General features: G+C 69.7%; 105 protein-coding genes, 4 tRNA genes and 1 pseudogene (1 of these 110 cut by a window edge). 38 read left to right on the top strand and 72 right to left on the bottom strand.

Annotation, left to right across the window (positions count from 1 at the left end; all coding sequences use genetic code 11):
• Positions 1 to 544, bottom strand: the start of a protein-coding gene (locus ACFXP5_RS08245) for a metallophosphoesterase (protein WP_394544267.1). The gene continues 4,553 nt to the left of window position 1, outside the view; 544 of the gene's 5,097 nt are visible here — the first part of the coding sequence; the start codon lies at positions 542 to 544; the stop codon falls past the left edge of the window.
• A 218-nt stretch (positions 545 to 762) separates the two neighbouring features.
• Between ACFXP5_RS08245 and ACFXP5_RS08250 the strand changes: the two genes are divergently transcribed.
• From ACFXP5_RS08250 to ACFXP5_RS08260, 3 genes are all read left to right on the top strand, one after another.
• Positions 763 to 1,203: a MarR family winged helix-turn-helix transcriptional regulator gene (locus tag ACFXP5_RS08250; RefSeq protein ID WP_394544268.1), complete on the top strand. Its 441-nt coding sequence runs from the start codon at positions 763 to 765 to the stop codon at positions 1,201 to 1,203.
• Positions 1,204 to 1,315: 112 nt separating this feature from the next.
• Positions 1,316 to 2,764 (top strand): DUF6421 family protein, encoded by a 1,449-nt coding sequence (locus ACFXP5_RS08255; protein WP_394544269.1) that lies wholly within the window; start codon positions 1,316 to 1,318, stop codon positions 2,762 to 2,764.
• A gap of 106 nt (positions 2,765 to 2,870) precedes the next feature.
• Positions 2,871 to 3,611, top strand: coding sequence for an SDR family NAD(P)-dependent oxidoreductase (locus ACFXP5_RS08260; RefSeq protein WP_394544270.1), 741 nt, complete (start codon positions 2,871 to 2,873; stop codon positions 3,609 to 3,611).
• 40 nt (positions 3,612 to 3,651) lie between these two features.
• Here ACFXP5_RS08260 and ACFXP5_RS08265 read toward each other — a convergent pair whose 3' ends face one another.
• Entirely contained in the window at positions 3,652 to 5,100 is a 1,449-nt protein-coding gene (locus tag ACFXP5_RS08265; RefSeq protein ID WP_394544271.1) for an MFS transporter, read from the bottom strand.
• 101 nt (positions 5,101 to 5,201) lie between these two features.
• Here ACFXP5_RS08265 and ACFXP5_RS08270 point away from each other — a divergent pair, with 101 nt between their 5' ends.
• The gene (locus ACFXP5_RS08270) at positions 5,202 to 6,275 is read left to right on the top strand and encodes a threonine aldolase family protein (protein WP_394527710.1); all 1,074 of its coding nucleotides are present in this window, start codon (positions 5,202 to 5,204) and stop codon (positions 6,273 to 6,275) included.
• 54 nt (positions 6,276 to 6,329) lie between these two features.
• Here the strand turns inward: ACFXP5_RS08270 and ACFXP5_RS08275 are convergent, their stop codons facing one another.
• Positions 6,330 to 6,536 carry a hypothetical protein gene (locus ACFXP5_RS08275; protein WP_394527711.1) on the bottom strand — a complete coding sequence of 69 codons (207 nt, stop codon included), beginning with the start codon at positions 6,534 to 6,536 and terminating at the stop codon, positions 6,330 to 6,332.
• 44 nt (positions 6,537 to 6,580) lie between these two features.
• Positions 6,581 to 7,201, bottom strand: coding sequence for an NUDIX hydrolase family protein (locus ACFXP5_RS08280; RefSeq protein WP_394527712.1), 621 nt, complete (start codon positions 7,199 to 7,201; stop codon positions 6,581 to 6,583).
• Positions 7,202 to 7,267: 66 nt separating this feature from the next.
• Between ACFXP5_RS08280 and ACFXP5_RS08285 the strand changes: the two genes are divergently transcribed.
• The gene (locus tag ACFXP5_RS08285; protein WP_394544272.1) at positions 7,268 to 7,921 is read left to right on the top strand and encodes an alpha/beta hydrolase; all 654 of its coding nucleotides are present in this window, start codon (positions 7,268 to 7,270) and stop codon (positions 7,919 to 7,921) included.
• A gap of 1 nt (position 7,922) precedes the next feature.
• Here ACFXP5_RS08285 and ACFXP5_RS08290 read toward each other — a convergent pair whose 3' ends face one another.
• Complete coding sequence (locus ACFXP5_RS08290) at positions 7,923 to 8,516, bottom strand: TetR/AcrR family transcriptional regulator (protein ID WP_394544273.1); 594 nt, start codon at positions 8,514 to 8,516, stop codon at positions 7,923 to 7,925.
• Between the two features lie 88 nt (positions 8,517 to 8,604).
• On the opposite strand from ACFXP5_RS08290, the gene ACFXP5_RS08295 reads away from it, so the two are divergent.
• On the top strand, positions 8,605 to 9,426 hold the full coding sequence (locus ACFXP5_RS08295) for an SDR family NAD(P)-dependent oxidoreductase (protein WP_394544274.1): 822 nt from the start codon (positions 8,605 to 8,607) through the stop codon (positions 9,424 to 9,426).
• Between the two features lie 31 nt (positions 9,427 to 9,457).
• Here ACFXP5_RS08295 and ACFXP5_RS08300 read toward each other — a convergent pair whose 3' ends face one another.
• Both ACFXP5_RS08300 and ACFXP5_RS08305 read right to left on the bottom strand, forming a co-directional pair.
• Positions 9,458 to 9,832, bottom strand: a complete 375-nt coding sequence (locus tag ACFXP5_RS08300) for a glycine zipper domain-containing protein (RefSeq protein ID WP_394544275.1) — start codon at positions 9,830 to 9,832, stop codon at positions 9,458 to 9,460.
• Positions 9,829 to 10,020, bottom strand: coding sequence for a hypothetical protein (locus ACFXP5_RS08305; RefSeq protein ID WP_394544276.1), 192 nt, complete (start codon positions 10,018 to 10,020; stop codon positions 9,829 to 9,831). The genes ACFXP5_RS08300 and ACFXP5_RS08305 overlap by 4 nt, the downstream gene beginning before the upstream one ends.
• A 121-nt stretch (positions 10,021 to 10,141) precedes the next feature.
• On the opposite strand from ACFXP5_RS08305, the gene ACFXP5_RS08310 reads away from it, so the two are divergent.
• The gene (locus ACFXP5_RS08310) at positions 10,142 to 14,968 is read left to right on the top strand and encodes an Lhr family ATP-dependent helicase (protein WP_394544277.1); all 4,827 of its coding nucleotides are present in this window, start codon (positions 10,142 to 10,144) and stop codon (positions 14,966 to 14,968) included.
• Complete coding sequence (locus ACFXP5_RS08315) at positions 14,961 to 15,737, top strand: DNA-formamidopyrimidine glycosylase family protein (RefSeq protein WP_394544278.1); 777 nt, start codon at positions 14,961 to 14,963, stop codon at positions 15,735 to 15,737. Before ACFXP5_RS08310 ends, ACFXP5_RS08315 begins: the two co-directional genes overlap by 8 nt.
• A gap of 16 nt (positions 15,738 to 15,753) precedes the next feature.
• On the opposite strand, the gene ACFXP5_RS08320 is transcribed toward ACFXP5_RS08315, so the two are convergent.
• Positions 15,754 to 16,443: a YitT family protein gene (locus tag ACFXP5_RS08320; RefSeq protein ID WP_394544279.1), complete on the bottom strand. Its 690-nt coding sequence runs from the start codon at positions 16,441 to 16,443 to the stop codon at positions 15,754 to 15,756.
• Positions 16,444 to 16,593: 150 nt separating this feature from the next.
• Between ACFXP5_RS08320 and ACFXP5_RS08325 the strand changes: the two genes are divergently transcribed.
• Positions 16,594 to 17,001 (top strand): transferase, encoded by a 408-nt coding sequence (locus ACFXP5_RS08325; RefSeq protein ID WP_394528105.1) that lies wholly within the window; start codon positions 16,594 to 16,596, stop codon positions 16,999 to 17,001.
• 69 nt (positions 17,002 to 17,070) lie between these two features.
• Here ACFXP5_RS08325 and ACFXP5_RS08330 read toward each other — a convergent pair whose 3' ends face one another.
• Positions 17,071 to 17,469: a DUF1304 domain-containing protein gene (locus ACFXP5_RS08330; protein ID WP_394544280.1), complete on the bottom strand. Its 399-nt coding sequence runs from the start codon at positions 17,467 to 17,469 to the stop codon at positions 17,071 to 17,073.
• A 153-nt stretch (positions 17,470 to 17,622) separates the two neighbouring features.
• Between ACFXP5_RS08330 and ACFXP5_RS08335 the strand changes: the two genes are divergently transcribed.
• Both ACFXP5_RS08335 and ACFXP5_RS08340 read left to right on the top strand, forming a co-directional pair.
• Complete coding sequence (locus tag ACFXP5_RS08335; protein WP_394544281.1) at positions 17,623 to 18,225, top strand: LysR substrate-binding domain-containing protein; 603 nt, start codon at positions 17,623 to 17,625, stop codon at positions 18,223 to 18,225.
• A gap of 62 nt (positions 18,226 to 18,287) precedes the next feature.
• Complete coding sequence (locus tag ACFXP5_RS08340; protein WP_394544282.1) at positions 18,288 to 19,016, top strand: glutamine amidotransferase-related protein; 729 nt, start codon at positions 18,288 to 18,290, stop codon at positions 19,014 to 19,016.
• Positions 19,017 to 19,050: 34 nt separating this feature from the next.
• Here the strand turns inward: ACFXP5_RS08340 and ACFXP5_RS08345 are convergent, their stop codons facing one another.
• The 5 genes from ACFXP5_RS08345 to ACFXP5_RS08365 form a co-directional block, all read right to left on the bottom strand.
• Entirely contained in the window at positions 19,051 to 19,854 is an 804-nt protein-coding gene (locus ACFXP5_RS08345) for a tryptophan-rich sensory protein (protein ID WP_394544283.1), read from the bottom strand.
• A 71-nt stretch (positions 19,855 to 19,925) separates the two neighbouring features.
• Positions 19,926 to 21,662, bottom strand: coding sequence for a malto-oligosyltrehalose trehalohydrolase (gene treZ / locus ACFXP5_RS08350; RefSeq protein ID WP_394544284.1), 1,737 nt, complete (start codon positions 21,660 to 21,662; stop codon positions 19,926 to 19,928).
• A 107-nt stretch (positions 21,663 to 21,769) separates the two neighbouring features.
• Positions 21,770 to 24,208, bottom strand: a complete 2,439-nt coding sequence (treY, locus tag ACFXP5_RS08355; RefSeq protein ID WP_394544285.1) for a malto-oligosyltrehalose synthase — start codon at positions 24,206 to 24,208, stop codon at positions 21,770 to 21,772.
• Positions 24,209 to 24,210: 2 nt separating this feature from the next.
• A complete protein-coding gene (gene glgX, locus ACFXP5_RS08360; RefSeq protein ID WP_394528106.1) occupies positions 24,211 to 26,427 on the bottom strand; it encodes a glycogen debranching protein GlgX in 2,217 nt (738 codons plus the stop codon).
• 102 nt (positions 26,428 to 26,529) lie between these two features.
• Positions 26,530 to 27,372, bottom strand: coding sequence for a helix-turn-helix transcriptional regulator (locus tag ACFXP5_RS08365; protein ID WP_394527727.1), 843 nt, complete (start codon positions 27,370 to 27,372; stop codon positions 26,530 to 26,532).
• Positions 27,373 to 27,473: 101 nt separating this feature from the next.
• On the opposite strand from ACFXP5_RS08365, the gene ACFXP5_RS08370 reads away from it, so the two are divergent.
• Positions 27,474 to 28,154 carry an SDR family NAD(P)-dependent oxidoreductase gene (locus ACFXP5_RS08370; RefSeq protein ID WP_394544286.1) on the top strand — a complete coding sequence of 227 codons (681 nt, stop codon included), beginning with the start codon at positions 27,474 to 27,476 and terminating at the stop codon, positions 28,152 to 28,154.
• 16 nt (positions 28,155 to 28,170) lie between these two features.
• On the opposite strand, the gene ACFXP5_RS08375 is transcribed toward ACFXP5_RS08370, so the two are convergent.
• Genes ACFXP5_RS08375 through ACFXP5_RS08390 form a run of 4 tightly spaced genes read right to left on the bottom strand, consistent with a single transcriptional unit; the run spans position 28,171 to position 32,765 of the window.
• On the bottom strand, positions 28,171 to 28,650 hold the full coding sequence (locus ACFXP5_RS08375; protein WP_394527729.1) for a glutaminase: 480 nt from the start codon (positions 28,648 to 28,650) through the stop codon (positions 28,171 to 28,173).
• Entirely contained in the window at positions 28,640 to 29,500 is an 861-nt protein-coding gene (locus ACFXP5_RS08380; protein ID WP_394544287.1) for a transposase, read from the bottom strand. The genes ACFXP5_RS08375 and ACFXP5_RS08380 overlap by 11 nt, the downstream gene beginning before the upstream one ends.
• Positions 29,501 to 29,534: 34 nt before the next feature.
• Positions 29,535 to 30,212, bottom strand: a complete 678-nt coding sequence (locus tag ACFXP5_RS08385) for a GTP pyrophosphokinase (protein WP_394544288.1) — start codon at positions 30,210 to 30,212, stop codon at positions 29,535 to 29,537.
• A 48-nt stretch (positions 30,213 to 30,260) separates the two neighbouring features.
• On the bottom strand, positions 30,261 to 32,765 hold the full coding sequence (locus ACFXP5_RS08390) for an MMPL family transporter (RefSeq protein ID WP_394544290.1): 2,505 nt from the start codon (positions 32,763 to 32,765) through the stop codon (positions 30,261 to 30,263).
• Positions 32,766 to 32,875: 110 nt separating this feature from the next.
• Here ACFXP5_RS08390 and ACFXP5_RS08395 point away from each other — a divergent pair, with 110 nt between their 5' ends.
• Positions 32,876 to 33,448 carry a TetR/AcrR family transcriptional regulator gene (locus ACFXP5_RS08395; protein WP_394544291.1) on the top strand — a complete coding sequence of 191 codons (573 nt, stop codon included), beginning with the start codon at positions 32,876 to 32,878 and terminating at the stop codon, positions 33,446 to 33,448.
• Positions 33,449 to 33,556: 108 nt separating this feature from the next.
• Here ACFXP5_RS08395 and xylB read toward each other — a convergent pair whose 3' ends face one another.
• Positions 33,557 to 34,954, bottom strand: coding sequence for a xylulokinase (gene xylB / locus ACFXP5_RS08400; RefSeq protein WP_394544292.1), 1,398 nt, complete (start codon positions 34,952 to 34,954; stop codon positions 33,557 to 33,559).
• A gap of 87 nt (positions 34,955 to 35,041) precedes the next feature.
• Entirely contained in the window at positions 35,042 to 36,238 is a 1,197-nt protein-coding gene (gene xylA, locus ACFXP5_RS08405) for a xylose isomerase (protein WP_394527735.1), read from the bottom strand.
• 109 nt (positions 36,239 to 36,347) lie between these two features.
• Here xylA and ACFXP5_RS08410 point away from each other — a divergent pair, with 109 nt between their 5' ends.
• Positions 36,348 to 37,514: an ROK family transcriptional regulator gene (locus ACFXP5_RS08410; RefSeq protein ID WP_394544293.1), complete on the top strand. Its 1,167-nt coding sequence runs from the start codon at positions 36,348 to 36,350 to the stop codon at positions 37,512 to 37,514.
• A 22-nt stretch (positions 37,515 to 37,536) separates the two neighbouring features.
• Here ACFXP5_RS08410 and ACFXP5_RS08415 read toward each other — a convergent pair whose 3' ends face one another.
• The 4 genes and pseudogenes from ACFXP5_RS08415 to ACFXP5_RS08430 form a co-directional block, all read right to left on the bottom strand.
• Entirely contained in the window at positions 37,537 to 39,852 is a 2,316-nt protein-coding gene (locus tag ACFXP5_RS08415; protein WP_394544294.1) for a beta-xylosidase/alpha-l-arabinosidase, read from the bottom strand.
• Positions 39,853 to 39,877: 25 nt separating this feature from the next.
• Positions 39,878 to 40,731 (bottom strand): annotated as a pseudogene (locus ACFXP5_RS08420) (carbohydrate ABC transporter permease).
• A complete protein-coding gene (locus ACFXP5_RS08425) occupies positions 40,731 to 41,747 on the bottom strand; it encodes a carbohydrate ABC transporter permease (protein WP_394527739.1) in 1,017 nt (338 codons plus the stop codon). The pseudogene ACFXP5_RS08420 and the gene ACFXP5_RS08425 overlap by 1 nt, the downstream one beginning before the upstream one ends.
• Before the next feature lie 11 nt (positions 41,748 to 41,758).
• Entirely contained in the window at positions 41,759 to 43,045 is a 1,287-nt protein-coding gene (locus ACFXP5_RS08430; protein WP_394527740.1) for an ABC transporter substrate-binding protein, read from the bottom strand.
• Positions 43,046 to 43,209: 164 nt separating this feature from the next.
• Between ACFXP5_RS08430 and ACFXP5_RS08435 the strand changes: the two genes are divergently transcribed.
• Positions 43,210 to 44,217, top strand: a complete 1,008-nt coding sequence (locus tag ACFXP5_RS08435; RefSeq protein ID WP_394544295.1) for a LacI family DNA-binding transcriptional regulator — start codon at positions 43,210 to 43,212, stop codon at positions 44,215 to 44,217.
• 7 nt (positions 44,218 to 44,224) lie between these two features.
• Here ACFXP5_RS08435 and ACFXP5_RS08440 read toward each other — a convergent pair whose 3' ends face one another.
• From ACFXP5_RS08440 to ACFXP5_RS08450, 3 genes are all read right to left on the bottom strand, one after another.
• Positions 44,225 to 45,331 carry a Gfo/Idh/MocA family protein gene (locus tag ACFXP5_RS08440; protein WP_394544296.1) on the bottom strand — a complete coding sequence of 369 codons (1,107 nt, stop codon included), beginning with the start codon at positions 45,329 to 45,331 and terminating at the stop codon, positions 44,225 to 44,227.
• Positions 45,316 to 46,005 carry a ThuA domain-containing protein gene (locus tag ACFXP5_RS08445; RefSeq protein WP_394544297.1) on the bottom strand — a complete coding sequence of 230 codons (690 nt, stop codon included), beginning with the start codon at positions 46,003 to 46,005 and terminating at the stop codon, positions 45,316 to 45,318. Before ACFXP5_RS08445 ends, ACFXP5_RS08440 begins: the two co-directional genes overlap by 16 nt.
• A gap of 71 nt (positions 46,006 to 46,076) precedes the next feature.
• A complete protein-coding gene (locus tag ACFXP5_RS08450) occupies positions 46,077 to 46,280 on the bottom strand; it encodes a hypothetical protein (protein ID WP_394527744.1) in 204 nt (67 codons plus the stop codon).
• 66 nt (positions 46,281 to 46,346) lie between these two features.
• Between ACFXP5_RS08450 and ACFXP5_RS08455 the strand changes: the two genes are divergently transcribed.
• Entirely contained in the window at positions 46,347 to 46,670 is a 324-nt protein-coding gene (locus ACFXP5_RS08455) for a DUF7882 family protein (protein WP_394527745.1), read from the top strand.
• A gap of 5 nt (positions 46,671 to 46,675) precedes the next feature.
• Here ACFXP5_RS08455 and ACFXP5_RS08460 read toward each other — a convergent pair whose 3' ends face one another.
• Both ACFXP5_RS08460 and ACFXP5_RS08465 read right to left on the bottom strand, forming a co-directional pair.
• Positions 46,676 to 46,993: a DUF7882 family protein gene (locus tag ACFXP5_RS08460; RefSeq protein ID WP_394544298.1), complete on the bottom strand. Its 318-nt coding sequence runs from the start codon at positions 46,991 to 46,993 to the stop codon at positions 46,676 to 46,678.
• Positions 46,994 to 47,040: 47 nt separating this feature from the next.
• Positions 47,041 to 48,747, bottom strand: a complete 1,707-nt coding sequence (locus tag ACFXP5_RS08465) for a long-chain-fatty-acid--CoA ligase (protein ID WP_394544299.1) — start codon at positions 48,745 to 48,747, stop codon at positions 47,041 to 47,043.
• Between the two features lie 206 nt (positions 48,748 to 48,953).
• On the opposite strand from ACFXP5_RS08465, the gene ACFXP5_RS08470 reads away from it, so the two are divergent.
• Positions 48,954 to 49,808: a CAP domain-containing protein gene (locus ACFXP5_RS08470; protein WP_394544817.1), complete on the top strand. Its 855-nt coding sequence runs from the start codon at positions 48,954 to 48,956 to the stop codon at positions 49,806 to 49,808.
• Positions 49,809 to 49,860: 52 nt separating this feature from the next.
• On the opposite strand, the gene ACFXP5_RS08475 is transcribed toward ACFXP5_RS08470, so the two are convergent.
• Positions 49,861 to 52,029, bottom strand: a complete 2,169-nt coding sequence (locus ACFXP5_RS08475) for an MMPL family transporter (protein ID WP_394544300.1) — start codon at positions 52,027 to 52,029, stop codon at positions 49,861 to 49,863.
• A gap of 89 nt (positions 52,030 to 52,118) precedes the next feature.
• Complete coding sequence (locus ACFXP5_RS08480; protein ID WP_394544301.1) at positions 52,119 to 55,448, bottom strand: 3-keto-alpha-glucoside-1,2-lyase-like domain-containing protein; 3,330 nt, start codon at positions 55,446 to 55,448, stop codon at positions 52,119 to 52,121.
• Positions 55,449 to 55,938: 490 nt separating this feature from the next.
• Between ACFXP5_RS08480 and ACFXP5_RS08485 the strand changes: the two genes are divergently transcribed.
• From ACFXP5_RS08485 to ACFXP5_RS08500, 4 genes are all read left to right on the top strand, one after another.
• Positions 55,939 to 56,571: a hypothetical protein gene (locus ACFXP5_RS08485; RefSeq protein ID WP_394527750.1), complete on the top strand. Its 633-nt coding sequence runs from the start codon at positions 55,939 to 55,941 to the stop codon at positions 56,569 to 56,571.
• 53 nt (positions 56,572 to 56,624) lie between these two features.
• Complete coding sequence (locus ACFXP5_RS08490; RefSeq protein WP_394544302.1) at positions 56,625 to 57,608, top strand: hypothetical protein; 984 nt, start codon at positions 56,625 to 56,627, stop codon at positions 57,606 to 57,608.
• A complete protein-coding gene (locus ACFXP5_RS08495; RefSeq protein WP_394544304.1) occupies positions 57,605 to 57,865 on the top strand; it encodes a hypothetical protein in 261 nt (86 codons plus the stop codon). The genes ACFXP5_RS08490 and ACFXP5_RS08495 overlap by 4 nt, the downstream gene beginning before the upstream one ends.
• 81 nt (positions 57,866 to 57,946) lie before the next feature.
• Positions 57,947 to 58,204, top strand: coding sequence for a hypothetical protein (locus tag ACFXP5_RS08500; RefSeq protein WP_394527753.1), 258 nt, complete (start codon positions 57,947 to 57,949; stop codon positions 58,202 to 58,204).
• A 193-nt stretch (positions 58,205 to 58,397) separates the two neighbouring features.
• On the opposite strand, the gene ACFXP5_RS08505 is transcribed toward ACFXP5_RS08500, so the two are convergent.
• From ACFXP5_RS08505 to ACFXP5_RS08530, 6 genes are all read right to left on the bottom strand, one after another.
• On the bottom strand, positions 58,398 to 59,462 hold the full coding sequence (locus tag ACFXP5_RS08505; protein WP_394544305.1) for an LLM class flavin-dependent oxidoreductase: 1,065 nt from the start codon (positions 59,460 to 59,462) through the stop codon (positions 58,398 to 58,400).
• Between the two features lie 27 nt (positions 59,463 to 59,489).
• Entirely contained in the window at positions 59,490 to 60,452 is a 963-nt protein-coding gene (locus tag ACFXP5_RS08510; protein ID WP_394544306.1) for an ATP-grasp domain-containing protein, read from the bottom strand.
• Between the two features lie 66 nt (positions 60,453 to 60,518).
• Positions 60,519 to 61,103 (bottom strand): flavin reductase family protein, encoded by a 585-nt coding sequence (locus ACFXP5_RS08515; RefSeq protein ID WP_394527756.1) that lies wholly within the window; start codon positions 61,101 to 61,103, stop codon positions 60,519 to 60,521.
• Between the two features lie 73 nt (positions 61,104 to 61,176).
• On the bottom strand, positions 61,177 to 62,031 hold the full coding sequence (locus tag ACFXP5_RS08520; protein ID WP_394544307.1) for a sulfurtransferase: 855 nt from the start codon (positions 62,029 to 62,031) through the stop codon (positions 61,177 to 61,179).
• 82 nt (positions 62,032 to 62,113) lie between these two features.
• On the bottom strand, positions 62,114 to 62,998 hold the full coding sequence (locus ACFXP5_RS08525; protein WP_394544308.1) for an SDR family NAD(P)-dependent oxidoreductase: 885 nt from the start codon (positions 62,996 to 62,998) through the stop codon (positions 62,114 to 62,116).
• 1 nt (position 62,999) lies between these two features.
• Positions 63,000 to 63,791, bottom strand: coding sequence for an SDR family oxidoreductase (locus ACFXP5_RS08530; protein ID WP_394544309.1), 792 nt, complete (start codon positions 63,789 to 63,791; stop codon positions 63,000 to 63,002).
• 180 nt (positions 63,792 to 63,971) lie between these two features.
• Between ACFXP5_RS08530 and ACFXP5_RS08535 the strand changes: the two genes are divergently transcribed.
• Positions 63,972 to 64,154: a hypothetical protein gene (locus ACFXP5_RS08535; protein ID WP_394544310.1), complete on the top strand. Its 183-nt coding sequence runs from the start codon at positions 63,972 to 63,974 to the stop codon at positions 64,152 to 64,154.
• A 45-nt stretch (positions 64,155 to 64,199) separates the two neighbouring features.
• Here ACFXP5_RS08535 and ACFXP5_RS08540 read toward each other — a convergent pair whose 3' ends face one another.
• Positions 64,200 to 64,835 carry a class F sortase gene (locus tag ACFXP5_RS08540; protein ID WP_394544311.1) on the bottom strand — a complete coding sequence of 212 codons (636 nt, stop codon included), beginning with the start codon at positions 64,833 to 64,835 and terminating at the stop codon, positions 64,200 to 64,202.
• Entirely contained in the window at positions 64,832 to 65,545 is a 714-nt protein-coding gene (locus ACFXP5_RS08545) for a CHRD domain-containing protein (RefSeq protein ID WP_394544312.1), read from the bottom strand. The genes ACFXP5_RS08540 and ACFXP5_RS08545 overlap by 4 nt, the downstream gene beginning before the upstream one ends.
• A gap of 202 nt (positions 65,546 to 65,747) precedes the next feature.
• Here ACFXP5_RS08545 and ACFXP5_RS08550 point away from each other — a divergent pair, with 202 nt between their 5' ends.
• Both ACFXP5_RS08550 and ACFXP5_RS08555 read left to right on the top strand, forming a co-directional pair.
• On the top strand, positions 65,748 to 66,320 hold the full coding sequence (locus ACFXP5_RS08550; protein WP_394544313.1) for a sigma-70 family RNA polymerase sigma factor: 573 nt from the start codon (positions 65,748 to 65,750) through the stop codon (positions 66,318 to 66,320).
• Positions 66,304 to 67,008, top strand: coding sequence for a hypothetical protein (locus ACFXP5_RS08555; protein WP_394544314.1), 705 nt, complete (start codon positions 66,304 to 66,306; stop codon positions 67,006 to 67,008). Before ACFXP5_RS08550 ends, ACFXP5_RS08555 begins: the two co-directional genes overlap by 17 nt.
• Positions 67,009 to 67,134: 126 nt before the next feature.
• Here ACFXP5_RS08555 and ACFXP5_RS08560 read toward each other — a convergent pair.
• Positions 67,135 to 67,221: transfer RNA gene (locus tag ACFXP5_RS08560), tRNA-Ser, on the bottom strand.
• A gap of 78 nt (positions 67,222 to 67,299) precedes the next feature.
• Positions 67,300 to 68,169, bottom strand: coding sequence for an LLM class F420-dependent oxidoreductase (locus ACFXP5_RS08565; RefSeq protein ID WP_394544315.1), 870 nt, complete (start codon positions 68,167 to 68,169; stop codon positions 67,300 to 67,302).
• A gap of 67 nt (positions 68,170 to 68,236) precedes the next feature.
• On the opposite strand from ACFXP5_RS08565, the gene ACFXP5_RS08570 reads away from it, so the two are divergent.
• Together ACFXP5_RS08570 and radA are read left to right on the top strand one after the other, a co-directional pair.
• Positions 68,237 to 69,193 carry an L-lactate dehydrogenase gene (locus ACFXP5_RS08570; protein WP_394527765.1) on the top strand — a complete coding sequence of 319 codons (957 nt, stop codon included), beginning with the start codon at positions 68,237 to 68,239 and terminating at the stop codon, positions 69,191 to 69,193.
• A gap of 48 nt (positions 69,194 to 69,241) precedes the next feature.
• Positions 69,242 to 70,606 carry a DNA repair protein RadA gene (gene radA, locus ACFXP5_RS08575; RefSeq protein WP_394527766.1) on the top strand — a complete coding sequence of 455 codons (1,365 nt, stop codon included), beginning with the start codon at positions 69,242 to 69,244 and terminating at the stop codon, positions 70,604 to 70,606.
• Between the two features lie 220 nt (positions 70,607 to 70,826).
• Here the strand turns inward: radA and ACFXP5_RS08580 are convergent, their stop codons facing one another.
• From ACFXP5_RS08580 to ACFXP5_RS08605, 6 genes are read right to left on the bottom strand one after another with little or no spacing between them, the layout of a single operon-like run.
• Positions 70,827 to 71,231: a dehydrogenase gene (locus tag ACFXP5_RS08580; protein ID WP_394527767.1), complete on the bottom strand. Its 405-nt coding sequence runs from the start codon at positions 71,229 to 71,231 to the stop codon at positions 70,827 to 70,829.
• Between the two features lie 37 nt (positions 71,232 to 71,268).
• Positions 71,269 to 71,985 carry a FadR/GntR family transcriptional regulator gene (locus ACFXP5_RS08585; RefSeq protein ID WP_394544316.1) on the bottom strand — a complete coding sequence of 239 codons (717 nt, stop codon included), beginning with the start codon at positions 71,983 to 71,985 and terminating at the stop codon, positions 71,269 to 71,271.
• Positions 71,986 to 72,005: 20 nt separating this feature from the next.
• Positions 72,006 to 72,785: a 3-oxoacyl-ACP reductase gene (locus ACFXP5_RS08590; protein WP_394527769.1), complete on the bottom strand. Its 780-nt coding sequence runs from the start codon at positions 72,783 to 72,785 to the stop codon at positions 72,006 to 72,008.
• Positions 72,786 to 72,821: 36 nt separating this feature from the next.
• On the bottom strand, positions 72,822 to 74,177 hold the full coding sequence (locus ACFXP5_RS08595) for an aldehyde dehydrogenase family protein (RefSeq protein ID WP_394544317.1): 1,356 nt from the start codon (positions 74,175 to 74,177) through the stop codon (positions 72,822 to 72,824).
• Positions 74,174 to 74,932 carry a gamma-glutamyl-gamma-aminobutyrate hydrolase family protein gene (locus tag ACFXP5_RS08600; RefSeq protein WP_394544318.1) on the bottom strand — a complete coding sequence of 253 codons (759 nt, stop codon included), beginning with the start codon at positions 74,930 to 74,932 and terminating at the stop codon, positions 74,174 to 74,176. Before ACFXP5_RS08600 ends, ACFXP5_RS08595 begins: the two co-directional genes overlap by 4 nt.
• Before the next feature lie 4 nt (positions 74,933 to 74,936).
• Positions 74,937 to 76,292 carry a glutamine synthetase family protein gene (locus ACFXP5_RS08605; protein WP_394544319.1) on the bottom strand — a complete coding sequence of 452 codons (1,356 nt, stop codon included), beginning with the start codon at positions 76,290 to 76,292 and terminating at the stop codon, positions 74,937 to 74,939.
• Between the two features lie 137 nt (positions 76,293 to 76,429).
• Between ACFXP5_RS08605 and ACFXP5_RS08610 the strand changes: the two genes are divergently transcribed.
• The gene (locus ACFXP5_RS08610; RefSeq protein WP_394544320.1) at positions 76,430 to 77,986 is read left to right on the top strand and encodes an amino acid permease; all 1,557 of its coding nucleotides are present in this window, start codon (positions 76,430 to 76,432) and stop codon (positions 77,984 to 77,986) included.
• Positions 77,987 to 78,263: 277 nt separating this feature from the next.
• Here ACFXP5_RS08610 and ACFXP5_RS08615 read toward each other — a convergent pair whose 3' ends face one another.
• The 3 genes from ACFXP5_RS08615 to ACFXP5_RS08625 all read right to left on the bottom strand — a co-directional run bounded on the left by ACFXP5_RS08615 (position 78,264) and on the right by ACFXP5_RS08625 (position 82,125).
• Positions 78,264 to 78,956 carry a hypothetical protein gene (locus ACFXP5_RS08615; RefSeq protein ID WP_394544322.1) on the bottom strand — a complete coding sequence of 231 codons (693 nt, stop codon included), beginning with the start codon at positions 78,954 to 78,956 and terminating at the stop codon, positions 78,264 to 78,266.
• Positions 78,957 to 79,001: 45 nt separating this feature from the next.
• On the bottom strand, positions 79,002 to 79,511 hold the full coding sequence (locus tag ACFXP5_RS08620) for an amino-acid N-acetyltransferase (protein WP_394527775.1): 510 nt from the start codon (positions 79,509 to 79,511) through the stop codon (positions 79,002 to 79,004).
• An 85-nt stretch (positions 79,512 to 79,596) separates the two neighbouring features.
• Positions 79,597 to 82,125 (bottom strand): ATP-dependent Clp protease ATP-binding subunit, encoded by a 2,529-nt coding sequence (locus tag ACFXP5_RS08625; RefSeq protein WP_394527776.1) that lies wholly within the window; start codon positions 82,123 to 82,125, stop codon positions 79,597 to 79,599.
• A 218-nt stretch (positions 82,126 to 82,343) separates the two neighbouring features.
• On the opposite strand from ACFXP5_RS08625, the gene ACFXP5_RS08630 reads away from it, so the two are divergent.
• From ACFXP5_RS08630 to ACFXP5_RS08645, 4 genes are all read left to right on the top strand, one after another.
• Positions 82,344 to 82,952: a hypothetical protein gene (locus ACFXP5_RS08630; protein WP_394527777.1), complete on the top strand. Its 609-nt coding sequence runs from the start codon at positions 82,344 to 82,346 to the stop codon at positions 82,950 to 82,952.
• Positions 82,952 to 83,581 carry a DUF2975 domain-containing protein gene (locus tag ACFXP5_RS08635; protein ID WP_394544323.1) on the top strand — a complete coding sequence of 210 codons (630 nt, stop codon included), beginning with the start codon at positions 82,952 to 82,954 and terminating at the stop codon, positions 83,579 to 83,581. The genes ACFXP5_RS08630 and ACFXP5_RS08635 overlap by 1 nt, the downstream gene beginning before the upstream one ends.
• Positions 83,578 to 83,808, top strand: a complete 231-nt coding sequence (locus tag ACFXP5_RS08640) for a helix-turn-helix domain-containing protein (protein ID WP_394527779.1) — start codon at positions 83,578 to 83,580, stop codon at positions 83,806 to 83,808. The genes ACFXP5_RS08635 and ACFXP5_RS08640 overlap by 4 nt, the downstream gene beginning before the upstream one ends.
• Positions 83,809 to 83,950: 142 nt before the next feature.
• On the top strand, positions 83,951 to 85,246 hold the full coding sequence (locus ACFXP5_RS08645; protein WP_394544324.1) for a hemolysin family protein: 1,296 nt from the start codon (positions 83,951 to 83,953) through the stop codon (positions 85,244 to 85,246).
• A gap of 60 nt (positions 85,247 to 85,306) precedes the next feature.
• Here ACFXP5_RS08645 and ACFXP5_RS08650 read toward each other — a convergent pair whose 3' ends face one another.
• The 3 genes from ACFXP5_RS08650 to ACFXP5_RS08660 form a co-directional block, all read right to left on the bottom strand.
• Positions 85,307 to 86,080 (bottom strand): hypothetical protein, encoded by a 774-nt coding sequence (locus ACFXP5_RS08650; protein ID WP_394544325.1) that lies wholly within the window; start codon positions 86,078 to 86,080, stop codon positions 85,307 to 85,309.
• Positions 86,081 to 86,104: 24 nt separating this feature from the next.
• A complete protein-coding gene (gene cls, locus ACFXP5_RS08655) occupies positions 86,105 to 87,571 on the bottom strand; it encodes a cardiolipin synthase (RefSeq protein WP_394527783.1) in 1,467 nt (488 codons plus the stop codon).
• A 76-nt stretch (positions 87,572 to 87,647) separates the two neighbouring features.
• A complete protein-coding gene (locus ACFXP5_RS08660; RefSeq protein ID WP_394527784.1) occupies positions 87,648 to 87,845 on the bottom strand; it encodes a hypothetical protein in 198 nt (65 codons plus the stop codon).
• 115 nt (positions 87,846 to 87,960) lie between these two features.
• Here ACFXP5_RS08660 and ACFXP5_RS08665 point away from each other — a divergent pair, with 115 nt between their 5' ends.
• Positions 87,961 to 89,124: a DUF4192 family protein gene (locus ACFXP5_RS08665; protein WP_394544326.1), complete on the top strand. Its 1,164-nt coding sequence runs from the start codon at positions 87,961 to 87,963 to the stop codon at positions 89,122 to 89,124.
• Here ACFXP5_RS08665 and lysS read toward each other — a convergent pair.
• From lysS to tilS, 13 genes are all read right to left on the bottom strand, one after another.
• On the bottom strand, positions 89,117 to 90,661 hold the full coding sequence (gene lysS / locus ACFXP5_RS08670; protein ID WP_394527786.1) for a lysine--tRNA ligase: 1,545 nt from the start codon (positions 90,659 to 90,661) through the stop codon (positions 89,117 to 89,119). The genes ACFXP5_RS08665 and lysS overlap by 8 nt on opposite strands.
• A 50-nt stretch (positions 90,662 to 90,711) precedes the next feature.
• Entirely contained in the window at positions 90,712 to 91,560 is an 849-nt protein-coding gene (gene panC, locus ACFXP5_RS08675) for a pantoate--beta-alanine ligase (protein WP_394544327.1), read from the bottom strand.
• Positions 91,557 to 92,279, bottom strand: coding sequence for a DUF2520 domain-containing protein (locus ACFXP5_RS08680; protein ID WP_394544328.1), 723 nt, complete (start codon positions 92,277 to 92,279; stop codon positions 91,557 to 91,559). The genes panC and ACFXP5_RS08680 overlap by 4 nt, the downstream gene beginning before the upstream one ends.
• Positions 92,276 to 93,877 (bottom strand): PH domain-containing protein, encoded by a 1,602-nt coding sequence (locus ACFXP5_RS08685; RefSeq protein ID WP_394544329.1) that lies wholly within the window; start codon positions 93,875 to 93,877, stop codon positions 92,276 to 92,278. Before ACFXP5_RS08685 ends, ACFXP5_RS08680 begins: the two co-directional genes overlap by 4 nt.
• Positions 93,874 to 94,461: a PH domain-containing protein gene (locus tag ACFXP5_RS08690; RefSeq protein WP_394544330.1), complete on the bottom strand. Its 588-nt coding sequence runs from the start codon at positions 94,459 to 94,461 to the stop codon at positions 93,874 to 93,876. Before ACFXP5_RS08690 ends, ACFXP5_RS08685 begins: the two co-directional genes overlap by 4 nt.
• Positions 94,412 to 94,900, bottom strand: coding sequence for a DUF3180 domain-containing protein (locus tag ACFXP5_RS08695; RefSeq protein ID WP_394527791.1), 489 nt, complete (start codon positions 94,898 to 94,900; stop codon positions 94,412 to 94,414). Before ACFXP5_RS08695 ends, ACFXP5_RS08690 begins: the two co-directional genes overlap by 50 nt.
• Positions 94,897 to 95,418: a 2-amino-4-hydroxy-6-hydroxymethyldihydropteridine diphosphokinase gene (gene folK, locus ACFXP5_RS08700; protein ID WP_394527792.1), complete on the bottom strand. Its 522-nt coding sequence runs from the start codon at positions 95,416 to 95,418 to the stop codon at positions 94,897 to 94,899. The genes ACFXP5_RS08695 and folK overlap by 4 nt, the downstream gene beginning before the upstream one ends.
• Complete coding sequence (gene folB / locus ACFXP5_RS08705) at positions 95,415 to 95,822, bottom strand: dihydroneopterin aldolase (RefSeq protein WP_394544331.1); 408 nt, start codon at positions 95,820 to 95,822, stop codon at positions 95,415 to 95,417. Before folB ends, folK begins: the two co-directional genes overlap by 4 nt.
• Entirely contained in the window at positions 95,810 to 96,613 is an 804-nt protein-coding gene (gene folP / locus ACFXP5_RS08710; RefSeq protein WP_394544332.1) for a dihydropteroate synthase, read from the bottom strand. Before folP ends, folB begins: the two co-directional genes overlap by 13 nt.
• On the bottom strand, positions 96,610 to 97,218 hold the full coding sequence (gene folE / locus ACFXP5_RS08715) for a GTP cyclohydrolase I (RefSeq protein ID WP_394544333.1): 609 nt from the start codon (positions 97,216 to 97,218) through the stop codon (positions 96,610 to 96,612). The genes folP and folE overlap by 4 nt, the downstream gene beginning before the upstream one ends.
• Before the next feature lie 8 nt (positions 97,219 to 97,226).
• Entirely contained in the window at positions 97,227 to 99,230 is a 2,004-nt protein-coding gene (ftsH, locus tag ACFXP5_RS08720; protein WP_394527796.1) for an ATP-dependent zinc metalloprotease FtsH, read from the bottom strand.
• A gap of 119 nt (positions 99,231 to 99,349) precedes the next feature.
• Positions 99,350 to 99,901 (bottom strand): hypoxanthine phosphoribosyltransferase, encoded by a 552-nt coding sequence (gene hpt, locus ACFXP5_RS08725; RefSeq protein WP_394527797.1) that lies wholly within the window; start codon positions 99,899 to 99,901, stop codon positions 99,350 to 99,352.
• A 9-nt stretch (positions 99,902 to 99,910) separates the two neighbouring features.
• Positions 99,911 to 100,903, bottom strand: coding sequence for a tRNA lysidine(34) synthetase TilS (gene tilS / locus ACFXP5_RS08730; RefSeq protein ID WP_394544334.1), 993 nt, complete (start codon positions 100,901 to 100,903; stop codon positions 99,911 to 99,913).
• A 127-nt stretch (positions 100,904 to 101,030) separates the two neighbouring features.
• Between tilS and ACFXP5_RS08735 the strand changes: the two genes are divergently transcribed.
• Positions 101,031 to 101,564, top strand: a complete 534-nt coding sequence (locus ACFXP5_RS08735; RefSeq protein WP_394527799.1) for an inorganic diphosphatase — start codon at positions 101,031 to 101,033, stop codon at positions 101,562 to 101,564.
• A 61-nt stretch (positions 101,565 to 101,625) separates the two neighbouring features.
• Here ACFXP5_RS08735 and ACFXP5_RS08740 read toward each other — a convergent pair whose 3' ends face one another.
• Positions 101,626 to 103,080 carry a peptidoglycan DD-metalloendopeptidase family protein gene (locus ACFXP5_RS08740; RefSeq protein WP_394544335.1) on the bottom strand — a complete coding sequence of 485 codons (1,455 nt, stop codon included), beginning with the start codon at positions 103,078 to 103,080 and terminating at the stop codon, positions 101,626 to 101,628.
• A gap of 205 nt (positions 103,081 to 103,285) precedes the next feature.
• On the opposite strand from ACFXP5_RS08740, the gene ACFXP5_RS08745 reads away from it, so the two are divergent.
• The 3 genes from ACFXP5_RS08745 (at position 103,286) to ACFXP5_RS08755 (ending at position 103,617) form a co-directional block, all read left to right on the top strand.
• A tRNA-Glu gene (locus ACFXP5_RS08745) sits at positions 103,286 to 103,358 on the top strand.
• A 29-nt stretch (positions 103,359 to 103,387) separates the two neighbouring features.
• Positions 103,388 to 103,461, top strand: a tRNA-Asp gene (locus ACFXP5_RS08750).
• A gap of 83 nt (positions 103,462 to 103,544) precedes the next feature.
• Positions 103,545 to 103,617 (top strand) — tRNA-Phe (locus tag ACFXP5_RS08755).
• Between the two features lie 263 nt (positions 103,618 to 103,880).
• Here the strand turns inward: ACFXP5_RS08755 and ACFXP5_RS08760 are convergent.
• The 4 genes from ACFXP5_RS08760 to ACFXP5_RS08775 are packed head-to-tail and all read right to left on the bottom strand — an operon-like array spanning position 103,881 to position 106,845.
• Positions 103,881 to 104,696 (bottom strand): signal peptidase I, encoded by an 816-nt coding sequence (locus ACFXP5_RS08760; RefSeq protein ID WP_394544336.1) that lies wholly within the window; start codon positions 104,694 to 104,696, stop codon positions 103,881 to 103,883.
• Complete coding sequence (locus ACFXP5_RS08765; RefSeq protein WP_394544337.1) at positions 104,693 to 105,613, bottom strand: hypothetical protein; 921 nt, start codon at positions 105,611 to 105,613, stop codon at positions 104,693 to 104,695. Before ACFXP5_RS08765 ends, ACFXP5_RS08760 begins: the two co-directional genes overlap by 4 nt.
• A complete protein-coding gene (locus ACFXP5_RS08770; protein WP_394544338.1) occupies positions 105,610 to 106,209 on the bottom strand; it encodes a hypothetical protein in 600 nt (199 codons plus the stop codon). The genes ACFXP5_RS08765 and ACFXP5_RS08770 overlap by 4 nt, the downstream gene beginning before the upstream one ends.
• A 57-nt stretch (positions 106,210 to 106,266) precedes the next feature.
• Positions 106,267 to 106,845, bottom strand: a complete 579-nt coding sequence (locus tag ACFXP5_RS08775) for an alternate-type signal peptide domain-containing protein (protein WP_394527805.1) — start codon at positions 106,843 to 106,845, stop codon at positions 106,267 to 106,269.
• Positions 106,846 to 107,158: 313 nt separating this feature from the next.
• Here ACFXP5_RS08775 and ACFXP5_RS08780 point away from each other — a divergent pair, with 313 nt between their 5' ends.
• Positions 107,159 to 107,977: an SDR family oxidoreductase gene (locus tag ACFXP5_RS08780; RefSeq protein ID WP_394544339.1), complete on the top strand. Its 819-nt coding sequence runs from the start codon at positions 107,159 to 107,161 to the stop codon at positions 107,975 to 107,977.
• A 126-nt stretch (positions 107,978 to 108,103) separates the two neighbouring features.
• Here the strand turns inward: ACFXP5_RS08780 and treS are convergent, their stop codons facing one another.
• A complete protein-coding gene (gene treS / locus ACFXP5_RS08785; RefSeq protein ID WP_394528108.1) occupies positions 108,104 to 110,407 on the bottom strand; it encodes a maltose alpha-D-glucosyltransferase in 2,304 nt (767 codons plus the stop codon).
• Between the two features lie 137 nt (positions 110,408 to 110,544).
• Between treS and ACFXP5_RS08790 the strand changes: the two genes are divergently transcribed.
• Positions 110,545 to 111,879, top strand: coding sequence for an alpha-amylase family glycosyl hydrolase (locus ACFXP5_RS08790; protein WP_394544340.1), 1,335 nt, complete (start codon positions 110,545 to 110,547; stop codon positions 111,877 to 111,879).
• Positions 111,880 to 112,005: the final 126 nt, after the last annotated feature.

A 112,005-nucleotide genomic window follows, 5' to 3' on the forward strand; every position in this document is an offset into this window, starting at 1 on the left:
GGAGGCGGAACTGAGCGGCGAGATCGGCGCCCATCGCGCCCTTCGGCACGTAGGACCAGGACACGAGCGCGTTGTTCTGCAGCACGCGGATGGCCCTCTCGCCATCGTTCGCGATACCGGCCTGTCCCGTCACTCGGACCACTTGGGTCGTGGCGGGAACGGAGTGGTAGGCGCGGAACTCGTCCACACTGTGCGCGAAGGAGTCGAGGGAGGTGGTGGTGTAGCTCACCCACAGCACGGCGGTCTCATTCGCCGCCAGCACCAGGGGCTCTGCAACGAGCGGGGTGTCCCCGGTGCGGTCGGCCGAGTCGACCTTCGAGTACGCGAAGGTGAAGCCCTGCGCCGCGAGGTCGATGGACGCGCCGGTGGTGTTGCGCACCTCGAAGTATTCGTAGGTGTCGACACCGACCGTGTCGCCGAGGATCTCGGTGACGATAACCGGCGGTGCCGCGGCGGGGGCTGCGACGGCCGCGGGGGCGACAGCGAGAGTGGAGAGCAGTGCGACGACGATGCCGACTGCGGGGAGGGAACGGGGAACGTGCACGAACGACCAAGCTTTCCGGGGGAGAGAAGCAAACCCGCTTACCGTACGAATGCCGCACGACCCGTAGGTGAACCGTGCACGCGCCCCCGGTGGACAGCGGGTGAAGGAGCCCGTTACCTCGATGTGCTACTCATGGACAGGTGTTCCGGTGAGCGAACCGCTCGGCGTTCAGCATCCGTCTCGCGGTCCCCACGGCGCCAGCACCGTACGCTGAGGGGATGACCGATCGTCGCCTCGCCGTGGAGGCGTGGGAGAGCCTCTTCCGCGCACAGCACGAGGTGTTCGAGGAACTGCGCGGCGACTTCGCCGACACCGGACTGTCGCAGGCCGAGTACGACGTGCTGCTGACGGTCACCCGCAGCGAAGAGATGACCGCGCGCCTGCGGGATGTCACCGCCAACATGCTCATCAGCCAGCCGAGCGTCTCGCGGCTGGTCGACCGGATGGTTGCGCGCGGGCTGCTCGCGAAATGTCCCGACCCCGACGATGGGCGCGGCACCCTCGTGCGCTCCACCGAGCAGGGCACGGCCACCTTCCGACGCATCGCCACGGCGCACGGCGCCTCGATCGCCGAGCGGATGTCGCGCCTCAGCGACGTCGAACTCGAGCAGCTGCGCGCTCTCACCGCCAAGCTCCGCTCCCCGCGACAGCCGAGCTGATCGCGGCGGCCCCCGCCAGCAGGTCGACGCCGATACTCTGGACGGGCATCCCGTCGAAGCCGCCGGAGTCGCTTCGGCGGCCCGGCCCGAACCCTCGTGATCGGAGGTTCCCATGCCCGCATCGCACACCCTTCTCGGAGGAAAAAGCATCATCGGCGAACCCGAGGTCGTGGAGGACACCTCCGCCCTCCCGGCCGACGAGGTCGAGACGAGTGACGCCTGGCTCTCGGTGAAGGCAGCGGCCACCGCGCTGCAGTCCCTGCAGGCTTCCGACGGCTCGGTCCCCGACGCCGACGATCACCCGGCCGCCGCCGATCTCGTCGACGCCATCGTCACCGCGATCGCCGAGCTCTCCCCGCGCTTCCCCGGCGATGCCGAGTACCTCGCAGCATCCGTCGTCGACTTCACCCGCTGGCAGCGAGAGGGGTTCGGCGTTCCCGACTTCTACGACTCGCTCGTGGCCTTCCAGCCCCAGCTGCAACGGGTCGACGGCGTTCGCCATCTCGTCGTCTTCCCGATGTACACGCAGAACGGCTCGCGCGATAGGCACGTGGAAGCCCTGATCGTGGAGACGATCTGGCCCGAGTTCATCGAGCGTCTGGAGGAGGAGTACAGCAACCGGCTGTTCGTCTCCCTCCGCCTCGTGGACTTCACCCCCGGCTACGAGACGAACTCGGCGGTGCTCTTCCCCGAGACCGTCGCGATGCGCGAGATCCCCTCGTTCACCTGGGGCGCGATCTTCCAGGACCGCGAAGCCGCGCGCTACCGACGCGTCGTGAAGGCAGCGGCCGAGATCACCAAGCTCGAGCTGCCCACAGCTGCGGCCCGAATGCTGGAGGATCAGGCGCTTACCGAGCGCACTTTCGTGATGTGGGATCTCATCCACGACCGCACCCACATGCGCGGCGATCTGCCCTTCGATCCGTTCATGATCAAGCAGCGCATGCCCTTCTTCCTGTACTCGCTCGAGGAGCTGCGGTGCGATCTCACCGCGTTCCGCGAGTGCGTCGCGATCGAGCGCCGCCTGCAGGCCCGGGTCGACGACGGGGAACAGGTGGATGCTGCCGAGCTCAGCATGCTCGAGCACGCCGCCCTCGTGCAGTACGCGGTCATCTTCGATCGGATCTTCCGCTTCGCGATCACCGGGTCGCGGGTGCGCAACTACGACGGCGTCGGCGCTCAGCTGCTGTTCGCGTGGTTGCACCAGCGGGGCGTGCTGCACTGGACCGACACCGCCCTCACGTTCGACTGGGACGAAGTGCCCGACGCGGTCGTCGCCCTCGGCGACGCGATCGACGAACTGTACTGGCGCTCGATCGACCGCCCCAAGACGGCGCACTGGCTCGCGGCCTACGAACTCGTGCGCGGCTCGCTCGAACCGCACCCGGCCTCGGCCTGGGCGCGAGGACTCCCCCTCGATGTGCTCGCCGGAGCGCCGAAGGGGTTCACCGACGCCGTGCTCGACGACGAGTTCCCGCTGTCGATGTTCTACGAAGCGCTCGAGAAGAAGATGCGCACCGTGATCGCCTCCACCGAGGGGATCCGCGCTTCCGACGACTGATCGGTGTCCTCGTGCGGGCGAGCCGGGTGGGGTTCGACCCGCCCGCACGAGTTCTCGGCGCTCGGGCGACCTTGGCACCGCGACCGCGCTGCGGAAGACTGAGGCGATGAACGACGACGTTTCGCCGGACACCGCGCCTGAGCCTGATCCCGACGCCGAGCCGGAGACCGAACTGGTCCAGGGGCGGCTGGTCGTGCTCGCCGGCGGCACGAGCGATGCCGGACGAACGGTCGCGCGCGCACTCCTCGATGCCGGGGCGCGGGTGGTGGTGGTCGGGCGCGACCCCGCTCGCCTCACCGAGATCGAAACGACGATCCCCGGGGTGCAGGTCGAGGCCTGCGACCTGACCGAAGCGGCCGCGGTCGATGCCCTCGCCGCGCGCCTGCACGCCTCGGAGGGACCGATCGACGGCCTTCTCCACCTCGTCGGCGGATGGCGCGGTGGCGGCGGACTCGCCGGGCAGAGTGACGAGGACTACGCCTTCCTCGAGCGGTCGTTCACCGCGCTTCGACACGTGAGCCGGGCCTTCGACGCCGATCTGCGCGCCTCGGCCGCCGGACGGCTCGCGATCGTCTCCTCCCCGGCGGTGCAGCGCCCCCTCGCGGGCGGCGCGAACTACGCGGCGGTCAAGGCGGCGAGCGAGGCGTGGACGCGAGCCGTCGCGCAGGGTTACTCGAAAGCCGCCCGGGATGCGCAGGCGCCGCTTTCAGCAGCATCCGTCATCTTCCGCGTGAAGAGCCTCGCCGGTCTCGAGACGGCCCTCGCCGACGCGTTCATCGCGCTGTGGGACGACGACGCCGAGGAGTGGAACGACGTCGTGGTCGAACTCGAACCGATCGTCGACTGACGTCCAGGGGCGGATCAGCGGGGCGGATCAGCAGGACCGATCAGCGGGGCGACTCGGAGCCCCGCGCCGGCTGCTCGGCGGGAACCTCTTCGTCCGTCGAAGACGGGGCGGCGGCGTCGACGTCATCGGGTGCCTGCGCGTACTGCGCCGAGAGGATGCGGTACGACCGCGTCGTGAACGCCGCGAGCGCGATGACGACCATCGCTCCTCCGGTGAAGAGGAAAACGAGCGCGATCCCCCGCGCACTCCCCTCCCCCAGAGCCCAGCCCCACGCGGCACGACCTGCCTCGCCGTCCATGTAGGGGATGATCAGGAACTCGGCGATCGGGGCGATCAGGAACGCCGTGACGGGAGCGGCCGCCGATTCGAACGCCGCCGCGAAACCGAACACCCGGCCCTGCCGCTGGAACGGCACGACCTTCTGGATGACGGTCTGCTCGGATGCTTCGACCGCGGGCACGAGTGCCATGTACAGCCAGGTGCCGACGGCATACAGCCACCACCACTCGCGCAGCGTGAAGACGGCGCCGAGCACACCCATCGCGGCCACGACGAGCAGCATCGTGCGGATGGGGTTCTTCCCGAGACCGAATTTCGCGATGACGATGCCGCCGATGATGAAACCGGTGGAGGCGACCCCGAAGACGATGCCCCACATCTGCACGCTGAACAGCGTGAGTCCGTAGGGGTCCATGAGCGCCATGTAGACCCCGCCGATGAGGTTGTTGAACGTCGAGAAGATGATCAGCGCGAACAGCCCCGGCGCCGCCGCGATCGCGGCGATGCTGCCCTTCAGGTCGATCGCCGACGCGTGCCCGCCCTCGCGCTTCGGCTGCGCTTCGGGTATGTCGAGGAACAGCAGGTGCACGAGGGCGACGAGGGTCAGCCCAATGGCGATCGCGAGGGTCCACCCCATCCCCAAGAACCCGATCGCGAGGCCGCTGAAGACACTCGTGACGATGAACGCGATCCCCTGCACCGTGCCGACCAGTCCGTTGGCGTTCGCGTGACGCTCGACCGGGGTGAGCAACGTGACCACCGTGGACAGCGCGATGTTGCGCATGTTCTCGATGACCGAGCCGAACAGGATGACGGCGGAGAACACCCAGAACCACGGTCCACCGAGATCGAGCAACGCGGATTCCGGGAACAGGAGATACAAGACCCCCGCGAGCGAGAATGCCGCGAGGGTGAGGAGCGCGGAGAACACCATCACGCGGTGCTTGCGATGCCGATCGACGATCGAGCCGAAGAGCATCGCGAAGAACGCGAGCATCAGCATGTAGGCGCCACCGATGATCCCGGTCGCCAGCACCGACTGCGTCTCGATGTAGACCCAGAAGGTCAGGGCGAACCAGAGGAAGCTCGTCGTGACGTTGGCCACCGCGGTGTTGACCAGGATGTGCGCGAACGTGCGGGCCGCACCCGGTGGCGGCTCGAACGCGGCGCCCTCCGGGGAGGGCGTCTCGGGCTGCTGCGGGCCGGACATACGGGCAGGGTACCGAGGGCTTCCGACATGCACCATCGGTCCATGCGTCAGCATCGGTCGGCGGGAAGCCACAGCCCCGCGCGGAACTAGGCTGGCATCTCGTGACGACCCTCCACGACCCGACCGTTCGCGGCTTCGCTTCCGACAACTACTCCGGTGTGCACCCCGAGGTGCTCGACGCCATCGTCGCCGCCAACCGCGGCCACCAGGTCGCGTACGGCGAAGACCAGTACACCCAGCGGCTGCGGGCCGTCTTCGCCGAACAGCTGGGCGAGGGGGTCGAGGTCTTCCCGGTGTTCAACGGCACCGGAGCAAACGTCGTCGGCCTGCAGTCCATGCTGCCGCGGTGGGGCGCCGTGGTCACCGCGGCCACCGCCCACATCAACGTCGACGAGGGCGGGGCACCCGAACGCGTCGCCGGCATCAAGCTACTCACCGTGCCGACCGACAACGGAAAGCTCACCCCCGAGCTCATCGACCGCGAAGCGTGGGGCTGGGGCGACGAGCACCGCGCGCAGCCGCTCGTCGTGTCGATCACGCAGTCCACCGAACTGGGCACCCTCTACTCCGTCGAGGAACTGGCCGCGATCTGCGATCACGCCCACTCGCTCGGCATGCGCGTGCACATGGACGGCGCCCGCATCGCGAACGCGGCCGCTTCCCTCGATCTGCCGCTGCGCGCCTTCACCCGCGACGTCGGCGTCGATGTCCTCAGCTTCGGCGGCACGAAGAACGGGGCCATGATCGGCGAAGCGATCGTCGTGCTCGACCCCGCAGCATCCGAAGGTCTCACGTACCTGCGCAAGCTCAACATGCAGCTGTCGAGCAAGATGCGCTTCGTCTCGGCGCAGCTGATCGCGCTGCTCGAGGGCGACCTCTGGCTGCGCAATGCCCGCCACTCCAACGCGATGGCCCAGCGCCTCCGGGCCGGTGTCGAGGCGGGGATCGCGGACGGCTCGATCCGCGGCGTCGAACTCACCCAGCCGACCCAGGCGAACGGCGTCTTCGCGACCGTTCCCGAGGGCGTGGCCGATCGCCTCCGTGAGAGCTTCCGCTTCTACGACTGGGACGAAGCACGCCGCGAAGTGCGGTGGATGTGCAGCTTCGACACGACCGAGGAAGACATCGACGCGTTCCTCGCCGCGATCGCGCAGGAGACCTCGCGCGCTGTCTGAGCGGTCAGCGCCGAACGCGCACCCGCACCTCAGCGCCGAACGCGCACCAGCCCCTCAGCGCCGAACGCGCACCACAATGAGGATGACGTTCACGATCGCGATCGCCCCCCAGAGGAACCCGCCGATCCACGATCCGGCGGGCGAGCCCACCCCGATGCCGATCTCGACGAAGTAGAGCACGCTGAGTCCGACGCTGATGACGGCGGCGATGGTGAACAGGACGATCGAGAGGCCGCTGCGCGAAGACTGGGGTGTGCTCATGGTGCGACCCTAGCCGTCGGTCGGGTCGCGTCGAGCACCCTTGACTACCGCAGCGCGCCGACGCTGGCGAGGCCCAAGCGGATGAGGGTGCCCCGACCGCCCTCCATCTCGGCGGAGAGGGCATCGGATGCTGCCTCCTCGGGCGAGAGCCACGTGACCTCGAGTGCGTCCTGACGCGGCTCGCAGGTGCCGGTGACCGGCACGACGAACGCGAGCGACACCGCGTGCTGACGATCGTCGTGGAACGCGCTGAGGCCCGGCATCGGGAAGTACTCCGCCACCGTGAAGGGCGCCGGCTGCGGAGGCAGCAAGGGGAAGGCCATCGGACCGAGGTCGTTCTCGAGGTGGCGGAACAACGCGTCGCGCACGCTCTCGCCATAACGCACGCGGCCCGAGACCAGGGTGCGGGTCATCTCGCCGACCGGGGTCGCGCGCAGCAGGATCCCGACCTGGGCGACTTGGCCCATGCCGTCCGTCCGCACCGGAAGCGCCTCGACGTACAGCATCGGCAGCCGGCGCCGGACTTCGGTGAGCTCGACATCGCTGAGCCATCCCGGGTTCGACGTGCCGCCGCTGCTCTTGCCGAACGACGCGGCGCCGAGCGGATCGCGGGGCGTGTCGTCGCCGTTGTCGCCGGGTTCGGGGTCGGGTGTGCGCACGGGCATGCTCCTTGTATATCAAGAGGTGCGCGTTTGTGTTGCAACGTCGGGGGCTCCTGCGAAACTGAGCGCATGACCGAGTCGCCACCTCTCGATGCCGATGTCGTCCGCTGGTCGGCCGAGCGCGGCGAGCGGGCCGGTCGGCCGCTACTGGTGCTGCTGCACGGCTACGGCTCGAACGAAGACGACCTCTTCGGCCTCGTCCCGCACCTCCCCGACGACTTCGTCGTGGCCGCAGTGCGCGCGCCGCTGGCCCCGCCTTTCCCCTCCCCCGGCTTCTCCTGGTACGCCCTCGACGGGTTCGACCCACGCAGTGCTGCCAACGTCACGCCCGCGGCCGAGCGACTCATCGAGTGGGTGGATGCTGTGGACGAAGCGCCGTTCGTCGGCCTCCTGGGGTTCTCCCAGGGCGGGGCCGTGTCGCTGCAGGCGCTGCGCGTGGCCCCCGAACGTTTCGCCTTCGCCGTGAACCTGTCGGGCTACGTCGCGCCCGGACCCCTCCCCGGTGATGCGGTGCTCGCCGCACGACGCCCGCCGGTGTTCTGGGGCCGCGGCACGCGCGACGACGTCATCCCCCCGGCTCTCGTGGCGCACACCGTCGACTGGCTTCCCGGCCACTCCGAGCTGAGCGGCCGGGTCTACCCGGGGCTCACGCACAGCGTTTCGGAGCAAGAACTCGCCGACGTACGCGCGTTCCTCGACCTGCGCCTCGCGGACACCGTCTGATTCAGGCGAACGACGCCTTCAGCCCCGCGACCGTGTGGTCGTAGAGGTCGGCGAGGTCTGCCCGTCCCCCCTCCCGCAGCCAGGTCTCGCCCGCGACGTCGAGGCAGGCGATAGCGCTCGCCACGATCGCGTCCGCCGTCGGATCGGGGACCGCATCGTCGACACCGAGTCGGCGTCGGATGTTCGGCACGAGGAGCGCCTGCCAATGGAGGTGCTTCTCGATGCTGCGCGCCCGCAACGAGGGCGTCTCGTACATCATCCGCGCGATGCGAAGCGTGACACCTTCCTCGACCGCGAGCGCGTCGACCGCGCCGAGGGCGGAGCGGATCGCCTCCCACGGTCCGACGGACAACGGCACCGCCTCGAGCGCTTCCTGCACGAGGAGTCCCTGCTGCGCGAGGTCGCCGAGCACGATGTCTTCCTTGGTGCCGAAGTAACGGAAGAACGACCGGCGCGAGATGCCTGCGGCGGCCGCGATCTGATCGATCGTGGTCTGCTCGAAACCCTGGTCGAGGAAGAGGCCCATCGCCACGGCCGCGATCTCGCGGTAGGCGGCCTGGCGGGATCGCTGCCACAGCGACGGCTCGACGGTCATGGTGCCACTCTAACCCGTGATGCCGCGTTGACACTCAGTGCCAGACTGGCGTACCGTGCAGACCCCCATCCCGATCCCAGGAGCCCGCATGCCGACCATCGACTACCGTTCCCAGACCGTTCTGATCACCGGCGCGAGCTCGGGCATCGGGGCGGCCTTCGCCCGGGCGTTCGCCGCGCGGGGCGCCGACCTCGTGCTCGTGGCGCGGAGAGAGGACCGCCTCCACGCTCTGGCTCGGGAACTCGAACAGGCCCATCCCGTGCGGGTCACCTCGCTCATGCAGGACCTCGGCTCGCCCACGGCGGGCATCGACCTGCATGACGCCGTCGTCGGAGCGGGTCTGCGCGTCACGAGCCTGGTCAACAACGCGGGGTTCGGCTCCTTCGGTCCGTTCGCCGAGATGGCGCCCGGTGTCGCGGCGGAGGAGATCGCCGTCGATGTCACCGCTCCGGTGCAGGTGACCGCGGCGTTCCTGCCCGATGTGATCGAGGCCGGCGACGGGTTCGTCATCAACGTGGCCAGCGTGGCCGCGTACGCGCCGACGCCTCGAATGGCCGTCTACGGAGCGGCCAAGGCGTTCGTCTTGAGTTTCACCGAGTCGCTGTGGGCCGAGTTGCGCCCCACGGGCGTCACCGTCTTCGCGCTGTCCCCCGGGGCGACGAGCACCGAGTTCAACAGCGTGGTCGGCACGGATGATGCGACGGCCGGGGCGCGCATGCGCACGCCCGACGATGTCGTGACCACCGCGCTGAGGCACCTCGATCGCCGCCACCCCGGGCCGAGTGTGGTCGATGGGGTATCGAACCGGCTCGCGTCGACCCTCGGCCGCTTCATCAGCCGGCGGGCGACGGTCGCCCTCATGGCCCGGCTCACCGACCCCGCACGCCGTGCGGGCGCCGCTCCGGCCTGACGCGCGGGCCCGCGACGCAGCATCCGCCTTCTCAGTCGCCGCCCCCGCCGCCGTCTCCGCCGCCGCCGTCTGAGCCGCCGCTGTCCGAGCTGCCACTGTAGGGACTGCCGCTGTCGGGGCTGTCACTCGGGCTCGGATCCGGAGTGCTGCCGCCTGCGCCGCCGTCGCCATCACGACCGGGCGAACCGTCACCGCTCGCGACCGCGCCCCCGTCCGATCCGCCGTCCCGTCCGCGACGCGATTGATTCTTCGCCGCCTCGCTCAACGCGATGCCGAAGGCGACGCCCAAGCCGGCACCGATCGCGATCCCGATGCCGATGTTGCCGAGGGCGGCGCCCATCGCGACGCCGATCCCCAGCCCGATCGCGATACCGGCGCCCCAGCTGCCGGACGTGTTGGGCTTCATCGCTCGCTCCGTTTGACAGCTACGGCCGAACCCGACAGAAGCAGGCCCACCGCGGCTCCGACGCTCACGCTGAGCGCGAGTTGAGCCGTCGTCAGCCACAGCGCCATCCCGAGGACGAGGCCGCACCCCAATCCGATGAAGGAGACGATCGCGGCCCGCCGCCCCGCTGGACTCATGCGCTTGTTCATACGTCGACCCTAGGAGCCGTGCTCCCGCGAAACGTCCCCCACACGAGGGAGATCGCCCTCCCCCGTGGGGGCGAGCCGTCAATCCCGCCCCGATGTCGGAGGGGCGGGAGAAAATGGAGGGATGAGCGATGTGCTCGACCGATTCGGCCCCGCGACCCAAGACTGGTTCCGCGGGGCGTTCGCGCTGCCCACGAGCGCTCAGAAAGGCGCTTGGGAGGCCATCTCGGCCGGCCGCAACGCACTCGTCGTCGCACCCACCGGGTCCGGCAAGACGCTGTCGGCGTTCCTCTGGGCGATCGACCGCGTCTTCAACGACCCGGCGACCCTGGCGCGCGAAGCGGCCGCTGCCCGACCGACGGTCAAACGCCCCCGCGGTGCGAAGACGACGGTGAAGTCGACCCCCGAACCACGCACCCGGGTGCTCTACATCTCGCCACTGAAGGCGCTGGGCGTCGACGTCGAACGCAACCTCCGCTCGCCCCTCGTGGGCATCGGCCAGTCGGCGCGGCGGCTCGGGCTCGCCGTGCCCACGGTCACCGTCGGCGTGCGCTCGGGCGACACCACCTCGAGCGACCGCCGCAAGCTCGTCACCGACCCGCCCGACATCTTGATCACCACCCCCGAGTCGCTCTACCTGATGCTCACCAGCCAGGCCGGTGACACCCTGCGGGGCGTGCACACCGTCATCATCGATGAGGTGCACGCGGTCGCGGCCACCAAGCGCGGCGCTCACCTCGCGGTCAGCCTCGAGCGCCTCGAGACGCTGCGGCGCACCCACGCGCTGGAGAATCCGAAGGGTCCGGCCTATCGTCCGGCGCAGCGCATCGGGCTCTCGGCCACAGTGCGCCCCATCGACGAGGTCGCGCGCTTCCTCGGCGGGGCGGCACCCGTCGACATCGTCGCCCCCCGCTCGACGAAGGCCTACGACCTCTCCGTCGTCGTCCCCGTCGATGACATGCTCAACCCGCCCCCTCCTCCCGGGGCCGAGGCGCCGCCTGCCGCGGGAGAGGACTGGTTCGCCGAAGGCTCCGAGAACACCGAGGTGACGGGGTCGGTCTGGCCGCACGTCGAAGAAGCGATCGTCGACCGCATCCTGGCCCACCGGTCCACGATCGTGTTCGCCAACTCCCGCCGTCTGGCCGAGCGACTCACCGGTCGGCTCAACGAGATCTACGCCGAGCGCCTGGGCGTCGAGTTGCCCGAGCCGGCGGTGCCCGCGGCCATGATGGCGCAAGCGGGCACGACCGCCGGCGCCGAGCCGATCCTCGCCAAGGCCCACCACGGCTCGGTCTCGAAAGAGCAGCGCGCCCAGGTGGAGGACGAACTCAAATCCGGCCTTCTGCGCTGTGTGGTCGCCACCAGCAGCCTCGAACTCGGCATCGACATGGGCGCCGTCGACCTGGTCATCCAGGTCGAGGCTCCCCCCAGTGCCGCGTCCGGATTGCAACGCGTCGGGCGCGCCGGTCACCAGGTCGGCGAGACCAGCCGGGCAGCACTCTTCCCGAAGCACCGCAGCGACGTCCTGCACACCGCCGTGGTGACCGAACGGATGCTGGCGGGCCAGATCGAGTCGATCTCGGTACCGCAGAATCCGCTCGACATCCTCGCCCAGCAGACCGTGGCGGCCTGCGCCCTCGGGGCGATCGACGTCGAGGACTGGTACGAGACCGTCAAGCGCAGCGCGCCCTTCCGTTCGCTGCCGCGATCGGCGTACGAGGCGACCCTCGATCTGCTCGCCGGGCGCTACCCCTCCGACGAGTTCGCCGAGCTGCGCCCCCGCGTCGTGTGGGATCGGGATCAGGGCACGCTGACCGGGCGCCCCGGCGCGCAGCGCATCGCCGTCACGAGCGGCGGCACGATCCCCGACCGCGGCCTGTTCGGCGTCTTCATCGCCGGTGAGTCGCAGAACGCGCGGGTCGGTGAACTCGACGAGGAGATGGTCTACGAGTCGCGCGTCAACGACGTCTTCACCCTGGGCACCACGAGCTGGCGCATCGTGGAGATCACGCACGACCGGGTCAACGTGCTCCCGGCGTTCGGCCAGCCCGGCAAGCTGCCCTTCTGGCACGGCGACGGTCTCGGCCGGCCCGCGGAACTCGGCGAGGCGCTCGGCAAGTTCTCCCGCGACGTGTCTGCGGCCGAGCCTGCGAAGGCGGAGGCCCGCCTTCGCGAATCCGGCCTCGACGACAACGCGATCTCGAACCTGATGTCCTACCTCGCCGAACAGCGCGAGGCCACCGGAACCCTCCCCACCGACAAGACCCTCACCGTCGAGCGCAGCCGCGACGAGGTCGGCGACTGGCGGTTGATCCTGCATTCCCCGTACGGCATGCAGGTGCACTCGCCCTGGGCCCTGGCGGTCAACGCCCGCATCCGCGAACGCCTCGGTGTCGAAGGATCCGCCGTCGCGAGCGACGACGGCATCATCGCGCGCATCCCCGACGCGACGGCCGAACCGCCCGGAGCCGAACTGTTCGTCTTCGACCCCGCCGAGCTCGAGCAGCTGGTCACCGACGAGGTCGGCGGTTCGGCGCTGTTCGCCTCGCGCTTCCGCGAGTGCGCGGCGCGGGCGCTGCTGCTCCCCCGCATCAACCCCAACCGGCGTTCGCCGCTGTGGCAGCAACGGCAGCGCTCGGCGCAGCTGCTCGAAGTCGCGCGGCGCCACCCCACCTTCCCGATCATCCTCGAGACCCTGCGTGAAGTGCTGCAGGACGTCTACGACCTCCCCGCGCTGCTGAAGATCGCTCGCAGCATCGCCGACCGCCGGATCCGGCTGGTCGAGATCACCACGTCGCAGCCCTCCCCCTATGCCCGCGACCTGCTCTTCGGCTACGTCGGCGCCTTCATGTACGAGGGTGACTCGCCGCTCGCCGAGCGCCGCGCCGCCGCCCTGTCGGTCGACCCCTCGCTGCTGAGCGAACTGCTGGGCCGTGTCGAGATGCGCGAGCTGCTCGACCCCGCGATCATCGCCCAGTTCGAGCGGGAGGTGCAGCGGCTCGATCCCGAACGGCGGGCACGCGGCATCGAGGGCGTGGCCGACCTGCTGCGCCTGCTCGGCCCGCTCGACGCCGCGGAAGTCGCCGCCCGGCTCGACCCATCCACCGCCCCCGTCTCAGATCCCGCAGCCGGCCCGGAGATCGATCCCTCGGAGGACGATGAGGCGGATGCTGCGCCCACCCCGACGGTCAGCGCGTCGGTGGCGGAAGCATCCGCTCTCCTGGACTCCCTCGTGCTCGACCGCCGAGCCATCCGGGTATCGATCGCGGGCGTCCCGCGCGTCGCCGCGATCGAGGACGCGGGACGCCTGCGCGACGCCCTCGGGGCCGCCCTGCCCATCGGATTGCCGAACGCGTTCCTCGAGCCCTTCGCCGACCCGCTCGGCGATCTCGTCGCCCGGCACGCGCGCACCCACGGTCCGTTCACAGCCGAGGCCGTCGCCCAGCGCCTCGGGGTGGGGGTCGCGGTTGCGCGTCACACGCTGCAACGGCTGGAATCGCAGGGGCGCGTGGCGAGCGGGTTCTTCCTGCCCGACCCGGGTGCGGGCGCCGACCCCGGCACGACGCGGGCCGACGAGACCGAGTGGTGCGACAGCGAGGTGCTGCGTCGTCTGCGGATGCGTTCCCTCGCCGCCATCCGCGGCACGGTCGAGCCCGTCCCCCCTGCCGCCTATGCGCGGTTCCTGCCCGTCTGGCAGCACCTGCAGCGCCCCCTCGAGGGGGTCGACGGGGTGGCCGCCGTGATCGAGCAGCTCGCGGGCGTGCCGATCCCGGCGAGCGCCTGGGAATCCCTCATCCTGCCCGCACGTGTCGCCGACTACACGCCCTCGATGCTCGACGAGCTCACCGCGAGCGGAGAGGTCGTCTGGTCGGGGGCGGGCACCCTCCCCGGCCGCGACGGGTGGGTGGCACTGCACCCCGCCGACGCGATCGGACTCACCCTCGCTCCCCCCGACGACGACCTCGCCGCCGACTCGCTCGAGGCCCGCATCGTGGAGGCGCTCGCGGGGGGCGGCGCCTACTTCGCCGCGCAGCTGCGCCAAGCCACCGGTGCCGACAACGAGCAGTCCGTCATCGACGCGCTGTGGTCGCTGACCTGGTCGGGGCGGGTCACGAACGACACCTTCGGTCCCGTGCGCTCCCTCGTCGGCGGCGGCGGGCAGGCTCATCGGGTGGCGCGCAAGGCGCCTCGGGCGCGCCTCTACCGCGGCGCGAGCGTGCCGCGCGTGGCCTCGCCGCCGCGGCCCCCGGCTCTTGGCGGGCGCTGGTCACTGCTGCCCCTTCCCGAGGTCGATCCGACCCTGCGGGCCACCGCGACAGCGAGCCTGCTGCTGGATCGGTACGGGGTGGTGACACGAGGCGCCGTCCAGGCCGAGCAGGTGCCGGGCGGTTTCGCCCAGGTCTACCGCATCCTCGCCGGCTTCGAAGAGGCCGGGCACTGCCGGCGCGGCTACGTCATCGAGAAGCTCGGCGCCGCCCAGTTCGCCGCCTCCGCGACCGTCGACCGCCTCCGCGAGTTCGCGGGGCTTCCCGACCCGGCGCCGCTGCGCGCGGTCACCCTCGCGGCCACCGATCCGGCGAACCCCTACGGGGCGGCTCTCGCATGGCCCGCCCTCGAGGACGTCACCCACCGGCCCGGCCGGAAGGCGGGCGGGATCGTGGTGATGGTCGACGGCGAGTTGACGCTGTATCTCGAGCGGGGCGGGCGCACCGCCCTCGCCTTCACCGACGATGAGGCTCAGCTCGCCGCGGCCGCGCGCGATCTCGCCGCCACGTCGCGTGCGCGGCGGCTCGACACCCTGACCATCGAGCAGGTCAACGGCGCGTTCGTCTACGGAACGCCCGTGGGGCGGGCGCTGCGCGAAGCCGGGTTCGTGGAATCGCCCCGCGGACTGACCTTCCGACGCGCGACCGCGGGCGACACCCTCCGCGAGGCGGCCGCACGTGCCTGAGGGCGATACCGTCCATCGGGCCGCAGCGAAACTGTCCGAGGCGCTGACCGGGTCGACGGTGACCCGCTTCGACATCCGCGTTCCCGGGAGCGCCACGGCAGATCTCCGCGGCGAGGTGGTGCACAGCGTCATCGCGCGGGGCAAGCACCTGCTCGAGCGCATCGGGGAGTACACCCTGCACTCCCACCTCAAGATGGAGGGACGGTGGGACGTCTACCCCGTCGGCGGTCGGTGGCGAAGGCCGGCCTACACCGCGCGTGCAATCGTCGGCAACGATCACGTCGAGACGGTGGGCTTCGATCTGGCGATGGTCGAGGTGCTCCGCACCCGCGATGAAGACCGCATCGTCGGGCACTTGGGCTCCGACCCGCTCGCCGCCGACTGGGATCCCGCCGACGCGGTCCTCCGCGTGGGCTCCGACTCCCGCGAAGCGCACGTCGCGCTGCTGGATCAGCGCAACGTCGCCGGCTTCGGCAACGTGTATGCCAACGAGATGCTCTTCGTCCGGGGTATCGCGCCCACCACCCCGGCGACCGAGGTCGACGCGACCGCCCTCATCGACCTCGGGGCGCGCATGATCCGTGCGAACCTCCCGCGTTCCGAGCGCACTTTCACGGGCGACACCCGCCCCGGGCGGCGCTTCTGGGTCTACGGGCGCGACGGGAAGCCCTGCCGTCGCTGCGGCACGCGCATTCTCGCCTCGAGCCTGGGCGCCTCAGCGACGAGCGAGCGCAACGTGTTCTGGTGCCCGAGGTGCCAGGCCGCCTGACGTGGCCCCGCCGGCCTCAGTGCCCGATGTAGCGACCGGGCCGGTGGTTCAGCGCGAGCACGAGGTTCAGCAGCACGGCGCCCGCCGCGCTCCCTGCCACCGTGTCCCAGGGGATGACGGCGAGGGAGAAGGCGATGATCGCGAGATCGAAGATCATCTGCGTCCACCCCGCCCGGAATCCCCACCGGTCCTGCACGATCAGCGCGATGATGTTGATGCCGCCGAGGCTCGCCCGATGGCGGAAGAGGATGAGCAGCCCCACACCCGCGAAGAGGTTGCCCGCGAAGATGCCGAAGACGGGTTCGATCCCGTCGACGGGCAGCATGGCGGCGTTCAGCACCGAGAACGCCGACACCAGGCCGATCGAGATCACGGTGCGCAGCGTGAAGCTCCACCCCTTCTTCCACAGCGCGAGGGCCGCGAACGGCAGGTTGACCCCCGCATAGACGAGCCAGAACGGCAGCGGGGTCACGTAGGTCATCAGCAGCGCGAGCCCGGCCGTACCGCCGGTGACCGCATCGCTGGAAGACAGCAGATATAGCCCGAACGACGCCGTGAAAGCGCCGGTCAAGAGCCCCAGAACATCCTCGGGGATGCTGTGGGCCAGGGTGCGCTCGGGGAAGACGAGGGTGGGTTCGGTGGCGGGCGGTTCGATCGAACGCGAAGCCTCGTGGGCGTCGCGGTTCGCGGCGTGGTCGTCGTTCATGGGTTCCTTCAGACGGGGATTCCATCGTCGCATCCGCCGGACGCAGCATCCGACGCAGCCGCCGCTACGAATACCACACACCGGGGAATGAATACCTGATACGTGCCGTTGCAACCTTTGTCGGCACCGACGGTGCTGGTGGAGGGGATCGTGGGTAAGAACTACATCGACATCGAGAACGACCGTGGTGAGACGCTGCGCTACCGCAAGCACACCAACGGCCGTGGACTGATCGCGAACGGCGCCAAGGTGCACCCGACCGCGGTGGTCGAAGCGGGCGCGTACGTCGAACCCGGCGTGCAGATCGCTGCGGGCGCCGAAGTCGGACGCGGCGCGTGGATCGAGTCCGACGCCGTCATCGGCCCGGAGGCGCGCATCGCACCGCACGCGCACATCGGATCGGGCGCGGCGATTGGAGCGGGCGCGCACATCGGCGTCCGCACCTATATCGGCACGAAGGCGCGCGTCGCCGTGGGCTCGCTCATCGGAGACGACAAGACCATCGCCGACGGCGAAGAGGTCGCCACCGACCGGCGGGGTCTGCACCTCGCCGCGTGAGGCTTCGCGCCATCGAACGGACGGTTCCCCCCGGGGAGGCCGTCCGTTTCTGCGTTCGCGCCCCGTGACCTACGCGAAGAGCAGGAACACGAAGCCGATCAGCGGGGCCGCCCCCTGCAGGAGAGCCGGCCGCAGATAACGCGTGCCCCCCGTGAGCAGGACGAGCGATGCTGCAACCATCGACGCGAGGGTGAACAACGCCAGCGTGCGCCCTGCCACGTCGGCTACCGTGCCCGGCGCGCCGATCCACAGCAGAGCCAGACCGACGGCGGCGCCGATGGCGAGGAAGAGGTTGTAGAAGCCCTGGTTGAAGGCCATCGGGCGGATGGTGTCGGCGGCGGCCTGGTCGGCGATGCCGAAGATCTGCCAGGTGCGCGGCCGCGTCCACCTCACGCTCTCCAGAACGAAGATGTACAGGTGCACGAGTGCGGCGAGGGAGCCGAACACGGTCGCGACGATGGCAGCCATGATCGAACCCTAGCGCGCGGCTACGCTGGCGGAATGGCGAAGAGCGGCAGCGGGAAAAGGCGAGCGAGCAGTCGCCGCCCCGCTCGGGTACGCCCCGCCCGCCCCACGCCCGCCCGGAAGGCACCGAACCCGCGCGCGACGGCTCCGAAGCCCGTGGCTGAGTCGCCGCGCACCTTCACGCTCGGGGTCGTTCCCGGGGCCACCCCGGGGAAGTGGATCGACGCGTGGCGGGAACGCATGCCGCACGTCGAACTCGTCGTGCGGCACATCGCGGTGGCCAACCAGAGCGAGGAGGTGACCGCGGGCGCCGTCGACGCCGCCCTCGTGCGCCTTCCCGTCGCCACCGACGACCTGCACGTGGTGCGCCTGTACGACGAGGTGCCCGTAGCCGTGATGGCCGTCGATTCCTCGCTCACCGCCGCCGATGAGCTCGCCCTGACAGACCTGGCCGGTGAGATCGTGATCATCCCGGCCGACGACGTCCTCCACGTGAGCGTGCCCGGGGCTGTCGCTCCCGCGTTCGCGCCGCCCGCCGACACCGCGGAAGCGGTCGAAACGGTCGCGGCGGGCGTCGGCACCGTGCTGATGCCGATGTCGCTCGCCCGGCTGCACGCGCGCAAAGACGTGGCCTCGCGCCCGGTGCTCGATCTCCCGGTGTCGACCGTCGCGATCGCCTGGGCCCGCGACGGCGACAATCCCGACGTCGACGTCTTCGTCGGCATCGCCCGCGGCCGGACAGCCAACTCCTCCCGGTGAACGATTTCGCTCCGTGACGCCAGCCCCTCTCGATGAGAGGGTTCGGAGCTTAGAATTCCGGGGTGCCCGCACCTCTGCTCTATGTCAGCGCGCGTCCACAGCGTGATGCTGCCGCCGCGGAGTACGCCTCGTTCCTGAGCGGCCTCGGCGTCGATGCCGCGTCGCTCGACCGTCTCGACCTCGCGCACGAGCCGCTCCCCGCCGACGCTCTCGAGCGCTACGCCGGTTTCGTGGTGGGCGGCAGCCCCTTCAACGTCACCGACGCGGTCAAGTCCCCCGAGCAGCAGCGACTGGAAGCTGATCTCGAGATCATCGCGGCTGCGGCCGCAGCATCCCGCGTCGCTGCCCTCTTCACCTGCTTCGGCATCGGCGTCGTCACGCGGATGCTGGGGGGAACGGTGAGCCGCGAGGTTCCCGAGGCGACCGGACCCACCACGATCACCGTCACGGCCGCGGGACGCAGCGATGCCCTGCTGAGCCACCTGGGAGGGAGCTTCTCCGCGCTGACGGCCCACAAGGAGGGCGCCGCCGAGGTGCCGCCCGACGCGGTGCTGTTGGCAACCAACGAGCTCTGCCCGGTGCAGGCCTACCGGGTGGGCGACCGCCTGTGGGCGACGCAGTTCCACCCCGAGTCGACCCCTCTCGCGTTCACGCAGCGCATGGCGGTCTATCGCGACGGTGGCTACTTCGCTCCGAGCGACTACGACGAGATCGCCGCGCGGGTGCTCCGCTCACCGGTCACCGAGCCGCCGCGGCTGCTCGGAGCGTTCGCCGAACGCTTCGCGGCCTGAGCCGAGGTCGCCTCGACGACCCGTCGCCGGGGCCTCAGTCGCCCTGCGGGCGCAACAACCGGAGTCCTGCGACGGCCAACGGCAGCAGCACGACCACGCCCGCGACGACCAGGGCGGTGACGCCGATCGGGGTGCTCTGCGGCTCGCCGACCAGCCGGCCCATCCCCAGCCAGAACACGCCCCAGCCGATCGCCAGGGTGGGAGTCACGCGCCACCGACTCGCGAAAGCGATCGCGAGAGCGATGACACCGACGACGATCACGACGATGACGCCCGTCGAATCGGCGTGCGTGGCCCAGTCCGCGGGCGCGCTCTGCGTCAGCCACGCGGCGATGTTGGCCACGGTCGCCACCGTCACCCAGCCCAGGTGCAGCCCCGTGACCCCGTCCAGGAGCACCGCGTCGATCATGCCATCGTCGGGCGTGCGCGTCCGAACGGCGACGACGAAGGTGACGCTGAGGGCGATCAGCAGCACCACGATGGCGACGACGGTGACCGGGAGGGTGGAGAACTGCGCTGCGATGAGCCACAGCCCGTTCAAGACCGCCGTGAGCGCGACCAGCCACCCGAGATCGCGCTGGCGGCCGTTCGCGCGCTGAGCCGGAAAGGCCTGCCACACCGCGTAGGCGACGAGGCCGAGGTAGATCACCGACCAGATCGAGAAGGCCGACGCTGCCGGCGCCAGGTACGAACCGTCCGCCGCGAGCGCGCCGTCCTGCAGTTCTTGGATCGGGGTGCCGCCGAGCAGGCCGACGCCCACGATGGCCGCGACGAGCATGAAGCTCACCGCGGAGATCACGACGATCTGGCGGACGAGGTCGAGCGGGCGCGCGGGCATGACCCCACCCTACAAACCGCATCCCCTCGAGCGAGCGCCTTGACAGCGGCCGGCGTCGAGCAGCTACCGCCTCACGCCCGATTCGGCCCCACGATCACCGCTGTCTCGGGAGGAAGGGTCACCGATCCCGCCGCGACGACGACCCCGGCATCCGTCGCCAGGATGATCTCTGCGCCGGCCGCAACATCGAACCGCGCGGGCGCGGCCGACAGGTTGGCGTACACGCCCACCTCACCGTTGCGCAGCCAGTAGGTGCGGCCGCCTTCGGCCTCGGCCGCTCCCGCCTCGCGGTCGGTGAAACTCGGGTCGGTCAGCTCGGGCACCTCCCGGCGCACGGTGGCAAGGGTGCGGTAGAGGTGAAGCAGCTGGGCGTGGGCGCCGTCGTACGGTTCGAGCCAGTCGAGTTTGGACCGCTCGAAGGTCGCCGGATCCTGCGGGTCGGGCACGATGGCCGGATCCCAGCCCATCTTCTCGAACTCGGCGATGCGGCCCTTCGCCGTAGCCTCGCCCAGCTCGGGTTCGGGGTGCGAGGTGAAGAACTGCCAGGGGGTCGTGGCTCCCCACTCCTCCCCCATGAACAGCATGGGCGTGCCGGGCGTCGCGAGTGTCAGCACCGCCGTGACGGCGAGGCGCCGGAAGTCGAGGTTCTGCGACAGCCGGTCGCCGGTGGCGCGGTTGCCGATCTGGTCGTGGTCCTGAGCGAAGGTGATGAGGCGCCAGGTGGGAACGGTGCCCGGGATCGGGAACCCGTGGTCGCGACCACGGAAGGACGAATAGGTGCCGTCGTGGAAGAATCCGCGTTCGGTCACCTTGGGGTAGGCCTCGAGGACGGCGAAGTCCTCGTACCACCCGACGGTCTCGCCCGACGCCGCGACGTGCACCGCGTGGTGCCAGTCGTCGGACCACTGGGCGGTGAGGCCATAGCCACCCGCCTCCCGGGGCAGGATGAGCTTCGGATCGTTCAGGTCCGACTCCGCGATGAGCGTGAGCGGGCGGCCGAGGTGGGCGGACAGGGCATCGGATGCTTCCGCGATCTGCTGCAGCAGATGCACGGGCTGGTCATCGTGCAGGGCGTGCACGGCGTCGAGGCGCAGACCGTCGACGTGGTAGTCCCGCAGCCACATCAGCGCGTTGTCGATGATGTAGTCGCGCACCGGCTGCTCGTCGAGGTTGACCGAGTCGCCCCAGGTGTTGCGGCTGCCCTCGCGGAGATAGGGCCCGTACTCGGGCAGGTAGTTGCCGCTGGGGCCGAGGTGGTTGTAGACGACGTCCTGGATGATGGCGAGCCCCGCACCGTGAGCTGCGTCGACGAAGCGCTGGTAGGCCGCGGGTCCGCCGTACGCCTCGTGCACCGTGTACCAGAGCACTCCGTCGTAGCCCCAGTTCCAGACGCCGTTGAAACCGTTGACCGGCAGCACCTCGACGTGGCTGACCCCGAGCTCCACGAGGTGGGGAAGCTTCCCGATCGCCGCGTCCAGGGTGCCCTCGGGAGTGAAGGTCCCGATGTGCAGTTCGTAGATCAGACCGCCTGCGAGCTGGCGGCCGGTCCACGCAGCATCCTGCCACTCGTGTTTCGAGGGGTCGAAGACCGCCGACGCTTCGTGCACGCCGCGCGGCTGGCGCCGCGAACGGGGGTCGGGGCGCAGGTCTTCGCTGTCACCGAGCACGAAGCCGTACTCTTCACCGTCGGCGAGGTCGATGGCGGCTTCCCACCAGCCGCCGTCCCGGGCGCCCATCTCGATGTCACCGACGCCCGGGCGACGCAGCCGCACCCGTGCCGCTTTCGGAGCCCATACTTCGATCGTCATGCTCTACGTTCTCCTTCTGCCGAGTGCACGGCGTGCTCGCGAATGCCCGGCCGGTTCTCGCGCGCAACTCGTGCGTTCGGAAGCAGGTCGTGCATGCGCGGATCGGATCAGTCTTCGTCCACCAGCAGGGCGACGGGGTACGTCGCCAACAGCTCGGCGAGGGGGACTTCGGAGGCGGTGTAACGGCGTCCGGTGAAGGCGTCGACCGCCGCAACCGGTCGGCGCAGCAGCAGCGTGTCGCCCCACCCGCCTCGGCGCTCGAGACCCACCGGCAGGCGGGTGGCGACGACGAGGGCTCCGCCGCGGTCGGCGGCGACGGCGTGGATGGATGCTGCTCCCACCGCGGTCGCCGGCGTGTAGCGCGCGAAGAGGTCGGGCCGTGCCCGGCGAAGCCGCAGCGTGCGCGAGGTGACGAGCAGCTTCGCGGCCCCCGAGGCATCGACGGCCGGCAGCTCGCCCCGGGCGAAGCCGGCATCGACCTCGCTCAGCAGCGCCGCACGGGCGGCGAAGTCCACCGGACGCCGGTTGTCGGGATCGACGAGCGACTGCTCCCACAACTCGGAACCCTGGTACACGTCGGGCACGCCAGGTCCGCTGAGCTGCAGCAGCTTCTGCGACAGCGCGTTGGTCCAGCCGAATGCCTCGATCTCGGCGACGAAACCGGCGACGAACTCGGCCGCGTGGCCGGTGGCCGCGTCGACCACGGCGTGCATGGCCGACTCGAAGGCCTCGTTCTGCTCCCACCAGCCGGTCGCCTCCGCGGCCTCGCGCGCCGCCTTCTCGGCGTAGGCGTGCAGGCGCTCCGGATACGACGCGCGATCCTGGTCGAGCGCCGGCCATGCGCCGACGATCGCCTGCCAGAGGAGGGCGTCAAACGGGCCGTGCCCGGTGGTGGCGACGGTGCGGAACTGCTCGAGCACCTCGGCCCATCGTTCAGGCATCTCGGCGAGCACGCTGAGGCGCGCGCGCACGTCTTCGCCGCGTTTGGTGTCGTGCGTGGAGAGAGTGGTCATCGACCGCGGCCACGACGCGAGCCTTGCGGCCTGCGCGGCGTGGAACTCCGTCGTGGTGAGCGAGAACTCCGAGGGGTCGCCACCGACCTCGGTCAACGCACCGAGTCGGTTGTAGCGGTAGAAGGCGGTGTCTTCCACGCCCTTGGCCATCACCGGACCGGTCGTCTGCTGGAACCGGCGGGCGACCTCGTTGGCCGGGTCGATCAGCACGGGAACGAGCCCGGCGATCGGCTCGGCGAGGTCGGGGCGGCGACCGGAGGCGTCGGCCGCGGCGGCGTGCACATGGGCGCGCCCGGCGGGCAGGTACGAGCGGTAGACCGGGAAGGATGCCAGCACCTCGGCGAAGGCGTCCTGCAGCACCTCGGGCCCGAACGCCTCCAGCAGGCGCGGAGCGTCGAGCTGCAGGCCCCGCACGAGACGGCGTATCTCGGCGACCTGGATGGTATCGGCGATCATGCGTTTCGTGACGTGGATGAGGTCGGGCCAGGACGGCGCGGGAGCGAGCCCGGTCTGCAGTCGCAGCCGCGCGTCGAGCGCATCCAAGCCCATCTCCCCGACCGGGTCCACGAGCACCCGCCCGAATTCGGCGAGCGCGTCGTAGCCGGTGGTTCCGTCGGTCTCCCACCAGGACGGCAGGGCCTCGCCGTGCTCGAGGATCTTCTCGATGAGCACGTAGGGGAGGCTGCCGGGGCGCGCTTCACGCAGAGCCGCTCCCAGCTGCTCGAGATAGGCGCCGGGGTCGAGCAGTCCGTCGGGGTGATCGACGCGCAACCCGTCAGCGAGGTCCTCGCGCACCCAGCTGAGGATCTCGGCGTGCGTGGCGGCGAAGACCTCCGGCACCTCGACGCGCACGCCCGCGAGGGTCGTCACGGCGAAGAAGCGGCGGTAGTTGAGTTCGGCCGCCTCGTCCTTCCAGAACCGCAGCTCGAAATTCTGCCGCGCGAGCACGGCGCGCACGCGGTGCTCGTCCGAGTTGCCACCCGCAGCGAGACCGTCGAGCGAACCGGGAGCCAGCGGAAAGGCGTGGTCGAAGTAGCGCAACAGGCCGTCGGGCGCGTCATCGGCGGGCTCGGGGTCGATCGACAGGTCGCCCGCGGCGATGATCTCCTCGAGCGGGCCGCCCAGCACCGGCACGAGCACCTTCCCGGCGCCGTAGTCCCAGTCGATGTCGTAGCTGTCGGCGAACGCCGACTCCCGGCCGAGGCGCAGGACGTCCCACCACCACGGGTTCTCCCGGGGAGCTGCGACCCCCATGTGATTGGGCACGATGTCGATGAGGATCCCGAGATCCGCCGTCCGCGCCGCATCGGCGAAGCGGGCGAGACCCGCAGCACTGCCCCGATCCGGGTCGATCTGCTCGACATCGGCCACGTCGTAGCCGTGATCGGAGCCCGGCGTCGCCTTCAGCAGGGGCGACAGGTAGGCCCACGACACCCCCAGCTCGCGGAGGTATCCGGTGACGGCGGCGGCAGCATCCAGATCGAAACCCTTGCGGATCTGCAGCCGGTACGTCGAGCGGGGGGACGTGTCCACGATCAGAGTTCCGGCTTGGGCGCTTTGCCCGGCAGGTCGTCCGGTGCGGTGATGATCCCGATCTGGGCCGTCAGCGAAGCTGCCACCGAGTGATCGATGTCGGGCTCGGGCACGTCGTATTCGCAGAGCACCATGAGCGACTTGGCGCCCACCGAGAGGGTGGAGCCCGGGTCGACCGGGTCGGTGTTCGCTCGCTCGCCGGCGGTGTCGACCAGCACGTCCCACTTGGGGCTGTACTTCACGTCGGGCACGCGGAAGTCGACGGGATCGTCGCCCGCGTTGAACAGCACGATGAAGTGGCGGTCGATGATCTGCTCTCCGCGGCGGTCCTTCTCCCGGATACCGCGGCCGTTGAGGAACACCCCGATCGCGCGCCCGAAACCGGAATCCCAGTCCTCGGGCTGCATGACCATGCCGTCCGGCTGCAGCCACACCACGTCGGGAATGGGCGCGCCCTCCTCCATCTTGACCGGGCGGCCGTCGAAGAATCGACTGCGGCGGAAGATGGGGTGCTCCTTGCGCAGGCGCGCGAGAGCGGAGGTGAACTCCACCAGGGGCTGGTCGACCGAGGACCAGTCGATCCACGTGATCTCGTTGTCCTGGGCGTAGCCGTTGTTGTTGCCGCCCTGCGTGCGTCCGAGCTCGTCGCCGTGCAGCAGCATCGGCACGCCCTGCGAGAGCAGCAGCGTGGCGATGAAGTTGCGCTGCTGGCGCGCCCGCATCGTGAGCACGTGCTCGTCGTCGGTCGGGCCTTCCACTCCCATGTTGCTGGAGCGGTTGTGCGATTCGCCGTCGTTGTTGTCCTCGCCGTTGGCCTCGTTGTGCTTCTCGTTGTACGACACGAGGTCGCGCAGCGTGAAGCCGTCGTGGGCGGTGACGAAGTTGATGGATGCGACCGGGCGGCGGCCGGAGTGCTCGTACAGGTCGGCCGAGCCGGTGAGGCGCGAGGCGAACTCACCGAGCGCCTGCGGCTCGCCGCGCCAGAAATCGCGCACGGTGTCGCGGTACTTGCCGTTCCACTCCGTCCACTGGGGCGGGAAGTTGCCCACCTGGTACCCGCCGGGGCCGATGTCCCACGGCTCGGCGATGAGCTTGACCTGCGAGACCACCGGATCCTGCTGGACGAGCTCGAAGAAGGTCGACAGGCGGTCGACCTCGTAGAACTCGCGCGCCAGGGTCGAGGCGAGGTCGAAGCGGAAGCCGTCGACGTGCATCTCCAGCACCCAGTAACGCAGCGAATCCATGATGAGCTGCAACGTGTGGGGGTTGCCCACGTTCATGCTGTTGCCGGTACCGGTGTAGTCGGTGTAGTACCGCTTATCGTCGTCCTCGAGGCGGTAGTAGGCCTCGTTGTCGATGCCGCGCATCGACAACGTCGGGCCCATATGGTTCCCCTCGGCGGTGTGGTTGTAGACCACGTCGAGGATGACTTCGATATTGGCCTCGTGCAGGGCCTTCACCATGGCCTTGAACTCCTGCACCTGCTGGCCGTGGCCGTCGCTGGAGGCGTAGGTGTTCTGCGGCGCGAGGAAGGCGATGGTGTTGTAGCCCCAGTAGTTCGACAGCCCCTTCTCCTGCAGGGTGGAGTCGTTCACGAACTGGTGCACGGGCATCAGTTCGAGCGCGGTCACGCCGAGCTTGGAGAGGTGTTCGATGACGGCCGGGTGCGCGATACCGCTGTACGTGCCGCGCAAGTCCTCGGGGATCAGCGGGTTGAGCTGAGTCAGACCCTTGACGTGGGCTTCGTAGATGAAGCTCTCCGAGTAGGGCGTCTTGGGCTGGCGGTCACCGCTCCAGTCGAAGAAGGGGTTGATGACAACGCCCTTCATCATGGCGGCGGCCGAGTCCTCGTCGTTGCGCGAGTCGGGATCGCCGAAGTTGTAGCTGAAGACCGACTGTCCCCACGCGATGTCGCCGTCGACCGCCTTCGCATACGGGTCGAGCAGAAGCTTGTTCGGGTTGAACCGCTGACCGTTCGAGGGGTCGTACGGACCGTACACGCGGTAGCCGTACCGCTGACCCGGTTGCACGTTCGGGAGGTACGCATGCCACACGAAGGCATCCACGTCCGCGAGCTCGATGCGGGTCTCATGCCCCCGCTCACCGAACAGACAGAGCTCTACGCGTTCCGCCCCTTCGCTGAAAAGGGCGAAATTCGTCCCATTGCCGTCAAAAGTCGCTCCGAGGGGATAACTGGATCCCGGCCATACCTGCTGCACGTGCCTCACGATAACCCAGGCTTCGCGCCCGCCGGACGCCCGCTCCCGCCCGTTGACGCCACCGTGATCATCGAGTAGGCCCGAAACCAGCGGGGATGCGGGCTAGATCGTCGCCGCGGAGAGCGACTGCAGACCCATGACCCGCAGCAGCTCCAGACGCTCGTGGTCTTCGCTGCCCGGCACGGCCGTGTAGACCACGATGCGCAGGTCGCTGCCGGGGACGGACAGCACGTCGCAGTCGATCGTGATCGCACCGGCGGGTGTGCGCGTGATCGTCTTCCGACTCGAACGGTGCTCGGCCACCCCCGACACCGCCCAGCGGCGCTCGAAATCCGCAGAGGCGGCACGCAGCTGCGCGACCAGGGACGACAGGGCCGCGTCGTCAGGGTATCTCCCCACCGCCGCGCGCAGGTCGGCGACGAGGTCGCGGGCGAACTCCTCCTCGTGCACGTCGTCGAACTCGACGCCGTCGTGGCCGAGCAGGAAATGCCGCCAGACGAGGTTGCGCTCCAGACCGACGAACCCCGAGGGGTCGCCGACCACGGCCGCCCAGAGGGGGTTCCACATCACGAAATCGTGCGCGGCGGTGAACACCGCCATCGGCACATCGGTGAGGCGGTCCATGAGGCGATGCACTCCGGGGCTCACGTGCGTGGGCACGACACTGCGGGTCGGGGGCGCGGCTCCGCCCACCCGGTAGAGGTGGTCGCGCTCCTCCTCCGACAGACGCAGCGCCCGAGAGAGGGCGCCGAGCATCTGGGACGACGGATGCGTCGCCCGACCCTGCTCGAGACGCACGACGTAGTCGACGCTCACACCGGCGAGGGCTGCCAGTTCCTCCCGACGGAGGCCCTTCGTCCGTCGACCGGCGCCGGCGGGCAGGCCGACCTCCGCGGGACCGACGCGTTCCCGCCACGACCTCAGCACGTCCGCGAATTCGGTCATGACTCCATTGTCGTTCGGATATCGCCCGCGAGCCTGGTACTGCCAGTCCTCCCGTCGCACAGGGCCTGGGCGCCCGGCACCGGCGCGCCCACCATGGAGACATGACACACACACTCATCACCGGGGCGAACAAGAGCCTCGGACTCGAGACCGCCCGCCGCCTGATCGCTGCCGGTCACACCGTTTACGCCGGGATGCGCGACCTCGCCTCGGGTGATGCCGTTCGAGCCCTCGGCGCCCAGGCCGTTCAGCTCGACGTCACCGACCAGGCGAGCGTCGACGCGGCGCTCTCGAGCCTTCCCGCGCTCGATGTGCTCGTCAACAACGCCGGGATCCTCGGCTCCTCCCACGGGGTGGACGACCTCGACGCGCAAGCGATGGCCGACGTCCTCGAGACGAACGTCGTCGGAATCGTGCGGGTCACGCAGGCCGCGCTCCCGCTGCTGCGGGCGTCGCAGCATCCCGTCATCGTCAACGTGGCCTCGGGCGTCGGCTGGCCGCGGTTCCTGTCGGAGGAGGGCCACGACGAGTTCCCCGTCACCTCGATCCCCTATGCCGCGTCGAAGGCGGCCGTCATCGCGCTGACGGTGCAGTACGCGAAGAACCTGCCGAGCTTCCGCGTGAACGTGGCCGACCCCGGCTACACCGCGACGGATTTCAACCGCCACAGCGGTCACCAGAGCGTTACCGAGGGCACGGACGCGGCCGTCACCCTGGCCACGATCGGCGCGGACGGGCCCACCGGCGCCTTCTTCAGCCGGCAAGGCCGCATCGACTACTGAGCGGCGGACGGGGGCGCTACGCGCCGGCGGGCGGATGCTGCAGCAGCTCGACGCGTTCGTCGAGGTACCGCTGCAACGGCGCCGGCGCGCCCGTCGCGCTCCAGCGCACCATCGGGGTGTCGCCGGAGAGCAGCAGGGGCGAGGTCGTGGCGTCCACGCGATCGAGGTCGAGCAGGCGCCACCCGACGTGCACGATCTGCCCTTCGGCGAAGCCGCCCCTTCTGGCGGCTCCCGCCAGCTCCGCCCGGCGGCGTTGCGACTCCGCAGTGAAGCCCCGGCGCACCTCCTCGTGTGCTCGCACGATGTCGCCGGTCGCGGCGATGCCCTCGTCGGTGACGAGCAGCGCGCCGAGATGCCAGGCCTCTCCGGCCGGCACGATGCGCGCGGCGCGCGGAAACCCCAGCGTGCGCCGCGCTGCCCGCAGGTCGCCCAATCCCTCGCGGGGGACGCCGACGAGCCGACGCCGCACCCCGTCGAGGATCTCCTCAGCCCGCATCGCCGGCCTCCACGGCCTCCTGCGCCCGGGCGGCGTGGGCAGCCGCCTCCTCCGACCGCTTCTCCCGGCGCGCGCGTTCTTGCTCGAGCGTGGCGACCTCGGCGTCGGCTTTCGCCGCATCGTCGGTGAGGCGGGAGAGCTCGGCACGCAGGTCGTCGACCCGCTCGTGCAGCAGCTCGGCACGCTCACGCCTCTTGGCCAGGCGGTCGGCCGTCTGCTGCAGTTCGCGAGCCGCCTCGGCCGCCGCCCGCTGCGCCTCCCGCGACGCCGCTTCCGCGGCCTTGCGGGCGCGACGGGCGGCGAGATCGTCCCGCGAGCGGGCGGGCGGTGCCGCGGCGATCCCGGGCACCGAGCCGCCGACATGATCGGCGAGTTCGGCGTCATCGGTACCGGCCGCCTCGACCGGGCGTACGAGCCGGCCCGTCAGCACCGCCGCGGCCGCACCCGGATCGACGACCGCGGCGTTGACCGTCTTGACGACGTCTTCCTGAGCGGTCGCGCTCAGCCTCGTGCCGGCGCTCTCGGCGAGCTGCGCCGCGCGGCGGGCGAGGCCCGCGACCAGCGCGCGACGCTGCGCGCCGAGACGCGCCAGTTCCGGCGCGTCGAGATCGTCCTGGGCCTCCCGGAGCGCGTGCGAGAGCTCGACCGCTTCACCGAGCTGCCCGTCACGGGCGAGCAGGTTGACCGCCCACGCCGAAACGGTGGGTTTGCGCAGCGCTTTGACCTGGGTGGCGAGGGGGCCGGAGGCAGCCGTCGCCCGAGCGTTGCGGGCAGCCGTGAACTCCGCCGGCGCCAGCACGTACAGCTCGGCCGCGATCGCGTCGAGTTCGCCGGCGTCGTTGCGCACCATGCGCCCATTGTGCTGCACACCGCGCCCGGGCGCCTCAGCCGAGGAGAGGGCTCCCCGTGCCGGCGCCACGGATCTCCCGGTGCAGCCGCTCCATGCGCTGATCCAACTCCGCCGCGGTGCCGGCAGCATCCCGCAATTCCGCCAGCAGATCCTCCGGCACCTGCCGGTCGTACTTGTAGTAGATCTTGTGCTCGAGGCTCGCCCAGAAATCCATCGCGATGGTGCGGAACTGCACCTCGACCGGAACGTCGACCCGCCCGGTGGAGAGGAAGACCGGAACCGCCACGATCGCGTGCAGGCTCTTGTAACCGCTCGGCTTGGGCGCCGTGATGTAGTCCTTGACGCTCATCACCGTGATGTCGTCCTGCTGGGTGAGCAGGTCGAACAGGCGGTAGGCGTCGGTCGTGAAACTGCACGTGATGCGCACCCCGGCGATATCGGTGATCGACTCGCGGATCGACGCGAAGTCGGGCTCGATGCCCTTTCGCTGCACTTTGGCGACGAGGCTGTCGGGGGTCTTCACCCGGCTCGAGACGTGCTCGATCGGGTTGTAGGCGTGCGCTTCCTGGAACTCCTCACGGAGGATCGAGATCTTCGTCTCGACCTCCTGCAGTCCGAAGCGGTACTCCATGAGGAACCGCTGGAACTCGTCGCGCATCGTGCGGAGCGAGGCGGCAGACACCGTGATCTGCAGCTCTTCGGGCGACGGCATGTGCGCCACGCTACCGACGGCGGCTACGAGGGCGCTGGGAAGCGGGCGTCATCGGTGCACGGGGTGGCGGCGCTCGAGCGCCGAGCCTTCGACGTCGACGTTCGGGGTGATCTTGTCGAGCCATTTCGGCAACCACCAGGCCGAACGGCCCAAGAGGTGCATGAGGGCCGGCACCAACAGCATCCGCACGACGAAGGCATCGAAGAGCACACCCAGCGCGAGACCGAAGCCGATCGATTTGATCATGACCGATTCGGAGGTGATGAACCCGCCGAAGACCGAGATCATGATGAGGGCGGCGGCGATGACGACCGTGCGACCGGCACGGAACCCCTGGGCCACGGCGAGGCGCGCGGGCGCCCCGTGGGCATAGGCCTCGCGCATTCCGGTTGCCAGGAACAGCTGGTAGTCCATCGCGAGACCGAACAGGATGCCGACGAGGATGACCGGCAGGAAGCTCAGGATCGGACCGGGGTTGTGCACCCCCAGCAGGTCGCTGAACCAGCCCCACTGGAAGACGGCGGTGACCGCGCCGTACGTCGCGAACAACGACAGGACGAAGCCGGCGGTCGCGATGAGCGGCACGAGGAGCGAGCGGAACACCATCACCATGATGAGGAACGACAGCCCGACCACGACGAGCAGGTAGAGCGGCAGCACGTTCGCGAGCCCCTCCGAGATGTCGATGTTGATCGCGGCCTGCCCTGCGACGCCGAGCGTGATGTCCCCGTCGACGGGCGGCAGCGCGCGGAGGTCGCGCACGAGAGCCTCCGTCGAGGAGCTGTTCGGCCCCTCGGAGGGCACCACCTGGAACGCGCCGACGCGGTTGTCGTCCGAGACGGCGACGGGGGCGACGGCGACCACGTCGTCTTGAGCTGCGAGCTCTCGGGCCACGAGCAGCTGATCGTCGAGCACCTGGTCGTCGTCGAGCCCCTCCGGGAAGGTCGCGACCACCAGGAGCGGTCCGTTCACGCCTTCGCCGAAAGCATCCTGCGTCAGCGTGTACGCCTGGTACGCCGTCGAGTCCTCGGCCTCCGAGCCGCCGTCGGGCAGCCCGAGACGCATCGACAGGGCAGGGACGGCGATGGTCAGCAACGCCGCCGTGGCGACGATCACCGTGATGACGGCGCGCAACGTCGACATCGGACGCACGCGGGTGCGCGGCGTCTCGACGGCGGGGTCGACGGATGCTGCCGACGCGGCGCGCTCGCGGGCGCGGCGGCTGAGCAGACGGGTGCCGGCGAGGCTGAGCAGCGCCGGGGTGAGCGTGATCGCGATGAGGACCGCGATCGCGACGCTGACCGCGGCGGCGGTGCCCATCAGCCCGAGGAACGGCACGCCGGTGATGTTCAGGGCCAGCAGCGCCACGATGACCGTGGTGCCGGCGAAGACGACCGCGTTGCCCGCGGTGCCGTTCGCGAGGCCGATCGACTCGGTGACGTCGGCGCCCTGCAAAAGCTGTTTGCGGTGGCGGTAGAGGATGAAGAGCGAGTAGTCGATGCCGACCGCGAGGCCGAGCATCACGCCCAGGATCGGGGTGACCGACGCCATCTGCACGACACCCGAGAAGGCGAGGGTACCGAGGGCGCCGATCGCGACGCCGACGAGGGCAGTCACGATGGGGAACGCGGCGGCGAGGATCGAGCCCAGCACGACCAGCAGCACGACCGCCGCGATCGCGACGCCGACCGCTTCGCCCACCCCGAGGATCTCGGGAACGCCCTGCGAGATGTCGGTCGAGAAGGCGACCTCGACCCCGTCGATGGGTTCGGACTCGAAGTGTTCGACCACGGCGTCCTTCGACGCCTGCGCGAGTTCGAGGCGCGGCACCGTGAAGGAGATGTTGACCAGGGCGGTGGCTTCGTCCTCGGACAGCACGCCGATGCCCTCGGAGAGCGAGAGCAGTTCGGCGCCCCGTTCGAGGTCGGCCGACTGCGTGTCCAGGGTCGCGAGGCCGTCGGTCAGTTGCTGCTGCTGCGCGTCGAGTTCGGCGCGCTGCGCGTCGAGCTGCGCCTGCTGCGCGTCGAGTGCGGTGGTCGGGAGCCCGGCTGCTTCGGCCTGCTGACGGCCGGCATCGAGCTGGGCCTGCCCCGCGTCCAACTGCGCGCGGCCCGCGTCGAGCTGCGCCTGCCCGTCGGCGGCCTGCGTGCGCGCGGCGTCGATCTGGGTACGTCCGTCGGCGGCCTGCTGGGCCTGGTCGGCCTGTTGACCGGCGGCGGCGAAGGGGTCGATGACGTCGGCGACGTCGGGGAGGTCGCGCGCCGAGTCGGCGAGCGCGACGATGTCGGTGCGCTGATCGTCGGTGAAGGCGGAGCCGTCGGTGGTGTGAAACACGACCTGGCCCGAGGCGCCGCTGAAGTCGGGGAGGTCGTTCTCGAGCTCGGCGATGACCTCACCCGAGGCGGTGCCGGGGATGTCGAAGCTCGAGCTGAGGCCTGTGAACCCGATCAGGAACCCGCCGATCGCGATCCCCAGGATCACCAGCCAGGTGACGATCACCGTCCAGACATGGCGCGCGGAGAAGGTTCCCAGACGGTGCAGCAGCTCGGCCATTCGATTTCCTCCGACTCGCGAGGCGCACCCCCGCGGAGGAGGCGCCCTCGACTCCGACAAGCGTGGCTAAGATAACACGCACCGTCTCGTCTTATCTGAACGGAGTCCCCGTGCCCCTGCCTCGAAGCGGTCCCGTCCGCAGCGAAGCCGCTCGGCTGTCGATCCTCGGCGCTGCGGCCGAGCTCATCGCCGAGCGCGGCTACGACCACCTCACGATGGAGGGGATCGCAGCCCGGGCGGGCGTGGGCAAGCAGACGATCTATCGCTGGTGGCCCTCGAAGGGCGCCGTCACCGCCGAGTGCCTGCTCGAGGGGATGCTGTTACCCGGGCAACTGACGCTGCCGCAGACCGGTGACGTCCGTCGCGACCTCGCCGCGTGGCTCGGGGCGATCTTCGCCTTCCTCGGCACCGAGCAGGGCGAGCTGATCTTCCGCTCGCTCATCGCCGCGGCGGCGGAGAACGCCGAGGTGGGGCAGCGGCTGCGCGATGCGCTGTTCCGCCCTGATTCGCTGTCCGAGCGTCTGACCGCCGGCCTCGGCACCACCTCGAACTTGCCGCACGGTGCGCCGGTCGACGAGATCGCCGAGGCCCTCACGGGCGCCGTGCTGCTGCGCGCGCTCAGCCGCGAGCCGTTCTCCCCCGGCGACGCGGAGCGTCTCGTCGACGCGCTCCTCGGCACCTGACGCCCGACTTCTCCGGCGAGGGACGGCTGCTCCCCTGGAAGAGCGCTGCTCCCCTGTCACGAAGGGCGAGTCGCACCCGCACTTCGCGACAGGGGAGCGGTGTTCAGGTCAGCGGGATTCGGCGGCCCGCAGCTCAGCGACGGTGTCGTAGCGTTCCCGGATGCTGGGACGAGGCGCGTGGGGAGGTGTGCGCTCGATCGCGAGCGGCCAGCGGGGCCGTTCGCCGGTGAGGGCCCATGCGGCCTGGCGCGCCGCACCGAGGGCGACGTACTCACCCGGGGCAGGGATCTCGACGGGGGCGTCGAAGATCTGCCCGGCGATCACGGCGACGGCCTCGTTGCGGGCAGCTCCGCCCACGAGGAGCACCCGATGCACCTCGACTCCCAACGCGCGGATCGCGTCCATGCCCGTCGCAAGGCCCGCCAGCATCCCCTCGATCGCGGCGCGAGCGAGATCGGGGCGCGTGGTGTTGGCGAGCGACAGTCCGGTGATCGAAGCGCGCGCGTGCGGCAGGTTCGGGGTGCGCTCCCCCTCGAACCACGGCACCAGCACGACTCCGCCGGCGCCGGGCTCCGCGCTGAGGGCCAGTTCGCCGAGTTCATCGTGCGAGACGCCCAGCAGACGCGCTGTCGCGTCGAGCACTCGCGCGGCGTTCAGCGTCGCGACGAGCGGCAAGTACCCGCCCGCAGCGTCGGCGAAGCCCGCGACCGTGCCGGAAGCATCGGCCACCGGGTCCTCGGTGACGGCGAAGACAGTCCCCGAGGTGCCGAGCGACACCACCACGTCTCCGGGCACCGCGTCCAGGCCCAGCGCGGCGCCGGCGTTGTCGCCCGCCCCCGCGCCCACGATGACACCCTCAGGGGTCATCCCCGCCCGATCGGCCGGCCCGAGCACCCGAGGGAGGATGACGTCGTGACCGAGGGCCCGCTCGAGCAGGTCGCGGTCGTAGCCCGTCGCTCCCCAATAGGCGGTGCCGGAAGCATCCGATCGGTCCGTCGTCAGCTCGTCGAGGGCGGGATGCTGGGGACCGAACCCGCGAAGGCGCCACGTGAGCCAATCGTGGGGCAGGGCGACGGCCGCGACGCGCGCGGCGGCCTCGGGCTCCGCGTCGCGCAGCCACCGCAGCTTGGTCGCCGTGAACGACGCCACCGGTACGACCCCCGTGCGGCGGGCGTACTCCTCGGCGCCCACCTCGGCCAGCAGATCGGCGGCCGCCTGCGCCGAGCGCGTGTCGTTCCACAGCAGCGCCGGCCGGATCACCTCGCCGGCCTCATCGAGCACGACCATCCCGTGCTGCTGGCCGGCCACCGAGATGGCCGCGACGTCGGCGAGTCCGCCGGCGTCGGCGATCGCCGCCTGCAGCGCCTCCCACCAGGCCTCCGGCGCCACCTCGGTCCCCTCGGGGTGAGCGGCCCTTCCCTCGCGGACGATCGCGCCGGTGGCGACGTCGATCACGACGACCTTGCACGACTGGGTGGACGAATCGACTCCGGCGACGAGCGTCATTGCATGTACTTCCGTTCTGGATCGAGCGTGGGGGCGCACATCGGCGTGCGGGGACGCTCACGCCCCCGCACGCCGAGCGAAGCGGTATCAGCCGCGAGCGCCGAGCAGGTGCTCGGTCGCGAGCTGCTGCAGGCGCACGAAGCCGAAGCCGTGTCCCCCGTAGAACGCGTCGGCGTCGAAGTCCTCGTAGGCCGAGCGGTCGGCGAGGAACGCGTCGTAGGTCTCGCCCTCGTTCAGCGTCGGCTGGGCGAGTTCGAAGACCTGCGCCGCCTCGAGCGCCTCCTGCACCTCGGGATCGGCGCGGAAGGCCGCCGCCCGCTCCTTGAGCAGGAGGTAGGTGCTCATGTTGGCCTTCGCCGAGTCCCAGACGCCCGTCTCGTCCTCGGTGCGGCTCGGCTTGTAGTCGAAGTGACGGGGCCCGTCATACGCCGGCACGCCGCCGGGGCCGCCGTTCTCGAGGAGGTCGACCAGGGCGAAGGCGTTGTGCAGATCGCCGTGACCGAACACGAGGTCCTGGTCGTACTTGATCCCGCGCTGGCCGTTGAGGTCGATGTGGAAGAGCTTGCCGTGGTACAGCGCCTGCGCGATGCCGGCGGCGAAGTTCAAGCCCGCCATCTGCTCGTGACCGACCTCGGGGTTGACGCCCACGAGTTCGGGACGCTCGAGCGAGTCGATGAAGGCGAGAGCGTGTCCGAGCGTCGGCAGCAGGATGTCACCGCGCGGCTCGTTCGGCTTCGGCTCGATCGCGAAGCGGATGTCGTATCCCTTGTCGGTGACGTAGTCGCCGAGCAGGTTGACGGCCTCGCGATAGCGCTCGAGCGCGGAACGGATGTCTTTCGCGGAGTCGTACTCGGCGCCCTCGCGGCCGCCCCACATCACGAAGGTCTTGGCACCGAGCTCGGCACCGAGGTCGAGCTGGCGGAAGACCTTGCGCAGGGCGAAGCGGCGCACGGAACGGTCGTTCGAGGTGAACCCGCCGTCCTTGAAGACCGGTGCGCTGAACAGGTTGGTGGTCACCATCGGAACGATCATGCCGGTGTCGGCCAGTGCGCCCTTGAGGCGGTCGATCTGGGTCTGCCGCTCGGCGTCGGTCGAACCGAACGCGAAGAGGTCGTCATCGTGGAACGTCAGGCCGTAGGCACCGAGCTCGGAGAGCTTCTCGACCGCGTGCACGACATCGAGCGGCGGGCGGGTCGGGCCGCCGAACGGGTCGGCGCCGTTGTATCCCACCGTCCAGAGTCCGAAGGAGAACTTGTCGGCAGCGGTAGGGGTGGGGGTGGGCATGGGTGCTCCTGCTCAGCATTGAGGGTATTTGTTGGCTTTCACAACCTAATCGATCCGCCGAGCCGCGTCCAGTACCTATCCGCCGCGGCCGCTCTGGCACAGTAGGTGGATGAGCGAAGCCGCCGCGAGAACCGAGCGCGTCCGTCGCGCCAATCTCGCGCGGGTCCTCCGCCTGGTGCACCTCGACGGCCCGCAGTCCCGGGCGGCGCTCACCGAGGCGACGGGCCTGAACCGCTCCACGATCGCCGCCCTCGTCGGCGAGCTCGTCGACGAGGGCCTCGTGCAAGAGCGCGCGCCCGACTCCGTGGGACGTGTCGGGCGGCCCTCCCCCGTCGTCGCGGTCGACCCCCGCGTGGTCGCGATCGCCGTCAATCCCGAAGTGGATGCGATCACGATCGCCGCGGTGGGCCTGGACCGGCGGGTGCTCGCTCGCGATCGCATCGAGACCGCCGAGGTGCTCACGCCGTCCGCGGTCGCCGCCTCGGTCGCTGCACGCATCGAGCAGTGGCGAGCGGGCGTCCTGCGCTCGGCCCGCATCGAGGGGGTCGGTCTCGCCGTCCCCGGTCTCGTCCGCACCCTCGACGGCATCGTGCGCATCGCGCCGCACCTCGGCTGGCAGAACGCGCCCGTCCGCGACCTCGTCACCGCCGCCACGGGTCTTCGCACCACCGTCGGCAACGACGCGAGCCTCGGCGCTCTGGCCGAGCATCTCTTCGGTGCGGCGCGCGGCGTCGACGACGTCGTCTACCTGAACGGCGGGGCGAGCGGTATCGGCGGCGGCGTGATCGTGCACGGCCGACCCCTCGGGGGCGCGGGGGGCTATGCCGGCGAGTTCGGGCAGAACCGACCCGGTATCGCCGCCGACGTCGACCGGCGCGCCGGCGACGGCGTGCTCGAGGACGAGGTCAGCCGCACACGTCTGCTCGCCGCGGTCGGGCTCGACAGCGCTGACGAGCCCACACTCGCCGCCGCCATCGCGGCGAGTGCCTCGGCGATCGTGACCGACGAGGTCGCGCGGCAGCGTCGCATCCTGGTCACCGCCCTCGCCAACGCCGTCAACGTGCTCAACCCCTCGGTCGTGGTGCTGGGCGGCTTCCTCGCCACCATCGCGGCCGACGCGATCCCCGAGTTGCTCGTGGAGGTGCGTCGACAGACCATGCCCACGCTGGCAGACGATCTCGAGCTGCGCCTCGCCGTGCTCGCCGAAGATCGCCTGCTGATCGGTGCGGCGGAGCTCGCCTTCGCCGATCTGCTGAGCACCCCCGCGCTCCCTTGAGCGCGGGGGTCTGCAGCAGCCCTCAGACCGCAGCGCCGACCGCGACCGCGTGGCCGCGCTCGGCGGCGAAACGGTCGACGCGCGCCACCACGACTCGAGGATCGGCCGGGGTGACGGCGTGCACCGCACCGGTGAAGCGGATGCGTGCGGCGGCGTCCTTGTCGGCACTGGAGGATCCGACCCATACCTCGACCTCGCCCGGCTCGACGATGCGCCGGAGCGACCGGTCGCTGAAGGCCAACCGTGTGGTGGGCACCGCGAACACCACCCGGGCCTCCTCGCCGGCTGCCAAGGTCACGCGCTCGTAACCGAGCAGTTGCGCAACCGGCCGGGTGACGCTGGCGTAGAGGTCGCGCCCGTACACCTGCACCAATTCGGTCCCCGAAATCGAGCCGGTGTTGCGGATCGTCACGGCCACCTCGAAAGTGCCACCGGCCGGCACCTCCTCCTCGACCACGAGATCGCTCCGCTCGACGCTGTGGTAGCTCAGGCCGTGCCCGAACGGCAGCACCGGCGAGCTGTCGGTGCTGGTGATCTCGGAATCGCCGCCGAGGATCGGGTGCAAGTACGTGAACGGCTGCGCCCCGGCCGACCGCGGCATCGAGACCGGGAGGTGTCCCGAGGGGTTGGCGCGTCCCGACAGCACCGCAGCGATCGCGTCGGCCCCCGCCTCGCCGGGGAAGAACGCCTGCACGACGGCGGCCGGCCGGTGCGCGCCGGCGAAGGCCCAGTCCAGGGCGTAGGGCCGGCCGGTGAGCAGCACCATCACCACGGGCGTCCCGGTCGCGACGATGCTCGCCACGAGCTCGCGCTGGAGGCCGGGCAGTTCGAGGCTTTCGGTGTCGTTGCCCTCGCCCACCGTTCCCCGTCCGAAGAGCCCGGCCCGATCGCCGACGACGACGATCGCGACGTCGGCCTCCTGGGCGAGCTCATCCGCGCGGGAGAAGCCGGAGCGATCGGTTCCCTCCACCGCGCAGCCCGGCGCCGAGGTGATCTCAGCACCGGGGAACTCCGAGCGCAGTGCGTCCAGGACCGTCGGTATCTCGATGCCCAGCGGCGTGCCCGGGTGGTGCGCGAGCACGTGGTTCACGAAGGAGTAACACCCCATCAGGGGCTCGGATGCTGCCGCGTTGGGCCCGATGACGGCGATCCGCCGCGGTTGGCCGAGCGGCAACGTGCCCTCGTTCGACAGCAGCACGAGCGACTCCTCGGCCAGACGCCGCGCGATGTCGCGGTGCGCGGGCGTGTCGAGGTCGATCGCGGTGGGCGGGTGCTCGAACGTCGCGTCGAGCAGGCCGAGCTGTTCCTTCTGCGTGAGCACACGAAGGACCGCCCGATCGATCAGCGCTTCGTCGGTGACGCCCGAGCGCACCCGCTCGGCCAGCGGCGCGAGGAACGCGTCGCCGGTCGGCAGCTCCACGTCGACGCCCGCGGCAAGCGCCAGCTCGGCGGCCGCGCCGAGGTCTTCGGCGACCGCGTGCATCGTGTGCAGGAACGCGACGGCGAAATAGTCCGACACGACCACGCCGTCGAAGTCCCACTGCTCGCGCAGGATGCCTTCGAGGTACGCGGGGGTGGCTGCAACCGGATCGCCGTCGATCTCGGCATAGGAGTTCATCACCGACCGCGCGCCGGCGTCGCGGACGGCCATCTCGAACGGCGGGAGGAACACGTCCGCGATCTCGCGCGGCCCCGCGTGCACCGGCGCATGGTTACGACCGGCTTGCGAGGCGGAATAGCCGACGAAGTGCTTGAGCGTCGCGTGGACACCAGCATCCTGAAGCCCCCGCACGTACGCGGAGCCGACGGTGCCGACGACGTACGGGTCTTCGCTGATGCACTCGTCGACGCGCCCCCACCGGGGGTCGCGGATGACGTCGAGCACGGGCGCCAGCCCCTGATGGATGCCCAGCTGCCGCATGGACTCGCCGATCGCCCGCCCCATCTCCGCCACCAGGTCGGGGTCGAAAGCGGCCCCCCAGGCGAGCGGGGTGGGGAAGGTCGCGGCCTGCCACGCGGCCAGACCCGTCAGGCACTCCTCGTGCACGAGGGCGGGGATGCCGAGGCGGGTCTCCTGCTGCAGCCGCCGCTGCTCGCCCCACAGCCACTCCGCGCGCTGCACCGGATCGACGGGCCGGGTGCCGTAGACCCGGGTGAGTTGGCCCAGGCCGTGCACCGTCGCGTCGGCGTACGTGCTCGCCGTGGCCATCTCGCCCGCCATCGGCGCGACGACCTCGTCGCCCTGGTCGACCCAGAAGCCCACCAGCTGAGCGAGCTTCTCTTCGAGGGTCATCTCGGCCAGCAGCGCGCTGACGCGCGCCGAATGTCGGTCATTCATCGGATTCGTCACTGTGGGAGCCCTCTCAGCCCTTGACCGCGCCGGTCAGTCCGCCGACGATGCGGCGCTCGAACAAGCTGAAGAACACCAGCGCGGGAATCATCGACAGCGAGGTGAACGCGAGCACCCTCGCGGTGTCGACGGAGTACTGCGAGCTGAACGCCTGCACGCCCAGCGGCAGGGTGAAGGTCGCCTCGTTGTTCAGGATGAACAGGGGCAGCAGATAGCCGTTCCAGCTGCCGATGAACGCGAGGATGCCCGTGGTGATGACGCCCGGAAGCGACAGCGGGATGACCATGCGCCAGAAGAAGCCGAGCCGACTCGCGCCGTCGATGAACGCCGCCTCCTCGATCTCGTCGGGGATGGCCCGCAGGAACGGCACCAGGATGATGATCGTCGTCGGCAGGGCGAAGGCGATCTGCGGCAGGATGACGCCCGGCAGGGAGTTCATCAGCCCGAGATCGCGACGGTGATGGGGAACATCAGTCCGGCGGCGAACAGCGCGTACAGGAGGCCGCGACCGCGGAAGCGGTAACGGGCCAGGACGTAACTCGCCATGAGCCCGAGCAGCACCGCGCCGGCCGTCGTGGCGAGCGCCGCGATCGCGGAGTTCAGCACCTGCCGCCAGAACATCGAGCCGGTGAGAACCGAGAGGTAGTTCTCCACCATCCACGGGTCCGGGAACCCGGCGGGATCGGTGGTGATCTGCGAGTTCGTGCGGAAGCCGCCGAGGATGATGTACGCGACCGGGGTCAGCAACAGCGCGATGACCGCGAGCGCCAGGAAGTAGATGAACGGGTTTCCCCAGGGCAGCTTCGGGCGGTCTCGACCGCGCCGACGCGATTTCGGGGTCGTGATGACCGCTGTGGCAGTGCTCATCATTTCTTCCCTCCGGTCAGGGCGCCCTGGGTGTCGCGGCGCAGGACGAATCGCTGGTAAACCAGGGCGACGACGAGCGAGATGATGAAGATCACGACGGCGACCGCGTTGCCGTAGCCGTAATTACCGGCATTGCGCCCCTCGGAGACCATGTAGGTCGCCATGGTGGAGGTACCGGCGGTGGAGGCCACGTACTGACCCCAGATGATGTAGACGAGGTCGAACAGCTGCAGCGAGCCGATGATCGACAGGAAGGCCCAGATCCGCACGGTCGGTCCGAGCAACGGGATCGTGATCGTGCGCTGGATCTGCCAGAACGAGGCCCCGTCGATCGCCGCCGCTTCCGACAGCTCCTCGGGGATGCCCTGGAGGCCGGCGAGGAAGAGGATGACGGCGAAGCCGACGTACTTCCACGTGATGATGAGCATCAGGGTCCAGATGGCGATGTTCGGATCCGCCAGCCAGTCCTGCTCGATACCGCCGAGGCCGACCTTCTCGAGGAAGCCGTTCAGCGCGCCGTTCTGCTGGAGCATCAGGCTCCAGCCGACGCCGACCACGACCTCCGCGATGACGTAGGGCACGAAGATCAGCACGCGGATGACCGACTGCCCGCGCATCTTGCGGTTGAGCAGCAGCGCCAGAAGCAATGCGATCGGTCCTTGCAGCACCAGGGAGGCGACCACGATCAGAGCGTTGTGGCTGAGAGCCGAGTGGAAGTTGGGGTCCTGGATGATGATCAGGTAGTTGTCGAAACCTACGAAGTTCGTCGGTACCCCGTAGCCCTTCCAGTTGAAAAAGCCGTAGTAGGCGGCGGCGACGACGGGGAAGATGACGAAGCCGAGGAAGACGAGGAGGGCGGGACCGACGAGCAGCGCGATCTCCGCGCGGCCCCGCCACCCGACGCCCTTCGGTCGCGAACGGACGGGCGGGGACGACGGTGTACCGTCGCCCCCGCCGAGTCCCGCGACCGTGGCGGAAGAGGAGTTCTTCCGCAACGTTTCTTCGCGGAGGGTCATGTGAGCGCGCCTCAGCCCTTCGCAGCCGCGGCGTTCACAGCATCCACGAGATCCTGCGGACCGCTCTGGCCCGCGAGCAGGTCGACGACGGCCACGTTGAGCGCGTTGCCGACGTTCAGGCCGTAAACGGTGTCGAGCCACTGCGAGGCGAACGGTGCGTCGTTGTAGGCCGCGATGATCTCCTGCAGGTAGGGCTCGGTGACCGCTTCCTGGGCGACCGTGTTCACCGGCGGGGCGGCGAAGGCCTTGTAGTAGGCCTCCTGCACGTCGGCTGTCGCGAGGTAGTTGAGGAAGTCGACGCACTCGTCGGGAGCGCCCGCCGAGCAGGAGTACCCGTCGACGCCGCCCATGATCGCTCCGGGCTCACCGTCTCCACCGGAGACCTCCGGGAACGGGAACCAGGCCAGGTCGGCGAGCGGCTGCTCGTCGGGGGTCAGCGAGCTGATCACGCCGGGGTTCCAGGCGCCCATGAGTTCCATACCCGCCTGGTGGTTCGCCAGCAGACCGGCCGACGATCCTGCGCCCTGCTGAGCAGCGGTGGAGAGGAAGCCCTCGTTGTAGGGCTCGGTCTCGGCGAAGCTCTGCAGGTTCTCGGCAGCCTCGAGCCAGCACGGGTCGTCGAAGTTCATCTCTTCGGCCGCCTGCGCCATCACGTCGGCGCTGCAGGCACGGAGTGCGAAGAAGTAGTACCAGTGCGCAGCGGGCCAGGCATCCTTGCCGCCGAGGGCGATCGGCGCGACGCCGGTCTCCTTCAGAGCTTCGACGGCCGTTTCGAGGTCGTCGATCGACTCGGGAGCCTCGGTGATCCCGGCCGCGTCGAAGAGGTCCTGACTGTAGAAGATGCCGCCGGGCAGCACGGCGACCGGCATGGCGTACACCTTGTCGTCGATCGTGTTGGCCGCGTACGCGTTCTCGGGGATCTCGGTGGTCGCGTCGTCGGAGAGCAGCCCGGTGAGGTCCTTCACCTGTCCCGCCTCGACCATCGCGGCCAGCTTGCCGCCGCCGCGCTGGAGGAACAGGTCGGGGGCGTCGCCGGAGTTGAGGGCGGTCTGGAGCTTGCCGTCGAGCTCCTCGTTCTGCAGCGCCTGGATCTCGATCGTGACGCCGGGGTTCGCCGCGGAGAAGTCCGCGGCCGTGGTCTTCCAGAACTCCTGACCGGGACCGGTCGAGGAGTTGTGCCACAGGGTCATCGTGACGGAGCCGTCGTCGGAGCCGGAGTCACCGCCGGAACATCCGCTGAGCGCGAGCGCTCCCGTGAGCAGGACTGCTGCGCCCGCTCCGAATCTGCTGAGCTTCATGTGATCCACCTGTTCTCTTCGTTGAGTGCTAGCTCGTGCGTCGAGCTGCGGGGGCCGTTCGGGCCGGCTGATGCGGGCTGGTCGAACATCCCCAGTGTCACCCGGGGGAAAAGAGGCGTCAAACGTTTTCGAAATCATTTTCAATGACCCCTAAGATCAGGGCCATGGCACGAAGAGCTACCATCCACGACGTCGCCGCCGCGGCCGGCGTCTCGGTCGCGACCGTGTCGAAAGCGGTCAACGGCCGCTACGGCGTCGCCGACGCCACGGTCACCCGCGTGCTGGCGGCGGTCAGCGAACTGGGGTACGAGTCGAGCCTGGTCGCGAGCAGCATGCGGGCACGCCGGACGGGCGTGATCGGGGTGCTCGTGGCCGACTTCGAGCCGTTCAGCGCGGAGATCCTCAAGGGTGTCGGTGCAGCGCTGCGCGACACCGAGTACGACCTCCTCGCCTACAGCGGATCGCGGCGGCGCGACGTGCAGGGATGGGAGCGACGTTCGCTCAGTCGCCTCAGCGGCACCCTCATCGACGGCGTGATCATGGTCACCCCGACGGTGCTGGAGGTGACCACGGAGGTTCCGATCGTGGCCGTGGACCCCCACACCGGTCGAGCCGATCTCCCCACGGTCGAATCCGACAGCTTCACCGGCGCCCATCAGGCGACGAGCTTCCTCGCCGAACTCGGCCACCAGCGCATCGGCTTCCTCGCCGGCCGGCCCGACCTGCGCTCCTCGATAGCCCGGGAGTCGGGATACCGGCGCGCACTGGCCGATGCCGGACTCCCGCACGATCCGAACCTGACGCGGGTGGGCATGTACCACCCCGAGACGGTCGCCCATGCCGCCCGCGCGCTGCTGGAGTCACCGGATCGCCCGACGGCCGTCTTCGCCGCCAACGACCTGTCCGCTCTCGTGCTCATCCGGGTGGCCGGGGAACTGGGGATCAGCGTCCCCTCGGAGCTGTCGGTCGTCGGCTTCGACGACATCCCCGAGGCCTCGCAGTCGGCCATCCCGCTCAGCACCGTCCGCCAGCCGATGCAGCGGATCGGCGCGACGGCCGCGGGGCTGCTGGTGGCGTTGATGACCGGGCAGACTCCGGACGTGACGCACATCGAGCTGCCGACGCGACTGGTCCCCCGCGCCACCACGGCGCCGCCCCTCGTCGCTGCGTGAGGCGTGTTCAGCCGGCCTCAGCCGCCCGCCACTGAGCCGCGGCCGTCAGCGGAACCAGCGTCGGCACGGCAGGGCGGGAGGAGACGGCTCGGCGCTCGCCGCTCTCGGCGGAGGCGAGCAGCGTTGTCATGACCTCGAGGACGTGCAGCGCGAGGTCACCGCTCGCGCGCGCCGCTCCGCCGACGAAGTCGATGAGCCCGACCCCGCGCGAGCCCTCCTGGTACCCGGCCGATGCCGGGAGGTCCACCCAATCGTCTCCCCCGTGGTCCGAAGCTGCGGCGCGATGGCGCACCACGCCATCGAACCAGTTGGGGTCGGGGAGGGCGAGCGACCCGGACTCGCCGTGCACCTCGATCGGGGCGGCGCCCGTGCCGGCGCCGTCGAAGCTCATGACGACGGTCGAGAGGGCGCCGTCGACGTGTTCGAGGATGCCCGTCACGTGGGTGGCGATCTCGACGTCGATGACTTCCCCCGCGCGTGGACCCGTCGCGATCCGACGCGTGTCGCGGGTGCGACTGGCCGCGCCCTGCACGGCGCGAACCGGGCCGAGCAGGTGGACGAGCGAGGTGAGGTAGTAGGGCCCCATGTCCAGCAGCGGCCCGCCCCCGGCGCGGTAGTAGAAGTCGGGGGCCGGATGCCAGGCCTCATGCCCCGGGGCGACCCACGTGGCCGACGCCGCGACGGGGCGACCGATGAGCCCGCGGGTCACGGCGTCGCGCGCCGTCTGCACCCCGGTGCCCAGCACGGTGTCGGGAGCGCATCCGACTCGCACACCCCGCTCCGCGGCGGCGCGCATCACCGCCTCCGCCTCGACGAGGGTCGCGGTCAGCGGCTTCTCGCCGAAGACGTCCTTCCCCGCCGCGATCGCCGCCAGCGCCACGCCCGCGTGCGCGGCGGGTGTCGTCAGGTTGAGAACGGTCTGCACGCGCGGGTCGGCGACGAGTTCGTCCACGGTGCGCGCGGCCGCGTCGGGAAGGGAGGCGGCCACGTCGCGAGCGCGTTCGGCGTCGAGGTCGGCGACGGCGACGACCTCGATGGCCGGTGAGAGGGCGAGGGTCTCGAGGTAGGCCCGCGAGATGACCCCGAGCCCGACGATTCCTACCGCGTGGCCCACAGCATCCCCCTCTCGATGATCTGTCGGACGGAGGCTTCGTTCAGAACCGCTGGGTCGTGCCCCGGAGTGGCGACGAAGATCCGGCCGCTCCCCCACGCCCGCGTCCAGACGGCGGGCGAGACGATCGGCCGGTGCCACGGGTGGAAGGGCTGCACCGGGTGGGTCGTGGTGGCCAGCACGTCGATGAGGTCGTCGTGGAGCACCCAGTACTGCTCGGTGCGCAGGCCGAAGTCCGCGATCCCCGCGGTGATCGGATGGCTGCGACCGAGGTCGGTGAACGCGATGGTGTGATCGAGGAAGTTGTCGCTCTCCCCACCGCCGCGGGCGTCGAGGGCGGCCGAGGGATGCGTCGCGAACTGCGCACCGATCAGGTGCAGGTAGTCCGAGCTGGCGCGGTAGGAGTCGACGATCCCGCCGTGCCAGCCGGCGAGCCCCGTGCCGGCCTCGACGGCGGTGCGGAGACCACGGACGGCGGCTTCGGAGATCTCGGACATCGTGACGGACTGCACGACGAGGTCGGTGGCGGCCATCGCCACCGCATCCGCGTACACCTCGTTGGAGTCCTCGATGCGCACGGTGTAGCCGTTCGCTTCGAGGAACGGCACGAACAGGTCGGTCGCGGCCACCGGATGATGCCCGTCCCACCCCCCGCGCACGATCAGGGCATTGCTCATCGGTCGTCCTTCCGAGTGGCGGCAGACGAGCGGCCCGGTCGGCAACAGTGCCGGTCGGGCGAAGACTCGCCTCAGGAGGTGCGGACGCGGCGAGCGCGCGGCACCAGTTCGCCGTCGATGATATCGATGGCCGTCAATCCGGCGAACGCGTTCTCGATCTGCGAGAGATCACTGTCGCCGGCGTCGTGCTCAGACGCATCGGAGCCGGGGTGTGGATTCACAGCCTGGTTCTCCTTCCGGTTGACCCCCACGATGCCAGGCGCCGCGACGCGCATGCACGCCCTTGACAGCCCCCCTCGGCGCGGCGTACCCGCGAACACCGCCCGCGCTAGGGTGTGCGTATGGGCAGCATCTACTACGGGGGATCGGGCACCCCCATCCCGATCGAGGATCGCGCGCTCGCGCATCTGAAGGTCGTGATCGCGACGAAGTTGCGCCGCGGTGAGAGCTTCACCCTCTCGTGGCGCCACCCCGACGATCAGCCGAACGGCCGCAGCACGCTGTGGCTGCATCCCTCGATTCCGCTGCGCTTCGTCTTCGACGACCCCGAGCCGGCGATGCTGAGCCGCGAATGGGTCGAGGAGCTGGCGAACTCCGCCAACTCCTCGGGCGGCATCATGCTCGTCGCGGAGCATTTCGACGTCACGCCGACGACCGCTTCCTGAGCGGGTCAGCCCTCTTCGACGAAGCCGTCCTCCGAGGGCTCCGGCACGATCGCGAGCCCGTTGGGTCCGCTCGCGACGAGCATGAGCTCCTCGATCCACGCCCGGTTGATCCGCGGGTTGCGGCTGCCGAAGAAGTGGAACTGGATCGGCACGGAGGGGTGCATCCAGAAGCTGCGTCGACCGCTGCCGTCACCGACCTCGATGTCGAACATGAAGGACTCCGAGCGCCGCAGCTTGTTCATCACCACGATCCGCAGGTGGGCCAGCGTGCGGTCGTCGATATCCACCGAGTTGGTCATGGTGTCGTAGATGAATCTGCCCATACAGCGAGCCTATCGGCCCCGATCCGGCCTGCCTGCCTGCGGCGCGATCAGTCCGACTCCCCGAGCAGCCGGGCGCGCACCTCGCGGCGCAGCACCTTGCCGATGAGTGAACGGGGCAGGTCGTCGACGGCGAAGACCCGCTTCGGAACCTTGTACGCCGCGAGCCGCGTGCGGCAGTAGTCGCGCAGGCCGTTCACGTCCAGCTCGACGTCGTCACGCAGCACCACGGCCGCCGCCACGTCCTCGCCGCCGTCCTTGCGCGCCAGCGCGACCACGGCGGCATCCGCCACGTCGGGGTGCTGTTTCAGCGTCTCCTCCACCTCGGTGGGCGACACGTTGAACCCGCCCGTGATGATGAGCTCTTTCAGCCGGTCGACGATTGTGACGAAGCCGTCGGGGGCGACGCTGACGATGTCACCCGAGCGCACCCAGCCGTCCTCGAGAAGCGACTCCGCCGTCGCGTCGGGCTGTCCCCAGTACCCCTGGAAGACCTGCGGCCCGCGGATCAGCAACTCCCCCGGCTCCCCGAACGGCACGTCGACCGAGGTGTCTTCCGGGTCGACGACCCGGATCTCGGTGCTGGGGAACGGCACCCCCACCGTGCCAGGTCGGCGCGAGGGTCCGATCGGGTTGCCGAGGGCGACCGGCGAGGTCTCGGTCATGCCGTATCCCTCGACGAGGAGGCCTCCGGTGGCCTCCTCCCAACGCTCCACCGTCGGCACGGGCAGGCTCATCGCGCCCGAGATCGCGAACCGCACCGAGGTCAGATCGATCGAGCCGTGTGCGGACGCCCGGGCGAGCTGTTCGTAGATCGGGGGCACCGCGGGGAAGAACGTGGGCGGACTCTTCTTGGAGGCGGCGGTGACGAGTGAGACGTCGAACTTCGGGAAGAGCACGAGCTTCGCGCCGATGCTCATGGCGAAGGTCAAGCACAGCGTCATCCCGTAGGCGTGGAAGAGCGGCAGCACCCCGTAGAAGGTCTCCTCGCCCTCGGTCAGCCCGGGCACCCAGGCGCGTCCCTGCATCGCGTTCGCGCGCAGGTTGCGGTGGGTCAGCACCGCACCCTTGGGGTTGCCGGTGGTGCCGCTGGTGTACTGCAGCAGTGCGATATCGCCCACGCCCGGTCGAGGGGAGCGGCGCGACAGTCGGCGGCCTGAAATGAGCTCGGTCCAGGTGAGCGGATGCTTCGCCAGCGGCGGGGCGGTCAGCTGAGCCCGTGATTCGCGCGCCTTGGCGACGGGCAGTCGGAGAGCGACCCGAGTGGTCCAGGGCATCGCCGTCGTCATGTCGACACTCACGATGTGCTCGGGGTGCACGTCGGAGGGAAAGTCGTCGACGACGTCGTAGACCTTGTCCCAGACGATCGCGAACCGCGCCTCGTGGTCTTCGAACTGGTGACGCAGTTCGCGAGCGGTGTAGAGCGGGTTGTGCTCCACGACGATTCCGCCGAGCCGAAGCACCGCATAGAACGCGACGACGTGCTGGGGGCAATTGGGCAGGATGAGCGCGACACGATCACCCTTCTCCACCCCGAGCCGCCGCAACCCCTCGGCCGCCCGCTCGATCTGCTCGCCGAGCTCGCGATACGACGTCACCGCTCCGAAGAATTCGAGCGCCGGCGCCCGGCCGTGCTCGATCACGCTCGCCTCGATCATGTCGGAGAGCGTCTGGGTGACGTCGCCGATCTCCGGCGGAACGCCGGGTGCGTAGGCCGCCAGCCAAGGCTTGGACGAATACGGATGCGACGTCGTCATGCGTGGACCATCTTTCGGGTGCAGGAAAGGCCTCAATAGCGTATGCGTCGCAGCTTGACGCGGTCTGGACGGTTGTGCCGAGGCCGGGAATGTGGTTCGGCGGCAGCGCCGACGGCACCCAGGCGGGGTACAGGTACGGGGCATACGGTTCGACGCTCCTGGGGGGTTATCCCGATGAGCACCATGAAGGACAACCCGTGAAGTACATGAGATTGACGGTGGCGACCGCCCTCGCTGTAGCCCTTCCCGCCCTCGGCGGGACAGCCGCATCCGCCGCCCCGACACTCGAGGCCGTGAGCCCGACCGTCGCTGTGCAGAGTGCGGTTTCCGCCCCCGCCGACCTGTCGTCGGCGCGCGAACGCATCCTCGCCGAGACGAACGCCGCCCGCGCCGCGGCCGGCCTGCCGGCCCTCACCGCCGACGCCGACCTCGACGCGATCGCGCAGGCCTGCTCCGAACGCCAGGCGACGAACGGGGTGATGGCGCACTGCGACGACTACGCCAGCCTCTACCCCGCCGGGTGGACGATCGGAGCGGAGAACGTCGCCACCGGTCAGTCGATCGACGACGTCGTGGATGCCTGGCTCGCCTCCCCCGGACACCGGGAGAACATCCTGAGCGCCGAGGCCACGCACCTCGGCATCGGCTACGCCCTCGGGTCCGACGGGCGCACCTATTTCACGCAGGACTTCGCCGGCTATCCCGCCGGTGTCCGTCCCGTCGCCGCACCGGCGCCCGCTCCCGCACCGGAGCCCGCCCCGGCGCCCGCTCCCGCACCGGCGCCCGCCCCCGAGCCCGCAGCACCGCCGGCGGAGGAGCCCGTCGCTTCCCCGGCCGCGCCCGAGGCGCCGGCAGCTCCTGCCGAGCCGCAGGCTCCGGCAGCTCCGGTAGCGCCCGTCGACGTGCCGACCGCGGCCGAGATCCGCGCGCAGGTCCTGGATCGCTTGGATGCCTCCGGCCTGGCGTCGGTGGACGCCGGTGCCCTGTCGGCGCAGATCCGCGCTGAGCTCGCAGCCGCGGGGCTGCCGCTCGACATCGATATCGCTTCCTCCCTCCCGTAGGCGGCAGGCGACGCCGGTCGGGTCTTCGGACCCGGCCGGCATCGCCGTGTGTTCACCGAACGAGTTCCGCCTCTCGCGCGGACGAGCGCACAGGGTCGGGACCGGCCGGGTGAGATCCGCGCGAGGCCGGCCACCAGTTCCACCGTCCGAGCAGGGTCATCACCGACGGCAGGAGCAGCCCGCGGATGAGCGTCACGTCCAGCAGGACGGCGACCAGCATCCCGATCCCGATCTCCTTCATCGCGACGAGCTCCCCGACAGCGAAGCCGAGGAACACGACGCTGATCGCGAGAGCGGCCGTCGTGACGACCGGCCCAGTCTGGGCGATCCCGTACCGCACCGCTTCGGCGTTCACCGCGCGCGGATCGGCGGAACGGTCGCGGTCACGCCACCGCTCGTTGATGCGGGCGAGCAGGAACACCTCGTAGTCCATGGTCAAGCCGAAGGCGAGCAGGCCGATGAACAGCGGCGTGGTCACGTCGAGGGTTCCGAGAGGGTCGAAGCCCAGCAGGGTGCTGCCCCACCCCCACTGGAAGATCGCGACCAGCACACCGAGGGTGGCCGCCATCGTGAGAGTGCCCAGGACGAGAGCCTTGAGCGGGACCACGATCGATCGGGTCAGTGCGAACAACAGCGCGAAGGTGGAGAGCACCACGACCCCGACGGCGAGCGGGATGCGCTGCGCGAGATGCGCCTGGGTGTCGACCAAGGATGCTGCCGGCCCGGTCACCTGCACCCTCAGGTCGGTGTCGACCGCGCGCGCCGTGGCGACCAGGCGCTGGGCGGCGGCACCGGTCGCGCTGTCGCCGACGGGTCGGAAGTCGACCGCGGTGATCTCCGGCGGCAGATCGAGCACGAGATCGGCGTCGGCGACATCGGAGGAAGCCGAGATCTCATCGAGAAGATCGCGCACCGCCGGGTTCTCGACGGAGCCGTCGATGACGACCGTCACCGGCTCGATGCCGATGCCGGTGAAGCCGGTGGTCGCGGCCTCGTAGGCGCGACGCTCCTCCGCGGCCGCCGGGAGCGAGCGGATGTCGGAGCTGTCGAGCGCCAGGGAGAGGGCGGGCGAGGCGAGAACGAGCAGGGCCGCGGTCGCGCCGACGGTGACGAGCACCGGACGGCGCTGGGCGAAACCCGCCGAGCGCGCCAAGAGTCCGCTCGAGGTGCGCGGGGCTTGCCCGCCCCACGGGCGCGACCAGGTGCGGACACCGCGTTCGGGCAGGTGGCGGTGCACGAGGGCGAGCCCGGCGGGGATCAGGGTCAACCCGGCCACGGTGGCCGCGACCACGACGAGCGCGCCCCCGAGCGCCATCCCGGACAGCAGCGGGTCGCCGAGGAGGAAGATCCCGACGAGGGCAATGAAGACCGCGAGGCCCGAGATCAGGACGGCGCGACCCGAGGTGCGCACCGTTCGGGCCATCAGCTCCGACACCCCGGCATCCGGATCGGATCGGCGTTCTTCACGGAAGCGGAAGATCATGAGGAGGCTGTAGTCGACGGTCAGACCCAGGCCGAGGATCGTGACGATGTTGACGGCGAATTCGTTCACGGGCAGGAGGTGGACCGCGATGCCGAGTGCGAGCAGCGTGGTGAGGATGACCGCGATCGCGGCCAGGACGGGCAGCACGCCGACGCGGAAGCCCCCCAGCACCATGACCAGCAGCACGATGAGCACCACGATGGCGAGTCCTTCGCCGATGGCCGCGTCCGTCAGTGCCCGATCGACGAAGGCCTGTTCGGCGAGCAGCTCGCCGCCCACGAGCACCTCGGGAGCCGCGATGGTGTGGAGCAGGTCGGAGACGGTGGAGGAGACGGCCAGCGCCTCTTCTTCAGCGAGGCCACCGGCGAGTTCGACCGCGACCAACGAGGAACGCCCATCGTCGCTGATCGCGCCACCGGCGGTGTAGGCGTCGACGACATCGACGACGCCGGGCACGGCCCGCACCTCGGCCATCACCGCGGTCGCGCTGTCCCGCACGGCGGGGGCGAAGAAGTCTTCGCCGGAGATCACCGCCGTGATGACCTCACCCTCGGGATCGAGCTCGTCGAGCCGCGCTTGAGCGACGAGCGATTCGGCGCCGGCTGGGGCATCGTCGACGGAGGTCATCCGCTCGAACACGTCACCCGAGAAGACCGCGCCCAGCAGGAGCAGTACCCCCCAGGCGGCGAGCACGACGAAACGACGTCGCGCGGTGAATCGGCCGAGGGTGTCGAGCATGCCGGGTCCTTCTGAGAACGCGTGCCGCCCGGAGGCGGCGGGAACTCTCCGGCGACGGACAGACGTCCGCCGCCGGAGGGGTGTGGATGTTACTTGCAGGCTTTCGCCGCGTACGGTGCCGCGGCAGACCCGGTGCGTCCGTCGCCGGTCGCCCTGACCTCGCCTGTGCCCGCCGCGACCTCGGCCGCGCGGGTCGTGAAGGTCTGGAACACCGATTTGCCGGGCTGGACACCCGCGATCGCCTTCTCACCGAAGGGGGAGGTCAGAACCACGTCCACCGGAACGGTGTCGTTGTTCGTCGCCCGGACCGTGACGGTCGCCTTGCCGACCATGCAGCGCACCTCGCTGGTGACACCGACGGCGAGAGGCGCCGGCGCCGTGAGGTCCTTGACGCGAATGTTGCGGTACGACACCGCCTCGCCCCCGCCATGGTTCTGCACGCCGATGAATCCCTTGAGATCACGTGCCGGATCGGTGCTCGTGAAGTCGTTCACGAGGGCGCCGTTGAGGTAGATCTTGATGTTCTGCCCCTTCACGACGATCTCATAGCCGTTCCACGAACCGACCGGCTTCAACGCCGCGGCGACCGCCGCATTGTCGGCCGCCTGGAAGGTGTACACCGATCCGGTGGTGCGATCGGGCAGGTCGGTTGCGTCGACCTGGATCTCGTACCCCTGGTTGACCGCGATCCACGGGTCGGTCCCGGGGTTCGGGAATCCGACGAACACACCGCCGTTGTGGTCGGCGATGAGCTTCCAATCCAGCTTCAGGCTGTACTCGGTGAGTTCCGCCGTGCGGTTCCACAGCAGACCGAGACCGCCTTCACCACGGATGCTGCAGTCGTCTTGGCGACCGAACCCACCGGGTCCCGCCATCCGCCACGCGTCGAGACTCGTGAGCGTTCCGTCGAACAGTGCGCGGTAGCCGTCCTCCATCTGCGCCGGGGCGCAGATGTCGGTGGCGGCACCGACGGAGAGCACATCGACGTTCACGTTGCCCTTGTTGCCCGTCTCGTACTTCAGCGCGATGGTGTTGGCGCCCGCTGCGAGATCGAGGTTGCGCGTCACGGTGGCCCACGTCTTCCAGTCGGTGGTGGAGGGGAACTCCCACGGGCCGACCTTCGTGCCGTTCACGTACAGCGAGACGTCCTTCGAGCCCGGTGCCGGGTTCGGCCCGTTGGAGTAGCGCACGTTGACGGGGTAGGTGCCGGCAGCATCCGCGTTCACCGTGAAGGTGAAAGCCGATCCGACGTCCCACATGCCGCCGGCGAAACCGGCGCCCGAGTATCCGCTGTGCTCCAGATCGACCTTCGCGCCCCCGGTGAGCGACGCCTCCTCGGCTTCGTACCACCCGCGGTCAGCGGGGGCGACGTATCCGGGAAGGGTGTTCAGGGTGTACCAGGCCTCGGTGCTCCACAGCTCCTTGCCGGACTCGGACGCGAACGGACGCGGCGAGCGGATGTGCACGACGTGACCCCCCTTGAGCCCGTCGATCTTCACGGTCACCGTCTTGCGATCCTCGGAGACGGTTGCACCGGATACTTGGAGCACCTCTTCGTCGATCTTCGGACCGCCATAGGTGGAGGTGGGCAGGTAGCGCCACTGGTTCACCCGGTAGGCCGTGGCGATCTTCTCCACCGTCGCAGCCGAGACCGGCTCGGTGTAGTCGATCTGGAAGCCGCCCTCGACGAGCTTCATCGACGTCATGTCGAAGGTGCTGGTGTTGGTGGGGACGAGCTTCTGCAGGCCGTAGGGCAGCTTGCCGGCTTCGCCCCAGTTTCCGCCTTCGCCTGTGCCGCCGATGTACAGCGACTTGTCCGGGCCCTCGATGACGCGGTTGACGCCGACCTCGAAGCCTGCCGAGTGACGGAAGACGGCGCCCTGGTACTCGCCCTCGATCTTCTCGAGGAAGGCGCGCTGGAGGCCACCGTAGGTGACGTCACCGAACATCATCTGACCGGCGAACGGGCCGTCCTTCAGCAGGATCGGCGTACTCGGGGAGTTGCCGATCTCGTTCTGCGGGATCCACACCGCCGGCTGGGTCACCGGCTGGGTGTCGAAGGGACCGGCGGGGTTCGTGTAGTGGTTGAAGAACCGGTCCTGCTCGATGTGGACGAGCTTGTTCGACGGCAGCCAGGAGCCCTGGTTGTCCATGGCGAACAGCTCATTGTCGGGGCCGAAGGCGATGCCGTTGGGGGTGCGGAGCCCCCCGGCGATGTAGGTCAGCTCACCGGTCGCACGGTTGATCTTGACCGACGTGCCGCGGTTGGGTGCCGGCTGCGGGCTCGTCGTCGCTCCGCCGTTGTTGATGGCGACGGAGAGGTTCACGTAGAAGTTCTCGTCGTCGTGGATCAGCCCGAACGCGAACTCGTGGAAGTTGTTACCCGAGGGGTAGTCGGCGACCTTGCGCTTGCTGTCGAACGTGCCGTCCCCGTCCGGGTCGCTGAGCTCGGTGAGCTGGTAGCGCTCGGACACGTAGATCTTGTCGCCGATGACGTCGATGCCCATCGGGTTCAACAAGCCACCAGCGACCTTGACGGCGGTCACGTCCTCGGGACCGTCGGCAGCCTGGGCGCCCTTGAGGAAGTACACCTCGCCGGGTACCGAGCCGTCCCACCCTCCGGAGTTCACCGAACCGGTGGTGAGGACGGCCAGATCACCGGCGTCGGTGAAGTCCAGACCGGCGACCTTCGGGTTGAAGCCCGCCGGGCGGAGGTTGACGAGCGTGTAGTTGGGGTTCACGCCGTCCAGACGCAGGCCGTCTCCGGCAGAGTCTTCGCTGCCCTCGCAGTACTTGGTGCCGGGGGCGGTGACACGCACCACACCCGCCTCCGTGCTCAGCACACTGGTCGGCACGACCACGAACGACGACGACCCGGGCACCTTCCATTCGAGCTTCAGTTCTTGACCGTTGGTGGCCTCGAACATCTCCACGAACAGGGAGTGCACGCCGACATCGAGCGTCGTGGTTCCCTCTTTCGCCGCCGAGCCGTGGAGGCCGTCGTTGTCGACCAGCACCTTCTCGTCGAGGGTCAGCCGCGATCCATCGTCGCTCGTGAGACGGAAGGTGTAGGCGCCGGGAGTCGTCAAGGTGAGGTTCGCCGTGACGTGCGAGATGAAATTGTCGTTCCCGCCGAACTGTTCGTCGGTGGTGAAATTGACGTTCGGCATCACCTTGTCGACGTTCGGCGTCTGCCCGGATTTCAGGGTGCAGAGCGTCGTCAGCGGCGGCGTCGCGTACGTCTGCAGCGTCACCCCCGGCTCCTGTTGCGGCAGGTCGGCCGCGGTGTTCGCGGCGGAGGCGGGCAGGATCGCTCCTGCGGCTACCAAGGTCCCGCCGATGACGCCGGCGATCAGTGATCGGGCGGCTCGGCCGGTGCTGCGCCGGCGCGGGCCGGACAAGACAGCAGGTTCGGGCATCGTTGCTCCTCTGGGTCGGTGTCGCCTCGACGACACCGTGCCCCGCGGGGCGACATCGTCGTCGACAGCAAACGTCGTCATCCTAGGGAGCTTTTACCAGCGTGTCTACAAAACATGCGCAGGCATCGGTCGCGCGCCGATCGGGCCGCACGGCCAGCGGTGGGAAGGACCCCACCGGCTCGGGTGGGGGACGGACGCGCAGCCCGGAATCACGGCGAGAGTGCGCAGCATCCACATGTGTCAGACGTCGGACAACTTTTGCTTGACCCTCGTCGGGTAAAGCCAGTATGGTCACATCGAACCCGAAGAAACCGATACTCGTGACAGCGTGGCCACGAGACTTCTCAGTCTATGGCGCCCGCTTCTCCGATCATCGGGGCCCACGTCGTTCACCGGATCGCCCTCGCGGTCCGTTCACGAAAGACGTCGCCGCCCAGCCGACGAGCGCCCCGCGCCCGCCCGGCGGTGGCCTGAGAACGGAGAACCATCCATGCAGAAATCCCTTCGTCAGAGCCTCGGAGCGCGCATCGGCGTCGCCGCCGTGGGCGTCGGCCTTCTCGCAGCGGCTGGGACGGGCACCGCGTTCGCGGCGGACGAGCAGTCCATCGACGTGAGCGTGCAGATCGAACCGAGCGAGGCCATCGGCGCGCTCGCTCTGACAGTGGCCGGCAACGCTACGGCGCTGACCGAGGGCGATGCCACCGCGACCGACCGGATCTTCACCGGCACCCTTCCCACCGTCACGGTCACCGACACCCGTCCCGTCGGCACGATCACCGACCCGGCCGTCGAGTGGTACGTCGTCGGAGCGATCTCGGACTTCGAGGGAGACGCCGATCAGCCCAGCATCTTGTCTGCGGATGCCTTCGGGTGGGTCCCCGCCGTCATCACCGCCTCGGAAGACGTGGCCCCCGGCCCGTCGGTCGAACCTGGCGATGGTGGCTTCGAGACCGGCAGCGAAGAGTTGCTTTACAACACCTACACCCCGGAGGACCCCAACGGCCCGGGCGCGTGGTCGGCCAACGCCGCCCTCACCCTGCAGACGCCGCTCGACGTGGCGCCGGGCTCGTATGCTGCCACGATCACCCTGTCGCTGTTCGAAGACGACGGCACCGGAGAGTAATCCCCTCCATGGTGAGCTCTTCGAATCGGCACCGCGGCCGGGCGACGGCGTGGGTGACCTCCGTGATCACCTTCCTCCTCGTCGCGGTGCCCAGCGGCGCGGCGTGGTCGTCGACGACACAGGACTCGCCCGTGACCTGGTCGGTGGCTCCCGCCGACGCGAACGGTCCGGATGGTCGCGGCCGTGTCGAGATCGCTCTCGACCCGGGCGCCACCGTCACGGAGCACCTCGCCGTGCGCAACCTCAGCGAGACGGACACGACGTTCTCGCTGACGGCCGCCGACGGGTACTACACGAGCTCGGGGCGGTTCGACATGTTGGCAGCCGGCGAGCAATCGATCGATGCGGGAACCTGGATCACCGTGGAGCCGTCGGTCACGATCGCGGCCGGCAAGACCGCGGTCGTGCCGTACACGATCACGGTTCCGACGAACGCGACCCCCGGTGACCATGCCGCGGGCGTCGCGGCGTCAGTGCTGCGGTCGGCCACCGATGCCGACGGCACGCAGATCGGGGTCGACAGCCGCGTCGGCTTCCGCGTCTCGACCCGCGTCACCGGCGATCTCGCTCCGGCCCTCGCGGTGACCGATGTGCGCGCCGAGTACACCCCGTCGTGGAGCCTCTTCTCGCCGGGACGCGTGGCCGTGACCTACACGGCCTCCAACACCGGCAATGCGACGCTCGGCGTCCGTGACCGCGTCGGAGACGCTGCCTCGGAGCACGGCAATCTCCTCCCCGGAGAGACCCGCGCGATCACCGTCGAACCGGTGGACGCCTGGCCGCTGGGCCTGCTGTTCCTCGGCTTCACGGTCGAAGGCTCGGTGGCCGACGACGCGGCCTCCGCTGCCCCGTTCACCGACACGCTCGTGCTCTGGGCGGTCCCCTGGCTGCACCTGCTCGCCGCCCTCGGAATCCTGCTGATCCTGCTCGCGATCCTCACCGGTCGCCGACGCACCCGGCAACGCATGCAACGACTCCTCGATGAGGCCCGCGAAGCAGGTCGCCGCGACGCGACAGAACTGGTGCACACCTCATGAGCTCCTCAGCCATCGTCTCCCTCTCCACGGCACCTCCGGCCGGTGACGATTCCATCGGTGTGTTCGTCGAGATCAGCCCGATCGATACCTCGTGCACGGTCGACTGCGCCGTCGACCAGCCCCCGGCGCTACCGGTGACCGGTGGGGAGCCGCTGTCGATAGTGCTCCCCGTCGCGCTGCTGTTGGCGGGGGTCGCGGCGATGATCTGGTCGCGGCGCGGGCGGGGCGACCAGCCGCGTCCTCCGACAACTGTCTAGACAGATCCGAACGCCCGGTCGGTGCTCCCGCGGCGGCCGAGGTCTTGACTTCCTCCTGAGTCCCATCACGGAGGAGGAACCATGACCGACGCACCCGAAGGAGCTGCTGCCGCAGCATCCCCCGTCAGCTTCGCGACCGACATCAAACCGCTGTTCCGGCCCTTCGATCGAGACAGCATGCTCAAGGCGTTCGATCTGTGGAATTACGACGACGTCAAAACCCATGAGGATGCGATCGCCGCCTCGCTCGCGGCCGGCGGGATGCCGTGCGACGGCCCGTGGCCCCCCGACCGGGTCGCTTTGCTGCAGAAGTGGATCAGCGAGGGATCCCAGCCCTGACGACGGTTTCGCCTCGCCCCGGGTCGTCACGGAGCGGATGCTGGATGAGGCTCGGCGCGTGTCGGTGCGCGGGAGCTCGGCCCCGTGCGTTCGGGAGGAGATGTGCGTTCGGGAGGGCCGCTCTAGGCCAGGGGCCCTCCCGAGTGCACATCTCCTCCCGAGTGAACACGGCCGTGTGCACACAGGCCGGCGCTCACCCCTCGTCGCGGAGCTTCTCGAGACGGCGGACGCGCGGGATGACCTCTTCGCCGAACCGGATCAGCTCGGGCAGGTTCGGGGAGAACTGCAGCAGGAAGATGGAGACGCCGACATCTGAGAACCGCAGCAGCTTCTCGGCGACCTGATCGGGCGTGCCGATGAGATCGGGCCGCAGCCCCCGGTTCGATACCGAGTAATCCTTCAGGTCGACCGGGGTGTCCAGCTGCGACTTGCTGACGAAGTCCTGGTACGACTCGTACGCGGCGCCCTCGCGGACGTCGGTGATGCGCTCCACTTCCGCACGCGCCTCAGCCTCGGTGTCACGCACGACGGCATACGCGGCCATGCCGAAGGACGCGAAGGCGGGGCGCTGCTCCCCCGCACGTCGGGTCTGCATGTCGCGCACCTTGTCGGCCAGCTCCGCCACGGTGCCCCCGTGCGTCAGATACGCGTCGGCGAAGCGGGCGATCGTTGCGCGTCCGGTCTCGCTTTCCCCGCCCGCGTAGATCGTGGGCGACACGATCGGCTTCGGTTCGAGGATCGTGTTCTCGAGCTCGTAGTAGTCCCCGGAGAACGAGAAGGGGGTCTGCGACCAGAGGCCTCGCAGGACCTCGACGAATTCCGTCGTGCGCGCGTAGCGGTCGTCATGCGCGGTGAACAGCCCGCCGTACTGTCGAGCCTCCTCGGCCCACCAGGCCGACACCACGTTGACGGTGAAGCGCCCGCCGCTGATGTGGTCGATGGTGGCGGCCTGCTTGGCGGCGAGCGCCGGGTTATGGAAGCCGGGCCGGAGCGCTGCCATGATCTCGAGCCGCTCGGTGACCGCGGCGAGCGCCGCGGACACGGTCCACGCGTCGAAGGCCGGACCGCGGGTGCCCTTGATGTCGTTCAGGTTCAACTCGGGAACGAGGGTGATCTCGAACCCGGTGCGTTCCGCGGCCGCGGCGATCTCGGCGAGGTGCGCGAAGGTCAGCGGGGTCTGCTCGTCGTCGACGTTGCGCAGCCACCCTCCGAAGATGGGGGTCCAGTATCCGAAGCGGATCGGTGTTCCAGCTGTCATGGGTGTCCTCGCGTCGGGGATGAGCGGTCAGGCCGACGCGAAGACCGGGGTGCGCGTGTCGCGGGCGAGGAGAGCCCCGAGGTGCCGCGCGATCCGCCGGGGGCCCGAGGCGGGAGCCGTTGCTTCGACGTCGGGATTGTAGTTCGTGTTCGTGTTGACGTCGTAGGTGACGAGGCGGCCGTCGAGCGTTTCGATGAACTCGATGCCGGCGATCTCGACGCCCGCGCCCGCGAGGAACGCGCGATACTGCTCGACGAGCGGATGCTGGGAATCGACGTCGGTTCGGAGGCGGAAGAGCGGTTCGGGCTCGAGCCCGTCCGCACCGGGGACGGCGCAAGCATCCGCCGGACACAGCTCGAAACTGCCGGCGCTGGTGTCGACCCGCACCGCGTAGACGAACTCGCCACCGGCGAACTCCACGCGGGTCACGAACGGCGCCCGCGCGGGGAGGAACTCCTGCAGCAGGGTGATGCCGTCGGGCGACGGCTCGAACTCGTCACTTGCCACCCACGCCTCGAACTCGGCGTGGTCGTCCCAGCGCCGGACCCCGAGGCCCTTCCCGCCCTGGTTGTGCTTGCTGATGAACGGGGCGGGGAACTCCGCCGCACGCCGCACCAGGTCGCCCTCGCCGAAGACCGCCACCGTGCGCGGCACCTCGATGCCGGCCGCGCGCAGAGCCGTGTGCTGCGCGACTTTGCTGACTTCCAGTTCGAGCACTCGACTTCCGCCGACGACGGTGCGTCCCCACGATTCCAGCCAGCGGACGACGGCACGACCGTAGTCCTTGGATGCTGCGTGGTCGCGCGTGTGCGCCGACGCACTCAAGCGCGACCAGAACACGCCTTCCGGCGGGGGTGAGGAGAGGTCGATCGACCCCTCGGTGAGCAGCCACTCCTCAGCCGGCACGCCTTCGGCTGCGAACGCGGCCGCGAAAGGGGGGAACCACTCGGCATTCTCGTGGATGACGTAGACCCGGGGTGCATCGCTCATGTCACAACGCTACGTCGGACGCGACGCCGCGGGGCGACCGCCCGTCATCGAGGGTCATCGCGGCTCCTACTGCACGCGCGAGTGCTCCCCGAGGCGGTGCCAGGTGCGGTTGTGGTAGACGAGGGCGTTGCCCGTGTCGCCGACCGCGACCTCGCGCCCGATGCTGGCCTGCAGCGCTTGGGCCGCGATGACGACCGAACCGCCGGCCTCCATCCGACTCACGATCGCGCACCGCACCCACGCGCGCACGCCCCGGTAGACGGGCTCACCGGTCGGCAGACGTGCCCAGGACTCGGTGTCGGCGAAGCGGTCGATGCCGCTCGTGGCCCCCAGCTGCGCGAGGGGAAGATCCTCGGCGTCGAGCAGATGCACGACGATCGTGTCCGCCGCGGCGATCGTGGCGGTGGCGGAGGACTGGGAGGAGACCGAGAAGATCAGCAGCGGCGGGTCGACACTCACCGACGACACCGAGGAGGCCGTCAGCGCGACCGGACCCTCCGGTCCGTAGGCGGTGATGACGGCCACACCGCCGGGGTGCCCCCGGAAGACGGCCTTGAAATCGTCGGCGGTGACGGTGACGCCGAAGCGTCCCGGCGTCTCAGCCGGCGTCGCCTCGGCGCCGGTTTCGGGGGAAGGCTGCGACGAAGTCATACCGCGACCCTAAGCGCACGGCAGGGCGGCACGGGCGCGCAGGGGAAACATCTCGTCATGAGCGTGCTGCTCCTCAGGGCGTGACCACGTCGCCGGCGGGGAGGATGCCCCGCGCGACGGGGCGACCGCGCGTGTTGGACCATTCGCTCCACGAGCCGGGGAAGACCTGGGCTTCGATGCCCGCCTCCTCGAGCGCCAGTGCGGTGTGGGCGGCGGTGATGCCCGATCCGCAGTAGGCGGCTGTCGGCACCCCGGGGCGCACGCCCACGGCGGCGAAGGTCTCGCGCAACTCGTCCGCGTCGCGGAGCCGGCCGTCGGGAGCGACGTGGGCGAGGGTCGGGAGGTTCACCGCTCCGGGGATGTGGCCGGCGACCGGGTCGAGCGGCTCCACGTCGCCGCGGTAGCGCTCCGGCGCGCGGACGTCGAGCAGCACCCCCGTTTCGGGGAAGTCAGCGGCCTCGTCGATGTCGAGTACTCCCGCGGTCGAATCGGTCAGGTGCACGTCGCCCTTCGCGACCGCCACGTCGCCCGTCTCCAGCGCGCCCCCGGCCGCGACCCACGCGCCGAGTCCGCCGTCGAGCACGCGCACGTCGACGCCTGCGCGATGAAGCAGCCACCAGGCGCGCGCGGCAGCGACGCTCTTCACGTCGTCGTATGCGACGACGACGTCACCGTCGCGGAGACCCCAGCGCCGCGCCGCCCGCTCGAGCGCTTCGATCGGGGGCACCGGGTGACGCCCGTGTTCGGGTCGCCCCTTCGCCGAGAGCTCCCCGTCGAGGTCGACGTACACCGCGCCCGGGAGGTGTCCCTCGAGGTAGTCGGGTCGCCCTTCCGGGCGGTCCAGTCGCCAGCGCACGTCGAGCAGTCGGATGCCGGCGCCGGTCGAGATCAGTTCGTTCAGTTCCGACACGCTCACGAGGTGACTCATGACACCAGCGTTGCATCCGGGTGCTCGGTCAGGCCGTCTGTTACCGGGAGTTGCACCACGACCCGCGATGACACCCGCCCCGTCAGGGCGTGATGTTGGCGCTGTCACCGCCGGTGACGGAGTACGTGCCGCCGCTCATCATGTGCGCCTGCGGAGAGGCCAGGAAGACGACGACCGGCGCCACGTCTTCCGGCTCGATCCACGGAACCCGCAACGGCAGTTTCTTGGCCAAGCCCTCTCGAGCTGTCTGCTCGTCTCGCGCGGGGTCACCCGTGGGGGCGCCGCCCGCTACGCGGATGGCCTGGGCGTACCGGTCTTCGTGACGGGTCAGCGCCGTGTCGATGAGGCCGGGAATGACCGCGTTGACGGTGATGCCGAACGGTCCGAGTTCGAGCGCCGCGGATTTCATCAATCCGATGAGTCCCCACTTCGACGCGGAGTAACCGCTGCCGTCGAGCGTGCCGTGTTGCCCCTGCGTCGACGACGTGATGATGATGCGGCCGCCCCCGCGATGCACGAGGAGCGGCGCGGCCGTGCGCACCACGTTCGCCGTCCCGGACAGGTTCACGTCGATCTGGTCGTGCCAGAGCTCGTCGCTCATCTCGAGGAGAGGAGCGAATCCTTGGATGCCGGCATTGGCGAACACCACGTCCATACCGCCGAAGCGATCGACAACGGTGGCGAAGCCGTCGCGCACCGCGGAGATGTCGCGCTGGTCGAAGACGACGGGCAGCCACTCGGCGCCCGCCGCCGCAACGAGCTCACCCGTGTGATCGAGGTCCGCCCGGGTGGCCGGCGGGTAGTCCATAACGGCGCTCGCCTGCGCCGCGATGTCCGCGCCCGCGACGCGATATCCGGCTCTAGCGAAAGCGACGGCGGCCGCCCGGCCGATGCCGCGAGCGGCCCCGGTGACCACCACCACGCGCGCGTGGTCCGCGGCTGTCGACGGGTCGGGTGCGTTCGTCACGTCAGTACCCCGCGACCATTCCGCCGTCGCAGCGGATCTGCTCGCCCGTGACGTACGACGCCTGCGCGCTGCAGAGGAAGGTCACGACAGAGCCGAACTCCTCAGGGAAGCCGTACCGGCCCGCGGGAATGGCGGCGAGGGAGCGGGACTGGACGTCTGTGACGTCGACGTTCGCAGCCGCGGCCCGGTGACCGTCGAGCTGCGCGATCCGATCGGTGCCGATGAGGCCGGGAAGCACCATGTTCACGGTGACACCGTCGGAAGCGACCTCGCGCGCGAGGGTCTTGAGGTACCCGGCCAGGCCCGACCGGGCGATGTTCGAGAGGGCAAGACCGGCGAGCGGTTCCTGGATCGACGTGGAACCGATCGCGACGATGCGCCCCCAGCCGCGCGAGCGCATCGACGGCAGGACGAGCTCGGCGATCTCGATCTGGCGGACCAGCAGAGTCTCGACCGCGGAGCGGACCTCGGCGGCGGTGAGCCCCGCCGCCGTTCCCGGGGGCGGTCCTCCGGAGTTGAGCACCAGGATGTCGATCTCGCCGAGACCGGCCATCACCTCATCGACGAGCGTCTGCGCAGCATCCGACTCAGTGAGATCGGAGACCACAGCGAGCGAGCCCTCGTGCTCTCCGGCGAGTTCGACGGCGCGCTCTTTGCGGCGGCCGACGAAGGCCACCCGCGCGCCCTCGTTCGCGAGCGCACTCGCAGACGCACCCCCGAGGCCCGATGTCGAGCCGAGCACGAGCGCGGCCCGACCCCTGATTCCCAGATCCACGATCACTCCTTCGCTCATCCGGCGACGCAGTACGCCCCCGGATGTGAGACACGATAGCGCCGGCGACACCGCAGCTGGGGGGCCCTGCGATGGTCAGGAACGAAGACACCGAGCGTCGGTTCAGAAATCGAACGAGAAGGGAGCGGCGTTCACGAGTACATGGCGGGCCGGGACGATGCGACGATCTGGGTGATCGGGATGAACGACGCCCCATCCGCAGACCTCCTCGCAGCCGCGGAGGCCGCCCATGTCCCGTCGGAGGGGCAGCTCGAGCTCCTCTTCTCGGACGCTCCCGAGGCCCCGGCGACACCGGTCGAGCGCGGCGACCTCCCCGAGAACGGCGACGGGGCGCCGATCCAGCCCACCGGGCCGGGTGGCTGACCGCCGCCCGCTGCTTCTTTCCTCCCGCGGCGGCGACCGTGCGATTCACGGTACGTCGTCGCGCACGGCGAAGACGACGCGGTTGTCCTCGTAGGAACCCGCGACCGTGTCGAAGACTCCCCCGCACGTGATCAGCCGCAGTTCATCGGAGAGAACGGCTCCGAACACGCGCGCGGTCGGGAACTGCGCTTTCGGATAGTCGGCGACCTCGCTGACGCGGTAGCGGTGGACCGTGCCCGCCGTGTCGGTCACCTCGACATGGTCGCCGGGGGCGAGTTCGCTCAAGCGGATGAAGACCGCCGGGCCGGTGGGCGAGTCGACGTGCGCCGCGATCACGAGGGGCCCGTGGCCACCGGGACGCCCGCCCGGGGTGTACCACCCGACATCCGCGTAGTCAGCAGGCACCTCCATCCGCCCCTCGGGGGTCAGCCCGAGGTCGATGAGAGGCTCGGTCAGACCGATGCGCTCGATCGACACCGATACCGGGGCCAGCCCACGCTCCAGCGGTGTCACCGCGGGCTGGGGGGCGAGCGAGGGCGGGGAGGTCGCCGTCGGCGAGGCGGAGGCTGGTGAAGAAGGCAGAACGGATGCTGTCTCCGTCGGTGGTGCCGAGCACCCCGCGAGCATCGCCGCGCCCACGAGGAGGGCGGCGATGCTCGCGGAGACCGATGGCGATCTCACCGCATCGATGCGGTGCGGCGGCGGTACAGCGAAACACCGGCGGCACCGAGAACGCCCGCAGCAGCGAGGGCGGCCGAGGTGAACGCTGCACCGTTGTCATCGGCCGCAGCTGCACCACCGGCTCCGGTGTCGATACCGCCGAGCGGAACCTCCGAGAGCTGGCCCCGCACGACGCCGGCGGCGAAGTCTACGGTGTGCGCGTCGCCCGTGAAGCCGGCGGGGTTCGCCTCGATCTGCGCGAGCGTGAAGCCCTCGCCGGTGTCGACGCCGTTCGCCTGGACCCCGGTGGTGAAGGGGCCTTGCAGGCATCCCGAGCTGTTGCGCGGTCCGTCGCCCACGGGCTCGGGGTTCGGGAACGCGATGCGCGGGGGGCCGGATTTGCCGGCTGCCGCCTCGTGGAGGTGCGTAGCCGTCTTGGCCGGGCTCTGATAGTCGCCCGACACGCCCGTGAGGGTGATGTCGTAGCAGATGATGTCGAGCTGGGAATTGATACGGAAGTCGAACGTGCCCGCGGCCCCGGGCTGTCCGGGGGTGACCGCGCCGTCGGCGTTGATGACCTGGTCGGGCGTCGCCATCACGGTGAAGGCGCTCGTGAACGACGACGGCTCCTCGACTACGGTCTCCGCGTGGGCGGCGGGCGCGACCATCAGCAGCCCCACGGCTGCAGCGCTCCCGAGGACGATCGAGCCGAGCGGTGATCTCTTCATCATGTCTGCAACCTTTCGACGGGACGCCGGACGCATCCGTTACAGGGGATACGCCCGGCCGCCGGCATCCGTTCATCCCCGTCCATGATTCATCCCCGGTGAACATCCCCCCATCCGTCGTCGTATCCCCTCCGAGAGACCCGACCATCGCTAGCCTCAGGAGGGAGACGCCGTGATGCACGCCGCTCGGAGGGACAGAAGCCGGATGCCGGAGCGCAGCGACCGCGATGACGCGCCCGCCGGCGAGAGACCCGACCGCTCCGCCTCGGGCATACGCGCATTCGATGCCGCCCGCGCCTTCGATGACCACGGCAGCGCGCTGCTCGGCTTCGCGGTCAATGCCCTGCGCGATCGCCCCCTCGCCGAAGACTGCGTCCAGGAGACCTTCCTGCGCGCGTGGCGCTCGCGCGATCGCTTCGACCACGACCGGGCGTCCGAGCGCACATGGCTGTTCGCGATCGCCCGCAACGTCATCACCGACGCGCTGCGCGCGCGTTCCCGGCTGCCCCGCATCGGCAACGACGACGAGCTCGAAGGCCGCAGCGCCCCCGTGAACGACCCCCTCGATCGCCTGCAGATCGTCGAGGGGTTGGCCCGGCTCAGCGACCCCCACCGCGAAGTGATCCTCGCCGTCCACGTGCAGGGTCGCACGTATCAGGAACTCTCCGTCGCGACGGGCGTACCCGTCGCGACCTGGCGCACCCGCGCCTACCATGCGCTCAGATCGATGCGCCGATACCTCGAAGGAACGGAGGAGCCCGATGTCTCGACCCGATGACCGCATCGAAGAACTCATCGCGGCCGTTGTCGCCGGGAATGCGACGCCCGCGGAAGTCGACGAACTCGACCGCCTGCGACCTGCTCACCCCTGGATCGACGACGAGTTGGCCGCGATGCGTGCGATCGACGAGCGCCTGCGTGAAGCGGATGTCACCTGGACGACGCCCGGGGACGCCGGTGCCCTGCGCGCGAGGATCCTCAGCGAGATCCCTTCGGCGAGCCCCCGCGAACGGCCCGACGCTCGAGCCGAGCTCGGGCGTCGCCGGCGCCGCTGGACGACTCCCCTGCTCGCCGCCGCGTGCCTCGTGGTCGGGGTCGTCATTGGCATCGCGGCGCCCACGTTCACGTCGATGCCGCCGTCCGGGCCCCCGGGCACGCTCGGCGCCGTCGAGTCCATCGACCTGCGCGACGAGGTCGTGGGTGTGAGGCTCGACGCCGAGCTGGTGGCGCACACATGGGGCACCGAGGCGGTGCTCGATGCCACCGGGCTCGATGTCGGCGCGACCTACTCCGTCGTCTTCATCGCGGCCGACGGCACCGAATTCTCCGCCGGGCAGATACTGGGCTCCGAGGTGCCGATCCATTGTCGCGTGAATGCCGCCGTCATGCGCGCGGATGCCGTGCGCCTCGAGATCCGTGACGCGGATGCGGGGCTGGTCGCCGTGGCGAACCTGGTGGGGACCTGACGCCTGGAGCGGGGCGGGCGTGGGATCGCTTCTGAGAGGCGCGACGTCGCTTGCTTCGGCGATTCCGGAAAGAGGAGAAGCCCCTCGATCCGGGTGTTCGCCGGGGATCAAAGGGCTTCTCGAGAGCGGTGACGGTGGGATTTGAACCCACGGTAGGGGTGAACCTACACAACATTTCGAGTGTTGCACCTTCGGCCGCTCGGACACGTCACCGCCGACCAGCTTACGACACGCCGAGCGCGGCCGCGAATCGCTCTGCCCCGCGGGGCAGCGCCTACGCAGCATCCGTCCTCAGCTCGTGAGCTCGGCCGTCGCAGAGATGAGATCGACCACGCGCGCCGGCTCGTCGATCCCGCGCGAGAAGACGTAGGTGGCGGTGAATCCGAGCGCCGCGAGTGCGTCGACCTTTTCTGCGACCGCGTCGGGCGTGGATTCAGGATCGACGGCGATCATCACGGTCTTCTCGATGTCGTCGTAATCGCGACCCACTGCTTCGCAGTGACCACGGAGCACGTCGAGCTTGTGGGCCGGTAGCTCCTCGCCCATCGCAGCCAAGTTGCAGGCATCCGCGTGCTGCGCGACGAGGCGGAGCGTCTTCTTCTCTCCCCCGCCGCCGATCATCAGGTAGGGCTTCGAAAGATTCTGCGGGGCGTTGAGGGTGCGCTCGAGCTGCCAGATGGCACCCTCGTAGGGCTCCTCCGAGTCCGACCACATCTGCAGGCAGATCTCGATGGTCTCCTCGAGCTCGCGGAAGCGCTGGGCGACCGGCGGGAAGGGGAAGCCCAGTCCGCGGGACTCCTCCTCGTTCCACGCGGCACCGATGCCGAGGCCGACACGTCCGCCGGAGAGCACATTGAGTGTCGAGATCTGCTTGGCCAGGAGCGAGGGGTGGCGATAGATCACTCCCGTGACGAGGGTGTGCAGGAGCGCCTTCTCGGTGTGCGCCGCGATGAAGCCCAACGTCGCGTAAGCCTCCAGCATGTCGTGGTCGACGGGGCCGATGCCGGGCAACTGCCAGAAGTGGTCCATCACCGTGATGCGCTGGATCCCCGCGGCCTCGGCGTTGCGCACGTGCGCCGCGAGTGCGGGCCCGAGGCTCCGGGTGCCGGTCTTCCACGTGAAGTCCGCGATGTGCAGGCCGAATTCCATGCCGTCGTCCATTCCGACGGATGCCGCACCCGCCTCTGGAATTAGGTTACGACCGGCGCCGCCCTGCAAGACTGAGCCCATGAGCGTGATCGAGAACTCGAAACTGACCGTGGTGGGTGCCGGGAGCGTCGGATCGAGCGTCGCGTACGCCGCCCTCATCCGCGGATCCGCGCGCCACGTCGCGCTGTACGACATCGCAACCCGGAAGGTGGAGGCCGAGGTGCTCGACCTCGCCCACGGCACGCAGTTCACCGGTTCGAGTGACATCACCGGCGGCAGCGACCTGTCGGTGGTCGAAGGATCGCACGTCGTCGTGATCACCGCGGGGGCCAAGCAGAACCCGGGCCAGACCCGGCTCGAGCTCGCCGCGACCAACGCCGGCATCATCCGCTCGATGATGCCCGACCTGCTCAAGGCCGCGCCCGACGCGGTCTACGTCATCGTCACGAACCCCTGCGACGTGCTCACCGTGATCGCCCAGGAGGCGACCAAGCTTCCGGTGGAGCGCATCTTCGCCTCCGGCACGGTGCTCGACACCTCGCGCCTCCGGTGGAAGCTCGCCGAGCGTGCCGGGGTGTCGACCTCGAGCGTGCACGCCTACATCGTCGGCGAGCACGGCGACACGGAGTTCCCGTTGTGGTCGCGGGCCACGATCGGCACGGTACCGATCATGGAGTGGGAAGCCCCCGGGCATCCCCGGATGAGCGTCGACGAGCTCGACGCGATCGCGATCGACGTGCGCGACGCCGCCGACAAGGTCATCCGCGGAAAGGGTGCGACCAACTACGCCATCGGGCTCGCCAGCGCCCGGATCGTGGAGGCGATCCTCGGCGACGAGCACGCGGTCATGCCGGTGAGCACGGTGCTGACCGACTTCCACGGACTCAACGGCGTCGCCCTCTCGGTGCCGTCGATCGTGTCGGCGTCCGGCGCGACGGCGATCCGCGAAACGGCCTTCTCCGACTCGGAGCGGGTACTGCTGCGCCGATCCGCGACCGCCCTCAGCAACGCCGCACACGCCCTGCGCGACGCCTGAACGGTGGGGCTCGGAGCCCATGTCCCCGCTCCCGGTTAGCCTGAACGAATGGCCACCCGACGTCCCGCTCCCCCCGCGCCCTTCCGGTGCACCGAATGCGGTTGGACGACGGCGAAATGGGCCGGCCGCTGCGGCGAATGCCAGCAGTGGGGCACGGTCGTCGAAGTCTCGGAGCAGACGGGAATCACCCGCCAGCTGAGCGCGGTGTCGCCCACCGCGTCCCGCGCGGCACGACCGATCACCGAGATCGACACCGCCGACACCCCTCGGCGCACCAGCGGGGTGGGGGAATTCGACCGCGTGCTCGGCGGCGGCATCGTGCCGGGCGCCGCCATCCTGCTCAGCGGTGAGCCGGGCGTGGGCAAGTCGACCCTGCTGCTCGAAGTCGCCGCCCAGAGCGCGCGAGCGGGCAGGCGCGTGCTGTACGCGAGCGCTGAAGAGTCCACCGCCCAGGTGCGGCTGCGGGCCGAGCGCACCGGAGCGCTGCATGACGAGCTCTACCTGGCCGCCGAGACCGACCTCGCCACGATCCTCGGCCACGTCGACGACGTCGCCCCCGAGCTGCTCATCGTCGACTCCGTGCAGACGGTGTCATCGGCGATGTCCGACGGCGCGGCGGGCCAGCCGAGCCAGGTGCGTGAAGTCGCCGCGACCCTCATCCGGGTCGCGAAAGAGCGGGGGCTTCCCCTCATCCTCGTCGGTCACGTCACGAAGGACGGTTCGATCGCCGGGCCCCGCATCCTCGAGCACCTGGTCGACGTGGTGTGCCAGTTCGAGGGCGACCGGCAGACGTCGTTGCGTTTCGTGCGAGCGCTGAAAAACCGTTTCGGACCCACGGACGAGGTCGGATGCTTCGACATGACCGGTGACGGGATCGCCGAGGTGCCCGATCCGAGCACCCTCTTCCTCGGACACGGCGACCCCGTGCCCGGAACCTGCGTCACGATCGCCCTCGAAGGACGTCGCGCGCTCCCCGTGGAGGTGCAGGCCCTCACGATCCCCACCTCGGCCGCGAACCCGCGCCGCATCGTCAGCGGCGTCGATGCTTCGCGCGTTGCGATGGTGCTCGCCGTGCTGCAGAAGCGCATGGGCGACAAGGTCTCGGAGCACGACGTGTACGTCTCGACGGTGGGAGGCGTGCGCCTCGTCGAGCCCGCGGCCGATCTGGCCATCGCCATCGCCGTGGCCGGCGCGATGCGCAACAAGGCCACCCCGCAACAGTCGGCCGCCGTCGGCGAACTGAGCCTCGCCGGGGAGATCCGCCCCGTGACCCAGGCGCAGCAGCGACGCAGCGAAGCTGCCCGTCTGGGGTACCGCACCTTGATCGACGCGCGGTCGAAGTCGCTCAGCGGAGCATTGTTCGACCTGAAGCTGCGACAGCAGAGCCCCGGCGAAGGAACGCCCGACTTCTGACTCTGCAGTGTGGCGAGAGCCGCCGCTCGCTCAGCGGCGCGTGCGGTGGCGGTGCGGCGGGAGCCGCCGCTCCTCAGCGGCGCGTGCGGTGGCGGTGCGGCGAGGTGAGGCCGAGTGCGACCGGAATGACCAGGCCCGCGGCGCACACGGCGCCGACGATCAAGAACTCCATTCAGCCCACTCTGCCACCGACCGGCCGAGAGCGCGAGTCGGGGCAGGCTCAGGCGTCGAGCGCCGCCAGCAGATCGGTGGGCGTCGCCTGCAGGGGGTGGGGGCCGGCGATGTCGAGGAAGACGGTCGTGATCTCGGACTCGTGCGCCTCGAGGAAGGCACGCAACCACGCCGGCGACTGCAGAGCGACCTCGGGCGGAAGACTCTCCGGCTTGTGCGCGGCATCACTGAACAGCAGCAGGGCGATCTCGCCCGAGTTCGGGTCGCGGTACGTCCACACCTCGCCCGCGTCGCGCGGGTCGTCGCGGTCTCCCACGCGCAGCAGCGGCGCGACGGTGGGTCCGTGCCGCAGCGCGAACGCGACGGCGGCCATGTCCTGCGTCTGCAGCGCGTCGCTGAGCGCGGTGTTGCGGAACTCCAGTTCCGCCCCCTTGCGCTGCTTCTTTCCGGCCATCCATCCAGCCTAACCGGGCACGACCGACCGCCCGCCGTCAGCCGAGGAAGCCCCGCAGCAGCGCCTCCGAGCCGGCGAGGTGATCGAGCACCGCGTCGGCGGCAGCATCCGCTCGACCCGCGAGGATCGCGACCACCATCCGCTCGTGCTGGGCGTCGGAGTGCTCGATGTTGCGCGGCAGCAGCGGGAACGTGTCCAACCACGCGTTGATGCGGGCGCGGTTGTCCACGACCAGTGGAACGAGCGAGGGGATGCCGGCGAGCTCGGCGATCGTGAGGTGAAGCAGCGTGTCCGCGCGCCGGTAACCGTCGGGGCCGGCCGCGGTGGCCTCTTCGAAGCGGGACCACAGAGCCGCGCGGCCTGCGGCGTCGAGGGTGCGGCCGGCCACCGCCCGGGCGGCGCCGGCCTCGAGCACGCGCCGCATCCCGAGGATGTCGTCGAGCTCCTCGGGATCCACCGCGGCGGGGTCGGCAGGACGTGGCAGCGGGTCGACGATGAACGTACCGCCGTAACGGCCACGGCGGGGTTTGAGGTATCCCGCGTCGGCGAGCTCGCGGATCGCCTCGCGCACCGTGTCGCGGCTGACACCGTAGAGGGCTGCCAGCTCGCGCTCGCTCGGCAGCGACTCCCCCGGAGCGATCACCCCGAGCCGCACGGTCTGCACGAGGCGCGCGACCGTGTCCTCGAGCGTGTTGCCCTGCCGCACGGGCCGGTACACGGCTCGGCGCAGGTCGGTCAGCGGCGCCTCAGCCATGAACGCGAGCGATCGCCGAATCAGAGGGGCGTGACATAGGCGTTCGTGATCCCGCCGTCGACGACGAAGGCCGTCGCGGTGATGAACGACGCGTCGTCGGAGGCGAGGAACGCCACCGCGGCGGCGAGTTCCTCGGGTTCGGCGAAGCGCCCCATCGGCACATGCACGAGGCGGCGCTGAGCACGCTCGGGGTCTTTGGCGAACAGTTCCTGCAGGAGCGGCGTGTTCACCGGTCCGGGGCAGAGGGCGTTGACGCGGATCCCCTGCCGCGCGAACTGCACGCCGAGTTCGCGGGTCATCGCGAGCACGCCGCCCTTCGACGCGGTGTAGCTGATCTGCGAGGTCGCCGAACCCAGCAACGCCACGAACGAGGCGGTGTTGATGATCGACCCCGACCCGGCGGGCACCATGTGTCGGAGCGCGGCGCGTGAGCAGAGGTAGACGCTCTTGAGGTTCACGTCCTGCACGCGATCCCAGGCCGGGAGTTCCGTGGTCTCGATCGAATCGTCGTCGGCGGGAGAGATGCCCGCGTTGTTGAACGCGATGTCGAGGCGCCCGAAGGTCTCGACGACCCCGTCGAACAGCGCGTTCACGGCGTCCTCGTCGGCCACATCGACCGAACGGAACACTCCGCCCACCGCGGCGGCGGCAGCCTCGCCGGTTGCAGGATCGACGTCGGCGATCACGACGCGCGCCCCTTCCGCGGCGAAACGACGAGCGGTGGCGAAACCGATGCCGCTGGCGCCGCCGGTCACGATGGCGACCCGGTCCCTCAGACGCTGGGTGAGATCGACGGTCATGCGGTTTTCCTCTCGGGTGGTGCGGACGCCGGGATGCTAGGGGGCATCGGCGAAGAAGACGTTCTTGGTCTCGGTGAAGTGCTCGGCTGCGTCCGGGCCGAGCTCGCGGCCGAGACCGGATGCTTTCATCCCGCCGAAGGGCGTCCAGTAGCGCACCGAGGAATGCGAGTTGACCGACAGCACACCGCTGCGGACGCCGCGCGATACCCGCACCGCCCGGCCGAGGTTCTCGGTGAAGATCGACCCGGCCAGACCGTACGCCGTGTCGTTCGCGAGGCGCACAGCATCCGCTTCGTCCTCGAACGGCAGAACGGCGACCACCGGACCGAACACCTCTTCCTGGGCGATGCGGTCGCCCGGATCGGCGAGCACGACCGTGGGCGCGAACCAGAATCCCTCGCCGCCCGGCGCGGATCCGCGGAAGGCGACCCGCGCGTCGTCGAGGTAGGACGACACCCGATCGCGGTGCGTCGCGGAGATGAGGGGTCCCATCTCGGTGGACGGGTCCTTCGGATCCCCCACCCGCCACGCCTGGACGGCGGGTTCGAGCAGTTCCAGGAAGCGGTCGTAGACGCTGCGCTGCACGAGAATACGGCTGCGCGCACAGCAGTCCTGTCCGGCGTTGTCGAACACCGCGCCCGGCGCACTGGCCGCGGCCTTGGCGAGGTCGGCGTCGTCGAAGACGATGTTCGCGCTCTTGCCGCCGAGTTCCAGCGTGACCGGCTTCAGCATCCGCGCGCAGCCCGCGGCCACCTCCGTCCCCACCCGGGTCGACCCCGTGAACACCACGGCGCGCACGTCGGGGTGGGTGACGAAGCGCTGGCCGACGACGGCGCCCGCTCCGGGGATCACGGCGAACAGCCCTTCGGGAAGGCCCGCCTCGAGCGCCAGTTCTCCGAGGCGGAGCGCGGTCAGCGGGGTGAGCTCGGCGGGCTTCAGCACGACAGCGTTGCCCGCGGCGAGGGCCGGCGCGAACCCCCATGACGCGATGGTCATCGGGAAGTTCCAGGGCACGATGATGCCGACGACGCCGTAGGGCTCGTGGAAGGTCACGTTCATCCCGCCGGCGACGGGGATCTGCTGTCCCGACAACCGTTCGGGCGCCCCGGCCGAGAAGTTGAGCACCTGCGCGACGTGCGCCGCCTCCCACCGGGCGGAGGAGATCGGGTGCCCGGAGTTCTGCACCTCGAGCTGGGCGAGCTCCTCGACGTGGTCCTCGACCACTCGGGCGAAGGACCGGAGGGCGTCGGCGCGAGCGCCGGGTGCGAGCGCCGCCCAGCCGCGCTGAGCGGCCACGGCGCGGGCGATGACAGCATCCGTCTCCTCGACGGAGGCGAGCTGCACCTCCCGGAACGGCACGCCGGTGGACGGGTCGATCAGAGTGACGCTCACGCCATCACCGTCGCGTTCCGCCGGCGGGCGAAGGCTGCCGCCGCCTCGACGAGACCCGCGAACAGCCGCCGGTCGGCGGCATCCTGTTCGGGGTGCCACTGCACGGCGACGAGGTAATCGTCGAGGTCGTGGTCGCCGTCCAGCTCGAACGCCTGAACGAGGCCGTCATCGGTGCGAGCGGTGACGACGAGACCGTCGCCGAGACGGTCGACCCCCTGGTGGTGGTAGCTCTGCACGACGGTGTCGCCCGCACCCAGCAGGCCCGCGAGACGGGAGTCGGAGCCGACGGCGACGGTGTTCGCGGCGAAGACACCCCCGCCGAGGCGGTAGCGCTCGGTGCCGAGCGCGTCGGGCAGGTGCTGATGCAGGGTGCCGCCGAAGGCCACGTTGATGACCTGCAGACCGCGGCAGATGCCGAAGACGGGGATGCTGCGTTCCCGGGCGCCCCGCAGGAGCGCCAACTCCCAGGCATCCCGGTCCGCGCGCGCGGGGTCGGTCAGCGGGTGGCGCTCAGCGCCGTAGAGCTCGGGTTGCACGTCAGCACCACCGGTGAGGATGAGCCCGTCGATCCCCCCGAGCACGGCCGCCGCGGCCGCTTCCGGCTGCGGCGGCAGCAGCACTGCCGCCCCTCCCGACGCGGTGACAGCGCCGAAATACTGCTGCGGCAGGAACGCCGCCCGCACGTCCCAGACGCCCTGCTTCGCCTGCTCGAGGTAGGTCGTCACCCCGATGATCGGGAGACGGTCGGCGTCCACCCCGTTAGAGCCGCTCGAAACCACGCACGCGCTCCCAGTCGGTGACGGCGGCGTCGAAGGCCTCGACCTCGATGCGCGCCTGGTTCAGGTAGTGCTCGACGACCTCGTCGCCGAACGCGGCTCGCGCCACCGTCGACTGGGCGAACAGCTCGGCCGCGTCGCGCAGGGTGGTCGGGAGGTGCTCGACGTCGGCGTCGTAGGCGTTGCCGGTGAGCGGCGCCGGCAACGGCAGCTCGTTCTGCACGCCGTAGAGGCCCCCGGCGATGATGGCCGAGATCGCGAGGTAGGGGTTCACGTCCCCACCCGGGACGCGATTCTCCACCCGCAGCGACGAGCCGTGCCCGACGACGCGCAACGCGCACGTGCGGTTGTCCATGCCCCACGCCACGCCCGTGGGCGCGAACGATCCCTTCGCGTACCGCTTGTAGGAGTTGATCGTCGGCGCGTAGAGCAGCGTGAACTCGCGAAGCGTTGCGAGGATCCCCGCGATCCAGTGCTCCATGAAGGGGCTGAAGCCGTACTCGCCGTCACCGGCCATGACGGCCGCCCCGTCGGCACCGCGCGTGGAGAGGTGGATGTGGCAGCTGTTGCCCTCGCGCTCGTTGAACTTCGCCATGAAAGTCAGCGACTTACCGTGCGCGTCGGCGATCTCCTTCGCGCCGTTCTTGTAGATGGTGTGGTTGTCGGCGGTCTCCTGAGCCTCGGCGAAGCGGAAGCCGATCTCCTGCTGGCCGAAGTTGCACTCGCCCTTTACCCCCTCGCAGTACATCCCCGCGCCCTCCATGCCGAGGCGGATGTCGCGCAGCAGCGGCTCGAGTCGAGTGGTGGCGAGCAGGTTGTAGTCGACGTTGTAGTCGGTCGCGGGCGTGAGCGCGGTGTACCCCTTCGCCCACGCCGAACGGTAGGAGTCGTCGAAGACGATGAACTCGAGTTCGGTGGCGGCGAAGGCGACGAGGCCGTCATCGGCGAGGCGCGCCCGTTGGGCGGCGAGGATGCTGCGCGGTGACGGCTCGACCGGCTCGCCCCCCTCCCACCCGAGGTCCGCCATCACCAGGGCGGTCCCCGGCTGCCACGGCAGCACGCGGAGGGTCTCGACGTCGGGACGCAGCACCATGTCGCCGTAGCCCTGCTCCCACCCCGACATCGCATAACCGGCGACGGTGTTGAGGTCGACGTCGACCGAGAGGAGGTAGTTGCAGGCCTCGGCGCCGTGCGGCAGCACGGTGTCGCGCCAGAACCGGCCCGACACCCGCTTGCCGACGAGGCGCCCCTGAGCATCGGGGAAGGCGACGATGACCGTGTCGATCTCCCCGGCCTCGATTGCAGCATCCAATTCGGTCACGGTGAGATTTCCCGGCATGGTTCGTCCTTCCGTCGCGGCCAGCCCGCGTCACTGTAACAAGGAACTTACATTCAAAGGTAGACAGTCCGACCAATAGACGGCAACAATCATCGGCAAGGCGCGGCTCAGCGCCATCCCGAGTCTCCGGAGGTCGCATGTCCGATTCACCTGGTGCCGCGCGAAAGGTCGCCGGCGCCACCTATACCCCAGCCGGTGACGGCTACTTCGAAAAGCGCACTCTGACGCGCTCCGCCGGTATCTGGGGCCTCTGGGGTCTCGCCGTGGCCGCCGTGATCTCGGGCGACTTCTCCGGCTGGAACTTCGGCATCGCCTTCGCCGGCTTCGGCGGCATGCTGATCGCCTTCATCATCCTCGTCGCCATGTACTACGGCATGATCTTCTCGATCGGCGAGATGGCCGCGGCGATGCCGCACACCGGCGGCGCGTACTCGTTCGCCCGATCGGCCATGGGACCGTGGGGCGGTCTGGTCACCGGCGCCGCCGAGACCATCGAGTACGTGGCCACCACGGCGGTGATCGTCTTCTTCTCCGCCTCCTACGCCGATGCGATCACCGCGGAGCTTCTCGGCTTCTCGATGCCCGCCTGGGTGTGGTGGATCATCCTGTACGTCGCCTTCATCGCCCTCAACGCTGCGGGCGCGAGCATCTCGTTCCGCTTCGCGATCGTGGTGTCGATCATCTCCATCGCGATCATCCTGGTGTTCTCGGCCATGGCGATCTTCTCCGGCGCGTTCTCGTGGGCAGCCCTTTGGGACATCGCGCCCGACCCCGGCCAGACCGAGTTCCTCCCGCACGGCGTGCTGCCGATCCTCTTCGCCCTCCCCTTCGCGATGTGGTTCTTCCTCGGTATCGAAGAACTGCCGCTCGCCGCCGAAGAGTCCCACAACCCGGTGCGCGACATTCCCAAGGCGGGATTCTGGGCTCGCGGCACCCTCATCGTGACCGGGCTGCTCGTGCTCTTCCTCAACACGGGTGTGATCGGCGCCGAGGCGACGGGAGTCGCCGGCGAACCTCTGCTCGACGGCTTCCGCGCGATCGTGGGCGACGGCGCCGCCGCCGTGCTGGCGCTGTTCGCCCTCGTCGGATTGCTCGCCTCACTGCAGGGCATCATGTTCGCCTACGGGCGCAACATGTACTCGCTCTCGCGCGCCGGGTACTACCCCCGCTTCCTCTCCCTGACGGGGAAGCGCCAGACCCCCTGGGTCGCGCTCACGGTGGGGGCGGCGATCGGATTCGTGGCCCTGCTCGTGCTCGACATCGTCACGCAGCTCAATGAGGACGCCGGATCGGTGGCGGGCGCGATCGTGCTCAACATCGCCGTCTGGGGCGCGGTCGTGGCCTACCTGCTGCAGATGGTGTCGTTCATCATCCTGCGGCGGAAGTACCCGAACGCCGAGCGACCGTACCGCAGCCCGTGGGGGATCCCCGGCGCGGTAATCGCCATCGTCATCTCCGCGTTGATCTTCGTCGGATTCCTGCTCAACCCGACCTTCCTCCCGGCCATCATCGCGATCGCCGTGGTTTACGTGGTGCTCCTGGTCGGATTCGGCCTGTTCTTCCGCCACCGCCTCATCCTGTCCCCGGAGGAGGAGTACGCCCTCTCGGGCGGCACCCACGGCGACCCGCAGGCCGAGGGCTACGACGCCATGGCGGGGGAGGTCTTCGGCGCGAAACGCGAACCGAACGCCTGAGCTCGACAACGAATGCCGCGGTCGCCTGGCGACCGCGGCATTCGTCGTTCACGGCGATGTGCGCCGGGCACGAAAAGAGGCCCTCTCGAATCGTCCAGTTGGGGGCTGAAGGATACGAGAGGGCCCGTCGCTCTCGCGGAGCCGCGAGCCGGAACGTTGGGGACGCTCGGCGCTAACTGCTGGGGACAGCGACGCGGCCCCTCTTGCGAGGGAGCGACACCAACATTACGGGACCGATCCGCGCGCGTCTGTCCTCCATTTGGGGGACAGATTCCGCTCAGTTCAGCTGAAAAGGGGCCGTATTGGCCGAAGAAAGCCCGCCGATCGCGACCCGGAGGTGGTAAGTCGCTCCACCACCCGTCGCCTGCGGGCGGTCGGAGGTGCACGTGTCGACCGAGGAACGCGTGCGGTCCCACGTCAGCGGCGTCGCGCTCGTCACTTGCTGGCCGGCGGTCAGCAGCACGATCATGTCGCTCGGCTCGCTCTGGCAGTCGGTCGAGCGCCACCAGACGTCGGAGCCGCTGGAGACCTCGAACGCCTGGGCACTGGTGCCGACGTTCAGGGTGCAATCGCTCGCGCTCTGGTTGGTCAAGCGGATCGACAGCTGGGGGTTCTCGCCCGACGCGTACGAGGCCTTGTCGGTGACGGCCTCCACGAGCAGATTGCCGGGCACGCACGGCTCGGCCGTGGGAGTCAGCGACGGGTCGGGCGTCGCAGCGTCGGCGGGCTCTTCGGGCACCGGTTCCGACGCGGCCGGTGCAGGAGTATCGGCAGCGGACGACGCGGGTGAGGCCGAGGTGGTCGGGGTCGCGTCCGGCTCCGCCAGGGCCGCGGCGACGCTCCGCCACGGCTGGGCGACGAGCAACCAGACGACGGCGGCGATGACGAGGGCGGCGAACAGCAGCACGACGAGGCGCCGCCGCCGGTACACGGCAGAAGAGTGCTTCCTACCCCGAGTGGTGCCGCTCATCCCCCCAGGGTAGGCGCGTGGGTGGCCAGCGCCGGTCTGGCGCGCCTACGGGCGCAGGGTCTTCAGCATCCGCGTGTTGCCGAGCGTGTTCGGCTTGACGTGTGCGAGATCGAGGAATTCCGCGACACCCTCGTCGGGACTGCGCACGAGCTGCGAGTACACGTCGGGGTCGACCACCTGCTCGCCGATCGGGGTGAACCCGCGCCGCGTGAAGAAGTCGACCTCGAAGGTCAGGCAGAACAACCGCGTCACCCCGAGCTCGCGACCGCGGGCCTCGAGCTCATCGACGATCCGGTGTCCGACGCCGCGATGCAACCAGCCGTCGGCGACGATGAGCGTGCGCACCTCGGCGAGGTCGTCCCAGATCACGTGCAGCGCGCCGCAGCCGATCAGTTCGCCCGTCTCGGTCTCGGCGACGAAGAACTCCTGCACGGATTCGTACAGGAGCACGAGGTCTTTGCCGAGCAGGATGCGCCGCTCGACGTAGGGGGCGAGGAGGTCCTGGATCCCCCGCACGTCGGCGGTGCGCGCCGGCCGCACGGTGAACGAAGTCATCCCCCCAGCCTACGGCCGGTGACTCGCGCAACGACGAAGGGGGCGGATGCTGTCCGCATCCGCCCCCTTCGTCTGTTCAGCTGGGTCAGCCGGCCGCCGCGATGTCGGGCGTCGCGGTGATCTCGCCACCGGTCGCGCCGATGCCGATCGCGACCCGCTCGCCGCGCGGCGAGGTGACGAAGGTGAACTGACCGTTCTCGAGGTCGACCTTGACGTGGTCGCCGGGCTCGAGCTCACCGTGCAGGATCTTCTCGCTGAGACGGTCTTCGATCTCGCGCTGCATGGCACGACGCAGCGGACGAGCGCCGAGAGTCGGGTCGAACCCGATCTCGATGAGCCGGTCCTTGGCGTCGTCGGACAGCTCCAGCGTGAGGTCCCGGTCGAGCAGGCGCTCGGACAGACGCTTGGTGAACAGCCCCACGATCTGGCGCAGCTCTTCCTTGCTCAGCTGCGGGAAGACGATGACGTCATCGACGCGGTTGAGGAACTCGGGCTTGAAGTGACGCTTCAGCTCCTCGTCGACCTTGCCCTTCATCCGCTCGTAGCTGGTCTGCGCGTTGCCCTCGACCTGGAACCCGACCGGGCCACCGGCGATGGCCGACGATCCGAGGTTGGTGGTCATGATGATGACCGTGTTCTTGAAGTCGATCATGCGGCCCTGACCATCGGTCAGGCGACCCTCTTCGAGGATCTGCAGGAGCGAGTTGAAGATGTCGGGGTGAGCCTTCTCGATCTCGTCGAACAGCACCACGGAGAACGGCTTGCGGCGCACCTTCTCGGTGAGCTGGCCACCCTCTTCGAAGCCGACGAACCCGGGAGGGGCACCGAACAACCGCGAGACGGTGTGCTTCTCGCCGTACTCCGACATGTCGAGCGAGATCAACGCGCCCTCGTCGTCGAAGAGGAACTCGGCGAGCGCCTTGGCGAGCTCGGTCTTACCGACACCCGTGGGGCCGGCGAAGATGAACGAGCCCGAGGGACGCTTCGGGTCCTTGAGACCGGCGCGCTGGCGACGGATCGTGCGGGAGAGGGCCGCGATGGCCTCCTCCTGACCGATGACGCGCTGGTGCAGGGCCTTCTCCATGAAGACGAGTCGGCTGGACTCCTCCTCCGTGAGCTTGAACACCGGGATACCGGTGGCCTGGGCCAGGACCTCGGCGATCAGACCCTCGTCGACGATCGCGTGGGACGCGACGTCGCCCGAGCGCCACTGCTTCTCGAGGCGCAGACGCTCTGCGAGAAGCGACTTCTCCTCGTCGCGCAGCGACGCGGCCTTCTCGAAGTCCTGCTCCTCGGAGGCGACTTCCTTGTCCTGACGGACCTTGGCGATCTTCTCGTCGAACTCCCGCAGCTCGGGCGGGCTCGACAGGATCGACAGACGCAGGCGAGCGCCGGCCTCGTCGATCAGGTCGATCGCCTTGTCGGGCAGGAAGCGATCCGAGATGTAGCGGTCGGCGAGGTTCGCGGCAGCGACGATCGCGCCGTCGGTGATCTGCACCTTGTGGTGCGCCTCGTACCGGTCGCGTAGCCCCTTCAGGATGTTGATGGAGTGAGGCAGGCTCGGCTCCGCCACCTGAATCGGCTGGAAGCGGCGCTCGAGCGCGGCATCCTTCTCGAAGTGCTTGCGGTACTCGTCCAGCGTCGTCGCGCCGATCGTCTGCAGCTCACCGCGAGCGAGGAGCGGCTTCAGGATCGAGGCGGCGTCGATCGCGCCTTCGGCGGCACCGGCTCCGACGAGGGTGTGGATCTCGTCGATGAACACGATGATGTCGCCGCGGGTGCGGATCTCCTTGGTGACCTTCTTGAGGCGCTCTTCGAAGTCACCGCGGTAGCGGGAGCCGGCGATGAGCGACCCGAGGTCGAGCGAGTAGACCTGCTTGTCCTTGAGCGTCTCGGGCACATCGCCCTTGACGATCGCCTGGGCGAGACCCTCGACGACGGCGGTCTTGCCGACGCCGGGCTCACCGATCAGGACCGGGTTGTTCTTCGAGCGACGCGAAAGGATCTGCATGACGCGCTCGATCTCTTTCTCACGCCCGATCACGGGGTCGAGCTTGTTGTCGCGCGCAGCCTGCGTGAGGTTGCGACCGAACTGATCGAGCACGGCCGAGCCGCCCTGCGCGCCGGCCTGAGCCTGCTCGCCGGCACCGGCTGCGACACCGGCGGGCTCCTTGCCCTGGTAACCCGAGAGCAGCTGGATGACCTGCTGGCGCACCTTGTTCAGGTCGGCGCCGAGCTTGACGAGCACCTGAGCGGCAACGCCTTCGCCCTCGCGGATCAGGCCGAGCAGGATGTGCTCGGTACCGATGTAGTTGTGGCCGAGCTGCAGCGCTTCGCGCAGAGACAGCTCGAGGACCTTCTTCGCCCGGGGCGTGAAGGGGATGTGGCCGGTGGGCTGCTGCTGCCCCTGGCCGATGATGTCTTGCACCTGCTCGCGCACAGCGTCGAGCGAAATGCCGAGCGACTCGAGTGCCTTGGCAGCGACACCCTCGCCCTCGTGGATCAGACCCAGCAGGATGTGCTCGGTACCGATGTAGTTGTGGTTGAGCATCTTCGCCTCTTCTTGGGCGAGCACAACCACGCGACGGGCACGGTCGGTAAATCTCTCGAACATCCTCAGTCCCCTCCAGAAATGGGCTGACAGGGCACGCGTCGCGCGCCGTATACCGAGCGTAACGACGGGTCGGATGCTGCGGCCCCGTGTTCGCTGGGGGCTGAGCGTCGCTGTACTCCGGCGCCCGGTCTCCCTTGACAGCGCAGCCATATCGTTTATCGTTGCTATCGACAATCGTTACTCACGATGATCGATATGGAGCGAGCATGTCCCCCCAGATGAGCGAACGCACACTCTCCCGACCCGACACCGGCGGACTGATCGGTTTCATGATCGCCGGCGCGATCATCGCGATCCTGACCGTGGGACGCGCGGTGGTGCGCATCAGCGAAGTGCTCGGCGGTGCCGACGTGCGCGTGCCCGCGGAATTCGCCGGCACTCCCGCTGAGGCGCCGATCGGCCCGGGCGGCGCGCCGGTCACGGTCGAGCTCGACACCGCGGTGCTCATCGCCCCCGAGCTGCCCGCAGCATCCGTCGCCGCCCTCGTGTTGGAACAGGTCACGGTCGCGCTGACGATCGTCGTGGTCGTGGGGGCGCTGCTGTGGTTGACGGCCAACATCATCCGCGGCCGCATCTTCTCTCGGACGAACACGGCGCTGGTGATCACGGCGGGCTTCGCCGGGCTCATCGGGTACTGCCTGGCGCCGTTCTTCGCGAACATGGGCGCGAACGGCGCCTTCGCTCGCATCTCGGATCGCACGTTCGACAACGTGGTGATGTCGGTCGATCTCTTCCCGCTCTTGTTCCTCGCCTTCCTCGTCGGGCTCGCGGGCACGGTGTTCGGCATCGGCGACCGACTCCGCCGCGAGACCGACGGGCTCGTCTGATGGGCAGACGGCTCGGCGCCGGGGAGACGATCGCGGTCTCGCTCGTCGGAAGCGGGGCACTCGTCGCCATCCCGCTGACGCTGGTCACGCTCGTCGCGTCGGGGGTGAGCATCGCGACCAGCGCGGTGCTGCGCGTGAACGATCTGGCGATCGCGCCCGGCGGCGAGTACCCACCGGTGCTCACCGGCTCCGACGCGGTGGTCGACGCGGGCTTCCAGACCGCGTGGGCCGAGGTGGCGAACCTCCCGGCCGGCGTGCGGTGGCTGTTGTGGACGGAGGGGGCATTGCCGGCGCTCACCGGATTGGTGATCGCCATCGCGACCCTCTGGCTCGCCCGGGCGCTGCTGCGCGGCTCGCCGTTCACCCGCGCGCTGCCCGGGGTGCTCGTCGCGGTGGCGATCGTCGTCATCGTCGGGGGCCTGAGTTCGCAGGTCATCGGTGCGCTCGCGCGGGCCGAGACCGTGCTGTTCCTGGGGCCTGCGGAGGAGATGACCGGGCCGGGGGGCTTCACCGGCTTCTGGTTCGCGCTCGATTTCGGTCCGATCGGCTGGGGCGTCGGCATCGCCCTCGTCGCCGCGGCCTTCCGGATCGGCACGCGGCTGCAGCGCGAGACGGCGGGTCTCGTATGAGCCCCGCGATCGATGAGGAGGGGCCGAGCGGCATCCACTGCCGCCTCGACGAGCTGCTCGCCGCGCGCGGGATGACCCTCACCCGCCTCAGCGAGATCGTCGGGGTGAGCGTGGTGAACCTGTCCGTGCTGAAGAACGACCGGGCGCGGGCCATCCGTTACTCGACGCTCGCCGCCGTCTGCCGCGCCCTGGAGTGCGAGCCGGGCGACCTGCTCGTGCTCGCCTGAGGCCGGGGCGCTGGGTGTTCGCTCGGTTTCGGGGCGGGTGCCTTCTCTATCGTTGAGCTATGAACCGACGCGCGAAGCGAGATCCCGACAGCCATAGACCCGGCGCCCTTCCGGGCGCCCCCTCTGGGATCGGAGCCGCACGATGAGCGGCGAGCTGGTCTTCAACATCGTCCTTGTTCTCGTCTTCGTGCTGATCGGTGGTGTCTTCGCCGCCACGGAAATGGCGCTCGTCACCCTCCGCGAGGGGCAGCTGAATGCGATCGCCGCGCGCGGCAAGCGCGGCGAGAAGGTCGCGGCGCTTGCTCGCAATCCCAATACCTTCCTCTCGGCCGTGCAGATCGGCGTGACGGTCGCCGGGTTCCTCTCTGCCGCGTACGGCGCCTCGTCGATCTCGCCGTACGTCGAGCCCCTTTTCGTGGCGGTCGGCATCCCCGCCGACGTCGCCCCAGGGCTCGCCACTGTCGTGCTCACCCTCGTCGTCGCCTACTTCTCCCTGGTCCTGGGCGAGCTCGTTCCCAAGCGACTCGCGATCCAACGCAACGTGCAGTTCGCGTACGTCGCCGCCCCCGTGCTGAGCGGCTTCGCCGTGCTGATGCGCCCCGTCATCTGGCTGCTTTCGGTGTCGACCAACGCCCTGGTGCGCCTCCTCGGCGGTGACCCGAACAAGAGCGCGGACGAGATGACCGAAGAAGAGCTCCGCGACATGGTGTCCAGTCACGAAGGACTCCCCGAAGACGAACGCCGCATCCTCGACGACGTCCTGTCGCTTCGGGATCGACAGCTGAGCGAGGTCATGCGACCGCGGCTGGAAGTCATCGCGCTCGACGTGGACATGACGATCGCCGATGCTATGCAGCGGGTGCGCCCCCTCCCCTACTCGCGGTACCCGATCACCGACTCGTCGATCGACGACATCGTCGGGTTCGTGCACGTCCGCGACCTGTACGACGCAGCATCCGTCGACACCACGCGCACCGTGTCGCAGATCGCCCGGGCGATCGAATACCTCCCCGCGAGCTCGCGCGTGCTCCCCGCACTGACGAAGATGCGAGCCCACGAGCTGCACATCGCTGTGGTGGTCGACGAATACGGCGGCACGGACGGCATCATCACCCTCGAAGACCTCGTCGAGGAGGTGGTCGGTGAGATCTTCGACGAGTACGACGTCGACGCCGGCGCCGATAACGCCGCGGCGGAGGGCGGGGCGATCGACGGCCGCCTGAACCTGCAGGACTTCGAGGAGGCGACCGGCATCGCCCTCCCCCGTGGTACCTACGACACCGTCGCCGGCTACGTCATGGACCGCCTCGGCCGCATCCCCGTCGTCGGCGATACCGTCGCCGCCTCGGACGCGCTGCTGCGGGTGCAGCGCATGGAACGCCGGCGTGTTGCCGAGGTCGCCGTCGTGCGCCCCGAGGCGACGGAGCCGGAAGACTGACGCGCGGAGAATCGAGCGAGGGCGGATGCCGGCGCCGTGGCGCCGTGGGGCGGTTCGCGCTCAGTTGACGCCGGCGATGGCCATGCGGGTGGCGTCGTAGCCGTCGCCCGTGAGGATCAGCTCGTAGGCCACGTCCTGCTCGGCGTCCGGCACGTCGATGACGCTCACCCGCCGCGCGAAGTCCGCCGTGCACACCAGGTCTGCGGCCGGCTCGGCGAGAGTGACGGTGATCTCCCCGGGCGCGGTGACCGCAGCATCCTGAACCACCGGCCGACAGCCCGACGATCCCCAGGTCGACAGCGCGAGCACATCATCGACCGTTGCCCACCCCGCGCTCGGCTCGCCCTCGGCCACGGGCGTCGCACCGGCGAGGTCGGCGGCACCGGGCAGCACCACGTCTCCGCCGACCGCGCCGTCCGCACCGGGCGTGCCCGCCGCATCGGTTCCTTCCGTCGACGCGGACACGCGTACCTCGAGGTCGAGCGAGGGATCGACGGTGACCGCCACGGCATCGCCGCGCAGGACGGCGTCGCGCGTGCACGCGGCGTCGAGGTTGCCGAAGAGGGTGACCTGCAGGGGCGGCATCTCGCCGGTGACCATGAGACCCGGCACGCAGCTCGAGCTGCCCCGCGTCAGCACCGCGACGGCCGCCCCGCCGTCGAGCCACGCGGCGGCGACATCGACGCCGGCATCGACCCCGGCACCTGGGCTCGCGGCGGCTGAGGTGGTCGGCGCCGGGCTCGAGCCGCCGCCGGCTCCGCTCGCGCACCCGGCGAGCGCTCCGCCCGTCAGAACAGCACCAAGTGCGAGGGCGATCAACGGGGTGCGGCGCATGATGGTCTCCGGATGCTGGGGGGGCTACTGCAGTGCCGAGGTCAACCGCGCGAGATTGTCGAGCACCGTGGAGCGCAGCGGCTGCTTCTCCCACTCGGCGAGCGTCATCTCGCGGCTGAGTCCGCGGTAGGTGTCTTCGACCTCGCGCATGTCGCGCACGAAGTCCTCACCGCGAACGAGCATCGAGATCTCGAGGTTGAGACCGAAGGAGCGCATGTCCATGTTGCTCGAGCCGATGACGGCGACCTCGTCGTCGATCGTGAGGCTCTTGGAATGCAGGATGTAGGGGCGCGGATACATCCAGATCTTGACCCCGGCGCGCAACAACGCCTCGTAGTAGCTGCGCTGCGCGTGGTACACGAGGGCCTGGTCGCCCTCCTCCGAGACGAACAGCTCGACGTGCACGCCCTTCTGGCACGCCGTCGTGATGCCCAGAAGCAGCGCCTCGTCGGGTACGAAGTAGGGACTGACGATGATGATCTTCTCCCGCGCGGCCAGCAGTAGGCCGAGGAACAGCTTCAGGTTGTTCTGGAAGTCGAAGCCGGGGCCCGAGGGCACGATCTGACAGTCGAGGTCGCCCGGGCCCGTCTGCACGCTGAAGAGGTCGATCTCGTCGGTGAGGATCTCGTCGGTCTCGCTGTACCAGTCGGAGAGGAAGACCGCGTTAATGCTCGCCACGACGGGGCCTTCGACCCGCACCATCAGGTCGACCCAGCGCAACCCGCGCCGGATGTTCTTGCGCAGGTTGTAGCTGGAGTCCGTGACGTTCTGCGAGCCCATGTAGGCGATGTCGCCGTCGACGACGAGCAGCTTGCGGTGGTTGCGCAGATCGGGGCGCTGGTACTTGCCCTTGAGAGGCTGCACCGGCAGCATCAGGTGCCAGTGCGCGCCCATCGCGTCGAGCCGCTTGAGCGTCTTGCGGTAGAACGGCTTGCCCCGGTTGGCCCAGTGATCGAGCAGGACGCGCACCTCCACTCCGCGGGCGGCCACCTCTTCGAGAGCACGGAAGAAGTTGTCGGTGGAGTCGTCGGTCTGCAGGATGTAGAACTCCACGTGGACGTAGCGCTTGGCCTGGCGGATCGCCTCGGCCATCGCGTCGAGACTCTGCTGGTAGTCGGAGATCAGCTGCGCGTCGTTGTCGCCCGCGAGCGGCATGGCGCCGAGGTTGCGGTTGAGGGTGACCAGCGCCGTGAACCAGTGCGGCGCGTGAGGCTTCAGCGTGCCGAAGTCGAGCGACTCGCTGGTGTCGTGGATGTAGCGGTTGATCGCCGCCTGCTTGCGCCGGCGCTTGCGCGGCAGCCGAGGGTTTCCGATGAGCAGGAACAGCAGCACCCCGACGAAGGGGATGAAGTAGATGGCCAGCAGCCACGCCATCGCCGCCGTCGGGCGGCGGTTTCGGGGCACGACGATGATCGCGGCGATGCGAATGACGAGATCGACCACGAAGATCGTGACGACCCACCACGTCGCGTCGAGAGTGACGCTGATCACAGATCCTCCTGGCGGCCTACTGCCCCCAGCGTAGTGAGTGCCCCCGACGCGGCCGCGCAGGCGTCGATCGGGTCGTTCAGTGCTCGGAGCCCGATGCCGCAGCCGGGGTGGGGTCGAGGCCCCGCTTGGCGCGTTCCTCCGCCTCGATGCGCGCATACGTCTTGCGCTCGGTGCGGTCCATCCGCAGAATCCCGCGGATCACGAAGAAGAAGATCACCGACACCACGAGGGTCGGTGCGAGCGACCAGAGCACGGCGAGGGCGAAGGGATCCACACCTCGAGGATACGCCGCCCTGATCCTCTCCTCCCCATCCGGTCGTTCCTGCCAGAACCTCCACAGAGTGCGCCGGCCATCTCCCCGCGGCTTCCGGAACGTCGAGTGTGGACGCATGACGACCATCTTCAAGGCGGCGACCGCCGCGGATTTCCTCGCCCTCGTGCCGCGCCTCGCCGGATTCACCCCGAGGCGCAGCGTCGTGCTCGTACCGTTCGCCGGCAATCGCACCCTCGGCGCGATGCGCCTCGACCTACCGAAGCACGGCGACGACGTCGAGCGGCTCGCCTCGACCTTCATCGGTCTGATGTGCAAGATCTCCACCGCCGACACCGTCGCCCCGGTCATCTATACCGACGACACATTCGCCGGGTCGGACGGGCTGCCCCACGACCGCTTGATGAGCGCGCTGCTCGTTCGCGCCGACATCTGCGGGCTGCGCGTGAGCGACGCGCTGTGCGTCGCCGCCGACGGGTGGGGCTCGTACCTTGATCCGGGCTGCCCCGCCGCAGGGCGCCCCCTCGCCGAGCTGCGACTGGACCGGCCGGAGCTCGAGGAACTGCCGATGGATGCGGGTGACCAGACGAGCGGTGCGGGCCTGCCCGCCGTCGACCTCGCCGAGAAGGAGCGGGTGGCTCGAGCGATGCGGGAGGTGGCCCGCGCGGTATCGGTCATCACGGACGAGAGCTGGGCAGATCCCGAGGGCGCCGGCGATCTGGAGCGCATCGACCCGCGGGCACTGGCTGCCGTGGAGATGTTCGACGACGTGCCCCTGCTCTTCGAGGACGCGCTCGTCTGGGACGTCGACCGCCTCGACGCCTATCAGGCCGCGTCACTCGGATGGTGCTTAACACGGCCGGCGCTGCGCGACATCGCGCTGACGCAGTGGTGCTGCGACCTCGAGGCGGGCGATGAGGCCGCCGAGGCGCAACTGCGCTGGCAGCACGGCGAGGACTACCCGGCCGAACTCGCGACCTCGATGTGGGGCGAGGGACCGATCCCCGACGCGGGCCGCCTCGCCGCCGCCCTCGATCTCGTCCGTCGGATCGCGGCGAGCGTTCCCCGCAATCAGCGCCCCGGACCGCTCGCCGCGTGCGGATGGCTCTCGTGGGCCCTCGGCCGTTCGACGCACGCCGGGGACTACGCGAGCGAAGCCCTCTCGATCGAGCCCGGTCATGGCCTGGGCGAGATCGTGCTGGCGTTCGTCAACAACGCGCACCTTCCCGAGTGGGTGTTTCACCGCCCCGTTCCGCGAGGGGCGGTGACCCGGGTCATTTGACGAGCGGGAAGAGGATCGTCTCGCGGATGCCGAGGCCGGTGACCGCCATCAGCAGGCGGTCGATACCCATGCCCATGCCGCCGGTGGGCGGCATGCCGTGCTCGAGAGCGCGGAGGAACTCCTCGTCGATGCGCATGGCCTCGTCGTCGCCGCGAGCGGCGAGCTTCGCCTGCTCGACGAAGCGCTCGCGCTGGATCACCGGGTCGACGAGCTCGGAGTAGCCGGTGGCGAGCTCGAAGCCGCGCACGTAGAGGTCCCACTTCTCGACCACACCCGGGATGGAACGGTGTTCGCGCACGAGCGGGCTGGTGTCGACGGGGAAGTCCATGACGAACGTGGGGCGGGTGAGCCCCGGCTTGACGAAGTGCTCCCACAACTCCTCGACCCACTTGCCGTGGGTGGGGTGGGCGGGCTCGTCGACGCCGGCCTCGGCGGCAAGCGCGCGCAGCTCGTCGATCGACGTGTCGGGGGTGATGGTGCGACCGGATGCTTCCGACAGCGAGTCGTACATCGAGATGCGCTCCCACTGCCCGCCGAGGTCGTACTCGGTGCCGTCGGCCCATGTCACCGTCGTGGAGCCGGAAACCGCGATCGCGGCGTTCTGCACGAGCTGCTGGGTGAGGTCGGCGATGCCCTGGTAATCGGAGTACGACTGGTACGCCTCGAGCATCGCGAACTCGGGGCTGTGCGTGGAGTCGGCGCCCTCGTTGCGGAAGTTGCGGTTGATCTCGAAGACGCGATCGATGCCGCCGACGACGGCGCGCTTGAGGAACAGCTCGGGGGCGATCCGCAGGAACAGCTCGGTGTCGAACGCGTTCGAGTGGGTGACGAAGGGGCGGGCACTCGCGCCGCCGTGCTGCACCTGCAGCATGGGGGTCTCCACCTCGACGAACGCCTGGTCGGCGAAGGTCGCGCGCAGGCTGGCGTTGACCTTCGCTCGGGCGAGCACCGTCTCGCGGGCCTGGTCGCGCACGATGAGGTCGAGGTAGCGGCTGCGGACGCGGCTCTCCTCGCTCAGTTCGGAGTGCAGGTTCGGCAGGGGCAGCACCGCCTTCGACGCGATCTGCCAGTCCGACACCATGATCGACAGTTCGCCTCGACGGCTCGAGATGACCTCACCCGAGACGAAGACGTGGTCTCCGAGATCGACGAGTTCCTTCCACGCCTGGAGAGAATCCTCCCCGACGACCGCCAGCGACACCATCGCCTGGATGCGGCTGCCGTCGCCCGACTGCAGCGACGCGAAGCAGAGCTTCCCGGTGTTGCGGCTGAAGACGACCCGGCCGGCCACTCCGGCCTCGACGCCGGTCTCATCGCCCGCCTCGAGGTCGCCGTAGCGCGCACGCAGCGCCGGGATGGTATCGGTGACGGGGACGGCGACCGGATACGGTCCGCCCGCAGCATCCGCTCGCTCCGCCAGCAGGCGTTCCCGCTTGCCGAGACGCACCGCCTTCTGCTGGTGCGCTTCGAGCTCGGCGCGGGCGGTGTCGTCCTCCGCCACGGGCTCTGCGGGGGCGGCGGAAGGCGCGTCGGTCATGCTCGCAATCCTACCGACGGCGGCGGGGGCCCTCTCGGCCGGGGCGGCGGTCAGGGAAGCGAGATCTCGGCGTTGTCGATGAAGCGGTGACCGGCCACGGTCGCCGCGATCAAGGCGATCGCCCGGCCGGTGTGGTTCTCCTCGACGGGGCGGAAGGTCGCCGGGTCGACGACGTTGAGGTACTCCAGCCGGATCCGCTCTTCGCCCATCAGGCTCGACTGTGCGGCGGCGATGCAGGCGTCGACGCCCCGGTCGGCATTCGAGGCGGCGGCCTCGAGGGCCCGCGGGAGCCGGCCGGCCGCGCGGCGGTCGGCGGGTTCGAGCAGGGCCACACGGCTCGACACGGGCAGCCCGTCGTCGCTGCGCACCGTCGGAACGGTGACGGCCGACACGTCGAAGAACAGCTCGCGGATCATGCGGCGCACGAGGAACACCCGCTGCAGATCGCGCTCCCCGTAGACGGCCACGGTCGGGCGCACGAGGTGGAAGAGGATCGCTTCGACGGTGAGGAGACCGTCGAAGTAGAACGGCCGCGTGCGCCCCTCGTAGCGCAGCCCGAGATCGCCCGCGCTCACCCGCGTCGTGGCGATGCCGGCGGGGAGGAGTTCGGATGCTTCGGGGGCGAACACGATGTCGACCCCCAGCGACTCCAGCAGCGCGTCGTCCTCGGGACGGCGGTGCGGGTAAGCGGCGACGTCGGCCGGGGTGCGGAAGCGCAGGGGGTTCACCAGCGAGGAGACCACCACGAGGTCGGCGCTCTCCCGCGCGAGCCGGATGAGATCGACGTGACCCTCGTGCAGCGCTCCGAGCGTGGACACCAGTCCCACCGAAGGAGAACCGCCGGACGCGTCTTCTGCCTCGGCCAGTCGGACGCGCAGTTCTGCGACGGTGCGGATCATCCGTCGATCGTAGCGTCCGGCCCGAGCGCTCCCCCGTCGGCGGGCACGCCCTCGGCCAACGCCTGGTCGACCGTGGAGCGCACCAGGGCCGAGAGATAACCGCCGGGATTGTCCACCCCGACGGCCGACAGCCGCGACACGGCCTGGCGGACGATCGAGCGGGAGAACTCCGTCGCCGTCGCGATCGCATCCGCATAGGCGGGGCGATCGGCCTCCGCGATGACCACCGGCTCGCAGCCGAGTTCGACGGCGAGCGCCTGCGCGATGGGCAGCACGGGCCCCGGCGCCGTCACGGCCGCCCATCCCTGGCTGAGCGAACGCAGGTCGATCGAGGTTCCGGTGAAGCTGATGGCGGGGTGCACTGCCAGGGGGATGGCCCCGAGGCGCATCGCGGGCTCGAGCACCGCGACGCCGTACCCCGGGTCGGTGTGCATCACCAATTGACCGGGCTGCCACGCCCCGACATCCGCGAGACCGGCGACGAGGGCGGGAAGCTGGTCGGCGGGCACCGCGATCACGACCAGCTCGCTGCGACGCACCACCTCATCGGGATCGAGGACGGGCACGCCCGGCAGCACAGCTTCGACGCGGTCATCGTCGGAACCCGAGGTGATCCCCACGAGGGCGTGCCCCGCGCCCGCGAGGGCGGCGCCCACGATGGGGCCGACCTTGCCCGCTCCGATGATGCCGACGCCCAGACGCCCGTCACGACCGTTCACGGCACGGTTTCCGCTTCGGCGGGATCAGGAGTCTCGGCTCCCCAGCGGTGGCTGCGATCCTGGGCGGATGCTGCGACGATGCCGGCGGCGGTGTTGCGGAAGGCGCGCAGGGCGTCGTCGCGATCGAGGATGCCGACCGTGGTCGGCACGGATCCGGCGATCACGTGAGCGGTCAGATTCGCGACGCTCAGGGCACGGTCGACGGGCCCCTGGGCGATGCCCACGCTCTGCAGCCGCGCGAGCGGGAACACCGCGAGAGCGCGCCAGATGAAGCCCCGCCGGAAGAACAGGGCGTCGGCGGTGAGCAGGTAGCCGTTGCGCCGCCACGACAGCGGGCGCAGCAGCCGGGCGCGGCGGGGCGTGGTGGAGTACGGGTCGTCGGCGCGGGGTCCGAGGATGCCCTGCTCGAAAACGAAGGGCCAGTCCGCTTCCGACAGCGCGGGCAGCAGCAGTCGCAGCACCCGTTCGACGTCGGCGCGGGTGCCCACCGGCAGCACCGTCGTGAACTGTTCGGTCGTCGTGTCGCTCATCGATCGCCCCGAGAGGCGGTTCACGGTGATCGACCACCACCCGAACGGTCGCCAGAAGATGGACTGGCGCACCTCGACGGCGTGCACCCGGCCGGGGGGCAGCGTCTCGCTGATGGTCGTGAACAGCCCGAACGTGACCCGCACCCCGCTCGGCATCGGCGCGATCGAGTACCGCAACGCCCGCGTGATGGAACGCACGTAATAGGCCGCGAATCCCAGGAACGTCGGGATGACCGAGAACAGCACCCAGGGCGTACCGAGCACCGAGCCGACCACGATCGCCGCGAGGAGCGCGAGGAGCGCGAGCGTGGTGCCACTGAGGAGGCGCGAGGCGATGAGGCGCCCCGGCGGGATGCGGACGACCGACTCGGGCTCGACGTCGAACTGGTCATCCCCGCCCACGATCCCCGTGATCCCCGCACTCACGATGGACGCCGCCTGCTGCACGCCGCCGCGGGTCGCGGGCGAACCGGACGTTCCCGGGGTCAGCTGCCGCCCCGAGGCCAGGCGCAGGATGTCGGAGCGCACGGTCTCGGCGTTCGAGGTCGACAGGTACTCGAGCTTGACGTTGCCGTCCGAGCCCGCGCCGATCACCTCGAGCTTCGCCATTCCGAGGAGCCGCGCCACCAGGGGGCGGATGAGGTTCACGCCCTGGACGCGGTCGAGAGGCGCACGCCGATGGGTGCGGAACAGCACCCCCGAGCGCACCTCCACGTCGTCGCCGGTGATGCGGAAGGTGTGGAAACGCCACGACAACCAGAACAGCACCAGCACGACGGCGAGGGTTCCGAGGATCACCAGCAACGCGGTGACGACGAGATGCTGATCGAGGATGTAGTCGATGGGGTCGGGCGGCAGGTTGCCGTCGCCGAAGTCGGGGGAGAACAGCGGCAGGATCATCGCGAGCAGCCGCTCTCGCAGGTTCGCCACGACGATGCCGCCGATGACGAGGATGAACAGGCCCCCGCGAAGAAGCGGGGTGAGCGGATGCATCCGATGCCACTCGCCGTCGCTGAGGGGCGAACGTACCTCGTCGGGGTGGGGCGCCGCGGGGGAAGGCGAGGTCACAGCCCTGTCCGTCGGGTCTCGGCCACCGCGACCAGCGTGTCTCGCAAGCTCTCCGCCGCCGCCTGCTTCAGACCCGGGATCGTGACGCCGGTCGACGCCGCCGCGGTCACCAGCTTCAGCTGGGCGATACCGAAGCCGCGGTCGAGGGGGCCGTGCGTGATGTCGACGAGCTGCATGCGTCCGTAGGGCACCGCCACCATCCGCTGCCAGAGGATGCCCCGGCGGAAGACGAGGTCGTCGCGGCGCAGCTGGTACCCGTAGGAGCGGGCCTGGCGCGGTGTGATCGCGAGAGACCACACGCACAGCGCCAGGATGATGCCCGCCGGGATCCACACCCAGGTCTGATCCAGCCAGATCTGCAGCACGAGGGCGGCGGCGAGCACGAGGACGGCGACCGATCCGGTCGAGATCATCTGCACCCAGACGTAGGCGCGCGCCAATTGGTGCCAGGTGCCGTCGCCCAGGGGAAGACGCGCCTCGGAGCGCGGCTCGACGATGCGCTCGAACGTGCCGGCGTCCAGGGCGTCGGGGGCGTCAGTGGGAGGCGTCGATTCCCGGGGGGTCGCCTCCGGGGGATTCGTCATCGTCGTCCTTCCGAATGGTGCACAACTGTTCTGCGACGAGACCGGCGGCGACGAGGATGGCGCCGCAGACGACCGTCGCGATGGTCGCGCTCATCGAGCCTACCGAGGGCGTGACCGGCCGTGTGAGCAGATAGCCCAGAAGGCCCGCCGCGAACCCGCCGAAGGTCGCTCCGACGATGCTCGACGCCTTCGCGAGCATCGCGATGCGCACCGCGCGGAAGGGGTTCACGGGGGCTGACCCGCGACCGCGCGTCGCCCGGGCGATGGGCACGGCCAGCACGACACAGACGGCGCCGACCATGACCAGCAGGATCGGCAGCGTGACCGCGGGAGCGAAGGTCGGGCGTCCCATCGCGACGAGGGCGCTGTCGATGACGAAGCCCACCACGGCGCCGAGAACGGCAGCGAGGATGAGGACGCCGGGGCCGGTGCGTTTCACGAGGCGGCCTGCAAGCGCGCCAAGACGTCGGATACCGCGCCGACACGGGGCAGGTGCGCTCCGGCGTCGACTTCGAGCCAGGGCACCATCACGAAGTCGCGCTCCCCCGCCCGCGGGTGCGGGAGGACGAGCCGATCGTCGTCCGACACGATGTCGCCGTAGGAGACGAGGTCGAGGTCGAGCGTGCGGTCACCCCACCGCTCACGCCGCTCCCGGCCGTGATCCGCCTCGATGCGGTGCAGCTCCTCCAGCAGGAGGGAGGGCGCGAGACGCGTGGCGACGAGGGCGACGGCATTGAGATAGCGAGGACGATCGGCATCCGCCCCGCTCGTGGTCACCGCGATGGTCTCCAGCGCTGCCGACGCACGCACGAGATCGGTCAGCGGCAGTTCGGCGAGCGCCGTCAGGGCCGAGGTCAATGCCGCTTCCCGGTCGCCGAGGTTCGCCCCCAGGGCGACGACCGCGACGGCCGGGCGGGGGCGCCCGGTGGCTGCGACCTCGTCGGCGAAGGCGCTCACGGCACGGCCCCGAAGCCCACCGGCACCACGCGGGGTGCGGGGCGGGAGCGGCGGACCGTGACGGCGACATCGGCGAAGGGCACGGCGATGGGCGCTGACGGCTTGTGCACGGTCACCACGACCTGCCGCACGCGCGCGTCGGTGAGCACGTCGGCGGCGATGCGCTCGGCGAGGGTCTCGATCAGGTTCACCGGCTCGCCGCCGACGAGCGCGACGACGCGTTCGGCGAGCTCGCCGTAATGCACGGTGTCGGTGACGTCATCGGATGCTGCGGCCGCCGCGGTTTCGAGGTGCACGGTCACGTCGACCACGAACTCCTGCCCCTCGCGACGCTCGTCCTCGAAGACGCCGTGGCGTCCGAACGCGCGCACTCCCGTCAGGGTGATCTCGTCTACGGGGTCCATGTGCCCTCCCAGAGTGCGGCGACGCGCAGAGCGTCGCGGGTGGCGGCGACGTCGTGGACCCGCACGGCCCACGCGCCGTTCTGCGCGGCGATCACGCTCGTGACCGCCGTCGCCAGGTCTTTGTCGGCGAGCGAGGGATCGTCGCCGAGCGCGTCGCCGAGGAACCGTTTGCGGCTCGTTCCGACCAGCACCCGCGGCCCGAGACCGGCGAACTGGGGCAACGCGCGCAGCACGGCCCAGTTCTGGGCTCCCCGCTTGGCGAAACCGATTCCGGGGTCGAGCACGATGCGAGCGGGCGGGATGCCGGCGAGCGCGGCTGCCTCGACACGCACGAGCAGCTCCTCGATGACCTCGCGCACGAGGTCGGTGTACTCGGCACGGGCGTACATGTCGGCGGACGCGCCGCGCCAGTGGCCCAGCACGACATCGGCGCGCGTGCTCGCCACCACCTCGAGCATCCCGGGGTCGGCGAGCCCCCCGGAGACATCGTTCACGATGCTGGCTCCGGCCTCGAGGGCGAGGGCCGCGGTGGAGGCGTTGAGCGTATCGATGCTGACGGGCGCTCCGGCGGCGGCGAGGGCGGCGATCACCGGCAGCACGCGCTCCTGCTCGACGCGGGCGGCCACCCGCTCGGCGCCGGGTCGCGTCGACTCGCCGCCGACGTCGAGGATGTCGGCGCCTTCGGCGCGCAGCCGCAGGCCGTGCGCGATCGCGACATCGGGATCGACGAAGCGCCCCCCGTCGCTGAACGAGTCGGGCGTGACGTTGACGATGCCCATGATCACGGTCATTCCGCGCTCGGGCTTTCGGGTCGGCGGCCGACGATGAGGGCGAGCAGCTCAGCGCGGGCTGCCGGCTCGGCGAGGTCGCCGCGTGCGGCGATCGTGACGGCCGTGGCGTCCTTCTGCTGGCCGCCGCGCATCGTCACGCACGCGTGCGACGCCTCGAGCACCACGAGCACGCCGCGGGCGTCGAGCGCACCGGCGATCGTGTCGGCGATCTGCTCGCCGAGGCGCTCCTGCACCTGAGGGCGGGCGGCGAGCACGTCGACCACCTTCGGTAGGGCGCCGAGCCCGACGACCTGCTCCCCCGGGAGGTAGGCGAGGTGGGCGACGCCCCGGAAGGGCAGGAGGTGGTGCTCGCACACCGACCGGAAAGCGACGTCGCGCAGCATCACCGCGCCCGAGGGCACGGTCTCGGGCGCAGGCCCCCGCGAGACCGAGATGGTCCGCGCGAGCGGGGCGGCAGCATCCTGCCCCACCCCCGCGAAGAACTCGGCGTAGGCGTCGGCCACCCGCTCGGGCGTCTGGCGCAGTCCCGGACGATCGGGGTCTTCGCCGATCGCCTCGAGCAGCTCCCTCACGAGGGCGCCGACGCGCTCCCGGTCGACGGCCATGACCGGCCCTACGCCGTGGCCGGGCGGGCCTGTCCGCTGGGCTGGCGCCGCGGGGCCTTCTCGGTCTGCGCGTCGGCACTCACAGCTGCGGCGACCCCGGCCGGAGCCGCCCGACGCGGCACGTCGACCGGCGGCAGCACCGAGACCGGGCGTTCGCTCGAGCTCAACCACTGCGGGCGCGGGGGCAGCCGCTTGATGTCGGTGAAGATCTCGGCGAGCTCGAGGTGATCGAGCGTCTCCTTCTCGAGCAACGCGAGGGCGAGGCGGTCGAGGATCTCGCGGTTGTCGTTGATCACCTGGTAGGCCTCGTTGTGCGCCTGCTCGATGAGCGCGCGCACCTCGCCGTCGACCTGCTCGGCGACGCGCTCGGAGAAGTCACGGCCGTGACCCATGTCGCGACCCATGAACACCTCACCGGAGGAGGCGCCGAGTTTCACCGGACCGACATCGGTGGTCATGCCGTATTCGGTGACCATCTTGCGCGCGATGCCGGTGGCCTTCTCGATGTCGTTGGAGGCGCCGGTCGTGGGGTCGTGGAAGACGACCTCTTCCGCGACGCGGCCACCCATCGCGTAGGCGAGCTGGTCCTGCAGCTCGTTACGGGTGATCGAGTACTTGTCGTCGAGCGGCAGCACCATCGTGTAGCCGAGCGCCTTGCCGCGCGGGAGGATGGTGACCTTCGTGACCGGGTCGGTGTGGTTCATCGCCGCCGCGGCGAGCGCGTGACCGCCCTCGTGGTACGCGGTGATGAGCTTCTCCTTGTCGCGCATCACCCGGGTGCGGCGCTGCGGGCCCGCGAGCACGCGGTCGATCGCCTCGTCCAGGGCCCGGTTGTCGATGAGCTGCGCGTTGGAGCGCGCGGTCAGCAGGGCGGCCTCGTTGAGCACGTTCGCCAGGTCGGCGCCGGTGAACCCGGGCGTCTTGCGGGCGACGACCTCGAGGTCGACACCCTCGGCGAGAGGCTTGCCGCGGCCGTGAACCTCGAGGATCTGCTGACGGCCCTTCAGGTCGGGGGCGTCGACACCGATCTGACGGTCGAAGCGGCCGGGGCGCAGCAGCGCCGGGTCGAGGATGTCGGGCCGGTTGGTCGCGGCGATGACGATGACGTTGGCCTTGGGGTCGAAGCCGTCCATCTCGACGAGCATCTGGTTGAGGGTCTGCTCACGTTCGTCGTGGCCACCGCCCATACCGGCGCCGCGGTGGCGACCGACGGCGTCGATCTCATCGATGAAGATGATGGCGGGGGCGCTCTCCTTGGCCTGGTTGAAGAGGTCGCGCACGCGGCTCGCGCCGACGCCGACGAACATCTCGACGAAGTCCGATCCGGAGATCGAGTAGAACGGCACGCCCGCCTCGCCGGCGACGGCGCGGGCGAGCAGGGTCTTACCGGTTCCGGGAGGGCCGTACAGCAGCACGCCCTTCGGGATGCGTGCGCCGACGGCCTGGAACTTCGCGGGCTCCTTGAGGAAGTCCTTGATCTCGCTGAGCTCTTCGATCGCCTCGTCCGCTCCGGCCACGTCCTGGAACGTGACGGTCGGGCTCTCTTTCGACACGAGCTTCGCCCGGGACTTGCCGAACTGCATGACCTTGTTGCCGCCGCCCTGCGCGCTCGACAGCAGGAACCAGAACAGCAGGCCCAGCAGCACGAGCGGAAGGAGCAGCGAGAGGAAGCCGTCGAAGAACGACGCGCGGGGCACGACGTCGTTGTACCCGTCGGCGGGGGCGGCGTTGTCGATCGCGTCGACGACCTCGGGGGCGCGGGCGGCGACGTAGTAGAACTGCACCTCGGAGGCACCGTCGTACGGGCTCGACAACGTCATGTCGACGCGCTGGTCGCCGTCCGTGTTGGTGACCTCGGTCACGGTGTCGCCGCTCAGCAGCTCGAGACCCTCTTGGGTCGAGATCTGACGCGCGCCGTTCAGGCTGGTCAGTAGCCAGAAGCCGACGAGAAGGAACAACCCGATCAGAACGATGTAGAGGATGGGGTTGCGAGTGATCTTCTTGAAGTCCATGGTTCGGGCGACGCCCGGAGCCCTTTCGTCGCGATTTCCGCCAGGGATGCGGTGGAATCAGGGTACAGCGGGCACTCTATGCGAGGACTGTGCATTCGCCCACGGCGTACCGGGCGGCCTCAGCTGTAGACGTGCGGCGCGAGGACGGCGACGTCGCGCAGGTTGCGGTAGCGCTCGGCGTAATCGAGCCCGTAGCCGATGACGAACTCGTTCGGGATGTCGAACCCGACGTAGCGGCACTCGACGTGCACCTTCATGGCCTCGGGCTTGCGCAGCAGCGCGAGCACCTCGATGGATTCGGCGCCGCGCGACGCGAAGTTCTCCAGCAGCCAGCTCAGGGTGAGGCCGGAGTCGATGATGTCCTCGACGATGAGTACATGCCGGCCGTGCAGGTCGGTGTCGAGGTCTTTGCGGATCTGCACGACACCGCTCGAGCGGGTGCCGGTGCCGTAGGAGGAGACGGCCATCCAGTCCATCTGCACCTCGAGCGGCAGCATCCGGGCGAAATCGGCCATCACCATCACGGCCCCCTTCAGCACTCCCACGAGGAGCAGGTTCTTCTCCGCGTAGTCGACCGTGACCCGTGCGGCGAGCTCCTCGAGCTTGTCGTGGATCTCCTCCGCCGTGTAGAGGACTTCGGTGATGTCGTGGGAGATGTCGGCCGCGCGCATGCGGTCAGTCTACGAGGCGGTGAACTCGAGCCGGCCGCCGCGGCGGCTCACCGAGCAGCCCGGCAGAGCGATCGCTCCCTGACCCGACCAGTCGGTGACCAGGCGGGCGACCTCGAGGGTCTGGGCCCGCGTGAGGCTCTCGCCGAACTCGCTCGCGACCACGTGGCGGATGATGCGGTGCCGCAGCGCCGCAGGGTTGGCGGCGAGCGCCGCGACCGACACCGAGATGCCGGCCTCGGCGTGCTCGACGATGTCTTCGATCGTCTCCTCGATCATCTCCGAGAAGGCTTCGGCGTCTTCGCGCAGTTGCTCGGCGGTGCGGGCGAGCGCTTCGGCGATACCGGGACCGAGCTCGGCTTCGAGCACCGGAAGCACGCGCTCGCGCACCCGGACGCGCGTGAAGCGCGGGTCGTGGTTGTGCGGGTCGAGCCACGGCGCGAGGCCCTCGGCGGCGCACGCGGCTACGGTGGTCGCCCGCCGGACGCCGAGGAGGGGCCGCACCCATCGGCCCGCGTCGTCGACGCGCACGGGGGCCATGCCGCTGAGGCTCGACACCCCTGAACCGCGGGCGAGGCCGAGCAGCACGGTCTCGGCCTGGTCGTCGAGGGTGTGGCCGAGGAGGACGGTGTCGGTGCCGACCTGGCGGGCGGCGTCGGCGAGGGCGCGGTAGCGCGCGTCGCGGGCGGATGCTTCGGGTCCTCCCGCCGTGCCCACCTCGGCGCGGACGACGACGGCCTCGAGACCCAGACCCCGAGCGGCCTCGGCCGCGCTCTGGGCAGCATCCGCCGACCCGTCCTGGAGGGCGTGATCGACGGTGACAGCGACGGCACGGGTGCCGGCCTTGCGCGCTTCGAAGGCGGTGGCGGCCGCGAGTGCGAGCGAATCCGGACCGCCGGAGAGCGACACCACGATGACCGGGGCGTCGAGGCCCGTCAGCGCGCGGCGGACGGCGAGGCGCACCTCGGCGACGGCGGGGTCGAGACTCGGTCGCTGTGCGTGCATCCGTTCACGCTACCGGCCGCGCTTCGTGCTTCTCGGGCACCGGATGGCCCCGCACTAGGCTGGGCGGCGGCACTCGCGCCGAGCGGTGGCCGGCAAGACGAAGTAGACCGATCGAAGGAGCACAGGTATGGGCGCGTACGACGCCGTCATCGAGATTCCGCGCGGCAGCCGCGTGAAGTACGAGGTCGACCACGGCACGGGCCGCGTCTTCCTGGATCGCGTGCTCTTCACCGCGTTCGGCTACCCGGCCAACTACGGATTCTTCGAGAACACCCTCGGCGAGGACGGCGACCCGCTCGACGTGCTGCTGCTGCTCGACTACGACCTGTACCCCGGCGTGCTCGCCAAGGTGCGTCCGGTGGGCGTGCTGAAGATGAGCGACGAGGCCGGCGGCGACGACAAGGTGGTCGCCGTGCTGTCGAAGGACCCGCGCTGGGCGCACATCCAGGACGTCGCCGACATCCCGGTCGAGCTGAAGAACGAGATCGGCCACTTCTTCGAGCACTACAAGGACCTCGAACCCAACAAGTGGGTCAAGGTCGACGAGTGGGCGGGCACCGCCGAGGCCGAGCGCCTCATCGGCGAGGCCTTCACCCGCTTCGAGGAGCACGAGGGCCAGACCAAGACGCAGGGATCCGGCGAGTCGCCGAACACCCTCTGACACCTGTCACATAACAATGCCCGGTCGCGGACGACCGGGCATTGTTGCGTTCGCGGGTGGTTCAGACCGAGACGCCGCGTGCCCGCAGGAACGGGGCGGGGTCGATGGTCCTGCCGCCGCTGTAGACCTCGAAGTGCAGGTGGCAGCCGAAGACGTTTCCGGTGAGGCCGACGAGGCCGACCGTCTGACCGGCCGAGACCCGCTGGCCGCTCGACACCAGGATGCGGCTGCTGTGCGCGTAACCGGTCGCGAAACCGTTGCCGTGGTCGATGCGCACGTAGTTGCCGTAGCCGCCGTTCCAGCCGGCGTAGGTCACGACCCCACCGCTCGCGGCGAAGGTCGGTGCGCCGCAGCCGGCGGCGAAGTCGATGCCGAGGTGGTTCGAGGTCGCGCAGTAGCTGGGGGTGCACTGGGGCGCACGGGGGCCGTACCACGAGCTGACCCACGCCGATGAGGGGCGCGACCAGCCGGAGCCCACGACGGCTCCGCCACCGCCGCCGCCACCGCCGGAGTTGCCGCCACCGCCACCACCGCCGCCGCCGCTGTTGCCACCGCCGCCACCGTTGTTGTTGGCTGCGGCAGCCGCGGCGGCCGCAGCCGCACGGGCGGCCGCCTCCGCCGCGGCGCGACGGTCGGCTTCCTCGCGCTCTTTGCGCTCGCGCTCTTCGCGCGCTTTGCGCTCCGCCTCGACACCGGCCTGGTAGTCGGCGATCGTCTTGGCGGTATTGTCCTGGAGGGCGGCCAGCTGCGCCTGCAGCGTGACCTGGTTCGCCTGCTGCTCGACGAGGGCGGCCTGGGCTGCGTCGGCCGCCTGCTGCGCGGCCTGCATCTTCTCTTCCGCCACCTTCTGCAGGCGGTCGCGCTCGGCGCGCTTCTCGGCGGCCTGGTCGCTCAGCTTCTGCGCGCTGTCGCGGGCGGTGACCGCGGTCGCGTAGACCGACTGGTTGCGGTCGATGAGCTTGTCCATCGTGCCGAGGCGCGAGAGGAGGTCGTCGGCGGAGGCGGCAGAGCCCGAGAAGAACAGGTCGAGCGGGGCGTCCTCGCCGCCCTTGCGGTACAGCTGTGCGGCGACCCGGCCGGCCTGATCGGCGGCGGCCGTGGCCGCTTCACCCTGCGCGTCGGCCTGCGCCTGCAACTGGTCGGCGTCGTACGCCGCGGTGAGGAAGGCCTGCTGCGCGTCGTAGTAGACCTGCGAGGCTGCCTCCGCCTCGGCCTGCGTGCGAGCGACCTCGGACGTCAGACCGGAGATCAGACCCTGGATGCGCGTGACCTCCGCGGCTTTGGCCGCCTCGCTGGCCTTGGCCCGCTCGACATCGGGCCAGGAGGGGTAGGTCGCCGCAGAGGCGGAAGGAAGCAGCGGGCCGCCAATGGCTCCGAAGGTGCCGAGGGCGACGATACCGATGCCGCCGAAGGTCAGGGCTGTTCGGCGATCGACCGAGGGCCACAGGGCGCGCCTCTCGCGGACGGTCGGCGCACAGCCGCAGTCATCGTCCTCGTCCAGGCGCAGGAGTGTCACACGGGTCCCTCTCGTTGAGAAGTCACAACTTCGAACACACTAGCAACACCAGTCACACGCACAACAGACTCCCAGAGGGTCGGGCGGCAGCATCCAGTCTCCGGGTCCTCTCCCCAGAACGGGGCCCGACGCGCCCTCGATTGGCGGATCGGTCGGGGATTGCGTATGCTTGGGCGTCGGCAAGCGTGAGCCTGCAGGTTAGCTCGGCCCCATCGTTTAGCGGCCTAGGACGCCGCCCTTTCACGGCGGTAGCACGGGTTCGAATCCCGTTGGGGTCACACGAACCGAAATACAACTGAATATGCATGGCCCTGTAGCGCAGTTGGTTAGCGTGCCGCCCTGTCACGGCGGAGGTCGCGGGTTCAAGTCCCGTCAGGGTCGCTCCGAGCGACAGGCCCTTTGCAGCCCTTCTTGGGAACGCAGAGGGCCTTTCGTCAAGGACGCAGCGACTTCGGATGCTGCGCGGCTCTGTAGCTCAGTTGGTAGAGCGCACGACTGAAAATCGTGAGGTCACGGGATCGACGCCCGTCGGAGCCACAAGGTGACCGTTACAGTCATCCTAGAAACCCCCACCTAGCTTCTAACATGGTGGGGGTTTTGCTTTGCCCCGGCCTCATTGGTCCACCATCACTGTCGCGCAGCGCGGCGCCCGATACCGTGGCGGCATGTCGCACCCCGACCGCGCCACCGCCAGTCCCGCCCCAGCCGACCCGAAGCGCACGACAGCGCTGGTGCTCGGCTGGATCGCCGTGGTTCCGCTGGCTCTGATCCACCTGCTGTTCCTGCTGATCATTCTGACGTCAGAGGGCGCTTCTCAGATGGCTGCCGTTCTCCCGATGATCGCCTACGTGTTGACCGGCTGGATCTGGGCGATTCTCGCCTTCATCGCCCTGATGGTGGCGCGCGACGCACGGCGACCGGTCTCTCCCTCGGTCGTCGCGCTGATCGGCCTGGCCCTGGCGTTCCTCGGGCTGTTGTACCTGATACCCCGCTGATTCCGCCCGGCTCGGCCGGGTCTTTCGGCGATCGCGAGCCGCCCCGACCACCATCCCGACGGCGTACAGCAGGAGCGCTCCGGCCGCGACCGCGACGACGAGGGTGCGGTTGGAGCCGTTGAGAACGTTGTTGACCCACCCGAGTAACGGGAGGCTGTACCAGAGCGAGCCGTGGATCTGCAGAGGCTGCACCGGATCCGGGTCGGCGGCGTCGTTGTTGTCGCCCTTCGTGATGAAGGTCAGTTCCCCATTGGTGAATGTCTTCGAGGTCACGCGGTGGCTGACGACGGCGGGGTCGCCGGAGTGGATCTGGTAGGTGATCACGTCTCCGACCTGGATCTCCTCGACGGGGGTCGGGCGGATGACGACGAGGGTGCCCGGGGGAAGAGTGGGCTCCATGGACTGCGTGAGCACGGTCATCGCGCTGCCCCCGACGAGTGCCGGCACTCCGATGACGGCGACGGCGACACCCAAGATGAGAACCAGCAGGGAAGCGCTGAGCGAGACGGCCAAGTAGTGCACGAAACTCTCGTTCACGCGTGCGCGACGGGCCGCCGCGGTCAGAACTCGACGCGTGATCTTCTCCGCGGTGTCGGTAGTGGGAATCGAAGCAGTGGTCATGAGCAACTCAAACTGGGGAAGATGAACAGGATCGTGCCGCGCACGACGGAAACCGTCGCGCTGGCGGGAGAGGTGGTGCCCGAGGCACTTTCCTTCGCCTCGATTGCGAGCGAATAGGTGCCGCTGCGGCTGAAGTCGGACGCAGCAATTGCCACCGAACCGAAGGCCGCGGAACTCGTCACCGACGCGAGGTCGACACCGGAGGCCGTGTCGTAGACCCGGTAGGTGACGGCGGCGTTGGCCGTTCGGTTGGCGGGAGCGCTCCAGCCGAGAGTCACGGATTGAGCGCCCGCGGCCGTGCAGGCCGCGTTGGTGACCGCGGCGAGCCGATACACGGTCTGGGTGATGGCGCTGGTGGTGGCCGACGTGGTCCAGCTGGTTCCCACGGCCCCGGTGACGCTGAACGCCGCCGTCAGGCTCTGTCCCTGCAGCGCGGCGTTCGTGCTGCTGCCATCGGACCCGGTGATGCGAGTGGCGATACACACCGTGACGCTGGCGCGGGCGGCCAGCGTTCGCGCCGCTACAGGAAGGACGGGGGCGCGGTCAGCGAGGGTGGTGGTGATCGTGCCGGTCGTGGGGATCGTGCTACTGCAGGTGCCGGTCCACAGGATCAACGCCGTCTTCTGCGCAAGCGCGGTGCTACCAGCGAGCTGGTTGGCGAGGGAGTAGGCCAGAGGCGCCCCCCCGGTGTTGGAGATCGTGAGCGAGCCGGTGGCCGCTGTTGAAGAGGAGCCGGAGTATCGGTACGTCGTGTTCAACTGTCCGGCCTGGGCGAGCGCCGTGGCGATGGTCGTGGACGACGCGGAGGCAGAGAGCGAAGCGGTTGCGTTCCAGGCTGCCACCGCCGTCCCGCCTCCGGCGAGGACGGCGAACGAGACCAGAGCGGCGACCACAGCAAGGCCGCGTCGAGCGGTCACCTCCGCGCCTGCGTTCCCGAGATGGTGACAGTGACAGCGGATGCTGATGCCCCCGCGGCGGCTGATGGGGCATCGGTGGGGAGAGCAAGGCCGACACAGAGCAGCGCATTCCCGCCTACCCCGATCGTTGTCGCGAGGTCGGCCCGCACGATGCGGGTGAGCGGGGCCGTCACGGCGTTGCTGACTCGACCCGCGGTGCAATCCGCGGCCGACGCCGCCGTCCCCACCGACAGGACGAGTGCGGAGGTGAACGGGGTCGCGACCTTCGGGCCCGTGACGGAATCGAGGCTGAGGGTGAGCGGTGTCGTTCCGGTGTTGCGCACCGTGCTCGCCGCGTAGACGCCCCGGCCGGGATAGAGGTCGGTCGCGGAAAGCTGCAGGGCAGTGACCGAAATGCTCGAGGACCCTGCCTTGACGGTGGCGGCGGAGGCAGCCGATGCCGTGGAGTTCCAGACGGCGAAGGTGCCTCCACCCGCCACGATACCCAGGACGACCGCACCCGCCACACCTGACGCCCCGAGAAGCAGCCGAGACGTCGCCGAGCGGCGACGGGGCTTCTCCTCGCGACGCAAGGCGCGACGGGTGAGACCGGACATTCTGGGCTCCTCAGGGACGAAGCATGCGGATCGAGCGGGTCGTTGGTCGCTCGAGGGTCAGGCGGTGGCCTGCGTGAGCGAAACGGTGAGGTTGCTCAGGCTGACGGCGCCCGACATCGCGGCGTTGTTTCCGCCCACGACGTCGCCGTAGGGGAAGGTGATGGTCACCGAGACCGTGACGTCCTGGCTGATTGCGCCCGCGCCCGGGGTGACGGTGAAAGTGGGACCGGTTCCGCTGATTCCGGCGCCGGTCGCGGTGAGGGCCGCGTTGGCCGTCAAGTAGCTGGCCAGCGCCTGGTCGGTGGGGCTGGTCGGGTTGGCGGCGGTGATCGACGCGGGGGTGAGAGCGAGCGTGGCCTTGAGGCTGTCGCCTTCGGCGCCGATCGACATCGTCTTCGTGTAGGTGAGGGTGTCGCCCGGCGCGATCGAGTACGTCGCGAGCGAGATGGGGGCGGTGGATCCGTTCGCCGTCCAGGTGCCGGCCTTGCCGGAGTCCTTGACGACGAGGTTGCCCGAGGAGATCGTGGCTCCCTGCGTGGTGGCGGAGGCGTTCCAGGTGGCGAACGTTCCTGCGCCACCGAGAAGGAGCGTGACGCCCGCTGCAGCAGCAATGGAGGCCTTGGCGATCTTGTTCATGGTTTTTCCTTTCGCGGCTGGTGGCCGCAGGTGTTCAGAAGGGTGAGAGAACTCGATTCGGGCTGTCCGGTTTCGGGCGGCCCCCTCGGGCATGTCTCCAGCGTGGGACCGCTCCCACAAGAACTGCTCGGGTCTGCGATGAGCGTCAGCGCAAGGCTCTCTTGCGGCGGGGCGCGACGGCGCGGCCCGAAGAGCAGTCGAACCTCAAGACGACCGCAAGGCGAAGCGAATTTCTTTCCGTACCGACCCCGTCACGCCGACCCAAAGCGCGTTGAAAGGGAATACCACGCGGCCCCCGGGTGTCTGATCCTGCATGGCTCAGAAGACGTGGTTCATCACCGGCACCTCACGCGGATTCGGACGGGAGTGGACGATCGCGGCCCTGGAGCGCGGCGATCGCGTCGCCGCGACCGCCCGCAACATCTCCTCGCTCGACGACCTGGTCGACAAGTACGGTGACGCGCTGTTGCCGATCACCCTCGACGTCACCGACCACGACGCCGACTTCGCCGCCGTGCAGCACGCGTTCGACCACTTCGGCGTGCTCGACATCGTCGTCAACAACGCCGGCTACGGCCAATTCGGCATGGCGGAGGAGCTGAGCGAGCAGGAAATGCGCGACCAGATCGAGACCAACGTCTTCGGCGCGATCTGGGTCACCCAGGCCGCCCTCCCGATCCTGCGAGCGCAGGGCTTCGGCCACATCATCCAGGTGTCCTCGATCGGCGGCATCTCGGCGTTCCCGAACCTCAGCGCGTACCACGCGTCGAAATGGGCGCTCGAGGGCTTCTCGCAGGCCCTGTCCCAAGAGGTCGCCGGCTTCGGCATCCACGTCACACTCATCGAGCCCGGCGGATTCTCGACCGACTGGTCGGGTGCGAGCGCCCGCCGCGCGCAGGAGATCCCCGCTTACGACGAGGTGCGCGATCGCCGCGCTCAGCAGCGCGCAGCGCAGGTCGCCGGTGACCCGACAGCGTCGGCTGCGGCGCTGATGGAGGTCGTGGATGCTGCGGAGCCGCCCCTGCGCGTGTTCTTCGGCACCGCTCCCCTCCCCATCGCCCAGGCGGACTACGCGTCGCGCCTCGCGAACTGGGAGAAGTGGAACGACGTCGCGAAGCTCGCGCAGGGCTGACCGCAGCATCCGCTCTTCATCGTCGAGTACGCACGTTCTCGACGAGACCGCCCCTGATCGTTCGCGATACAGGGGCGGTTCGACGAGTACGCACGTTCTGGGCGGGCCCCGACGTGTGCGTGCGCGCTAGGGCTGGCGGATGATCGGGATCGCGCGGGTCATGGGGCGCGTCTCGTACTCTTCGTCGGGGTCCGGCGCCTCGAGGAGCAGGAACAGCCCGCCGTAGGGCGGCAGCTGCATCGGGAAGCTCTGCAGGTCGTCGACGCGGCCGATCGTCTCGCCCGTCTCGGCGTTGACGACTCCGCTGCGCGGCGGCAGCTGCTTCGAGCGCACCGTGCCGTCGATCGTCTCGCCCGAGAAGTTCAGCACCGTGATCTGCAGAGGCGCGTCCTCGATGCGCGAGTCTCCGCCGTCGAGGCGGTGAACCATCACGAGCATGCTGGGGTGCCCGACCTGCGGGACATCGACCTGTGAGGCGATCGCGATGCCGTTCTCGCGGCGGGTGTCGAGCACCCGACGGAGGCCGCTGATGAACGAATCCGGCTCGGTCAGCTGCGTCGGCAGCGAGCCGTAGAGCGAACGGGCACGCGGCATGCCGGCGAGGGAGCGTGTCGCGTCGGGGGCGACGTCGAGCAGGTCGTGCGCACCGCGCTCGATCCACCGGGTGTCCCCGGAGGAGATGAGCGAGCGCACTTCGTCGGCCGGCAGGGTGAGCGAGCCCGTGAGGTCCCAGCCCGACAGCGCGAACACTCCCGGCTGCCAGGCGTTGTACTTCGCCATCAGCAGGTGGGCGTCGCGGATGCTGGGGATGTCGGCGTCGGTGATGTCGTCGAGGTGCGCCTTGCCCTGCGTCGCGGCGATCAACGAAGTGGTCGTGCAGGCGATGCCGTTCTGCGTGAACACCAGGTTGTAATCGGCATCGACGGTGAGGATCTCGGTGAGTTCCGCCCGGATCTGCTCGGCGATCTCACCGCCCGTGACCTCGGCGTGACGGAAGGAGTAGACGTCGTCACGGTGGGTCGTGGCCCAGTGCACGAGCTCGTAGGTGAGCTCGTCGTGGTTCTGCAGGCCGTGGACGAGCTGCGCGGGTTCGACCCCGATCTCGAGCGCCGTGTTCAGCGTGAGGCGCAGGAACTCGGTGTTGGCCGTCGCGAGCGCGTGCTGGTACCCCGGACGCGTGACGAAGTCGTACGACAGATCGGCGCCGACCTGACCGGTGTCGCGGATGTCTTCGATCGTGAGGTTGAGCTCCTGGAAGGTGAAGCCGCCCACCTTGCGCACCATGCTCGCGATGATGTGGTTCGCGGCGTGCGAGAGGGGGTGCCCCTCCGACCAGGCGGGCAGCCCTTCGGCGCTCTTCTCCACTCCGAGGAAGCCGTTGGCGTCCAGGCGCAGTGCGCTCGTGCCGAGGTCGCCCAGCGAATGCAGGGCGTCGCCGATGACCAGGCGCATTCCCGCGAAGGTCGGGTCGAGCCAGTTGATCGAGGGCTGGCCCTCCTTGAAGTAGTGCAGGTACACCCAGCGCCGTTCGACACCGTCGGTGCCGGTGACGGGCGAGGTCGCACTCCAGTTCGTCTCCTTCACCCCGGCGGTGTAGAAGATGACGCGCTGCAGCTCGCCGATGATGTAGCCGCGGGCGCTCAGCACGCGCTCGGTGGCCGTGTCGAGGTTGACCGAATCGCGTCCCTCGGGGATCTCGGGAAGCAGTCCCCAGTCCTCCGGCGGGATCTCGACCATGTGGTAGATGCCGGGGTAGTCCTTGTAAGCCATCTCCGCGAGGCGGAAGTCCGACCCCTTGCCGGTGTGGCCGGGCACGATGTCGTCGATGACGCTGCCGCCGTGCGTGTCCGCGACGTCGGCGAGGCGGCGGAAGTCGCTCTCATCGCCGAACTCCGGGTCGATCTGGGTGCTGATGCGGTCGAAGTGACCGTCGACGCTCGGCGTCTCCTGCCATCCCGAGATACCGCCCGCGCGCTTCACCGGACCGGTGTGGATACCGGTGATGCCGACCTGCTCGAACGCCTCCCACAGCGCCTCGTCACCCAGCGCGTGCAGGAACGACTCCCCCTGCCGAGTGATGAGCGAAAGCGGGTAGGCGGTGAACCAGACATCGCTGGTCTCGATCGCGCGCCGCGCGTCGGGCCGCGCATAGGGGTTGCGCCACATCGACGGCTGACCCGAGAGCTGGCGGCCGAGGACATCGGCGTCCTTCAACATCGACTGGCGCACGAGCCACTCGACGTAGGCGGGGTTGGTTCCGTTCGCGGTGCGCGGGTCGGAGACGAAGCGCCGCAGGCTTCCGCCGCGCAGCTGATCGCGCGGGCGAAGGCGGCGGGGGCGCGCGGGATAGCGCTGCTCGTCGTAGGTGATCTCGCTCGCGTCACGCTCCACGGGTTCGTCGGAGATGATCGCGTTCTCATCGCGCTCGATGGGTTCGTCCACGGAGGTCCTTCCCGCACAGCACAAGGGGGTCGGTTGATCGTAGCCGCGCCCCGTGACGCGCCGGTTACCAGTTGACCGTGTCGAGCCGAGCCGGTAGGTCGGCCGGAGCGTGTTGACTGGGGGGTATGACGTCCTGGGTCGAGCACGCGATGTGGTGGCATGTGTATCCCCTCGGCTTCGTCGGAGCACCGATCCGGCCCGAGGAAGGATCAACGGATGCTGTGGTCCACCGCCTCTCCCGCCTCGAAGGCTGGCTCGACCACGTGGTGGGCCTCGGGCTGAACGGAGTGGCGCTCGGCCCGATCTTCGCCTCCTCGACGCACGGCTACGACACGGTCGACTACTTCCGCATCGACCCGCGACTCGGGGACGACGCCGACTTCGATCACCTCGTCGCCGAGGCCAAGGAGCGGGGCATTCGCGTGCTGCTCGACGGGGTCTTCAACCACGTCGGGCGCCGGCATCCGTTCTTCCGAGCCCTCGAGGCCCAAGGACCGGAAGCAGCGACGGCCGATCTCTTCCGCGTCGATTGGGCGGGGTGGAACGCCGGCGACCCGGTGCCGGCTGAGGTATTCGAGGGGCACGACGCGCTCGTGGCCCTCAACCACGCCTCGACGGCCGTGGAAGACCTCGTGGTGCGGGTCATGCAGCACTGGCTGGACCGCGGCGCCGACGGGTGGCGCCTCGACGCCGCCTACGCGGTCGATCCCGCGTTCTGGGCGCGGGTGCTCCCGCGGGTGCGCGAGACGCATCCGGACGCGTGGTTCACCGGCGAGGTGATCCACGGCGACGCGGCCGCGATCGTCCAGGCATCCACCGTCGATTCCCTGACCCAGTACGAACTCTGGCAGGGCATCTGGCACAGCCTCGCCGATGCGAACCTGTTCGAACTGAAGCACGCGATCGAGCGGAACAACGAGCTGCTGGCCACCTTCGTGCCGACGACGTTCGTCGGCAATCACGACGTGACGCGGATCGCCTCGGCGATCGTGGACGACCGGCACCTCCCCCACGCGCTCGCGGTGCTCATGACCGTGGCCGGCACCCCGATGATCTACGCGGGCGACGAGTACGGTCTGCACGCGGTGAAGGAGGAGCGGCTCGGCGGTGACGACGCCGTGCGTCCCGAATTCCCGCCCACCCCGCCGAAGGTCGCGAGCGACCTCCCCGGGGCTCCGGCCGATGCCGCCGCGGTGCTCGCGCTGCATGCCGAGCTGATCGCGCTGCGCCGCCGGCACCCGTGGGTGCACCGCGCGCACTCCGACGTGCTGCACGTCGACAACACGGAGCTCGTCGTGCGCACAGCGACGGGTGAGGGCGCTCTGGTCGTGGCGCTCAACCTCGGCGACCTGCCCGTGTCGCTCCCGGTCGGCGACGCTTCCGTCGTACTGGCCGGTTCGACGAGGCTCGCGGATGCCCACGCCGAGCTGCCGGCCCACGGCTGGGCTGTGCTCGGCTGACCGATGGGCGTCCCGACCCGTCGCGGGGTGGCTGACCGATGGGCGTCCCGTCACGTCGCGGCGTCGGAGATCGAGGAGATCCCCGGTTTCGAGGACCGGTCCGGCCGGAATCATCCTCGATCCTCG

Origin of the sequence: Microbacterium hanjuni (assembly GCF_043556395.1) — a bacterium.
Classification (GTDB): Bacteria; Actinomycetota; Actinomycetes; order Actinomycetales; family Microbacteriaceae; genus Microbacterium.

Coding starts and splice junctions, on each gene's coding strand:
- ACFXP5_RS08250 (WP_394544268.1), top strand. CDS start 763: ATGACCGATCGTCGCCTCGCCGTGGAGGCGTGGGAGAGCCTCTTCCGC.
- ACFXP5_RS08255 (WP_394544269.1), top strand. CDS start 1,316: ATGCCCGCATCGCACACCCTTCTCGGAGGAAAAAGCATCATCGGCGAA.
- ACFXP5_RS08260 (WP_394544270.1), top strand. CDS start 2,871: ATGAACGACGACGTTTCGCCGGACACCGCGCCTGAGCCTGATCCCGAC.
- ACFXP5_RS08265 (WP_394544271.1), bottom strand. CDS start 5,100: ATGTCCGGCCCGCAGCAGCCCGAGACGCCCTCCCCGGAGGGCGCCGCG.
- ACFXP5_RS08275 (WP_394527711.1), bottom strand. CDS start 6,536: ATGAGCACACCCCAGTCTTCGCGCAGCGGCCTCTCGATCGTCCTGTTC.
- ACFXP5_RS08280 (WP_394527712.1), bottom strand. CDS start 7,201: ATGCCCGTGCGCACACCCGACCCCGAACCCGGCGACAACGGCGACGAC.
- ACFXP5_RS08285 (WP_394544272.1), top strand. CDS start 7,268: ATGACCGAGTCGCCACCTCTCGATGCCGATGTCGTCCGCTGGTCGGCC.
- ACFXP5_RS08290 (WP_394544273.1), bottom strand. CDS start 8,516: ATGACCGTCGAGCCGTCGCTGTGGCAGCGATCCCGCCAGGCCGCCTAC.
- ACFXP5_RS08295 (WP_394544274.1), top strand. CDS start 8,605: ATGCCGACCATCGACTACCGTTCCCAGACCGTTCTGATCACCGGCGCG.
- ACFXP5_RS08300 (WP_394544275.1), bottom strand. CDS start 9,832: ATGAAGCCCAACACGTCCGGCAGCTGGGGCGCCGGTATCGCGATCGGG.
- ACFXP5_RS08305 (WP_394544276.1), bottom strand. CDS start 10,020: ATGAACAAGCGCATGAGTCCAGCGGGGCGGCGGGCCGCGATCGTCTCC.
- ACFXP5_RS08310 (WP_394544277.1), top strand. CDS start 10,142: ATGAGCGATGTGCTCGACCGATTCGGCCCCGCGACCCAAGACTGGTTC.
- ACFXP5_RS08320 (WP_394544279.1), bottom strand. CDS start 16,443: ATGAACGACGACCACGCCGCGAACCGCGACGCCCACGAGGCTTCGCGT.
- ACFXP5_RS08330 (WP_394544280.1), bottom strand. CDS start 17,469: ATGGCTGCCATCGTCGCGACCGTGTTCGGCTCCCTCGCCGCACTCGTG.
- ACFXP5_RS08345 (WP_394544283.1), bottom strand. CDS start 19,854: ATGCCCGCGCGCCCGCTCGACCTCGTCCGCCAGATCGTCGTGATCTCC.
- treZ (WP_394544284.1), bottom strand. CDS start 21,662: ATGACGATCGAAGTATGGGCTCCGAAAGCGGCACGGGTGCGGCTGCGT.
- ACFXP5_RS08365 (WP_394527727.1), bottom strand. CDS start 27,372: ATGACCGAATTCGCGGACGTGCTGAGGTCGTGGCGGGAACGCGTCGGT.
- ACFXP5_RS08370 (WP_394544286.1), top strand. CDS start 27,474: ATGACACACACACTCATCACCGGGGCGAACAAGAGCCTCGGACTCGAG.
- ACFXP5_RS08375 (WP_394527729.1), bottom strand. CDS start 28,650: ATGCGGGCTGAGGAGATCCTCGACGGGGTGCGGCGTCGGCTCGTCGGC.
- ACFXP5_RS08380 (WP_394544287.1), bottom strand. CDS start 29,500: ATGGTGCGCAACGACGCCGGCGAACTCGACGCGATCGCGGCCGAGCTG.
- ACFXP5_RS08385 (WP_394544288.1), bottom strand. CDS start 30,212: ATGCCGTCGCCCGAAGAGCTGCAGATCACGGTGTCTGCCGCCTCGCTC.
- ACFXP5_RS08390 (WP_394544290.1), bottom strand. CDS start 32,765: ATGGCCGAGCTGCTGCACCGTCTGGGAACCTTCTCCGCGCGCCATGTC.
- xylB (WP_394544292.1), bottom strand. CDS start 34,954: ATGACGCTCGTCGCCGGAGTCGATTCGTCCACCCAGTCGTGCAAGGTC.
- xylA (WP_394527735.1), bottom strand. CDS start 36,238: ATGCCCACCCCCACCCCTACCGCTGCCGACAAGTTCTCCTTCGGACTC.
- ACFXP5_RS08410 (WP_394544293.1), top strand. CDS start 36,348: ATGAGCGAAGCCGCCGCGAGAACCGAGCGCGTCCGTCGCGCCAATCTC.
- ACFXP5_RS08415 (WP_394544294.1), bottom strand. CDS start 39,852: ATGAATGACCGACATTCGGCGCGCGTCAGCGCGCTGCTGGCCGAGATG.
- ACFXP5_RS08425 (WP_394527739.1), bottom strand. CDS start 41,747: ATGACCCTCCGCGAAGAAACGTTGCGGAAGAACTCCTCTTCCGCCACG.
- ACFXP5_RS08430 (WP_394527740.1), bottom strand. CDS start 43,045: ATGAAGCTCAGCAGATTCGGAGCGGGCGCAGCAGTCCTGCTCACGGGA.
- ACFXP5_RS08435 (WP_394544295.1), top strand. CDS start 43,210: ATGGCACGAAGAGCTACCATCCACGACGTCGCCGCCGCGGCCGGCGTC.
- ACFXP5_RS08445 (WP_394544297.1), bottom strand. CDS start 46,005: ATGAGCAATGCCCTGATCGTGCGCGGGGGGTGGGACGGGCATCATCCG.
- ACFXP5_RS08450 (WP_394527744.1), bottom strand. CDS start 46,280: ATGCGCGTCGCGGCGCCTGGCATCGTGGGGGTCAACCGGAAGGAGAAC.
- ACFXP5_RS08455 (WP_394527745.1), top strand. CDS start 46,347: ATGGGCAGCATCTACTACGGGGGATCGGGCACCCCCATCCCGATCGAG.
- ACFXP5_RS08460 (WP_394544298.1), bottom strand. CDS start 46,993: ATGGGCAGATTCATCTACGACACCATGACCAACTCGGTGGATATCGAC.
- ACFXP5_RS08465 (WP_394544299.1), bottom strand. CDS start 48,747: ATGACGACGTCGCATCCGTATTCGTCCAAGCCTTGGCTGGCGGCCTAC.
- ACFXP5_RS08470 (WP_394544817.1), top strand. CDS start 48,954: ATGAGATTGACGGTGGCGACCGCCCTCGCTGTAGCCCTTCCCGCCCTC.
- ACFXP5_RS08475 (WP_394544300.1), bottom strand. CDS start 52,029: ATGCTCGACACCCTCGGCCGATTCACCGCGCGACGTCGTTTCGTCGTG.
- ACFXP5_RS08480 (WP_394544301.1), bottom strand. CDS start 55,448: ATGCCCGAACCTGCTGTCTTGTCCGGCCCGCGCCGGCGCAGCACCGGC.
- ACFXP5_RS08485 (WP_394527750.1), top strand. CDS start 55,939: ATGCAGAAATCCCTTCGTCAGAGCCTCGGAGCGCGCATCGGCGTCGCC.
- ACFXP5_RS08495 (WP_394544304.1), top strand. CDS start 57,605: ATGAGCTCCTCAGCCATCGTCTCCCTCTCCACGGCACCTCCGGCCGGT.
- ACFXP5_RS08500 (WP_394527753.1), top strand. CDS start 57,947: ATGACCGACGCACCCGAAGGAGCTGCTGCCGCAGCATCCCCCGTCAGC.
- ACFXP5_RS08505 (WP_394544305.1), bottom strand. CDS start 59,462: ATGACAGCTGGAACACCGATCCGCTTCGGATACTGGACCCCCATCTTC.
- ACFXP5_RS08510 (WP_394544306.1), bottom strand. CDS start 60,452: ATGAGCGATGCACCCCGGGTCTACGTCATCCACGAGAATGCCGAGTGG.
- ACFXP5_RS08515 (WP_394527756.1), bottom strand. CDS start 61,103: ATGACTTCGTCGCAGCCTTCCCCCGAAACCGGCGCCGAGGCGACGCCG.
- ACFXP5_RS08520 (WP_394544307.1), bottom strand. CDS start 62,031: ATGAGTCACCTCGTGAGCGTGTCGGAACTGAACGAACTGATCTCGACC.
- ACFXP5_RS08530 (WP_394544309.1), bottom strand. CDS start 63,791: ATGAGCGAAGGAGTGATCGTGGATCTGGGAATCAGGGGTCGGGCCGCG.
- ACFXP5_RS08535 (WP_394544310.1), top strand. CDS start 63,972: ATGAACGACGCCCCATCCGCAGACCTCCTCGCAGCCGCGGAGGCCGCC.
- ACFXP5_RS08545 (WP_394544312.1), bottom strand. CDS start 65,545: ATGATGAAGAGATCACCGCTCGGCTCGATCGTCCTCGGGAGCGCTGCA.
- ACFXP5_RS08550 (WP_394544313.1), top strand. CDS start 65,748: ATGCCGGAGCGCAGCGACCGCGATGACGCGCCCGCCGGCGAGAGACCC.
- ACFXP5_RS08555 (WP_394544314.1), top strand. CDS start 66,304: ATGTCTCGACCCGATGACCGCATCGAAGAACTCATCGCGGCCGTTGTC.
- ACFXP5_RS08565 (WP_394544315.1), bottom strand. CDS start 68,169: ATGGACGACGGCATGGAATTCGGCCTGCACATCGCGGACTTCACGTGG.
- ACFXP5_RS08570 (WP_394527765.1), top strand. CDS start 68,237: ATGAGCGTGATCGAGAACTCGAAACTGACCGTGGTGGGTGCCGGGAGC.
- radA (WP_394527766.1), top strand. CDS start 69,242: ATGGCCACCCGACGTCCCGCTCCCCCCGCGCCCTTCCGGTGCACCGAA.
- ACFXP5_RS08580 (WP_394527767.1), bottom strand. CDS start 71,231: ATGGCCGGAAAGAAGCAGCGCAAGGGGGCGGAACTGGAGTTCCGCAAC.
- ACFXP5_RS08585 (WP_394544316.1), bottom strand. CDS start 71,985: ATGGCTGAGGCGCCGCTGACCGACCTGCGCCGAGCCGTGTACCGGCCC.
- ACFXP5_RS08590 (WP_394527769.1), bottom strand. CDS start 72,785: ATGACCGTCGATCTCACCCAGCGTCTGAGGGACCGGGTCGCCATCGTG.
- ACFXP5_RS08605 (WP_394544319.1), bottom strand. CDS start 76,292: ATGCCGGGAAATCTCACCGTGACCGAATTGGATGCTGCAATCGAGGCC.
- ACFXP5_RS08610 (WP_394544320.1), top strand. CDS start 76,430: ATGTCCGATTCACCTGGTGCCGCGCGAAAGGTCGCCGGCGCCACCTAT.
- ACFXP5_RS08615 (WP_394544322.1), bottom strand. CDS start 78,956: ATGAGCGGCACCACTCGGGGTAGGAAGCACTCTTCTGCCGTGTACCGG.
- ACFXP5_RS08620 (WP_394527775.1), bottom strand. CDS start 79,511: ATGACTTCGTTCACCGTGCGGCCGGCGCGCACCGCCGACGTGCGGGGG.
- ACFXP5_RS08625 (WP_394527776.1), bottom strand. CDS start 82,125: ATGTTCGAGAGATTTACCGACCGTGCCCGTCGCGTGGTTGTGCTCGCC.
- ACFXP5_RS08630 (WP_394527777.1), top strand. CDS start 82,344: ATGAGCGAACGCACACTCTCCCGACCCGACACCGGCGGACTGATCGGT.
- ACFXP5_RS08635 (WP_394544323.1), top strand. CDS start 82,952: ATGGGCAGACGGCTCGGCGCCGGGGAGACGATCGCGGTCTCGCTCGTC.
- ACFXP5_RS08640 (WP_394527779.1), top strand. CDS start 83,578: ATGAGCCCCGCGATCGATGAGGAGGGGCCGAGCGGCATCCACTGCCGC.
- ACFXP5_RS08645 (WP_394544324.1), top strand. CDS start 83,951: ATGAGCGGCGAGCTGGTCTTCAACATCGTCCTTGTTCTCGTCTTCGTG.
- ACFXP5_RS08650 (WP_394544325.1), bottom strand. CDS start 86,080: ATGCGCCGCACCCCGTTGATCGCCCTCGCACTTGGTGCTGTTCTGACG.
- ACFXP5_RS08665 (WP_394544326.1), top strand. CDS start 87,961: ATGACGACCATCTTCAAGGCGGCGACCGCCGCGGATTTCCTCGCCCTC.
- lysS (WP_394527786.1), bottom strand. CDS start 90,661: ATGACCGACGCGCCTTCCGCCGCCCCCGCAGAGCCCGTGGCGGAGGAC.
- panC (WP_394544327.1), bottom strand. CDS start 91,560: ATGATCCGCACCGTCGCAGAACTGCGCGTCCGACTGGCCGAGGCAGAA.
- ACFXP5_RS08690 (WP_394544330.1), bottom strand. CDS start 94,461: ATGACGAATCCCCCGGAGGCGACCCCCCGGGAATCGACGCCTCCCACT.
- folB (WP_394544331.1), bottom strand. CDS start 95,822: ATGGACCCCGTAGACGAGATCACCCTGACGGGAGTGCGCGCGTTCGGA.
- folP (WP_394544332.1), bottom strand. CDS start 96,613: ATGACCGTGATCATGGGCATCGTCAACGTCACGCCCGACTCGTTCAGC.
- folE (WP_394544333.1), bottom strand. CDS start 97,218: ATGGCCGTCGACCGGGAGCGCGTCGGCGCCCTCGTGAGGGAGCTGCTC.
- ftsH (WP_394527796.1), bottom strand. CDS start 99,230: ATGGACTTCAAGAAGATCACTCGCAACCCCATCCTCTACATCGTTCTG.
- hpt (WP_394527797.1), bottom strand. CDS start 99,901: ATGCGCGCGGCCGACATCTCCCACGACATCACCGAAGTCCTCTACACG.
- tilS (WP_394544334.1), bottom strand. CDS start 100,903: ATGCACGCACAGCGACCGAGTCTCGACCCCGCCGTCGCCGAGGTGCGC.
- ACFXP5_RS08735 (WP_394527799.1), top strand. CDS start 101,031: ATGGGCGCGTACGACGCCGTCATCGAGATTCCGCGCGGCAGCCGCGTG.
- ACFXP5_RS08760 (WP_394544336.1), bottom strand. CDS start 104,696: ATGACCACTGCTTCGATTCCCACTACCGACACCGCGGAGAAGATCACG.
- ACFXP5_RS08770 (WP_394544338.1), bottom strand. CDS start 106,209: ATGTCCGGTCTCACCCGTCGCGCCTTGCGTCGCGAGGAGAAGCCCCGT.
- ACFXP5_RS08775 (WP_394527805.1), bottom strand. CDS start 106,845: ATGAACAAGATCGCCAAGGCCTCCATTGCTGCTGCAGCGGGCGTCACG.
- ACFXP5_RS08780 (WP_394544339.1), top strand. CDS start 107,159: ATGGCTCAGAAGACGTGGTTCATCACCGGCACCTCACGCGGATTCGGA.
- ACFXP5_RS08790 (WP_394544340.1), top strand. CDS start 110,545: ATGACGTCCTGGGTCGAGCACGCGATGTGGTGGCATGTGTATCCCCTC.